Source organism: Micromonospora sp. SL1-18 (assembly GCF_047921505.1).
In the GTDB taxonomy this organism is placed as follows: domain Bacteria; phylum Actinomycetota; class Actinomycetes; order Mycobacteriales; family Micromonosporaceae; genus Micromonospora.
Genome location: NZ_JBLROA010000021.1, coordinates 1 through 91,186 on the forward strand (window position 1 = coordinate 1; position 91,186 = coordinate 91,186).

Genomic DNA, 91,186 nt, shown 5'->3' on the forward strand with positions numbered 1-91,186 from the left:
ATGCGGGCGTTTTCCGCGTGGCACCGTCGGAAGTCGGCGCCCGAAACAGGTCAGCGGCTCTGGATGCCATCGCGGATCTGACGGAAGAGCGCGGCCGAGTCGTCCACCGAGCGGCCGGGGAACATCGCCATCACCACGCTCCCGTGGTCGGCCCAGCCGCAGACCGCGAAGTCGCCGCCGTCGCCGCCGGTCGTACCGCACTTCATGACGCCGCCCAGCCGCCCGGCGTCCACCCCGCGCAGGCCGGTCACCTTCCCGGTCTCGTCGGCCATCAGCCCGAAGAGGCTGTTCAGGTCCCGTTCGGGCTGCCAGAGCAGGGTGGTGCCGCCGAAGATGAGGATCGACCGCTTCGCGTCCGCCGGATCGCTGTAGATGGCGCCGAAGCTCCGGTCCAGGGCGATGTCGGCCGCGAATCCGTCGCGTAGATATTCAGCGGTGCTGCGGGCCCGGTCGCTGCCGTCGCGGGTCAGCCCGGCGACCTTCTCCGGCGTACTCAACCGGGTGTCCTTCTGGTCCAGCACCTGCCAGCCGGCGACGCCGAGCGCCCCCAGACCGGCCAGCCCGACCACCAGCGCGGCGGCCAGCGCGATCCGCCGCCGACGCGAGGCCGGGCGTCGCTCGGGCTCCTGCGCCGGGTCACGGCGGCTCAGCTGGATCGGCTCGTCGGTCAGGTCAACCGGCTCGGGCCCGTCGTCGACGTGACGTTCGGTGAGGTGCGCGTCGGACATGTCCGCCACCGTACGCGAACAGGAGGTGGCGCACGTCAGGTCTCCAGAAGCGCTCCGTAGACTTTCTCAGGTGACCGAGAGACTGGATGCCCGACGCCCCGACGCCCCGACCCTTGCCGGCCAGTACCAGCCCGGCGAGGTAGAGCAGCGACGGTACGAGCAGTGGGTAGCCGCCGGCCACTTCCGGGCGTCGGCGGAGAGCGACAAGCCCCCCTTCACGATCGTCATCCCACCACCGAACGTCACCGGCTCGCTGCACATGGGGCACGCGTTCGAGCACACGCTGATGGACGCGCTGAGCCGGCGTAAGCGGATGCAGGGCTACGAGGCGCTCTGGCTGCCCGGCATGGACCACGCCGGCATCGCCACCCAGAACCTGGTCGAGAGGCAGCTCGCCGGCGAGGGGCTGTCCCGCCACGACCTGGGCCGGGAGAAGTTCGTCGAGCGGGTCTGGCAGTGGAAGGCCGAATCCGGCGGCGCGATCCTGGGCCAGATGCGGCGCCTCGGCGACGCGGTCGACTGGGACCGCGAGCGCTTCACCATGGACGCGGGCCTGTCCCGGGCCGTGCAGACCATGTTCAAGAAGCTGTTCGACGACGGGCTGATCTATCGGGCGAACCGGATCATCAACTGGTGCCCGCGCTGCCTCACCGCCCTGTCCGACATCGAGGTGGAGCACACCGACGACGAGGGTGAGCTGGTCTCGATCCGGTACAGCGACGACGTCGTGGTGGCCACCACCCGCGTCGAGACGATGCTCGGCGACACCGCGGTCGCGGTGCACCCGGACGACGAGCGGTACCGGCACCTGATCGGCACCGAGGTGGCCGTCCCGCTCACCGACCGGCGGATTCCGATCGTCGCCGACGAGCACGTCGACCCGAGCTTCGGCACCGGCATGGTCAAGGTGACCCCGGCGCACGACCCGAACGACTTCGAGATCGGCCAGCGGCACGACCTGCCGTCGATGACGATCATGGACGAGCGGGGCATCATCACCGCGCCGGGACCGTTCGAGGGCCTGGACCGGTACGAGGCCCGGCCGGCCATCGTCGCCGCGCTGCGCGAGCAGGGGCTGATCGTGGCCGAGAAGCGGCCGTACGTGCACGCGGTGGGGCACTGCTCGCGGTGCAAGACCACGGTCGAGCCGCGGCTGTCGTTGCAGTGGTTCGTCAACACCGCCCCGCTGGCCAAGGCCGCCGGCGACGCGGTCCGCGACGGCCGGGTGAAGATCGAGCCGGCCGAGCTGGCCAAGCGCTACTTCGCCTGGGTCGACAACATGCACGACTGGTGCATCTCCCGGCAGCTCTGGTGGGGCCACCGCATCCCGGTCTGGTACGGCCCGGACGGCGAGATCGTCTGTGTCGGCCCCGACGAGGAGCCGCCGACCGGCGAGGGCTGGCGGCAGGACGAGGACGTCCTCGACACCTGGTTCTCCAGCGGCCTGTGGCCGTTCTCCACCCTCGGCTGGCCCGAGCAGACCCCGGACCTGGCGAAGTTCTATCCGACCAGTGTGCTGGTCACCGGGTACGACATCCTTTTCTTCTGGGTCGCCCGGATGATGATGTTCGGCCTGTACGCGATGGACGGCCGGCAGCCGTTCGACGTGGTCGCCCTGCACGGCATGGTCCGCGACGAGCACGGCAAGAAGATGTCGAAGTCGTTCGGGAACGTGGTCGACCCGCTGGACTGGATTGACCGGTTCGGTGCCGACGCCACCCGGTTCACCCTGGCCCGGGGCGCCAACCCCGGTCAGGACGTGCCGGTCAGCGAGGAGTGGTGCCAGGGCTCCCGCAACTTCTGCAACAAGCTCTGGAACGTCACCCGGTTCGCGCTGATGAACGGCGCGCACACCGAGGGCTCGCTGCCCGCCGCCGACCGGCTCTCCACGGTCGACCGGTGGATCCTGTCCCGGCTGGCGCACGTCACCGCCGAGGTGGACGAGCAGTTCGAGGCGTACGAGTTCGCGAAGGTCTGTGACCTGCTCTACCACTTCGCCTGGGACGACGTTTGCGACTGGTACGTGGAGCTGAGCAAGCCGGTGCTCGCCGAGGACGGGCCGGCGGCGGACACCACCCGATGGGTGCTCGGGCACGTGCTGGACCAGCTGCTGCGGCTGCTGCACCCGGTGATCCCGTTCGTCACCGACGAGCTGTGGGTCGCGCTGACCGGCGGGGAGACGGTGATGACCGCCGCCTGGCCGGTGGCTGACCGTACCCTCGTCGACGACGTCGCGGAGGGCGAGGTCGTCACCCTGCAGCGGGTGGTGACCGAGATCCGCCGGTTCCGCTCGGACCAGGGGCTGCGGCCGACTCAGCGGGTGGCGGCCCGGCTCGACGGCCTCGGGCCGGCGGGCATCGGGGCGCACGAGCCACTGATCCGGTCGCTGGCCCGCCTCGACGCGCCCGGCGACGCCTTCCAGGCCAGCGCCACCCTCGCCATGCCCGGCGAGGTCAGCGTCGCGCTGGACACCCGAGGCTCGATCGACGTGGCGGCCGAACGGGCCCGGCTAGCCAAGGACCGGGCGGCCGCCGAGAAGGAGGCCGCGCAGGCGCGGGCGAAGCTGGACAACCCGGCGTTCGTCGGCAAGGCCCCGGAGCACGTGGTCGCCAAGATCCGTGAGCGGCTCGCGGTGGCCGAGGCGGACCTCGTGCGGATCGACGCCGCGCTGGAGGCGCTGCCCTCGTGACCGACCGCACCGAATTCGCCGCGGTGGAAGCCGCGCTCGCCGAGCGCGGTTTCACCCGCGTGCACTTCGAGCTGGAGAAGATCGAGACCCTGCTCGACCTGCTCGGCAGCCCGCAGCGGGCGTACCCGTCGATCCACCTGACCGGTACGAACGGCAAGACCTCGACGGCCCGGATGATCGACTCGCTGCTGCGGGCGTTCGGGCTGCACACCGGCCGCTACACCAGCCCGCACCTGGAGACCGTCCGGGAGCGGATCAGCCTGGACGGGGAGCCGGTCAGCGAGGAGCGCTTCGTCGCCACGTACCGGGAGGTGGCACCGCTGGCGGAGCTGGTCGACCAGCGTGCCGCGGAGCCGCTGACGTACTTCGACATGACCACCGCGCTGGCGTTCGCCACGTTCGCCGACGCGCCGGTCGACGTCGCGGTGGTCGAGGTGGGGCTCGGCGGTGCCGAGGACTCGACCAACGTGATCCAGGCCGGGGTGGCGGTGTTGACCCCGATCGGGGTGGACCACACCGAGTGGCTCGGCGACACCCTCCAGGACATCGCGCTGCACAAGGCGGGCATCATTCACAAAGGTGCCACGGTGATCGCGGCGGCGCAGGAGGAGGAGGCCGTCCGGCCGGTCCTGGAGCGTTGCGCCGAGGTCGGCGCGACCATCGCCCGGGAGGGCTCCGAGTTCGGTGTGCTGCGCCGGGCGGTCGCCGTCGGTGGCCAGGTGCTCACCATCCAGGGCCTCGGCGGCGTGTACGAGGAGATCTTCATCCCGCTGCACGGCGCGCACCAGGCGCAGAACGCGGCCGTCGCGCTCGCCGCGGTCGAGGCGTTCCTCGGGGCGGGGGCGCGGCGGCAGCTCGACGTCGAGGCGGTCCGGGAGGGCTTCGCCTCGGCCAGCTCGCCGGGGCGGCTGGAGAAGGTGCGGACCGCCCCGTCGATCCTGCTCGACGGGGCGCACAACCCGCACGGGATGGCCGCCACGGTGACCGCGCTCCAGGAGGAGTTCGCGTTCAGCAAGCTGGTCGGTGTGCTCGCCGTGCTCGGTGACAAGGACGCGGCCAGCCTGCTGGAGCTGCTGGAACCGGTGCTCGACTCGATCGTGGTCACCCGGAACAGCTCGCCCCGGGCGATGCCCGCCGACGCGCTGGCCGCGCTGGCCCGGGAGGTCTTCGGGCCGGAGCGGGTGCAGGTCGCCGAGGAGATGCCGGACGCCATCGAGGCGGCCGTCGCCGAAGCCGAGTCCGACGTACCCGGCGAGCTGGCCGGCGTCGGCGTGCTGATCACAGGATCGGTGGTGACCGTGGCCGACGCTCGCCGGCTGCTCAAGCGATGACCGGCCCGGTGCGCCCCGACGCCGGGGGCCGACCGGACGAGGCGACCCCGCCGCCGGCGGGTGCTTCGGTGCCTGACGGAACGCCGCCAGCGGCGGGCGGGGCGTCGGAGCAGCGGCGATCCGGGCTGCGCAACCCGGAGAAGGCGGTGCGCGGGCTCGGCGCGGGGGCGCTCGCGCTGGAGGCGCTGGTGCTGCTGCTGGCCATCCAGCCGATCCGGCTGGTCGGCGGGCACCTCAGCGGCGCCGCCATCGCCGCGATCGTCGCGCTGGCGGTGGCCTGCGTGGTGCTGGCCGGGCAGATGGGACGCCGGTGGGCGTGGCACGCCGGGACGGTGGTGCAGGGCCTGCTGCTGCTCTCCGGGCTGCTGCACTGGTCGCTGCTCGTGCTGGGGATCATCTTCGCCCTGGTGTGGGCGTACACGCTGCACGTGCGGCGGGTCATCCTAGGCTGAGCGGCCACCGTTTGCGGCGCACTGGTTGGAAGGGCCTTTTGTTGACGGACAGGCGTCAACAAAAGGCCCTTCCTCGCACATCAGGCGTCGGCGAGGGTACGCCACTGGGTGAGGGCGACGCCGTGGCCGTCCGGGTCCTTGAAGGCCGCCGCCCACACCTCCAGCTTGGTGCCTCGGTTGACCACCCGCGGGGCGTACGTGAAGCGCACGCCCGACCCACGCAGGCGCTCGTAGGCGGCCTGGATGTCGTCGACCTCCAGGTTGACGTGGACCAGCCGGCGGCTCATCGGGGCAGCCCCGGTCACCTGGCGCAGCACCAGCCGGGTCGCCCCGGAGGTGAGGACGGCGTTGCCGGCGCCCCGGTCGAATTCCGCGAAGCCGAGGTCCTGGTAGAAGTCGAGCGACCGGTCCAGGTCGGTGACGAGCAGCGTGATCCCGACCCCGCTGATCGGGCTGATCGACTCGGCCGGCTCGTGGCCGGCCGGCCCGAAGATCGCCTCGTCCAACTCCTCCGGGGTCGGCGGCGCCTCGTCGGCCGGCTCGTCCAGCGGGACGTCGACCGGATCCACCAGGTCGAACCGCTCGCCAACGGGTGGGCGCTGCGCCGGGGTGGTGGCCCGACGCGGCAACGGGCCGCCGGCCGTCGGTTCGGCACCCACCGGGCCGCCGGCCGTCGGCTCGACGAGCTGGCCCTCCAGCACCACCGGTCCGCCGCGGCGCTGGTGCATCACCACCGGCTCGCGGTCGTCGGGCCGCCCGGTGACGTCGTCGAGGAGCGGGTCCGGCCCGGGCGGGAAGTCGTCCTCCGAGGCGCGGTCCGCCCACGGCGGTGCCTCCTGCGCGATCAGCACCTCCTCGGCCGGGTCGGCGTCGGCGTACTCGGGTGGGAGGTCGGCGAGCGCGGCGGCGAGCTCGGCTTGGGTGGGCACCTCGTCCCAGAGGACGCGGACGTGCCGCTGGTCGTCGAGGGCGACCCGGACGGGCAGCGCCTGGCCCAGCGACGGCCACTTGGCGACCGGGACCCGCGGCTCGATGATCTTCTTGGACCGGGGTGGCAGCCCGGGTGCGTCGATCACGAGTTGGAGTTCGCAGCGGCCGAAGGCGTACTGGGTGGGTGGCTCGGAGACAGTGTGCACATGGCCCAGCCCGACGACCCAGGCGCGTCCGCCACCGCGCACGGTGGCCAGGGCGATCGCCAGCACCAGCAGCGCGACGCCGAGGGCCACGATCGCCCAGCTCGTCATGCCCAGCCCGAACAGCACGATGAACGCGGCCACGGTGCCCAGCACCGCGGCGATCAGCTTGCGTACCGGCGCGATGGGTCGGTTCCCGCCGTTCGCCACAGTGGACCTCCCAAGGGTCTAGGGCCAGGCTAGGCCGGACCAGCGACCGGGGGAAGGAACAGCCGCCGCGTCGGCGCCGGGACCGGGTCGCTACGCTGACCGTACCCATCCCGACCCGCTTCCGTGCACAGGAGGAACCCAGCGTGTCCAGCAGCAGCCCGGATGAGCGCACGCTCGTACTGATCAAGCCCGACGCGGTGCGCCGCGGTCTGGTGGGCGAGATCCTCGGCCGGTTCGAGCGCAAGGGCCTGCGGATCGACGCGCTGGTGTCCCGGACCATGGACGGCGACTTCGCCGACCAGCACTACGCCGAGCACGTGGACAAGCCGTTCTACCCGCCGCTGAAGGCGTTCATGATCGGCGGCCCGCTGGTGGCCCTGGTGCTCTCCGGCGACCAGGTGATCGAGGTGGTCCGCGGGATGATCGGCAGCACCGACGGCCGTAAGGCCGCCGCCGGCACCATCCGGGGCGACCTCTCCCTGTCCAACCGGGAGAACCTGGTGCACGCGTCCGACTCGGTCGACAGCGCCAAGCGGGAGATCGCCCTCTGGTTCCCCGAGCTGGGCTGACGTCCTCGCCGACGGCCCCCGTCTTCGCCTTGGGACGGGGGCCGTCGCGCGTGTTCAGCCGGTGACGCGGGCCAGCTTGTCGGGGTTGCCGACCAGGTAGAGGCCGGTGATCCGGCCGTCGGCGGCGGCGACGGACAGCGTGTAGCGGGCCCCGGGCGGCCAGCGCAGCAGCAGCGCGGGCGCGCCGTTCAGCTCCACCGCTGCCGCCTCCACTGTCGGGCGGCGGTGGCCGTAGATGCCGGCGAAGAAGCGGGCGATCCGATCCGCGCCGTGGACCGGGTTGCGCGCCGCCCGCACCCGGCCACCCCCGTCGCTCCAGGCGGTGGCGTCGGCCGCGACCAGGTCGGTCAGCCGGGCCAGGTTGCCGTCGCGGGCCGCGGCCAGGAAGGCGTCGAGCAGTCGCCGCTGCTCTTCCGGCCCAGCGGTGAAGCGCCGCCGGTCGTCGGCGAGCCGGGCCGCGGCCCGGTGGTGCAGCTGCCGGCGGTCCGCCGCCGACCGGTCCAACAGGTCGCCGATCTCGGCGTACGGCAGGGCGAACGCGGTGTGCAGGACGTACACCGCGCGCTCCGGTGGGGTGAGCCGTTCCAGCAGGTGCAGCAGCGCGGTGGAGAGTGTCTCCCGCAGCTCGACGGTGTCCAGCGGGCCGAACGGGGTGGCCGCCCCGGTGGGCACCGGCTCGGGCAGCCACGGCCCGACGTACGTCTCCCGGGCGGCCTGCCGGGCGCGCAGCCGGTCCATCGCCACGTACCGGCCGCCTGCGCCGCCTCGACGGCGGTCACACCTCGTGCGGCGGCTCGTGCCGGGTGCTCACCGCGATCCGGTTCCACACGTTGATTGTGGCAATCGCGACGAGCAGGTTGGCGAGCTCCTTCTCCGGCCAGACTTCGCCGCGGCGTCCCACACCTCGTCCGGCACGCCGTGTTCACCGAGCCGGGTGACCGCGTCGGTCAGCGCCAGCGCGGTTCGCTCCCGCTCGTCGAAGAACGGCGCCTCCCGCCACGCGGCGACGGCGAAGAGCCGCCGGCTGGACTCGCCGGCCGCGAGCGCGTCGCGGCTGTGCATGTCGACGCAGAACGCGCAGCCGTTGAGCATTGATGCCCGCAGCTTCACCAGCTCCAGCACGGTGTGGTCCACGTTCTTCTGGACGTACGTCTCCAGCCCGAGCACCGCCTGGTACGCCTCCGGCGCCACGGCACTGATGTTGATCCGGCTCATCGCCGCCTCCCTCGTGTCGTCGTACGCGGGCACGACGGATCGGCGCGGCCCGGATGTGACAGGTGCGGACTGTGACGGTGGTCATGCCCAGCGCGGCTCCCGCGGCGGTGCCCCCGCACGACGTCGACGAGTGGTCAGCCGGGGTTTCCCCGCTGGCCATCCGCGTGCGCCGGTCCGCCTCACCTGGGATCGGTAGACCACAAGGGACCGATTCCGACGGAGGGGAAAGATGACTTCTCTCGATCGACGTACCGTGTTGCGCGCCGGACTGCTGACCGGCGCCGGACTGGCCGGCGGCGGCCTGCTCGGCGGCGGCTCGGCCGCGGCGGCGCCGGCCTGGCAGCCATCCGGCCGCCCGGTGCTCACCCACGGGGTGCAGAGCGGCGACGTGACCGCCGAATCGGCCCTGGTCTGGACCCGTGCCGACCGGCCCGGCCGGATGTACGTGGAGGTGAGCCGCCGCCCCGACCTGCGCGGCGCCCGGCTGCTGCGCGGCCCGGTGGTGGACCCGTCGACCGACTTCACCGGCCGGGTGCGGTTGCGGGGCCTGCCTTCCGGCGAGCGGCTGTACTACCGGGTGGGCGTGGAGAGCCTGGACCGGCCCGGGCTCAGCAGCGAGCCGCTGGTCGGCTCGTTCGCCACCGCGCCCGGCCGGCACGAGCGGCGGGACGTGCGGTTCGTCTGGACGGGGGACATCGCCGGCCAGGGCTGGGGGATCAACCCGGACTTCGACGGCATGGCGATCTTCCGGTCCATGCGGGCGGTCCGCCCCGACTTCTTCCTGTGCAGCGGGGACACCGTCTACGCCGACGGCCCGCTTGACGAGCGCGTCACGCTGCCGGACGGCCGGGTCTGGCGCAACCTGGTCACCCCGGAGAAGAGCAAGGTGGCCGAGACGCTGGCCGAGTATCGCGGGCAGTTCGCGTACAACCTGCTCGACGATCACCTGCGCGCGTTCGCCGCCGAGGTGCCCCAGATCAACCAGTGGGACGACCACGAGGTACGCAACAACTGGTACCCGGGGCAGATCCTCACCGACGACCGGTACGCCGAGAAGCGGGTGGACGTGCTCGCCGCCCGGGCCCGGCAGGCGTTCCACGAGTGGCTGCCGGTCGCGGCCGACGGCCCCCTCTACCGGCGGCTGTCGTACGGGCCGCTGCTGGACGTCTTCGTGCTCGACATGCGGACCTACAAGGACCCGAACGACGGCAACACGTACGCCGACCCGGGCCGCGGCCTGCTCGGCCGGGAGCAGCGGGAGTGGCTGGTCCGGGAGCTGACCCGGTCCCGGGCGACCTGGAAGGTCATCGCCAACGACCTGCCGCTCGGCCTGGTGGTGCCGGACGGCCCGAGCGCGCAGGAGGGCGTGGCGCAGGGCGACCCGGGCGCGCCGGCCGGCCGTGAGCTGGAGTTCGCCGAGGTGCTGGGCACCGCCCACCGGGCCGGGGTCACCGGCATCGTCTTCCTCACCGCCGACGTGCACTACACCGCGGCCCACCACTACGACCCGGCGCGGGCGGCATTCCGGGACTTCACCCCGTTCTGGGAGTTCGTCTCCGGGCCGGCGCACGCCGGCGCGTTCGGCCCGAACGCCCTGGACGGCACGTTCGGCCCGCAGGCCGTGTTCGTGAACGCGCCGCCGCGCGCGAACACCTCGCCCGCCGAGGGCTTCCAGCACTTCGGCGAGGTCGCCATCGACTGCGAGTCAGGTGCCATGACGGTGCACCTGCGCGACCGCGCCGGCGTCTCCCTCTGGACCACCACCCTCCCCGCCCCCACCCGCTGACCCTCGTCGATCATGAGGTTGGCGGCGATGGCGATCGTCCGATCCGCCGCCAACCTCATGATCATCGGGACGGGGTGATACTCGGAGGCGGAGCAGCCGGCCGGTCGAGTACGCTTATCGGCACACAGGCGACGACCCGGCCATCACCGGCGAGCCTCCGGAAGAACAGCCGGGTGACCGGCCCAGTAGAACCGGACGGGACCGGCCCGTCACAGCCGGCCAACGAGCGGGCGGTCGCACCTTTGACCGCCAAGCGGGGTGGTACCGCGGGCCTGCCCCGGGGCGCCGGTGACGGCGTACCCGGAAACGGTTCGTCCTCGCAGACCCACACTGACAGTGAGCTGCTGAGGAGAGCGACCCCCGATGGCCTATCCGTTGCACGACCCGACCGCCGCCGGCGTCCCGGCGAGCCCGGACCTGCCCGCGGTGGAGCGCCGGGTCCTGGAGCACTGGACGGCCGACAAGACTTTCGAGGCCTCCGTCGAGGCTCGCGAGGCCGGCGGGAACGGGGAGAACGAGTACGTCTTCTACGACGGCCCGCCCTTCGCCAACGGCCTGCCGCACTACGGCCACCTCTTCACCGGGTACGTCAAGGACGTGGTGCCGCGCTACCAGACCATGCGCGGCCGCCGGGTGGAGCGGCGCTTCGGCTGGGACTGCCACGGCCTGCCGGCCGAGGTGGTGGCCGAGAAGCAGCTCGGCATCACCAGCAAGGCGGAGATCCTCGACCTGGGCGTGGCCCGGTTCAACGAGGTCTGCCGCAGCTCGGTGCTGGAGTTCACCCAGGACTGGGAGCGGTACGTCACCCGGCAGGCCCGCTGGGTGGACTTCGCCAACGACTACAAGACGCTCGACCTGGACTACATGGAAAGCGTCATGTGGGCCTTCAAGACCCTGCACGACAAGGGTCTGGTCTATGAGGGCTTCCGGGTGCTGGCGTACTGCTGGCGGTGCGAGACGCCGCTGTCGAACACCGAGACCCGGATGGACGACGTCTACAAGGACCGGCACGACCCGACCCTGACGGTCTGGTTCGAGTTGACTCCGGACGAGTCGGCCCCCGAGTTGGTGCGTGGGCCGGTCAAGCTCGGCGTCTGGACCACCACGCCGTGGACCCTGCCGTCGAACCTGGCGCTCGCCGTCGGCCCGGACATCGAGTACGCGGTGCTGGAGCGCGACGGCTCCCGCCACCTGGTGGGTGCCGCGCGGCTGGCCGCGTACGCCAAGGAGCTGGAGGGGTACGAGCAGGTCGGCACCGTGCGCGGCGCGGACCTGGTCGGTCGCCGCTACACCCCGCTGTACGACTTCCTCGTCGAGCAGGCCGGGGAGAACGCGTACCAGGTGCTCGGCGCGGACTTCGTCACCACCGAGGACGGTACCGGGATCGTCCACCTGGCCCCGGCCTTCGGTGAGGACGACCAGAACGTCTGCAACGCGGCCGGCATCCCGACCATCGTCACCGTGGACGACCACACCCGGTTCACCGCGCTGGTCGCGCCGTACGAGGGCGAGCAGGTCTTCGACGTCAACAAGTCGGTGATCCGGGAGCTGAAGGAGCGGGGGGTGGTGCTCCGGCAGGACACCTACACCCACTCGTACCCGCACTGCTGGCGCTGCGACACCCCGCTGGTCTACAAGGCGGTGTCGTCCTGGTTCGTGGCGGTGAGCCAGTTCAAGGACCGGATGGTCGAGCTGAACCAGCAGATCAACTGGACCCCGGGGCACATCAAGGACGGCTCGTTCGGCAAGTGGCTGGCCAACGCCCGGGACTGGTCGATCAGCCGGAACCGGTTCTGGGGCTCGCCGATCCCGGTGTGGAAGTCCGACGACCCGAACTACCCGCGGGTCGACGTGTACGGCTCGCTGGCCGAGATCGAGCGTGACTTCGGAGTGCGCCTGAGCGACCTGCACCGGCCGGCGGTGGACGAGTTGGTCCGGCCCAACCCGGACGACCCGACGGGGAAGTCGATGATGCGCCGGGTGCCGGAGGTGCTGGACTGCTGGTTCGAGTCCGGCTCGATGCCGTTCGCCCAGGTGCACTACCCGTTCGAGAACCGCGAGTGGTTCGAGCACCACTACCCGGGCGACTTCATCGTCGAGTACATCGGGCAGACCCGCGGCTGGTTCTACACCATGCACGTGCTGGCCACCGCGCTGTTCGACCGGCCGGCGTTCCGCAACTGCCTCAGCCACGGCATCCTGCTCGGCTCGGACGGGCGCAAGATGTCCAAGAGCCTGCGCAACTACCCGGACGTCTACCACGTCTTCGACTCGTACGGGTCGGACGCGATGCGCTGGATGCTGATGTCCTCGCCGGTGCTGCGCGGCGGTGACATGGCGGTCTCCGAGGCGGGCATCCGGGACGCGGTCCGCCAGGTGCTGCTGCCGCTGTGGAACGTCTGGTACTTCTTCTCGCTCTACGCCAACGCCGACGGCTACGTGGCAAAGCGGAAGACGGACGCTGAGCCGACGGGCGGAGCCGTCGCCGGCGACCTGCTCGACCGGTACGTGCTGGCGAAGACGAACGAGCTGGTGTCGACAGTCCAGGCGCAGATGGAGGCGTACGACATCTCCGGCGCCTGCGCCACCGTGCGGTCCTTCCTGGACGCGCTGACCAACTGGTACGTGCGCCGCTCGCGGGATCGGTTCTGGTCCGGCGACGCCGACGCGTTCGACACCCTGTGGACGGTGCTGGAGACGCTCTGCCGGGTGGTGGCGCCGCTGGCGCCGCTGACCGCGGAGGAGATCTGGCGCGGCCTCACCGGTGAACGGTCGGTGCACCTGACCGACTGGCCGTCGGCGGAGGACTTCCCGGCCGACCACGAGCTGGTGACCGCGATGGACGCCACCCGGGCGGTCGCCTCGGCGGCGCTGTCGCTGCGCAAGGCCAAGGGACTGCGGGTGCGCCTGCCGCTGTCGAAGCTGACCGTGGCCTCGCCGCGGGCGGAGCAGCTGCGGCCCTTCGCCGACCTGGTCGCCGACGAGGTCAACGTGAAGGCGGTGGACTACACCGACGAGGTGTCCGCGTACTGCCAGCAGGTGTTGACGGTGGTGCCGCGGGCGCTCGGCCCCCGCGTCGGCAAGGCGGTCCAGCAGGTCATCAAGGCGGTCAAGGCGGGGGAGTGGGAGCTGGTCGACGGCGCCCCGGTCGCCGCCGGCGTCACCCTGGCCGAGGGCGAGTACGAGCTGCGCCTGGTCGCCGCCGACGCCGAGAACTCCGCGCCGCTGCCCGGCAGCGAGGGCGTGGTCGTGCTGGACGCGCGGGTCACCCCGGAGTTGGCCGCCGAGGGGCTGGCCCGGGACGTGGTCCGGGTGGTGCAGCAGGCCCGCCGGGACGCCGACCTGGACGTGTCGGACCGGATCGTGGCGTCGGTCTCGGCCTCTGAGGAGGTGCGTGCGGCGGTGGCCGCGCACCTGGACTTCGTGGCCCGGGAGGTGCTCGCCGAGAGCATCGACTTCGCCGAGGGCGTCGAGGGCTTCCCCGGCGAGGTCGGCGACGGCGAGCGTGTGACGGTCGCCGTCCGCCGGGTATGAGGTGAAAGGAGGGGCCCCTTCTTAACGCGTCAGGCATAGGAGGGGCCCCTCATTAACCCGTTCAGGTTCATCGAGCGGGCGGCGTGACCACCCGCGCGGTTCGACGCGACGGCGTCGGCTAACGTGACACCGCCTGTACCAGCCCGATTTCCGGAGGACCCGTGCCGCTGCTCTACACCATCGGCAAGCTCGCCGTGGCACCCACGATGCGGTTGGCCTTCCGTCCGACCGTGGAGGGGTTGGAGCACATCCCGGCGACCGGCGGGGCGATCTTCGCGGGCAACCACCTCTCGGTTGCCGACGAGCTGCTCCTCGGCACGGTGGTGCCGCGACACCTGGCCTTCTGGGCCAAGTCGGAGTACTTCACGGGCACCGGCGTGAGGGGCGCGTTCTCCAAGTTCGTGCTCACCGGGCTGGGCGCCATCCCGGTGGCGCGGGCCGGCGGTCGGGCGGCGTTGTCGGCGTTCGACGCGGCCATCCCGGTGCTCAAGGCCGGTGATTTGGTCGCCGTCTATCCGGAGGGGACCCGCTCCCCGGACGGGCGGCTCTACCGGGGCCGCACCGGGGCCGCCCGGCTGGCGGTGGCGGCCGGCGTGCCGATCATCCCGGTCGGCGTGACCGGCACGGACAAGGTGCAGCCCATCGGCACGCGGGTGCCCCGGCCCGGCCGGGGCGAGATCGGCATCCGGTTCGGCAAGCCGCTGGACGTCACCGGCCGGTCCGACGACCGGACGTCGCTGCGCGAGATCACCGACGAGCTGATGGCCGAGATCCAGAAGCTCACCGGCCAGGAGTACGTCCCGCGCTACGCCCCCAAGCGCGCCGAGCCCCCCGCCGACCAGGCCGCCTGAGTCGTCCCGGCGGGCCGCCTGCCCCACCGCTCGGGTTGTGGCGGTCAGGGTTACTTCGGGGTCACCACCTGCTGGCGTAGCCGGTCCAGCAGGTGACCGCTGTCGTCCAGGTTGAGCCGGGTGAAGACGCCGGTGGCCAGGCTGCCGTGGTCGACCGAGGTGCACACCACCACCGCGTCGCCGTTCGCCCGGCCGACCGCGCAGCGCTCGTACCGGCCCCGGACGCGGGTCTCCACCGGTTCGGCGGGACCCAGCGCGTAGCTGTCCGTGAGGCGGGTGATCTCGGCGTCGGCGTCCGCTTCGGGGGTCAGGCGTAAGCCGGTGCTGCCGAAGAGGACCACCCGCTTGCCCTCGCTCGTGTTGTAGATCCCGGCGAAGGCGTCGTCGGCGAGCGGGTGCGCCCGGCGTACCTCGGTCTTCAGCTCCTCGGTTTCCTTCTGGCTGCGCTCGTCCTGCCGCAGCCGCAGCCCGGCGATCTGATCGGGCAGGGTCGCGCTGGCCGGGTACTGGGTACGAAGCGGCTGCGCCCACCACAGCGGTACGCCGCAGCAGCAGGCGACGGTGAGCAGCAGCACCCAGGGCCAGCGGCGCCGGCGGCGGACCGGCACGGGCACGTACCCCTTGGGCGGCTGCCATCCGGGTGGCGCGGGAGGCGGCGGCGTGGTCTGGCGGCGCTGCCGCGGTGGCCTGACCGGTACGGGCGGCTGCGACACCGGGCGGGCGGCGACCGGCGGCGCAGGAGCGAACGGCGGGGGAGGGAATGGTGCCGGGGCCGCCGGCGTGCCGGCGCCCGGCGGCGGTGGCGTGGCCTGCAGGGGTGGGTAGGGCGGGGTGTGTGCCGGCGTCGGGTAGGGCGGCGTCGGCGGCAGCGCCGGGAAGTCGGCGGAGTGCAGGTCCCAGCCGCTGGTGTCCACGCCCTCCCACGGGTCGACCGGCACCATGTGCTCCGGCGAGTCCACCGGCGGCACCGGGGTGGGCTCGGCGGACTCACCCCAGGAGCGCTTGCGCGGCGGCGGGGGCGGGACCGGTGCGGATCCGCTCCACCTGGGTGCGGGTGGCTGAGGGCTGGTCTCCACCCGGGTCGGGTCCGGGCCGCCCTGACCTGGGACCGGCGCCGAGCCGGACGGGCGCCCGGGGACGGTGGTGGAGTCGCCTTGCCGGGTCGGTACGGGCGCGGCGATCGTGGCACCGGCCGTCCCGGGCCCCGGCGGGTCGTCCGGTACCGGCTCGTCGGTCGGCTCGCCGGCGTCCGCGACCGGCTCGGCCGGTGCGTCCGGGCTGGTGGTCGACCTGGTGGGTACGTCCGAGTCGCCGGCCGGCAGGGCCGGAGCGTCCGCGACCGGCTCGGCCGGTACGCCCGAGGTCCCGGTTTCCGCCGGTGCCGGTGCGGGGGTCTGGGCCGATCCGTCGATCCCGTCAGTGCCGGGCTCCCGGCCCGTGGCCGGGTTGCTCCCGTCGGTGCCGGGCTCCCGGCCCGTGGCCGGGGTGCTCCCGTCGGTGCCCGGCTCCTGGCCCGTGGCCGAGGTGCTCCCGTCGGCCGGCCGGTCGGTGCCCGGCTGCGGCTCCGGCATCGCGGCATTCTCCTCTCGCGCCGTTGCGAGGTTAGTACCGCCGTGCCACCGCGGACGAATCCGCTCGTCGGGTCGTGACGTACCAGATCTTGGACAGTTGCCGTGCGCTGCGGACGGAAGGTGTCCAAGATCCGGGTGAGCCAGGCGGTGGGCTGTCGCGGTGCGGCGTGGTGGCCGGGGGAGCACCGCGTACCCTTGGGCATCATGAGTGCCCCGTCCACGACGCCGCGTCCCGCCGCGGCCAATTCCGTTTGGCCCCGGCTGGAACCGCTGCTGCCCCAGGTGACCAAGCCCATCCAGTACGTCGGTGGCGAGTTGGGCGCGGTGGTCAAGGACTGGGACGCCGCGACCGTCCGGTGGGCGCTGATGTATCCCGACGCGTACGAGGTGGGCCTGCCCAACCAGGGCGTGCAGATCCTCTACGAGGTGCTCAACGAGCTGCCCGACGTGCTCGCCGAGCGGACGTACGCGGTCTGGCCGGACCTGGAGAGGCTGATGCGCGCCCACGGCGTGCCGCAGTTCACCGTCGACGCGCACCGCTCGGTGCGTGACTTCGACGTGTTCGGCGTCTCCTTCTCCACCGAGCTGGGCTACACCAACCTGCTCACCGCGATCGACCTGGCCGGCATCCCGCTGCTCGCCGCCGACCGCACCGACGCCGACCCGGTGATCGTGGCCGGCGGGCACGCCGCGTTCAACCCGGAGCCGATCGCCGACTTCGTCGATGCCGCCGTGCTCGGCGACGGCGAGGAGGCGGTGCTGGAGATCACCGCGATCGTCCGCGACTGGAAGGCCGAGGGCTGCCCGGGCGGGCGGGACGAGCTGCTGCTGCGGCTGGCCCGCACCGAGAGCGTGTACGTGCCGCGCTTCTACGACGTGGACTACCTGCCCGACGGCCGGATCCAGCGGGTCGTGCCGAACCGCCCCGACGTGCCGTTCCGGGTGCACAAGCGCACGACGATGGACCTGGACGCCTGGCCGTACCCGAAGAAGCCGCTGGTCCCGCTCGCCGAGACGGTCCACGAGCGGTACGCGGTGGAGATCTTCCGCGGCTGCACCCGCGGCTGCCGGTTCTGCCAGGCCGGCATGATCACCCGTCCGGTGCGGGAGCGCTCGATCACCACAGTCGGCCAGATGGTGCAGCAGGGGCTGGAGTTCTCCGGCTTCCACGAGGTGGGCCTGCTGTCGCTGTCGTCGGCCGACCACTCCGAGATCGGCGACATGTGCTCCGGCCTGGCCCAGCAGTACGAGGGCACGAACGTCTCGCTCTCGTTGCCGTCGACCCGGGTGGACGCGTTCAACATCGACCTGGCCCAGGAGCTGTCCCGCAACGGCCGGCGTACCGGCCTGACCTTCGCTCCCGAGGGCGGGTCGGAGCGGATTCGCAAGGTGATCAACAAGATGGTGTCGGAGGAGGACCTCATCCGCACCGTGGTCACCGCGTACACCAACGGCTGGCGGCAGGTGAAGCTCTACTTCATGTGCGGCCTGCCCACCGAGACCGACGAGGACGTGCTGCAGATCGCCCGGATGGCCCACGAGGTCATCAAGGCCGGCCGGGAGGCCACCGGGTCCAAGGACATCCGCTGCACGGTCTCCATCGGCGGCTTCGTGCCGAAGCCGCACACCCCGTTCCAGTGGTCGCCGATCGAGCGCCCGGAGGTCATCGACAACCGGCTCAAGCTGCTCAAGCAGGCGATCAACGCCGACCGGTCGCTGGGCCGGGCGATCGGCTTCCGCTACCACGACGGCGAGCCGTCGCTGATCGAGGGCCTGCTGTCCCGGGGTGACCGCCGGATCGGCGCGGTGATCCGCGAGGTCTGGGAGAACGGCGGCCGGTTCGACGGCTGGAGCGAGCACTTCTCGTACCAGCGCTGGGTGGACGCCGCCGCCGAGGTGCTGCCGGCCTTCGGGGTGGACCTCGACTGGTACACCACCCGGGAGCGCGACGAGTTGGAGGTCCTGCCCTGGGATCACCTCGACTCGGGCCTGGACAAGGACTGGCTCTGGCAGGACTGGCAGGACGCCCTGTCCGAGTACGAGCAGGACGACTGCCGGTGGACCCCGTGCTTCGACTGCGGCGTCTGCCCGGCGATGGACACCGAGATCCAGATCGGCCCCACCGGCAGGAAGCTGCTGCCGCTGACCCCGGTCAACGGCCTGAAGCTGCCCGCCGGCACCCAGCACTAGCACGGTCGACGCGTCCCGGAGCGCGGGAACCCGGTGGGGTCCCGCGCTCCGTCGTGTCCGAGCCCGGGTCGGGTCGGCCTTCCCGTGATCCGGGGTGGGGGTGCCTCGATTGGCCGTCCCTCGATACGCTGCCTCCGACATGGACCGACCGGCGGGTCGGCAACGGGGAGGGGCAGCAACATGGGTGGAGTCAGGCCGCCGGACACCGGTGATCTCACCGTCAGTGTCGAGGACCTGGACGCCGCGGCAACGTACGTCGAGCGTTTGAAGGAGTACGTCGACGACACCATCGGATACGAGATGGAGCGCATCAAGGAGCGGATGAAGGGCGACAGCAACAACGCCCAGACCGTTCCGAACGGCACCCCCTTCGGCGCGTACGAGGACGCCCGCATGCAGTGGCAGGCGTTGACCAAGTCGACGGCCAACATGGAGGCTCACCTGAAGTATCTCTCCCAGAAGCTGGCCAGCCTCAAGAAGGGCACCGAGGACATCGCCCAGACGTACCGCGACGCCGAGGCGCGCAACGCCGCCAACGGCAAGGAGATCGAGCGGTTGCTGGAGTCTGCCACCCCGCCGCCCACCGCCGGCGGCGACCCCACCTACCCGGACAAGGCCTGAGGGGGACGATCATGGCTGAGGGAACCTGGGAGCGGTGCGTCCGCGAGGTGACGCTTTCCGCGGACCCGGAGACGGTCGGCTCGGTGGGCGTGGGATGGAACAACCTCTCCACCGCGCTGGGCTACCTGCGGGACTCGCTGGTCGGGCGGTCGTTCGTCGGCCCGATCGCGCCCGGCACGGAGCGCCCGCACGTCGACGGCCTGCCCGCCCTTCTCTCCGGCTGGAAGGGCAGCGGCGGCGACGCGTACCGGGAGCACCTCGGGGAGATCGGCAAGGACATCGAGGAGCTGATCACCCACGCGAGCGACGTCAGCGGTGCGCTGTCGCGGATCGAGACTGACATCCACAAGTCGGTCGCCAGCATCCCGATCCCGCTGATGGACGACTTCGGCTGGAACGAGTGGAGCCTGCCCAATGGCACCGAGCTCGACGACGCCCGGGACGGCGAGAGCACATCGGGCTTCCTCGCCGCGCTGCGCAAGGACTACCAGAGCAACCCCGCCTCGTACGCCGATGGCGCGTTCCGCGACAAGGCCGACGACCTCGAAGCGACCATGAAGATCGACGGGAAGGCCGAGGACCACAAGCGGGGCGGCTGGTGGGACACCAAGTCCCACCTGGACAACTGGTACCGGGACAACCAGCAGGCGGCCAACAGCGCCATGTCCCCGCTGCCGAAGGCGGTGGAGACCGAAAGGCCCAAGCTGGTCGTACCCGAGCCGGACCGCCAGCGCGGCGGCTACCGGCCGGACGACCGGAAGCCGCCGTCCGGGTACGACCCAGGCGGTGGCGGCGGCTTCGGTGGTGGTGGCGGGGCCCCCAACCTCGGCAGTACCGGCATCGGCGGTGGCGGCGGCGTGCCCGGCGGTGGCCACTCGTCCATCGCGCCGCCGGCCCCCGGCGGCAATTTCGGCGGCGGCAGCCACGGCGGTGGCCCGGGCTCCCACACGCCGTCGTCCATCGGCCCCGGGTACACCGGGACAGACCACGCCTACGGCACCGGCCTGGCCGGCGCCCAGGCCCCGACCACCGTCAGCCCGGGCTACGGCGGGGGAAGCGGCCCCGGCTCGCCCGGCCTCGGCGGAGTCGGTGGCGGTGCCGGTGGAGGCATCGGCTCGGCCGGTGGCATCGGCGGTGGCGGCGTCGGCGCGGCCGGTGGCATCGGCATGGGCGGCGTGCCCGGCATGGTCGGTGGCGGCAACGGCAAGGTGCCGCCGATGACCAGCGCGGCCAGCGCGCTGCGCAACGCGACCGGCGCCGGTGCGGGCGCGAACGGCCTGCGCGGCGGCGGGATGATGGGCGGCGGCATGATGGGTGGCGGGCACGGCGTCGGTGGAAACGGCGCTGGCGGCACGGGCGCCGAGCCCTCGTCATGGTTGACTGAGGACGACGATACGTGGGGCACCGGTGACGCCGCGTCCCCGGGCATCCTGCGATGAGGACGGACGGATGAGCTTGAACGTCGGCGCACTCCGACCAGTCGCGGCCGCATTGCTGGCCGGGCTCCTGGTGGCGGGGGCCGCCCAACCGGCGGCCGCCGCGCCCCGGCGGGCCGAGCAGTGGTACCTGGACGAGCTCCGGATCGACCAGGCGCACAAGCTTTCCACCGGTCAGGGTGTGGTCGTCGCGGTGCTGGACACCGGCGTCGATGCCACCCACCCGGAGCTCGCCGGTCGGGTGCTGCCCGGCGGCCGCAGCTACGGCGGCGCCTCCGGCGACGGACGTGCGGACTCGGACGGCCACGGCACCCACATGGCCGGCATCATCGCGGCCCGCAACGCCGGGCGGGACGGCGTCGTCGGCGTCGCTCCCAACGCGAAGATCCTGCCGATCAAGCTGGTGCCGGTCAATGAAAAGACCGACGAGGGCAGCCTGCCGCTCGGCATCCGGATGGCCGTCGACAGCGGCGCCAAGGTGATCAACATATCGTGGGGTGGGGGCGGCGCCGCCAGCCTCGACAAGGAGAGCGCCATCAAGTACGCCCTTGACCGGGACGTCGTGCTGGTCGCCTCCGCTGGCAACACCGCGCTGGGAGACGACGACGTCATCCAACCCGCCAACGTACCGGGTGTGATCGCGGTCACCGGGACGACCCACGGTGGTGCCTTCTGGTCCGGCTCGGTGCAGGGGCCGAAGGCCGTCGTGGCCGCCCCCGGCGACAGCATCTACAACATCGGCCCGAAGCACGGCTACGGCTGGGGCGACGGCACCTCCGACTCCGCCGCGATCGTCTCGGGTGTCGCGGCGCTGATCCGATCGAAGTACCCGGACCTCGACGCGGCCAACGTGATCAACCGGATCATCAAGACCGCCCGGGACGCCGGCCCGCCCGGCCGTGATCCGCAGTACGGTTTCGGCCGGATCGACCCGGTTGCCGCGCTGACCAAGGACGTGCCGAGGGTCTCCGCGAACCCGCTGCTCGATCCGGCCGCCGCGGCCACCAGCGCCCCTGCTCAGGCGGCCGAGGACGACAACTTCGACGTGACCAAGTACGGCGACCGGGGCGGCCCCACCGACCAGCAGGTCATGGTGATCGGCATCGGCATCGCCGTGGTGCTGGTGATCCTGCTCGCGCTGGCGATCTTCCTGATCTGGAACCGCCGCCGGTACCGCCGCGAGGCGGCCCTCGCGGCCGACGCCCCGGACGAGCTGCTTGACCGGGTCCCGCCCGGCGCGGGCTACGGTCCACCCGGCACCCCGCCGGTTCCCGCCGGCTACGGGCGGCCGCCGGGCGCTCCGCCCGCTCCGGGTGGTTACGCCCAGGGTGTTCCGCCCGCTCCGGGTGGTTACGCCCCGCCCCCCGGCTACGGCCCGCCCCCTGGGGCGCCCCCGGCGTCGCCGGGAACGTACCCGCCACCCGGGGGCGGCAACCCGTCCTGATCGTCGCCGCCGTCGGTAGCCGGTCCTGGTCGATGCCGGCAACCGGTCCTGTTCGTCGTGGCCGGCCGGGTGACCTGCGCCTCACCCGACCGGCCGCCGGCGCCGCCCGAGGCCGGGGGCAAAGGGGCCGGTTGACCGGTTCGGGGCGAATTTCCGGGCTTCTCGACCGCCCCGGCTGCCGGCCGTCGCGGGCGCTGCGCCAGGATGGGACGGACACGCAGGTAAACCCGAGGAGCTCACGATCGCCAGAAAGCCTCAACCCGAGGGCGGCCAGGCGCCGGTCGTCCAGCGGGTTCGGATCCGGTACGCCAAGCGTGGACCGTTGCGGTTCACCTCGCACCGGGACTTCGCCCGGGCCTTCGAGCGCGCGCTGCGCCGGGCCGGCGTACCGATCGCCTTCTCCCAGGGCTTCAACCCGCACCCGAAGATCTCGTACGCCTCCGCCGCACCGACCGGCGTCGCGAGTGAGGCCGAGTACCTGGAGGTCGGCCTGCGCGAGCCGGTCGACCCGGAACAGCTGCGGATGGCCCTGGACACGGCGCTCTCGCCCGGACTCGACGTGCTCGACGCGGTGGAGGCCGCCGGGGGCAGCCTGGCCGATCGGATCGAGGCGTCGCGCTGGCGGATCGAGCTGCCGGAGGTCGACCCGGACGTGCTGCGGCGGGCGGTGGACGCCTTCACCGCCGCCGAGGAGATCCAGGTCGAGCGGATGACCAAGCAGGGCCGGCGTACCTTCGACGCGCGCGCTGCCGTCATCAGCATCGATCTGCTGTCCCCGTCGGAGACGCCTTCCGGGGCGACAGCCGTACCGTGTGCGATACTCGAGGTGGTTGTACGGCAGGTCACCCCGTCCGTACGGCCCGATGACGTCCTTTCCGGCCTCCGCGTGGTGGCCGACCTGGAGCCGCCGGTCGCTCCGAAGGTGATCCGGCTGGAGCAGGGCACGTTGACCGCGCAGGGCGAGATCGTCGATCCGTTGGATGCGGATCGCGACGGGGCAGCCATCGGAGGGCGCTGACCGACGGTCAACGCTCTGGCAGGCAGACTTCGGCGGTCGCGCACCTGCGCGCCCGGCGGAAACACCTTTTGCGGCGACCCTGCGTGGCAGCGCTCACCCGCGCCCGGGGCAGCCAGAACTGGAGAACGTCCATGCTCGAGAACGAGCCCGAGGGCGGCGAACGGACCGGTTCAGAACCGGCCGAGGCATCCGCCAGCAGCACCCAGAGCACTCCCGAGACCAAGCCGCCGGCCCGCAAGCGGACCAGCCGCCGCAAGGCCGCCCCGCTCAACCAGCCGGAGCAGACCGACGCGCCGGTCGCGGCGTCCACCGACGCCGGCACCACCAGTGGCGAGGCGCCGCAGGGCGAGGTTGTCGCGCCGGTCGCCGGTGAGTTGGAAGCCGCGCCGAAGACCACCCGGCGGCGGCGCAAGGCGACCGCCGCGAAGGCGGTCGAGGAGCCGGTGGTCGCCACCGGTGTGGAAGCGGCCTCCGAGGAGGTCGTCCCGCCGGTCAAGGTCACCCGTACCCGCCGCCGGAAGGCCGCCCCGCCGCCGGCCGAGGCGCCCATCGAGGAGTCCGCGACCGAGGCACCGGCCGAGGCCGCCGCCGGAGCGGGGGCCGAGCCGCCGGCGGAGGCGGAGCCGCAGGCGGACACCGGTGGCGAAACCGGTGAGCGTGCCGAGCCGTCGGCCGTCGCCGTGCCGGTCGAGGAGGCCGGCGAGGAGGAGGCCGGGGAGGCCGAGGGCGCCGAAGCCGAGGGTGCGGAGACCGGAGCCGGGCCGACGCCGGCCCGGGAGCTGCCCGGTGGGCCCACGCCGGCCGTCGAGGGCGTGGCGGAGGTGCCGCCGGCCGGCGAGGCCACCCTGGCCCGGGCCGGTGGGCCGGAGGACCGGACCGGCGAGGTCGCGCCGGGTGCCGCCGTCCCCGAGGGCGCCGGGCAGCCGGCCGAGGCGCCGGAGCGGCCCACCCGTCGCCGGCGGGCCGGGCTCACCGCGCCGACCGTCCTGTTCATGGCGCCGCAGCCCGAGGAGATGCCGATCGGCCGGGTCACCGGCCCGGACGTCGAGGAGCCGGCCGAGGAACCGGTGGAGACCGGCCGGCGCCGCCGGCGTGGCCGCCGCGAGGCGGAGCCGGTCGAGCCCGAGGCCGAGCCCGAGGCCGAGCCCGAGGCCGAGGCCGAGGCTGAGGTGGAGCCGACCGTCGAGCTCGAGGAGGCCGCCGAGGCGGAGGAGGAAGAGGAGGAGGTCTCGGGCCGCCGCCGTCGCAGGCGTGGCCGCCGCGGCCGGGGCCGGGGCAAGGGCGGCGTGGAGGACGTCGAGGAGGACGAGGCCGAGGAGGCCATCCAGACCGAGAGCGCCGAGGCCGAGGCCGAAGAGGTCGAGGAGGAGGCCGAGGGAGACGGGATGACCCGCCGCCGGCGTCGCCGGCGCCGTCGGGGCGCGGGTGACGTCGAGGCCCCGGCCGAGGACGGCGTGCCCACGGTCGTCAAGATCCGCGAGCCTCGCCGGCCCGTCGACGAGGTGCAGGGCGTCTCCGGTTCGACCCGGCTGGAGGCCAAGCGGCAACGCCGCCGGGACGGCCGGGAGCAGCGGCGTACCCGGCCGCCGATCCTGAGCGAGTCGGAGTTCCTGGCCCGCCGGGAGGCGGTCGACCGGGTGATGACCGTCCGCCAGCGCGGCGACCGGACCCAGATCGCGGTGCTCGAGGACGGCGTGCTGGTCGAGCACTACGTCACCCGCAACTCGTCCAGCACCATGGCCGGCAACGTCTACCTGGGCAAGGTGCAGAACGTCCTGCCCAGCATGGAGGCGGCCTTCGTCGACATCGGGCGCGGTCGCAACGCCGTGCTGTACGCCGGCGAGGTCAACTGGGACACCACCGGCCTGGAGGGCCGAGCCCGCTCGATCGAGCATGCACTCAAGTCCGGCGACTCGGTGCTCGTACAGGTCACCAAGGACCCGATCGGGCACAAGGGCGCGCGGCTGACCAGCCACATCGCGCTCTCCGGTCGGCACCTGGTCTACGTGCCGAACGGCAACGCCTCCGGCATCAGCCGCAAGCTGCCGGACACCGAGCGCAAGCGGCTGCGGGACATCCTCAAGAAGCTGGTGCCGGACGGTGCCGGGGTGATCGTCCGGACCGCCGCCGAGGGCGCCAGCGAGGACGAACTGGCCCGGGACGTCAAGCGGCTCCAGGCGCAGTGGGAGGACATCCAGGCCAAGGCGGCCGAGGGTGGCGCCCCGGTGCTGCTCTACGAGGAGCCGGACCTGGTCATCCGGGTGGTCCGGGACCTGTTCAACGAGGATTTCCGCGAGCTGGTGATCGAGGGCGAGCAGGCGTACGACGTGGTCGAGTCGTACCTGTCGCACGTCTCGCCGGACCTGGTCGCCCGGCTGCGTCGGCACGTCGGCACCACCGACGTCTTCGCCGAGTACCGGATCGACGAGCAGATCCTCAAGGGGCTGGACCGCAAGGTCTTCCTTCCCTCCGGCGGCTCGCTGGTGATCGACCGGACCGAGGCGATGACCGTCATCGACGTCAACACCGGCAAGTACACCGGCTCCGGGGGCAACCTGGAGGAGACGGTCACCCGCAACAATCTGGAGGCGGCCGAGGAGATCGTGCGCCAGCTCCGGCTGCGCGATCTCGGCGGCATCGTCGTGATCGACTTCATCGACATGGTGCTGGAGTCGAACCGGGAGTTGGTGCTGCGCCGGCTCACCGAGTGCCTGGGCCGGGACCGCACCAAGCACCAGGTCACCGAGATCACCTCGCTGGGTCTGGTGCAGATGACCCGCAAGCGGATCGGCGCGGGCCTGCTGGAGGCGTTCAGCGAGACCTGCGAGTGCTGCAAGGGCCGGGGTGTCATCATCCACACCGAGCCGGTGCCGGAGAAGCCGCGAGGCGGCAACGCGGGGGAGAAGGTCAAGGCGGTCGCCTCGGCCGTCACCACCCCGGCCGCTGAGGAGCGCGGCGGGGCCCGGCGCCGGGGCCGCAAGGCCACGTCGGAGAAGACCGTCGCCGAGGTGACCGACGCCCAGGCGGACGCCGACTACCACGACACGATGGGCTACGACCTGTCCCGGTACGAGACCGAGACGCCGGCCGCCCCGGCGGTCGCCGACAGCCAGGAGGGCGACTCGGCCCGGCTGGCCGCGGCGGACGACCCGGACGCGATCGGCGACGGCGAGGCCGAGGAGGAGGGCGGCTTCGGCCGCCGGCGTTCCCGGCGCGGCGCTCGGCGGCGTACCCGGCCGTGAGCCGTTGACCAGTACGCGTTCGACAGGGCCCCTTCCCCGGCGACAGAGCCGGCGGGAGGGGCCCTGCCGTTCCGCCGGCCCCGACCGCGACCCTCTGCGCGGTGGGCTTCACCGCACCGGCCCACCGCCTCACCCCGGTCCCGGTGGTGCCTCGGCGCACTCTGTCCGGGCCTGACCGGCGGCCCGGTTTGGGGCGCGGGCCTGGTATGGCGTACGCTAACCTGCGGCGCACTTTGGTGTGCCGAGTTCCCGCGTGCCCGCGCCGCCGGTGTCACGGCTACCCGGCGAGTCGACGTGGGAACGACCGCCAGCAGCCTCAACGACAGGGAGTCCGCCTCCGATGTACGCGATCGTCAAGACCGGCGGCAAGCAGTACAAGGTCGCCGAGGGCGACGTGATCGAGGTCGAGAAGCTCGCCGGTGCCCCCGGCGATGCGGTGAAGCTCACCGCGGTGCTCCTCGTCGACGGTGACGACCTGGTGACCGACGTGGCGAAGCTTGCCCAGGTCTCGGTGTCGGGCGAGATCGCCGCGCACACCAAGGGCCCGAAGATCCGGATCCACAAGTTCAAGAACAAGACCGGCTACCACAAGCGCCAGGGTCACCGCCAGCCGCTGACCCAGGTCAAGGTGACCGGCATCTCCAGCGGGAAGTAGGTCGTCCTCCAATGGCTCACAAAAAGGGTGCGTCCAGCTCGCGTAACGGTCGCGACTCCGCGGCCCAGCGGCTCGGCGTGAAGCGCTTCGGTGGTCAGGTCGTCAACGCCGGCGAGATCATCCTCCGCCAGCGTGGCACCAAGTTCCACCCCGGTGACCTGGTTGGCCGCGGCGGTGACGACACGCTCTTCGCGTTGGCCGCCGGTGCGGTCCAGTTCGGCACCAGGCGCGGTCGCAAGACCGTCAGCATCGTGCCGCAGCAGTAGTTCGCAGGCGTTGCGGGCCGTGGACCTCGGGTCCCGGCCCGCTTCGCTTTTTCACGTGCGGGGCGTACCCCGCTGGAAGGATTGTCCGCGTGACGACGTTCGTTGACCGGGTCGTTCTGCACATGCAGGCCGGCGACGGCGGGCACGGCTGTGCCTCGATCCACCGGGAGAAGTTCAAGCCCTTCGGTGGTCCGGACGGCGGCAACGGCGGGCACGGCGGCAGCGTCTCGCTGGTGGTCGACCCGCAGGTGACCACGCTGCTCGACTTCCACTTCCGCCCGCACCTGAAGGCCGAGAACGGCAAGGGCGGCGCGGGCTCGAACCGGGACGGCGCCAACGGCCGGGACCTGGTGATCAAGGTACCGAACGGCACCGTGGTGCAGAGCCTCGATGGCGAGGTGCTGGCGGACCTCATCGGCACGGGCACGACCTTCGAGGCGGCCCGGGGCGGTCGGGGCGGCCGGGGCAACGCCTCGCTGGCCAACGCCCGGCGCAAGGCCCCCGGCTTCGCCGAGCTGGGTGAGCCCGGCGACCGGCTGGACGTGGTGCTGGAACTGAAGAGCGTCGCCGACGTCGGGCTGGTCGGCTTCCCGTCGGCCGGCAAGTCGTCGCTGATCTCGGTCATCTCCGCCGCCAAACCGAAGATCGCCGACTACCCGTTCACCACCCTGGTGCCGAACCTGGGCGTGGTCCGGGTGGACAACCACACCTTCACCGTGGCCGACGTACCGGGGCTGATCCCGGGTGCGGCGACCGGCAGGGGGCTCGGGCTGGAGTTCCTCCGCCACGTCGAGCGCTGCGCCGTGCTGGTGCACGTGATCGACACCGCCACGCTGGAGCCGGGCCGGGACCCGCTGGCCGACATCGACACCATCGAGGCGGAGCTGACCGAGTACGGCGGGCTCGCCGACCGGCCGCGCCTGGTCGCGCTCAACAAGATCGACGTACCGGACGGGCGGGACCTCGCCGAGATCGTCCGGCCCGACCTGGCGGCGCGCGGCCTGCGGGTCTTCGAGGTGTCCACGGCCACCCGTGAGGGGCTCAAGGAGCTGACGTACGCGATGGCGGAGCTGGTCGAGCAGGCCCGCAGCGCGGCGCCGCCGGCCGAACCGACCCGGATCGTGATCCGCCCGAAGGCGGTCGACGACGTCGGCTTCACCATCGAGGCGGAGGAGGACGGCTCGTACACCGTCCGGGGCGCCCGCCCGGAGCGCTGGGTCCGGCAGACCAACTTCGACAACGACGAGGCGGTGGGCTACCTGGCCGACCGGCTGGCCCGGCTGGGCGTCGAGGAGAAGCTGGCCAAGGCCGGTGCCCAGGCCGGCGACCTGGTCCGCATCGCCGACCGCGAGTTCGACTGGCAGCCCACCCTCTACGCCGGTGTCGACTTCATCCCGGGCAGCCGGGGCACCGACGTCCGGTTGGAGGAGAAGCTGACCCGCGCCACGGCCGCCGAGCGGCTGGCCGCCCGCAAGGCCCGCCGGCAGCGCCCCGCAGACGAGATTGAGGCTGCGGCGCAGGCCGCGGACGACGACGAGGACTGGGAATAGTCCCCTTCCGTCCGTGATCGGGATGTTGGCCGGACACCTCCGCGAAACGTCGAAGCCTGACGCCGGGCGCCCCGGCCGCGCGCCGCGGCCGGGTCAGGCGCCGGTCTCGGCGTGCGCGGCGGTGAGCGGCGGTGTGCCGCAAGCGACGCGGATGACGGCGGCAGGTGAGGGTCATTCGAGCGGGCTGTCCAGCCGCCCGCCGGTGCCAACCTTGGGGGACAGCAGCAGCCCCAGGGCGAGCATGCCGAAGCCGAGGAAGAGGTGCAGCCAGTTGTCGGCGTCGTTGAACGGCCAGATGTTCGCCGTGCCCTCCGGCCCGGTGGCGAAGCCCCACAGCCAGATCGCGAGGTAGAAGGCACCGCCGCCGGCCATGAACAGCCGGGCGCCGCCCACCCTGCTGGCCAGCCCCAGCCCGATCAGGCCGAAGACCAGGTGCAGCAGGTTGTGCAGGATCGAAACCTGGAACAGGGTGAACAGCTTCGCCTTGGAGTGGTGGCCGGCGAACGCCAGCTCGCCGGAGTGCGTGGTGGCGCCGGGGAGGAAGCCGAGCACGCCGATCAGCACGAAGACGACCGCCACCGCGAGGGCGACCATCTGGATCGCCGGCCGGGATCGCGCACGTCCGCGCACGTCACGTGCCATCGCTGTCACCTCCGTGGATCAGCCGTCACCCGCGCCAGCAGACCCTCCATTCTGTGATCGGAGCGGGGCGCCCCCGCAGAGAAATGAGGAATCAGGCACGGGGACCGGGCGGCCGGCGCGGCGATTCTCCCGGTCGGGGCGCGACCCGGCGGCCCCGGCTGGCGGCGTCCGATGGGCCGTGGCGTGGAGCTCGCGGCGGAACGCCGGGACGGCTTCCAGAGGTGCCCGTATTCTCACTGAATTAGGCCGGTATGTCGTTTCAGCCGTTCCCTGCCGGGTAGCGCTGCGGATGCGGGGCGGTCCAAGGTCCGGGCGCCCCGGGTGGAGGAGACGTGATGACCAGCAACGGAACGAGGTGGGCGCTGGCCGGCGCCGCGACGGTGACCGCGCTCGGGATCGGCCGGGCGGTGGCCCGGCGCCGGCATCGGCACCAGCCCGAGCGGGAGGGCGGCTGGTACGTGGTCCACCGGGGGATCACGGTGGCCCGACCGATGGACGCGGTGATCGGCTTCTGGACCGACCGGGAACGGCTGGACCGGGCGCTCGCCGAGTGGGCGACCCTGGAGCAGCTCGACGACAACCGGTGGCGCTGCGTGGCCAGCGACCCGGCCGGCGGCGGCACCGAGTGGCGCGCGGAACTCACCGTCGACGGTCCAGGCCGGCTGAGCTGGCGGGTCACCGACGGGCCGGTGGCCCAGCGGGGCCGGATCGAGCTGGTCCCCGCCCCGCAGGACCGGGGCACCGAGATCCGCGCCGAGCTGCGTTGGCGGTCCGGGCTGGTACGCCGGGCGCTCGGGCTGACCGGCGGGCACGACCCGGACCTGGCGCTGCGCGGCACGCTGCGCCGGATCAAGTCGCTGATCGAGACCGGCCAGGTGCTCAACACCCGCCACGACCCCTCGGGGCGCAGCCCGAAGCAGGAACAGGCGATGGACAAGGTGCGCGAGCGGCTGACCGTGGGAGGCCGGCCGTGAGGGCGTTGTGCTGGGAGGGCGTCGGCCAGCTGGCCGTACGCGATGTGCCGGAGCCGACGGTCCGCGCCGCGGGCGACATCATCGTCAAGGTCCGGGCCAGCAGCGTCTGCGGCTCCGACCTGCACCTGATCAACGGGCACCTGCCGGCGATGCGCGAAGGGGACATCCTCGGTCACGAGTTCATGGGCGAGGTGGTGGCGACCGGCCGCGACGTACGCCGGATCAAGGTCGGTGACCGGGTGGTCGTCGGCGCGGTGGTGGCCTGCGGCGCCTGCTGGTACTGCCGCACCGAGCAGTACTCGCTCTGCGACAACTCCAACCCGCAGCCGGTCTTCACCGAGAAGCTGTGGGGGCACTCGCCGGCCGGCATCCTCGGCTACTCGCACGCGGCCGGCGGCTACGCCGGAAGCCACGCCGAGTACATGCGGGTGCCGTTCGGCGACGTCGGGGCGTTCACCGTCCCCGACGGGGTGCCGGACGACTCGGTGGTCTTCGCCTCCGACGCCATGCCCACCGGCTGGATGGCGGCCGACTTCTGCGGGCTCAAGGGCGGCGAGGTGGTCGCCGTCTGGGGCGCCGGCGCGGTGGGACAGATGGCCGCCCGGGCCGCCCAGATCCTCGGTGCAGAACGGGTCATCGTCATCGACCGGCTGCCGGAGCGGCTAGCCGTCGCCGCCGACCGGCTCGGCGTCGAGACGGTCGACTACGCGGAGACCGACGTGCTGGAGGCGCTGCGCGAGCTGACCGCCGGCCGCGGACCGGACGCCTGCATCGAGGCGGTCGGCATGGAGTCGCACGACGTCGGGCCGGCCTACGCGTACGACAAGGCGAAGCAGACGGTCCGGCTCACCACCGACCGGCCGACCTCGGTGCGGCAGGCGATCATGGCGTGCCGCAAGGGCGGCACGGTGAGCATCATCGGGGTGTACGCGGGCCTGGTCGACAAGTTCCCGCTCGGCGCCGCCATGAACAAGGCGCTGGTGCTGCGGATGGGGCAGATGCACGCCCAGCGCTACATCCCGATGCTGCTGGACCGGATCGCCATCGGCGAGATCGACCCGGGTTATCTGGCTACCCACCCGATGCCGCTCACCGACGGCGTCCGCGGCTACGAGATCTTCCAGAAGAAGGAGGACGGCTGCCTGCGTACGATCCTGCACCCGCAGCCGGGATGGTGACCGGCGGGATCAGTCGCTTCGGCGTATCCCGTCGATGACGAGCCCGCTGGCCGGCTGGGCGGGCACCCGGCTCAGGTCGAGCGCCAGATCCTGCGGCGGGACGCGGTAGCTCATCGCGCAGGTGAGGTTGGTGACCGCTCGCTTCATCAGCTCGATGGTGAGCCACTCGCCGGGGCAGCGGTGGCCGGTGAGGTGGTCGCCGCCGCCCTGCGGGATCAGGCTGAACGGGTCGCCCCGCCAGCCGGTGAACCGCTCCGGCCGGAACCGTTCCGGCTCCGGCCACAGCTGCGGGTGGTGGTTGGTGGCGTACAGGCCGAGCAGCACCCGGCGGCCCTGCGGGAAGTGGTGTCCCTGCCACTCGAAGGGGCGGCGTACCCGGGCCGCCGACATCGGGAAGAAGGGGTAGTAGCGGCGTACCTCCTGCACGAAGCTCTCGGTGGCCGCGTCGTCGCCGCGGACCCGGTCGCGCCACCGCGGATGGTCGTGCAGGGCCAGCGCCGCGAACATCACGAAGCGATCGACCGCCACCGTCGGGCGGATGACGTTCAGCAGCTCCACCGCCGCGATCCGGCGGGGTAGCAGCCGCCCCTGCTCGTCCCGGTGGTCGGCGACCACCCGCAGGGCGCTGCCCTCCGGCGCGGGCAGGCGGCCCGTCCGGGCCCGTTCGATCAGGTCGCCGATCCAGTGTTCGGCCCGGCGGCGGCCGAGCAGCCCTCGCCAGTGCCGGGGACCGACCGCAGCCGGGGCCTCGATCGTCGCGTGCAGGTCGGCGGTGCGGCGGGCCACGTCGCCGTCGGCCAGCGGCACCCCCGCCCAGGCACAGACCGCGCGGGTCAGCATCCGGCCGGCCTCCTCGCAGAGCGCCACCGGGCCGGCCTCCGTCCAGGCCGGGATCCGGGCCCGCCACTCGTCCTCGAAGAGCTGCCCGAGGTGGCGGACCGCGGTGGCCGTCATGATCGACATGAACATCGCCTTGCGGGCCCGGTGCGCCGCGCCGTCGAGCCCCTGCACCCCGCCGACCCCGGTGAGGGTGCGCTGCCCGCGCGTCGGCAAGGCGCCGTGCCGGACGAACCGGTCGGTGTCGTAGAACAGCTTCGCGGCCGGGCGACCGCGCAGGAAGATGGTCGGCTCCAGCATCAGCCGGGTCTGGAAGATGTCGCTGCCGTACCGGTCGCAGCGGTCGCCGACGAACCGGTACCCCTCCCTGAGCAAGGCCAGCGTGCTGTCCGGGCTGCGGTCGGTGGGGATGCTGGTCATCTGCTGCTCCTGGCGCGGTTCGGCGACAGGTGCCGTCTACCCGAGTCGGGGGTGGTGAATCCCGCCCGTTCGGGTTGGCGTAGCACCTGCGGCAAGGCCGGCGGAGGGGCCAGCGGAGAGCACCCGAGCTGGCCCCTCCCAGGGCGCGGAAAAGTTGGTTCGCTGAGTCCGGGACCGGCGGTGGACCGGGTCGAGGATCCGCCGGCGCGGCGCCGGCGGCGTCACGGGCTGACGGGGAGGAATGGATGCGCGACAACAGGGCGACGCACTGGCTGGCAGCGGCGGGCGGCGACCGGGCCGAACGTGCGCCCCGGCGACCGCGAGGATCGGCTGATCGCACCGCCCCGGCGGTCCGCGCCCCGGCCGCTCCGGTTCTTCACCGTGCACCTCGGCTTCGAGGCGGCTGACGTGTCCGCCGCCCGGGAGCTGGCCGTCGCGTACGCCGAGGCGCTGAGCCTGCTCCGTCCGGAGCTGGCGCTCGGCGCGGCGGCCCTCTCCCCGGCCGACGCCTGGCACCGGGCCGAGCGGCTTTTCTGCGGGGCGGTCGGGCCCGACGGCGAACGCTGCGCCGACGTGGCCGGCCACCCCGGCTTCCACTACGCGCCCGGCCCGGGCGGTCTCGGCTGGGGCGACGGTGACTGAGCGCCGCGGCTCAGTCCAGGTCGAACTCGCCGTCCTGGGCGCCCGCGACGAACGCGTCCCACTCGGCCTGGGTGAAGACCAGCACCGGCCCGTCCGGCTCGGCCGAGTTGCGCATCCCGATCAGGTCGCCGACGAAGGCCACCTCGACCGCGCTCTCGGAGGTGTCACCCTCGGCCCGCTGCCAGACCGCCCGAGAGAGGTCGAAGTCGCCCTTGGGGTGCTGACCCATCGTTGTTCCTCCATCGCACGTGTCACCGGGGCATCCGTCCGGATCCCCATCGGGCAGGATAAGCGGATGCCGAGCCTGACCCGTGTAGAGGCGACCGCGCGTGGCGCGTTGATTGTCGTCGAGTCCTATCAGGTGGACCTCGACCTGACCGGCGACGGCGAGCGGTTCCGCTCCACCGTCACCATCCGGTTCCGGGCGGCCCCCGGCGCCGAGACCTTCGCCGAGGTCAAACCCGTGCGGCTGGTCGAGGTACGCCTCAACGACCGGGACCTCGACCCCGCCGTCCTCGACGACAACCGGCTGCCGCTGACCGGCCTGGCCGAGGCGAACACGTTGACCGTCAGTGCCGAGATGGCCTATTCCAACACCGGCGAGGGCCTGCACCGCTTCGTCGACCCGGCCGACGGTGCGACATACCTCTACGCCATGTCCTTCCTCGACGAGGTGCAGCGCATCTTCGCCGCGTTCGACCAGCCCGACCTCAAGGCCCCGGTGACCCTCTCGGTCACCGCGCCGCCACAGTGGACGGTCGCGGCCAACGGGCAGCTCGCCGACAGGCCGGCGCCCGGGCGCTGGGAGTTCGCCCCCACCGCGCCCCTGGCCACCTATTTCTTCACGTTGATCGCCGGCCCCTGGCACGTCCGGCACGACGAGCACGACGGCATCCCGCTCGGCGTCTACTGCCGGCGCTCGCTGGCCGAGCACCTGGACGCGGACGCCGAGGAGATCTTTGCCGTCACCCGGCAGTGCCTCGACCGGTTCCACCAGCTCTTCGCCGAGCGCTACCCGTTCGGCAAGTACGACCAGGCGTTCGTGCCCGAGTTCAACGCCGGCGCGATGGAGAACCCGGGCCTGGTCACCCTGCGCGACGACTACGTCTTCCGCTCCGCCGTCACCGACACCCAGCGGGAGCTGCGGGCCACCACCATCGCCCACGAGATGGCGCATATGTGGTTCGGCGACCTGGTGACCATGCGCTGGTGGGACGACCTGTGGCTCAACGAGTCCTTCGCCGAGTACCTGGGCACCCGGGTCACCGCCGAGGCCACCCGCTTCGACCAGGCGTGGACCACGTTCGCGATGCGCCGCAAGGCCTGGGGTTACGCGGCCGACCAGCGCCCCTCCACCCACCCGGTGGCCCCCGAGGTTGTGGCCGACGCGGCACAGGCGCTGCTCAACTTCGACGGCATCTCGTACGCCAAGGGCGCCAGCGTGCTGCGCCAGCTCGTCGCCTGGGCCGGCGACGACGCCTTCCTCGCCGGCCTGAACGCGCACTTCGCCAAGCACCGGTTCGGCAACGCCACCCTCGCCGACCTCCTCGACAGCCTGAGCACCGCGAGCGGGCGGGACCTGGCCGACTGGGCCGAGCGCTGGCTGCGCCGCAGCCAGGTCAACACGCTGCGGATGGAGACCGCGGTGGACTCCGACGGCCGGTGGACCGAGGTGGCGGTGGTGCAGACCGCGCCGGCGGCGTACCCGGTGCTGCGCCCGCACCGCATCGGCGTGGCCCGGTACGCCGCCGACGCCCCGGTGCAGCGTTTCGAGGTCGACCTCGACCCGGACGCCGACCAGGGCCGCACCGAGTTGACCGAGCTGATCGGGCAGCCCGCCACCGGCCTGCTGCTGCCCAACGCCGGTGACCTCACCTTCGCCAAGACCCGGCTCGACCCGGCCTCCGCGGACGCGGTGCCGATGCTGCTTCCCGGGCTGGACGATCCGCTGGCCCGGGCGCTGCTCTGGGGCGAGGCCCTGGACGCCGCCACCGACGGCGAGCGTCCGGTGGCCGCGCTGGTCGGGCTCGTCGCGGCGGCCCTGCCGGCGGAGACCGAGGTGATCATCGCCGAGAACGTGCTCACCCTCAGCCGCGACCTGGTCGACCGCTACCTGGACCCGCTGGCGCGGGACGCGGCCCTGCTCCGGATCGCCGGGGCCTGCGCCGCGCTGCTGGCCGACGCGCCGGCCGGCGGCTCGCTGCAACTCGCCGCGGCCCGGGGCCTGATCGGCGCCACCACCGACACCGGGCTGCTCGCCGGTTGGCTGGCCGGCAAGGACGTCCCGGCGGGGCTCGCGGTCGACGCCGAGCTGCGGTGGGCGCTGCTGCACCGGCTGGTGGTGCTCGGCGCGGCCGGCGAGCCGGAGATCGCCGCCGAGGCGGCCGCCGACCGCAGCGCCACCGGCGCCGAGCGGGCCGCGCGCTGCCGGGCCGCGCTGCCCGACGCCGACGCCAAGCGGGCCGCGTGGGAGATCGTCATCCACAACACCGCGCTCTCCAACCGTCTGGTGGAGGCGACCGCGGAGGGCTTCTGGCAACCGGAGCAGGCCGAGCTGACCGCCGGCTACGTCGAGCGGTACTTCGCCGACATGCCGGCGGCGGCGCGACTGCGTACCCCCTGGACGGCCAACCGCGTCGCCTGGTTGGCGTTCCCTCGATACGCCGTGACGCAACGCACCCGGGAGCTGGCCGCGGCGCTGCTGGCGCGCGACGACCTCGCGCCCGGCCTCAGGCGAGAGGTGACCGACCGCGACGACGACCTGCGTCGCGCCCTCGTCGGCCGGGCGGCGGTGGCCGTCGCCGGCGCCTGACCTGCCGTCTCGTGATCGGCCGTGGGTGGCGCACCCGGCGCCACCCACGGTGCGGGTTCAACGTGCGGCCGGGGCCGCCGTCACGGGGGCGTCCCAATCGATGATGTACCGCTGCTCGGGGCCGAGCGTCTTCTCCGGGTTCATCGCGATCCGGATCAGCAGCGGCATCAGCACCGGCATCAGCGCCCGGGCCACCGGGCCCGGGGCCTTCGTGCGATTGACCTTCGCCGCCCGGGCGGCGATCCCTTCCACCCGATCGCGCCGCAGGTGCTCGTAGGTGGCGAACGCGGACGGGGCGCCGGGCAGGTCGCGCAGGCAGCGAGCGAGTTGCACGGCGCTCTCGATGGCCAGCGAGGCGCCCTGGCCGGAGCTGTTCGACGGCGCGTGTGCCGCGTCGCCGACCAGCACCATCCGCCGGCGGTGCCAGTGCCGGACCGGCGGCATGATGTGCAGTGAGCCGACCATCTGCAGTTCGTCCTCGCGGCTGGTGCGCAGCAGGGCGGCACCCGGGTCGTCGTCGGCGTACGCGGCCCGCAGCGTCCGCAGCCAGTCGGCCGCCGGCACCGCCTGCGCCTCGGTGAGGCTCATCGGCCGCTCATGCGGCAGGTTGACGCCCCACCGGGTGCCGCCGCCCGGCTCCGGCCAGTAGAGGTAGTAGCCACCCCGGCCGAAGGCGAAGGTCATGGTGCCCGGTTCCGCCTCGACCTCGTGCCGGGCCACCGCCTCGAAGCCGAGCAGCCCGGTGAACTTCGGTCCGGCGGCGTCCGGGTCGATCAGGGTGCGCACCGTCGACCGGATGCCGTCGGCGCCGATCAGGACGTCGGCCGTGGCGGTGCTGCCGTCGGCGAACCGGGCGGTGACCCCGTCGCCCGTCTCCCGTACGTCGACCAGGCGCTTGCCGTACTCGACCACCACCCCCGCCGCGCGGGCGCGGTCGTGCAGCACGCGGTGCAGCTCGTTGCGGTGCACCACCTGCAACGGCGGCACGCCAGCCAGGCCGGGCAGGTCGATGCGCCGGCGGCCCACCGCCATCACCGTCCGGGCGATCGGGGTGGCGATCGCGGTGACCGCCTGGTCCGCGTCGACGGTGCGCAGCGCCGCGACGCCGTTGGGCGCGAGCGCGAGCGTGCCGCCGATGCCGTCGGTGTTGCTCGGGTACGCCTCGTACACGGTGGCGGTGATGCCCGCCCGGTGCAGTGCCAACGCGGTCACCGGGCCGGCGACCCCGCCGCCGATCACGATCGCTGTCTTCACTCTGCTCACGGTTCCCTCCCAGGGATCGTCGGTTGTCGTGCGGACGAACCGACCTGGAGGGAGCCCGGCTATCCTCGTGGTTGCCGCTTCGGGCCGGGCGCCTCCGGGTGTCGGTTCGAGGTTGGGCCTGCGTCATGAGGCTCGGGTAAGGCCTCATGACGTCCGGCCCTTAAGGGCCCCGGCCTGGTGTTGGCGCACCGTGCCGGGGCCGCTCATCAGGGTGCGGCGTCGCTCCTCTCCCCGGGCCCGCCCGGCTCCGCCGGAAGCGCGCCGGTTTCGTGGAAGGCCCGCCACTGGTCCATGCCCGGGTAGCTGCCCGAGGTGAGTTCGGCCAGCAGGGCGCGGATCCAGGCCACCTCCGCCTCGCGGATGGCCAGGTCGTACTCCGACTCGACCAGGAACAGCCGCGGCAGGGTGCGCAGGTGCTCCGCGAGCGTGGCGCGTTCGGCCCGGAGCTCCTCCTCCAGCAGCTCCAGCCGCCGGCGCAGGAGGGCCGTCGCCTCGTCGGGGTGCAGCGCGGCGAGCACCGACAGGCCGGCCCGGAAGCGGGACTGTTCGGCGACCGGGGTCGAGACCAGCTCGCGGGTCCAGTCGACCAGCTCGGCGCGACCGGAGTCGGTGATGCGGTAGACGGTGCGCTCGGGGCGTCGGCCCTCGCGGACGCTCTCCACGGCCGCGATCAGTCCGTGCCGTTCCATGTTGCGGACGACCGTGTAGAAGGACCCCCACTTGATGCCCATGTCCTGGTCCTTGCCCCAACCCCGGAGCGTGGTGGCGATCTCGTACGGGTGCATCGGCCGCTGGACGAGGACGGACAGCACGGCCAGGGCCAGCAGGTTGTCGATCTTCCGCCGCTTCGCCATGTTGCCGCCATCCTTACTCGCTTCCGAGTACTCGTCTACGAGTATATGCGCGCTCGGCCGATCGAGGAAGCCCGTACCGGAACCCGTCTCGCGGCGCGGACGCCGATCAGGGTCGAAGCCGCCGGTACGCGAGGCGGGCCTACGATCGCTGGGTGGAGGAAGACATCCGGCGGGTCGGGATCATGGGCGGCACCTTCGACCCGATCCACCACGGGCACCTGGTGGCGGCCAGCGAGGTGGCGGACCGGTTCGGCCTGGACGAGGTCGTCTTCGTCCCCACCGGCCAGCCCTGGCAGAAGGCGGACGAGCCGGTCAGCTCGGCCGAGGACCGCTACCTCATGACGGTGATCGCCACCGCCTCCAACCCGCGTTTCCAGGTGAGCCGGGTCGACATCGACCGCGGCGGCCCCACCTACACCGTCGACACCCTGCGCGACCTGCACGCCGAGTACGGCCCGAAGGTGCAGCTCTTCTTCATCACCGGCGCGGACGCCCTGGAACGCATCCTGTCCTGGAGGGAAGTGGACCGGATGTTCGAGCTGGCCCACTTCATCGGGGTGACCCGCCCCGGCTTCGAGCTGTCCGACAAGCACCTTCCCGCGGACACGGTCAGCCTGGTGCAGGTCCCGGCGATGGCGATCTCCTCGACCGACTGCCGGGCACGGGTCTCGCGGGGCGAGCCGATCTGGTACCTGGTACCGGACGGTGTGGTGCAGTACATCGCCAAGCGGCGTCTGTACCAGCAGTGAGTACGCCGGAAGTGTGAGCGTTTGCCCGCATAATCGACCAGAACTGACAGGTCGTCGCACCGCCGGGTGTGAGAGGCTTGGAGGGTCGCACGGTTGATCGAAGGAGAATGGTGACAGTTTCCGAACGCGCACACGAGCTGGCGATGGCCGCCGCCCAGGCCGCGGCCGACAAGAAGGCGCAGGACATCGTCATCATCGACGTGGGCGACCAGCTCGCCATCACCGACGCGTTCCTGCTGGCCGCCGCTCCGAACGAGCGCCAGGTGCTCGCCATCGTCGACGCCATCGAGGAGCGCCTGCTGGAGCTGCCGGAGAAGGCCAAGCCCGTCCGGCGCGAAGGCGAGCGGGGCGGCCGGTGGGTGCTGCTCGACTACGTCGACATCGTGGTGCACGTGCAGCACACCGAGGAGCGCGAGTTCTACGCCCTGGACCGGCTCTGGAAGGACTGCCCGCAGATCCCGTTCGAGAACCGCGACCTGGCCGACTCCACCGCCGGCACCGCCAGCGCGGAATGACCCGCCTGATCATCTGGCGGCACGGCAACACCGACTGGAACGCCGCCAACCGGGTCCAGGGGCAGAGCGACGTACCGCTGAACGACCTCGGTCGCGAGCAGGCCCACGCCGCCGCGCCCGTGCTGGCCGCGCTGCGACCGGACGCCATCGTCGCCAGCGACCTGCGCCGGGCCGCCGACACCGCCGCCGCCCTCGCCGCGCTGACCGGGCTGCCGGTACGCACCGACGCCCGGTTGCGGGAACGCCACTTCGGCCAGTGGCAGGGCCTAGCCCTCACCGAGGTCGCCGAGCGCTTCCCGGACGAGTACGCCCGCTGGCGCGCCGGCGACCCCGACCCAGGCGCCGGCATCGAGACCCTCGACGACCTGGGCAAGCGGCTGGGCGCCGCGTTCCAGGACGCGGCCGACCTGGCCGTCGGCGGCACCGTCGTGGTGACCACGCACGGCGCCGGCGCCCGGCAGGGCGTCGGCCACCTGCTCGGCTGGGACCACGCCGTGATGCGCAGCGTCGGTTCGCTGGCCAACTGCCACTGGAGCGAGCTGCGCAACAACGACGTCCGGGGCTGGCACCTGCGCGCGCACAACGTCGGGCTCATCACCCAGCCGGCGCTGACCGACGCGGTCTGAGTCCGCCGGCCCGGGCACGCCGGGCCGACATCGGCTAGCGTGCCGGGCATGCCCGTCGCGGTTGTCACCGACTCCACCGCCTATCTCCCGCCTGAGCTGGTGCGCGCGCACCAGCTCACCGTCGTCCCGCTCACCGTGGTGCTCGACGGCGTGGAGGGGCTGGAAGGGGTCGAGGTCTTCCCCGAGGACGCCACCCGGGCACTGCGCGGCCGGCGGGTCGCGGCGAGCACCTCCCGGCCCGCCCCGGAACAGTTCGCGCAGGTCTACCGCGAGCTGCTCGCCGGCGGCGCCGACGGGGTGGTCTCGGTGCACCTGTCGGCCAAACTCTCCGGCACGGTGGAGGCGGCCCGGCTGGCCGCCGCCGAGGTCGGCGACCCGGTCACCGTGGTCGACAGCCGCTCCACCGGGATGGGCCTGGGCTTCCCGGTGCTCGCCGCCGCCGCGGCCGCCGCCGGGGGCACGGACCTTTCCGGGGTACGCCAGGCGGCGGTCGACGCGATCGCCCGGACCACCATCTTCTTCTACGTGGACACCCTGGAGTTCCTCCGCCGGGGTGGCCGGATCAACGCGGCCGAGGCGCTGCTCGGCACCGCCCTGTCGGTGAAGCCGATCCTGCACATGCCCGACGGCGCCATCGTGGTGCGGGACAAGGTGCGTACCGCCGGTCGGGGGCTGGCGCGCCTGGTCGACCTGGCCGTCGAGGCGGCCGGCGACGCCGAGGTGGACCTGGCCGTGCATCACCTCGCCGCACCGGAGCGCGCCGAGCAGCTGGTGACGGCGCTGGCCGAGCGGCTCGGCGACCGCCTGCACGACACGTACGTCACCGAAGCCGGGGCGGTGGTGGCGGCGCACGCCGGGCCGGGGCTCGCCTGCGTGGTGATCCACCGCCGAGCGGGATGACGGCTGTGTCGTACCTGGTGACCGGGAGGGGGCCGGGGGCGTTGACCGGTTCCATCGCCGCCCTCGCCTGATAGCACACCACTGCATGATCAGGCGCTCGTCCACAGGGAGGCTCTCCATCCACAGGACGACCATCCGGACCTGAGCGCCATCCCTGGTCGGGCCTAGCCTCGCGCCGTGTCAGACGACGAGGAGAGCGTGGTGCGACGGCGGCTGTTCCGGCTGTTCGACCGGGACGCCCGCCGAGAGCCGGACTGGCCGACCTTCGATCTGGTCCCGGCAACGCGGCGGCGCGAGGCGGGACCGCCTTCCGCGCCGGTGGAATCGGACGCGCCGACGCCGCCTGCGGCCGGGCTCGCCGGTGCCGCCCTCGCACAGGAGCCCGAGCAGGAGTCGCCGCGCACTGGCCGGCTCTCCCGGCTGCCCGGGCCGGGCGCCTTCGATCCCGGCCGACGAGGGGTTCGGGCGCTGGTCGTCGTCGCCGTCGTCGTGGTGCTGGTCGCCGGGATCTGGGCCTGGCGGTCCCGGCCGCGGGCCGAGCCGGTCCGGCCGGTCGCGACGGTCGCCGCACCCGACGAGACGCAGCGGTCCCCGGTCGCACCGTCCGGAGCGAGCGGCGAGGTGGTGGTCGCCGTCGCCGGCAAGGTACGCCGTCCCGGGCTGGTCCGGCTGTCGGCCGGTGCCCGGGTTGGCGACGCCCTCGAGGCGGCCGGCGGCGCGCTGCCCGGGGTGGACGTGGCCCTGCTCAACCCGGCCCGAAAGGTCACCGACGGTGAGCTGATCCTGGTCGGCGTGGCCGCCCCGGCCGGCCAACCGGGCCAGCCCGGTCAGCCGGCGGGGAACCCGGCGGCCGGCGGCGGAGCGCCGGGCGGCCCGGTCAACCTGAACACGGCCACCCTGGCCGAGCTCGACGCGCTGCCCGGCGTCGGCCCGGTGCTCGCCCAGCGGATCCTCGAGCACCGCGAGCGCCACGGGGGGTTCCGGTCGGTTTCCGACCTACGCAAGGTCGACGGCATCGGCAACGCCCGGTACGAGGAGCTCAAGGACCTGGTGACCGTGTGAACGCCGCGACGGAGACCCACCCCCGCGAGGCACCCGATCTGCGGCTGGCCGGGTTGGCCGTGGCGGCCTGGCTCGCCGCCTTGGCCGGCCTGCACCAGAGCGCGGCGGCGATGGCCACGCTCGCCGCCGTCGCCGCCGGCCTGGCCACTGCGCTCGGCCTCCACCTGTGCGGTCTGTTGGGCCGGCCGGCCGCTCCCGTCCGCCGGTACGGCTGGATCGCCGTCGCCGTGCTGCTCGGGGTGGTCTGCGGGGCGGCCGCCACCGCCGCCCGGGTCGCCGTGCGCGACGCGGCGCCGGTGCGGGCGCTCGTCGACGAGCGGGCCCTGGTCACCGCCGAGCTGGTGGTCCGGGACGACCCGCGCCCGATCCGGGGTGCCGCCGGCCGGCCGAGCACCGTGCTCCTGCGCGCCGACCTGGTACGCCTCACCGACTCCGCCGGTCAGCGGGTGAACGGGACCGTGCGCGGCCTGGTGCTGGCGACCGATCCGGACTGGCGGGCGCTGCTGCCGGGGCAGCGGGCGACCGCCCGGGGACGGTTGTCGGCCCCGCGTGGCGGGGACCTGACCGCGGCGGTGCTCTCGGCGGACGGGCCGCCCACCCGGCACGGCGCACCCCCGTGGCCGCAGCGGGCCGCCGGCGTCCTACGCGCCGGGCTGCAACGCGCCTGCGAGCCGCTCCCCGACGAGCAGGGCGGCCTGCTGCCCGGCCTGGTGGTGGGGGACACCAGCCGACTGCCGCCGGCGGTGGAGGAGGATTTCCGGACCACCGGCATGACCCATCTGAACGCGGTGTCCGGCTCGAACGTAGCCATTGTGGTCGGCGCGGTGCTGCTGCTCGCCCGCTGGGCCCGGGCCGGTCCGTGGGCGCCGCCGTCCTCTGCGTAGTCGCCCTGGTCGGGTTCGTCATCCTGGTCCGGCCGTCCCCGAGCGTGGTCCGTGCCGCGGCGATGGGCGCGATCGGGCTGGCCGCGCTCGCCGCGGGGCGACCCCGGGCCGCGCTGCCCGCGCTCGCCGCCGCGGTGACCGTGCTGGTGCTGGTCGACCCGGACCTGGCCGGGGATCCCGGGTTCACGCTTTCCGTCTGCGCCACGGCCGGGCTGCTGCTGCTCGCCCCCGGGTGGCGTGACGCGCTGCGGCGCTGGGGCGTACCGGCGGGGTTGGCCGAGGCGCTGGCGGTGCCGGCCGCCGCCCAGCTCGCCTGCGGTCCGGTGATCGCCGGTCTCTCGGCGACGGTGAGCCTGGTGGCGGTGCCGGCGAACCTGCTGGTGGCGCCGGCGGTCGCGCCCGCCACCGTGCTGGGCGTCATCGCCGCCGTCGCTTCGCCGCTCTGGCCGGCGGGCGCGGAGTTCGCCGCCTGGCTGGCGAGCTGGCCGGCCTGGTGGCTGGTGGTCGTCGCCCGGCACGGGGCGCGGCTGCCCGCCGGGACGCTGCCCTGGCCGGGCGGGGTGACCGGCGCGTTGCTGCTGGCCGCCGTCAGCGTGGCGCTGCTGTTCGCCACCCGGCGTCGACTGCTCCGGCGGCTCGTCGCGGTCTGCGCGGTGGCGGTGGTGCTCGGTACGCTCCCCGTCCGGCTGCTGGCTCCTGGCTGGCCGCCACCCGGCTGGGTGATCGTGGCCTGCGCGGTGGGCCAGGGCGACGCGATCGTGCTGCCGGTCGCCGTCGGGCGGGCGGTGGTGGTGGACGCCGGCCCGGAGCCGGCTGGGGTCGACACCTGCCTGCGCCGGCTCGGCATACGCGAGGTGCCGCTGTTGGTGGTCAGCCACTTCCATGCCGACCACGTGGGCGGGATCGCCGGGGTGTTCCGTGGGCGGCGGGTGGCGGACGTGGTGATCCCGGAGTTGACCGAGCCGCCCTTCGGCGTGTCCCAGGTACGCGCCACCGCGCAGGCCGGTGCCGCCAGGTTGCGTGTCGTGCCGGTGGGCTGGGGCTGGCGGGCCGGGGGAGTGGAGTTGACCGTGCTCGGGCCGCCGTACGCGTTGCGGGGCAGCCGGTCGGATCCGAACAACAACTCGCTGGTGCTGGCGGCCACGGTGGCCGGAGTGCGGATCCTGCTGCCCGGCGACGCCGAGACGGAGGAGCAGCGGGCAGTGCTGGAGAGCCTGTCGCCCGGCGCGGTCCGGGCCGACGTGCTGAAGGTCGCCCACCACGGGTCCGCGTACCAGGATCCGGAGTTCCTGGCGGCGGTCCGGCCGGCCGTCGCCCTGGTGTCGGTGGGTGCCGGCAACGACTACGGGCACCCCAATCCTGGCCTGCTCGACCGACTGACCGTGGCCGGCGCGCGGGTGCTGCGGACCGACACGGACGGCGACATCGCGGCGGTACGCGACGGCCACGGCCTGGCGGTGGTGACCGGTGGCCTCCCCCTGGGGCGGCAACGGTGAGCGCGAGCGGAGCGGTGGGCCGGGAGCGATCGAGGCGGCTTGTTGGGATAGCGGGTGGATCGACTCAAATGTCTGGATTGGCGCGGAGTGCGGGCTGTGCCGTCACAGTCACCGATGAGCAGGCACGATCCGGCCTAAGGCCGTGCGAGTATGGGCGACGTGACCCCGGCCAGCCTGCCCCCTATTGTGCTTGTACTCGGCGACGAGGACCTGCTCGCCACGCGCGCGGTCAGCGAAGCCGTCGCCAGGGTCCGCAGCGTCGACCCGGACGTGGACGTCCGCGACTACCAGGCGGGTTCACTGATGGTGGGCGAGATCGCCGAGATGCTCAGCCCGTCACTGTTCGGTGGGCGTCGGCTGCTCGTGCTCCGATCCGGCCAGGACGCCCGCAAGGACCTGGTCACCGCGCTGCTGGCGTACGCAAGGAATCCGGACCCCGACGTGCAGCTGGTGGTGCTGCACCTCGGCGGCGCGAAGGGAAAGGCATTCGCGGACGGGCTGCGCGCGGCGGGCGCGACAGTGGTGCCGGCAGCGAAGCTCAAGGGGCACCGGGAGCGGGTCGCCTTCGTGCGGGACGAGATCCGCCGCAGCGGGGGGAAGTGCACCGAGGACGCGGCCGAGGCGCTGATCGCCGCGGTCGGCACCGACCTGCGGGAGCTGGCTGCCGCCTGCTCGCAGCTCGTCGCCGACACCGACGGGCGGATCGGGGCGGACACGGTGGCCCGCTACTACCGGGGCCGGGTGGAGGTGAGCGGCTTCACCGTCGCCGACGCGACCATGGTCGGCGACGTCCCCGCCGCCCTGGAGGCGCTGCGTTGGGCGCTGCACGTCGGCGTCGATCCGGTGCCGATCGCCGACGCGCTCGCCGACGGCGTGCGTACGGTGGCCCGGGTCGCGTCCGCCGGGCGGGGCAGCCCGTATCAGCTGGCCAGCAGTCTGGGCATGCCGGCGTGGAAGATCGAGCGGGCCCAGCGGCAGAGCCGGGGCTGGACCCCGGAGGGCCTGGTCGAGGCGATGCGGGCGGCCGCCGAGTGCAACGCGGCCGTCAAGGGCGGCTCCGACGACCGGGCGTACGCGCTGGAACGGGCGGTGTTCTCCGTCGCAGCGGCCCGGCAGGGCGGGGCCCGGTGACCCGACCAGCCCGGTCCTGGGCGACCGTGCCGACCGACGAGGAGCGGTATCGCCCGCTCTACGCCCGGGTGCTCGGGCTACGGTTCGTCAACCCGGGCGGGGTGCTCTGCTTCCTCTTCTTCGAGGGGGCGGTGGCGCTCGCCGCGCTGCTCGCCCTCGCCGAGCTGGTCAGCTGGTGGGCGGTGCTGGTCCTGCCAGCCGTGGTGTCGGCGATGGTGAAGCTCAACGACCTGGTCGCCGAGGCGGTGATCCGCACCGCGGCCCAGGTGCCGGAGCAGGAGCGGGACCGCTTCCGCCGGCAGATCGAGCCGGTGGTCGGCCGGGCTCGGGTGCCCGGTACCGCGCGCGCCCTGCCCGGCGCGGCCCCCACCGGCGGCCCGGCGTTGCGGGCGGCCCGCCCCGGCGATCCGGTCGTGGTGCCGGAGGCCGAGCGCGGGCCGGACCGGCGGGAGGGCCGGTTTCGCTGACGAACCCGCTGGTCGCGCCCATCGCCGCCCGGCCGGCGTACGCCTTGGTGGTCTGCCGCGCGCCCGGCGCCGGCTTGAAGTGTGTCGCCTGGCGGGAGACCTGAGTGTCAGATACCGCTGAGGCATCTTGATGCCTCAGCGGTACACCGCTCGCGGAGGTTGCCGTCCCAGGAGCCGGGCCGGAAAAGGGGCCGGCGCAGGCAGCGGCCCCGAACGCCGAACAGCGACCCCGGAACGCCGACAGCCGGAAGCCCCGGGGTTGTCCCCCGGGGCTTCCGGTCGGGTCTGAGCGCTCTCGTCAGGCCGAGAACGAGGCGACGCGCTGGGCGATCGCCGACTTCCGGTTGGCCGCCTGGTTGGCGTGGATGACGCCCTTGCTGGCAGCCTTGTCCAGCTTGCGGGTGGCGTCCCGCATCAGGGTGGTGGCCAGCTCGGTGTCGCCAGCCTCGGCAGCCTCGTTGAACTTCCGGATGGCGGTCTTCAGCGACGACTTGACCGACTTGTTACGCAGCCGGCGCTTCTCGTTCTGCCGGTTGCGCTTGATCTGGGACTTGATGTTCGCCACGCGACAGCCTCGTCTTGATAGCTCGGGTTGGTCTGCTTTCGCGCACGACGAGCATGCGTCACCGTCGCGCGAAGAGTCAGGCTACCAGGTCGGCCGGGACGAGCCAAAACGACTCAGGCCGGGACGGGCCACGACGGCTGAATCTGGGGCGAAGCCAAACGGCTCACGCCTGGCCCCGCCGGGCGGCCGGCCAAACGGCTCATGCCCGCCAAACGGCTCACGTCCAGCCCCGCCGGGCGGCCAGCCAGCCGAGCGCCTGCTCGCCGCTCCACCGCTGGTGCGCCCGGATGTGCGGGGAGGCGGTCGACGGCCCGGTGGCGGCGCTGGTCAGGAGGTACCCGGACAGCGCCGCGAGGGTGACGTCCAGCGCGTCGGCCGGGGCGCCGGCCGACGCCGGGTGGGTGGCGAAGGCCACATCCGCGTCCAGGCCGCTGGCGTATCCGGTGATCAGCAGGCCGGCCAGGTCGAACCAGGCCGGCCCGTGGCAGAGCCAGTTCCAGTCGCAGATGAATGCCTGGCCAGTCGGGCCGATCAGCAGGTTGTCCAGCCGCAGGTCGCAGTGGGCCAGCCCGCCGTGCTCGGCGTACCCGGGCAGCCGGGACTCCAGCGCGACCAGCTCGACCAGCGGGACCCACGGCGGCACGTCGGGCGCCGGCTCGCGGCCGGCGGCCACCTCGCCCCACCAGAGAATGTCGTCGCGGGCCAGGTCGGCGAGGCGGGGCAGCCCGAGCGCCACCAGGTCCGCCGGCGGGTCGGCGAGCGCGGCGGCCACCTCGGCGTACGCGGCGAGGGCGGCGTCCAGCTCGGCCGCGTCCCACGGCAGCCGGGGCGTCCGCCCGTCGATCGCATCCAGGGCGAGCGCGTACCAGCCGGCCTCGGTCAGCGCCCAGCGCGGCCGGGGGACCGGCAGGCCGGCGGGGAGCCGGGCCAGGATCGCCGCTTCCCGAAAGTACCAGTCGACCAGGTGCCGCTGCGTGTCCAGCGCCGCCGCCTTCACGAAGACCCGGTGGCCGTCGGGGCCGGTCAACACCGCGGCGAAGCCCCGGGTGAAGCCGGCACCGGCCGACCGGACCGCCACCGGCGGCCCGCCGAGCCGGGCCGCGAGCGCCTCCCGCAGCCCGTCCGGCAGCTCCGCCCAGGCGGGGCGGACCGCCGTCGCGTCGTACGGCACCGGGGGCAGGGAGATCGGGCGCACCGACCCATGCTCCCGCACCGGCGCCACGCCCGGCGCGCGGTCGGGTGCCGGCCCGCTCTGCCAGACTGGCCAGCCATGAGGACCGACGACTTCTGGCAGCTGATCGACCGGGCCCGCGCCGGCGCCGGGGGCGAGCCCGAAGCGGTCGCCGCCGGCGCGGTCGCCCTGCTCGCCGAGCGGGACCCGGCGGAGATCGTCGGGTACGCCCACCACCAGCAGCGGGTGCTCGCCGCTTCCTACCAGGTCGACCTCTGGGGTGCGGCGTACCTGATCAACGGGGGCGCTTCCGACGACGGCTTCGAGTACTTCCGGGGCTGGCTGATGACCCAGGGCCGGGCGGTCTTCGCTCGGGCCGTCGCCGACCCGGACTCGCTCGCCGAACTGCCGCAGGTCCGGGCCGCCGCGCTCAGCGGCGAGGAGTTCGAGTGCGAGGACATGCTGGCGGTGCCGTGGGAGGCGTACCGGAAGGCGACCGCGGCCGACCTGCCGGCGGAGCGCGACCCGGTGCCGGTGCCCGACCTGAACGAGTTCTGGGACTTCGACGACGAGGAGGAGGCCACCCGCCGCCTGCCCCGGCTCGCCGCCCTCTTCGCCGAGCCACCGGAGGAGTGACGGGGGAGGATCGGCCTCCCGGGCGACGTGGGAGCATAGAGGGGGCCGGCGTCGCGCCGGCCCGCTCACGTCAGCCGACCAGAACGGACCGCTGTGCCACCGACGCTCGATCCCGGCGCGAACGCTCCTGGTGCCACCGACCCGGCGCGCATCAGGAACTTCTGCATCATCGCCCACATCGACCACGGGAAATCGACCCTGGCCGACCGGATGTTGCAGCTCACCGGCGTGGTCGACCCCCGGCAGATGCGCGCCCAGTACCTCGACCGGATGGACATCGAGCGCGAGCGCGGCATCACCATCAAGAGCCAGGCCGTCCGTATGCCGTGGACCATCCGGGAGGGTGACCGGGCCGGCGAGACCGCCGTGCTCAACATGATCGACACCCCGGGCCACGTGGACTTCACGTACGAGGTGTCCCGGTCCCTCGCGGCCTGCGAGGGCGCGATCCTGCTGGTCGACGCCGCCCAGGGCATTGAGGCGCAGACCCTGGCCAACCTCTACCTGGCCCTCGAGAACGACCTGCACATCATCCCGGTGCTCAACAAGATCGACCTGCCGGCCGCCCAGCCCGAGAAGTACGCCGAGGAACTCGCCCACCTGATCGGTGGCGACCCGGCCGACTGCATCAGGGTCTCCGGCAAGACCGGTGAGGGCGTGCCGTACCTGCTGGACGAGATCGTCCGGCAGTTCGTGCCGCCGGTCGGCGAGGCCGACGCCCCGGCCCGCGCGATGATCTTCGACTCGGTGTACGACGTCTACCGGGGCGTGGTCACCTACGTCCGGGTGATCGACGGCCGGATCGAGGCCCGCGACCGGATCAAGATGATGTCCACCGGCGCCGTGCACGAGCTGCTGGAGATCGGCGTCATCTCGCCGGAGATGGTGAAGGCCGGCGCGCTCGGCGTCGGCGAGGTGGGCTACCTGATCACCGGTGTGAAGGACGTGCGCCAGTCCCGGGTGGGTGACACGGTCACCATCAACACCCGGCCGGCGACCGAGGCGCTGGGTGGCTACAAGGACCCGAAGCCGATGGTCTACTCGGGCCTCTACCCGATCGACGGGTCCGACTACCCCAACCTCCGTGAGGCGCTGGACAAGCTCAAGCTCAACGACGCGGCGCTGACGTACGAGCCGGAGACCTCGGGCGCGCTCGGCTTCGGCTTCCGCTGCGGCTTCCTCGGCCTGCTGCACCTGGAGATCATCCGGGAGCGGCTGGAGCGGGAGTTCAACCTCGACCTCATCTCCACCGCGCCGAACGTGGTCTACCGGGCCATCCAGGAGGACGGCGAGGAGATCGTGGTCACCAACCCGAGCGAGTACCCGACCGGCAAGATCGCCGAGGTGTACGAGCCGACGGTCCGGGCCACCGTGCTCACCCCGAACGACTACGTCGGCGCGGTGATGGAGCTGTGCCAGGGCCGCCGGGGCAGCCTGCTCGGCATGGACTACCTGTCCGCGGACCGGGTGGAGCTGCGCTACACCCTTCCGCTGGCCGAGATCATCTTCGACTTCTTCGACCAGCTGAAGAGCCGCACCAAGGGGTACGCCTCGCTGGACTACGAGCCCTCCGGCGAGCAGGCGTCCGAGCTGGTCAAGGTGGACATCCTGCTGCACGGTGAGCCGGTGGACGCGTTCAGCGCCATCGTGCACAAGGATAAGGCGTACAACTACGGCACGACGATCGCCGCGAAGCTGCGCAGCCTGATCCCGCGCCAGCAGTTCGAGGTGCCCATCCAGGCCGCCATCGGCAGCCGGGTGATCGCCCGGGAGACGATCCGCGCCATCCGCAAGGACGTGCTCGCCAAGTGCTACGGCGGTGACATCAGCCGTAAGCGCAAGCTGCTGGAGAAGCAGAAGGAAGGCAAGAAGCGGATGAAGATGGTCGGCCGGGTGGAGGTTCCCCAGGAGGCCTTCATCGCCGCGCTCTCCTCCGACTCGGGGGACGGCAAGCCCGCCGGCAAGAAGTAGACCCCTCGCCCGTACGCCGACGCGCGGCCGGCGTCCCGCCACGGTGATCCGTACCCCGGGTCCCCGGCGGGGCACCGGCCGTTCCGCGTACCCGGCGCCGGGTCCGCGCATCGACGGTCGGCATCGGCCCCGCAGACGAATCGGTTTGGGTCTTCGGCGGTTCGGGAACGTACCGATCACGACAGGAACCACACGGAACGTGTGAAAATTCTTGGGAGGAGACGACCATGACCGTCACGGGCATCATCAGCGCGCTGATCGTTGGTCTGATCGTCGGCGCTCTGGGCCGCCTGGTCGTTCCGGGCCGCCAGAGCATGCCCATCTGGCTGCACATGCTGATCGGCGTGGGCGCCGCGTTGCTCGGCACCGTGCTTGCCCGGGCCCTCGGCATCGCGACCGAGACCGCCGGTGTCAGCTGGATGGAGTTGCTGGTCCAGGTGCTGCTGGCCGCCGTCGCCGTCGCCCTGGTGGCCGGTGTGGGTGGTCGGCGCAGCGTCTCGCGCTACTGAGGCGCACCCCCGAAGCGCCGTCAGCGGGGCACCCGACCGCCAGGTCGGGTGCCCCGGCCGTCGGCGTCCCTTCTCAAAGGGCGCGAGGTCGGCGCGCGGTGGACCGGGTCGAGGTGGTGCCGGGCCAGGTCAGGTCGCGGCGAAGACCTCCGCCAGCACCTGCGTCGGGGCGGCCCGGCCGCCCTTCACCTTGGCCCAGGTACCGTGCTCTGCGGTCCACTCCAGATCACCGAAGCGGACCAGCTTCACGCCGCGGTCGTCGGCGTGCGAGACCAACCAGTGCGCGTACCGCCAGCCGTTGCGGCTGTCCGTCGCCGGGACGGTGAAGCCGGTGAGGTCGGTTGGCGCGGCCAGGTCGGGCAGGCCCCAGTCCAGGGCCAGGCTCTCCACCAGGGCCGCCGCCGCGGCCGGGCCACGTGCGGCGGGCGTCGGCCCGACCGTGCAGGCCACCGCGCCGGTGGCGTCGCCAAGCAGCGCACGGGTGAGCACCTCGGAGTCGGCCGCCCACTTCTCGTACGCCTCGGGGTAGGCCGACCGCTGCACCCGCTGGGCCGCGTCGGTGACCCGCATCTTCTCCCAGCCGTTGACCTTCGTCAGCGTGGCATAGAACTTGTTCGCCGCGTAGCGCGGGTCCTGGACCTGCTCGGGGGTGCCCCAGCCCTGGCTCGGGCGCTGCTGGAACAGGCCCAGCGAGTCCCGGTCGCCGTGCGCGATGTTGCGCAGGTGCGACTCCTGGTACGCGGTCGCCAGCGCCACCACCACGGCCCGATCGGGCATCTGCCGCTGCGCGCCGATCGCCGCGATGGTGGCCGCGTTGGCCATCTGTTCGGCGCTGAGCACGACCCGCCCGTCGGCCTGAACGGTGCAGGTGCGGCTGGCCATCGGCAGCCTGAGGTGCTGCCCGAACTGCTTGGTGACGAACCAGATGCCGAGCAGGGCCAGCACGGCCACCACCACACCTGCTGCCACGATCGCAACCCGAGTTCGCACCCGCACCTCCTGTCCCAGCAGTCCGACCAGCGTACGTCTCCCGACGCGCGGTCCGGGTCGGCCGACCGGTCGCCTCCCGTGCGTCACCAGTCGGCCACCCACCGTGCCCGACCGTCCTGGCTCGCGGCCTCTCGTCTCCGGTCGTCCGGTCCTAGCTCGCGCCCTCTGCCGGACCGCCGTCCAGAGCGGCCACCCATCGTGCAGGTCGCTTCTCCCGGAACGCGGCCACGCCCTCCCGGCCCTCGTCGGAGAGGAAGTACCCGGTGGAGAGGACGGCCAAATCGTCGACCTCCGCCCGTAGTTCGGTGGCGGCCGGCCGGCGCAGCAGCTCCTTGGCGCCGGCGAGGGCCCTCGGCGCGCCCTTCACCAGCGAGGCGCAGTAGCGTGCCACCGCCTCGTCCAGGGCGTCCGCCGGCACGGCGGCCGTGACCAGGCCGATCTCGGCGGCCCGCCGGCCGTCGAAGGTGTCGCCGGTCAGGTACAGCTCGGCGGCGGCCCGGGGGTGCAGCCGGGGCAGCACGGTCGCCGAGATCACCGCCGGGATCACCCCGATCCGGACCTCGGTGAAGGCGAACGTCGCCTCCTCGGCGCAGACCGCCAGGTCGGCCGCGGCGATCAGCCCCAGCCCGCCGGCCCGGGCCGGCCCGGCCACCTTCGCCAGCACCGGCTTCGGGCACTCCCGGACCGCCACCAGCACGTCGCCGAGCATCCCGGCCGGCACCGTCCCGCTGGCGTACGTGGCGGCGGTCTCCTTCAGGTCCGCCCCGGAGCAGAAGACCGGCCCGGTGTGGTCCAGCACGACCGCCCGGACGGCGTCGTCGGCGACCGCGGCGGCCAGCCCGGCCAGCAGTTCGGTCATCAGCGGCGTGGAGAGCGCGTTGCGGTTGTGCGGGCTGTCGAGGGTGAGGGTGGTCACCCCACGGGCCGTGGCGACCCGCACGAGTGCGTCCGGAGAGGTCATGCCGGGCACACTAGTGGCCATGCCCGGCGTCCTTCCAGAAGGCGAACCCGTCCCGGTCGACGGGTCGCTGCCCGCTGCCGCCCTGCGTGCCGTCGGCGCGCGCGGCTTCGGGGTGTACGTGCACGTCCCGTTCTGCGCCAGCCGCTGCGGCTACTGCGACTTCAACACCTACACGGCCGCCGAGCTGGGCGGCGGGGCCAGCCGCGAGGCGTACGCGGAGACGGTGCTGGCCGAGCTGGCGCTCGCCGCCCGGGCGCTGGGCGACACCCCGCCGCCCCGGGTGGGCACCGTCTTCGTGGGCGGCGGCACGCCCACCCTGCTCCCGGCCGACGACCTGGCCCGGATCCTCGACGGGATCGACCGTACGTGGGGGTTGGCCGCCGATGCCGAGGTGACCACCGAGGCCAACCCCGAGTCGGTCACCCCCGAGTCGCTCAAGACGCTGCGGGCGGCCGGCTACACCCGGATCTCGCTGGGCATGCAGTCGGCCGCGCCCGGTGTGCTGGCGATCCTCGACCGGCAGCACAGCGCCGGGCGGGCCACCACAGCCGCACTGGAGGCGCGGGACGCTGGGTTCGACCACGTGAACCTGGACCTGATCTACGGCACGCCGGGGGAACGCGCCGAGGACTTCGCCGCCTCGCTGGAGCAGGTGGTGGCTGCGGGGGTGGACCATGTCAGCGCGTACGCCCTGATCGTGGAGGAGGGCACCCGGCTGGCCGCGCGGATGCGTCGCGGCGAGCTGGCGTACCCCTCCGACGACGTGGCGGCGGACCGCTACCTGGCCGCGGAGGCCGCCCTCGATGCGGCCGGTTTCTCCTGGTACGAGGTGTCCAACTGGGCCCGGACCGAGGCGGCCCGGTGCCGGCACAACCTGCTCTACTGGTGCGGCGGCGACTGGTGGGGCCTCGGCCCGGGGGCGCACAGCCACGTCGGTGGGGTGCGCTGGTGGAACGTCAAGCACCCCACCGCGTACGCCCAGCGCCTCGCCGCGGGGGAGTCGCCCGGCCTGGCCCGGGAGGTGCTCAGCCCCGACGAGGCGCACATGGAGGACGTGATGCTGCGGCTGCGGCTCGCCTCCGGCCTACCGCTGGACGTGCTGGACGACGCGGGCCGGGCCGGCGCGCAGCGGGCACTGGCCGACGGCCTGCTGACCGCCGACGGGTACGCGGCCGGCCGAGCTGTGCTCACCCTGCGCGGCCGGTTGCTGGCCGACGCGGTGGTCCGCGACCTGCTGCACTGAGCGATGCCGGACCCGGCCGACCCGGAGGCCGGCCGGGCGGGCGTCACTTGATCAGGCTCATGCTCGCCGGATAGCGGTAGAGCTGGCCCTCGTTGGCCTTGACCCCGGCGAGGACGCCGAACACCACCCCGAGGATGACGGCCGCGCCGACTCCGAGGAACCCGATCAGGATGCAGCTCAGGATCCAGCCGACCAGGCCCACGATCGACCACAGCAGCTGGAAGTTGAGCGCCGCGACCGCGTGCTGACGCACGGTCGGCGACTGGTTGCCCCGGGCCAGCATCGACACCAGGGGCGGGAGCCAACCCAGCACCCCGGCGCTGACGAACATCGCCGCCGCGCCGCCGAAGTGCGCGATCAGGGCCCAGGTCTTGTCCTCGTTGTTGGCGTAGCCTGCGGGCGGCCCGTAGCCGCCGGGCGGCGGGTACCCGCCCGGAGGCGGATAGCCGCCGGGCGGGGGATAGCCGCCCTCGCCGGGCGTACCGGACAGTGGTGGGGTGGGGTCCCCCGGTTCGGGAGGGCGAGGTGGTTCAGTCATGGAGGTCACGGTAGGTCCAGGTCGCAACAACGCGCCAGAGCGACACCGTCCCGGATGTCCGACTGTTCGGCCATGACGAAGTCTGCGGTGGGCCGCACCGGAGGTCTGTTGCTGATCATCGCGTCGGTGGGTACGCCGACGTAGACTGGCACTCGCTACAGTCGAGTGCCAGATGCTCGGTCAGGAGGTGGGGACGTGGGTCTCGACGACCGCAAGCTCGCCGTGCTCCGTGCGATCGTCGAAGACTACGTCGCCACCCAGGAGCCGGTCGGCAGCAAGGCCCTGGTCGAGCGCCACCAGCTGGGCGTCTCCCCGGCCACGGTACGCAACGACATGGCCGTCCTGGAGGACGAGGGCTACATCCGGCAGCCGCACACCAGCGCCGGCCGGGTGCCCACCGACCGCGGCTACCGACTCTTCGTCGACCGGCTCTCCCGGGTCAAGCCGCTCAGCCCGGCCGAGCGCCGGGCTATCGAGCGCTTCCTGGTCGGCGCGGTCGACCTGGACGACGTGGTGCACCGTACGGTCCGGTTGCTGGCCCAGCTCACCCGGCAGGTCGCTGTGGTGCAGTACCCCAGCCTGGCCCGGTCCAGGGTGCGCCACCTGGAGCTGGTGCCGATCTCCACCACCCGGCTGATGGTGGTCATGATCGCCGACACCGGCCGGGTCGAGCAGCGGCTGGTCGAAATGCCCGCCCCGATCCCGGCCGACGACGTCATCGACCTGCGCCGGCTGGTCAACGAGAAGCTGGTCGGCACTCGACTGTCGGAGACCCCGCCCCTGGTCCAGGCGCTGGTGGACGAGTCCTCGACGCGGCTGCGCCCGGCCATGGCCACGCTCTCCAGTGTGCTGTTGGAGACGCTGGTCGAGCGGCACGAGGAGCGCCTCGCACTGGCTGGCACGGCCAACCTCACCCGCGGTGGCCTGCTGGATTTTCAGGGCTCGCTGCGGCCCATCCTCGAGGCGCTCGAGGAGGAGGTCGTGCTGCTCAAGCTCATCGGTGAGGCCGAGCCGAGCACCACCCGGGTGCTGATCGGCGACGAGAACGAGGTCGACAACCTGCGCGCCGCCTCGGTGGTCAGCACCGGGTACGGCCCCGGGAGCACAATCGTCGGCGGTCTGGGTGTGCTCGGGCCGACCCGGATGGACTACCCCGGCACCATCGCCACAGTGAGGGCCGTGGCACGCTACGTGGGCGAGCTGCTGGCCCAGAATTGACCAGTCAGGTCCGACGGCGGCCCCCGGCCGACGACCGGCGCAACGCGAGACGAACATGAGGACACCTAACGCAGTGGCCAGGGACTACTACGGCATTCTCGGCGTGGGCCGGGACGCCTCCGACGACGAGATCAAGCGCGCCTACCGCAAGCTGGCGCGGCAGTACCACCCGGATGTCAATCCGGACCCGGAGGCACAGGAGAAGTTCAAGGAGATCAACGCCGCGTACGAGGTCCTCTCGGACGACCGGAAACGGCAGATCGTCGACCTGGGCGGCGACCCGCTGGCCCCGGGCGGCGGGGGCGCCGGGCCGGGTGGCCCGGGCGGCGGCCCGTTCGTCGGGTTCCAGGACATCATGGACGCGTTCTTCGGCGGTGCCGCCGGCGCTGCGCGCGGGCCGCGTCCGCGTACCCGGCCGGGTGCCGACGCGATCCTGCGGCTGGAGCTGGACCTCAACGAGACCGCGTTCGGCGTCGAGGCCCCGATCACGGTCGACACCGCCATGCCCTGCACCACCTGTTCCGGTGCGGGGACCGCGGCCGGCACCCACCTCGCGACCTGCGAGGCGTGCGGTGGGCGGGGCGAGGTGCAGTCGGTGCAGCGGACCTTCCTCGGCCAGGTGGTCTCGGCCCGGCCGTGCACGGTCTGCCAGGGCTACGGCACCACCATCCCGCACCCCTGCCCGACCTGTGCCGGTGACGGCCGGGTGCGGACCCGTCGCTCGCTCACCGTCAAGATCCCCGCTGGCGTCGAGGACGGCATGCGGATCCGGCTGGCCCAGCAGGGCGAGGTCGGTCCGGGCGGCGGCACGGCCGGCGACCTCTACGTGGAGATCCACGAGCGGCCGCACGACGTCTACTCGCGCAAGGGCGACGACCTGCACTGCCGGGTCACCGTGCCGATGACCGCCGCCGCGCTCGGCACCCGGCTGACCATCAAGACGCTGGACAGCGAGGAGACGGTCGACGTCAAGCCGGGCACCCAGCCGGGCAGCACGCTGCGGTTGCGCGCCCGGGGCGTACCGCACCTGCGCGGCACCGGCCGGGGCGACCTCTACGTCCACCTGGACGTCCGTACCCCGACGAAGCTCGACGTCGACCAGGAGCGGATGCTGCGCGACTTCGCCAAGACCCGGGGCGAGGAGGTCGCCGAGCTGACCAAGCAGGGCGGCTTCTTCTCCCGGATGCGCGACGCCTTCAACGGGCACGCCTAGCGTGTCGGCGCCGCTGTTCCTGGTCGAGGCGCTGCCCACTGGCGACACCCTGACCCTCGACGGTCCGGAGGGGCACCACGCCGCCACCGTGCAGCGGCTGCGCGTCGGCGAGGAGATGCTGCTCGCCGACGGTCGGGGCGGCACGGCCGGCGCGGTGGTCACCGCCGTCGGCCGGGGCACCCTCGACCTGGCGGTCACCTCCCGGGGGTACGTCGACGCGTCCGTCCCCCGGCTCGTCGTGGTGCAGGGCATCGCCAAGGGCGATCGGGGCGAGCTGGCCGTGCAGGCGATGACCGAGGTCGGGGTGGACGAGATCGTCCCGTGGGCGGCGTCCCGCTCGGTGGTGCAGTGGCGCGGCGACCGGGGCGTACGGGCCCGGGAGAAGTGGGCGGCCACCGCCCGCGAGGCGGCCAAACAGGCCCGCCGGGCCTGGCTGCCGGTGGTGGCCGGCACGCCCGACGAGTCCACCTCGACGGTGGCCCGGCGGACCGCCGGGGCGGCTGCGGCGTTCGTATTGCACGAGGAGGCCGAGGAGCGGCTGACCACCGCCGAGCTGCCGGAGACCGGCGAGCTCGTGCTGGTGGTCGGCCCGGAGGGCGGCATCGCCCCGCCGGAGCTGTCCGCCTTCCGCGAGGCCGGTGCGCGTACCGTCCGGCTCGGTCCTTCGGTGCTGCGCACCTCCACCGCCGGCGTCGCTGCCCTCAGCGTCCTCGCCGCCCGCCTCGGCCGCTGGTAACCCCGCGGCTCCGGGCCCGCCACCTGCCTGGCCTGCTGCGGCTCTGCCCGGTCGTGGGCCGGCCCGGTCGCGACCCGGCCGTGGCGGCCGGCAGGAGCGCGGCGCGGGCGTGGCTGCGGCCGTCGAGCGCCGGCCTACGGGGTCAGCTACGCAGGTAGGAGGCGCCGTTGAGGTCGACGATGGTGCCGGAGGCCCATTCGGCCTCGGGGCTGGCCAGCCAGTGCGCCGCGGCGGCGATCTCCTCGGGCCGCGCCACCCGGTTGAACGGGGACTGGGCGCGGATCGCGTCGCCACGCGTCGCCTTGAGGTGCTCGTTGGTCATGTCGGTCTCGACGAAGCCGGGGGCGACGCTCGCCACCGCGATGCCGTAGGGGGCGAGGGCCACCGCGAGGGACTGCGCCATCGCGTTGAGTCCCGCCTTGCTTGCCCCGTACGCCGGGTTGGCCGGCTCACCCCGGAACGCGCCCCGGGAGGAGACGTTGATGATCCGCCCGCCCCGCTCGCGCATGTGTTGCGCCGCGCACCAGGCGGCGTTCGCGGCGCCGAACAGGTTCGTGTCCAGCACCTCCCGCCACCGCTGCCGCCACTGCTCGTAGGAGCTCTCGAAGACCGGGTGCGGCGGGTCGGCCGGCCCGAAGACGCCGGCGTTGTTGACCAGGACGTCGAGACCCCCGAGCCGTTCCGCCGCCGCGTCGACCATCTCGCGTACCGCGTCCGGGTCGGCCAGGTCGGCGCGCACCACCACGTGCCCGTCGCCGGGCAGCTCCTCGCGCAGCCGTTCGGCCAGCTCAGCCGAGTCCCGGTGGTGGATCGCCACCCGGTCCCCACCCGCCGCGAACGCCTGGGCCACCGCGCGGCCGATGCCGCGTGAGGCCCCCGTCACCAGTACCGCCCGTCCCGTCATGGCGGCCATCCTGCCCCAGCCGACCGAGCTGTTAACAACGGGCCCTTCCTTGCGGAAGCGTTAACAGGGGGCACTTCCTTACACTGCCCGAATGGGAACCGACTGCCTGTTCTGCCGGATCGTCGCCGGGGAGATCCCGGCCACCATCGTGCGGGAGACCGCCACCACCCTCGCCTTCCGGGACATCGACCCCAAGGCACCCACCCACGTGCTGGTGATCCCCAAGGAGCACTACGCGGACGTGGCCACCCTCGCCCAGGGTGACCCGGGGCTGGCCGGTGAGGTGCTCGCCACGGCCACCACGGTGGCCGAGGAGGAGGGGCTGCTCGCCGACGGCTTCCGGCTGATGTTCAACACCGGGGCGTACGCCGGCCAGGAGGTCTTCCACGTGCACGCGCACGTGTTCGGCGGCGCGCCGCTCGGCCCGATGCTCTGCCGCTGACGCCGTTCTTAGACTGCACGCATGATCACGGTGCATGACCGGCTCGGCCGGATGGTACGGCAGGCGCAGGCCCAGGGCCGGATTCCGGCGGTCTCGGTCGCCATGCACCGGGCCGATCGGCCGCTCTGGACCTGCGCGGTCGGCGGGACCGGCAACGACAACCCGCTCGGCCCGGACACGGTGTTCCGGATCGGCTCGGTCACCAAGACCTTCACCTCGGTGCTGGTGATGCAGTGCCGGGACGACGGGCTGCTCGACCTGGACGACCCGATCGGACGGCACCTCGACCTGCCGGCGCACGGCGAGCTGACCGTACGCCGGCTGCTGTCGCACACCGCAGGACTGCAGCGCGAGCCGCACGGCGACGTCTGGGACACGCTGCGGGCGCCCGGCGTGGCCGAGTTGATCGCCGACCTCGCCCGGGTGGAGCGGGTGCTGCCGACCGGCCGGCGCTTCCACTACTCCAACCTCGGCATGGCGCTGCTCGGCGAGCTGGTCGCCCGGCTGCGCGGCGGCACCTGGGCGGAGGTGCTGGCCGACCGGGTGCTCGCCCCGCTCGGGCTGACCGCCACCGGCCTCAGCGCCGGTGAGCGGGCGGCGACCGGGTTCCTGGTCGACGCGTACTCCGACGAGGCGCGGCCGGAACCGCCGACCGACTTCGGTGCGGTGGCCCCGGCCGCGCAGCTGTGGAGCACCGCGCCGGACATGGCCCGCTGGGCGGCCTTCCTGGCCGACCCGGCCGCGCTGGACCCGGCCGGCGCGGTGCTCGCCGCGGCCACCCTCGACGAGATGCGCTGGCCGCTCACCACCACCGACGAGATGTTGTGGGCGGCGGGATTCGGGTTGGGCCTGATCCTGGTGCCACAGCCGGGACGGGTGATGCACGTGGGGCACGACGGGGCCATGCCCGGTTTTTTGGCCGCCGTCTACGGCCGGCGGGGCGGGGACGGCACGGCCGGCGCGATGGGCTGCGCGGTGCTCGGCTCCTCCGGCACCGGCGTGGCGGTGTTCGACCTGCCCCACCGGTTGCTGGCCGCCGCCGCCGAGCACGACCCGGCGGACATCGAGCCCTGGCGTCCCGGCCCGCCCGCCCCGGAGCACCTGCGCGGGATGCTGGGCCGCTGGTGGGGCGAGGGCTTCGAGTACGTCTTCTCCTGGCACGACGGGACGCTGCGGGCCCGCGGCGCCGATGACCCGGCCAGCAAGCCGCCCGCGGTGTTCGCGCCGCTGCCGGACCGGCCGGACGTGTTCCGTACCGTCGCCGGCCGCGAGGTGGGTGAGCTGCTCCGGCTGACCCGCGACGAGCGCGGCGCGGTGGTCCGGATGCACTGGGCCACCTACCGCTTCACCCGGCACCAGGAGAGCTTCGAGGGGTACGACTTCCGCACCGGGAGCTGACCTCGGACCGGCGGCTGAGCGGCTGGTCCGCCGGGGCTGCGCCCGGCGGAAATGGGCGGGGTGCGCCCGGTGTTGACCCGATACGATGGGTGGAACCGCACGCCGCGCCAGCAGGGCCCGGCACCGAGATCGGAAGCAGGTGGCGCAGGGCCCGACGGCCCGACCTATGACCGGCACCCCACCTCCCGGCCCGCCCCGGGTGCAGACCAGGATCACGGTCCCCGACCAGAAGATCATGGTGAACCTGCTCGGCGCGGGCGACGAGATCCTGCGACTCGTCGAACGCTCGGTCAACAGTGACATCCACGTGCGTGGCAACGAGATCACCATCACGGGCGCGCCCGCGGACAACGCCCTCGCCGAGCGCCTCTTCAGCGAGCTGCTCGAACTCATCGAGAAAGGCGAGACCCTGACCACTGACGCCGTCCGGCGTACCGTCGGCATGCTCGAGCAGGGCAGCACCGAGCGGCCCGCTGAGGTCCTGACGCTCAACATCCTCTCCCGGCGCGGCCGCACCATCCGTCCCAAGACGCTCGGGCAGAAGCGCTACGTCGACGCGATCGACGCGCACACCATCGTCTTCGGCATCGGCCCCGCCGGCACCGGCAAGACCTACCTGGCCATGGCGAAGGCCGTCCAGGCGCTCCAGGCCAAGCAGGTCAACCGGATCATCCTGACCCGGCCGGCGGTCGAGGCGGGGGAGCGGCTGGGCTTCCTGCCCGGCACCCTGAACGAGAAGATCGACCCGTACCTGCGCCCGCTGTACGACGCGCTGCACGACATGCTCGACCCGGAGTCCATCCCGAAGCTGATGGCGGCCGGCACGATCGAGGTGGCGCCGCTGGCGTACATGAGGGGCCGTACGTTAAATGACGCGTTCATCATTCTGGACGAGGCGCAGAACACCACGCCCGAGCAGATGAAGATGTTCCTCACCCGGCTCGGCTTCGGTTCCAAGATCGTGGTCACCGGTGACGTCACTCAGGTGGATCTGCCCGGCGGGACGACCAGCGGCCTGCGGGTGGTCCGGGAGATCCTGAGCAACGTCGAGGACGTGCACTTCGCCCAGCTCTCCAGCTCCGACGTGGTCCGCCACAAGCTGGTGGGCGAGATCGTCGACGCGTATGCCCGCTGGGACGCCGAGCGGGAGAACCAGCAGGCGCAGAGCGTGCACGCCGTGCCCGGGCGGACCGCCCAGGGCGGCCGGGCCGGCCGGCGTCGCTAATTCATCAGAGGAAGACAGTTGTCCATCGAGATCGCCAACGAGTCCGGTGCCGAGGTCGACACCGACGCCGTGCTCGCCGTCGCCCGCTACGCCCTCGACGAGATGGGGGTCAACCCGCTCGCCGAGCTTTCCGTCCTGCTGGTCGACATCGACTACATGTCCGAGCTGAACCACCGCTGGATGGGCGGCGACGGCCCGACCGACGTGCTCGCCTTCCCCATGGACGAGGGCAGCGTCGACCACGGTCCGGGGGAGAGCGCCCCGGCCGGCGGCGAGCCGGCGCTGCTCGGCGACATCGTGCTCTGCCCCGAGGTGGCGGCCAAGCAGGCGGCCACCTCGGGGCACTCGGCCGCCGACGAGCTGCACCTGCTCACCGTGCACGGGGTGCTGCACCTGCTCGGCTACGACCACGCCGAGCCGGAGGAGGAGCGGGAGATGTTCGGTCTCCAGGCCCGACTGCTGGCCAGCTGGCGGTCGACCCGGTCGAGATGATGACCACCCTGGCGGCCGGCAGCGACCCTGCCAATCTGCCCGACCTCCAGCTCATCGCCCTCGCGGCGGGGCTGGTGGTGCTCGCCGGCCTGATCGCGATGACCGAGGCGGCGCTGGCCGCCGTCTCCCCGGCCCGGGCCGCCGAGCTGGCCCGGGACGGGGCGCGCGGCGCGCGTACCCTCCAGGCGGTCGCCGGTGACGTGGTCCGTCACCTCAACCTGCTGCTCCTGCTCCGGCTGCTGGCCGAGCTGACCGCCACCACGCTGGTCGCGCTGGTGGCGGTGGACACCTTCGGAGCCGGCTGGCGGGCCGCCCTGGTCACCGCCGGGGCGATGACCGTGGTCAGCTTCGTCGTGGTCGGTGTCGCGCCGCGTACCCTCGGCCGGCAGCACGCGTACGCGGTGGGCCGCGCGGTGGCCCCGCTGGTGCGCTGGCTGGGCCGGGCGCTCAACCCGCTCGCCTCGCTGCTGATCCTGATCGGCAACGCGGTCACCCCGGGGCGCGGCTTCCGGGAGGGGCCGTTCGCCAGCCAGGTGGAGCTGCGCGAGCTGGTCGACCTGGCCGAGCAGCGCGGCGTCGTCGAGCACGGCGAACGCCAGATGATCCACTCGGTTTTCGCCCTCGGCGACACCATCGCCCGCGAGGTCATGGTGCCGCGTACCGAGATGGTGTGGATCGAGGAGCGCAAGACGCTCGCCCAGGCGCTGGCGCTCTTCCTGCGCTCCGGCTTCTCCCGGATCCCGGTGATCGGCGAGAGCGTGGACGACGTGCTCGGCGTGCTCTACCTCAAGGATCTGATCAGGCGCACCCAGGGCGGGGACCCGAGTACATCCCAGGTCCCGGTTTCGGAGCTGATGCGCCCGGCGACCTTCGTGCCCGAGTCCAAGCCGGTCGACGACCTGCTGTCCGAGATGCAGGCGGCCCGCAACCACCTCGTCATCGTCGTGGACGAGTACGGCGGCACCGGTGGCCTGGTCACCATCGAGGACATTCTGGAGGAGATCGTCGGTGAGATCACCGACGAGTACGATGTCGAACGCCCGCCGGTCGAGCACCTGGCGGACGGGGCCGTGCGGGTGACCGCCCGGCTGCCGGTGGAGGACCTGGGCGAGTTGTTCGACACCGAGCTGCCCACCGACGAGGTGGAGACCGTCGGTGGCCTGCTCGCGCAGGCGCTCGGCCGGGTGCCGATCCCGGGTGCCGAGGCCGAGGTGGCCGGGCTCCGGCTGATCGCCGAGGGCACCACCGGCCGGCGCAACCGGATCGACGCCCTGCTGGTGAGCCGGGCCGCGCCGAGCGACGCATCCGACAGCGCGGGGCGCGGCGAGCACGCCGAGTCGCGCGGCAACCAGAACCGTTCCGAGGAGAGGCAGCCAGCCGATGCCTGAGTCACCCGCCGTGCCGGCAGCCCGGCCCACCCCGTCCGACCCCGCCGCGCTGAGCGCCGAGGACGGCAAGCTGGTCGTCCTGGCCCGGAGCGCGCGCGGCCGGATCGGCGCCGTGGAGGGCGCGGCGGTCCGCGACCAGGACGGTCGGACGTACGCGGCGGCCAGCGTCGCGCTGCCGTCGCTGACGCTGACCGCGCTCCAGCTCGCGGTCGCCTCGGCGGTCGCCGCCGGGGCCAGCCGGCTGGAGGCCGCCGTGGTGGTGACCGAGGCCTCGACGCTGGACGGCGCCGGGCACGCCGCGGTCCGGGACCTCTCCGCCGACGCGCCGATCCACGTGGCCGCGCCGGACGGCACCGTCCTCGGCACGGTGGTCGAGTGAACGAGCGCAGCGAGCGAACCATCAGGCTCAGCAGCGTGGCGCCTCGCGCCGCTGCCGAGCGGAGCGAGGCGGCGGCGTGAGTGATCTCGAAGCGCCTCCGTATCGGGCCGGTTTCGCCTGCTTCGTCGGGCGGCCCAACGCCGGCAAGTCGACGCTGACCAACGCGATCATCGGCACCAAGATCGCGATCACCTCGAACAAGCCGCAGACCACGCGGCACGTCATCCGGGCCGTGCTGCACCGGCCGGACTCGCAGCTCGTCCTGGTCGACACCCCGGGCCTGCACCGCCCCCGTACGCTGCTCGGCGAGCGGCTGAACGACCTGGTCCGGGAGACCTGGAGCGAGGTCGACGTGATCGGCCTCTGCATCCCGGCGAACGAGCCGATCGGCCGGGGTGACCGGTTCATCACCGGCGAGCTCGCCAGCCTGAAGGCGACCGTGCTGGCGGTGGTCACCAAGACCGACCTGGTGGACAAGAAGCGGCTGGCCGAGCAACTGCTCGCGGTGAGCGAGCTGGCCGACTTCGCCGACGTGGTGCCGGTGAGCGCGGTCTCCGGGCACCAGGTGGACACCCTGGTCGACGTGATGACCGGCTACCTGCCGGAGTCGCCGCAGCTCTACCCGGACGACATGCTCACCGACGACCCGGAGCAGGTGCTGGTCGCCGAGCTGATCCGTGAGGCGGCGCTCGAAGGCGTCCGGGACGAGCTGCCTCATTCCATCGCCGTGGTGGTGGAGGAGATGATCCCGGAGGGCCAGCTCACCAGGGTCTACGCCGACGTGTACGTGGAGCGACCGAGCCAGAAGGGGATCATGATCGGTCACCGGGGCAGCCGGCTCAAGGAGGTCGGCACCACCGCGCGCCGGCAGATTGAGGAGCTGCTCGGCACCCGGATCTATCTCGACCTGCACGTTCGGGTCGCCAAGGATTGGCAGCGCGACCCGAAGCAGCTGCGCAAACTGGGCTTCTGACCAGGCACCGCCGGCCGCCGGTCCCGCATATCGGGACCGGCGGCCGCGTTTCGGACTGATCCGGAACGGTCGGCATTATGGGATCTTTCACTTCTGACCCGGTCTGCTCGCCGTTTCACCCGGTGGGGTCGGAGGGTAGAGAAAGCATGTGATCCCTTGCCCCCGGACATAGCTGCAGGCTGATGCGAAACCGATACCTGGACCTGCTCCGTTTTCTGGCCATCGTGCGAGTCGTCGTCTACCACGTCGTCGGATCGGCGGCCCTGACGCTGATCTTCCCGGCGATGTCGGTGATGTTCGCGCTCGCCGGCTCGCTGATGGCCGCCTCGCTCGACCGGACTGGCGCGCCGGCCGTGCTGCGCCGGCTGCGTCGCCTGCTGCCGTCGGTGTGGGTGCTCGCCGCGATCTTCGTGCCGGCCATGCTGCTCACCGGGCTGCCGCTCACCCCGAAGGTGCTGCTGTGGCTCTTCCCGGTCAGCGACCCACCGGCCAACCACTGGGGTGCGCTGGCCCTGAGCCCCATCTGGTACCTCCGGGACTACCTGTGGTTCGTGCTGGCCTCGCCGCTCGTGCTGTGGCTGTTCCGCCGGGCGCCGCTGCCCACCCTCCTCGCCCCGTACGCGCTGCTCCTGCTGATCGAGGTGGGCGTCTACCCGGACGCGCCGACCGTGCTGCGCGAGTTCGGTCTCTACTTCGGCGCCTGGCTGCTCGGGTTCGCCCACCACGACGGCATGCTCCGCCGGCTCCGCAACCGGGTGCTGGTGCCCACCGCGCTCGCCCTCGGCGCCGCCGGTCTGGGCTGGATCTTCACCCACGCCGGCACGCGCGGCTACGACCTGAACGACATCCACGTGGGCAACGCCCTCTGGTCGGCCGCGTTCATCCTGGTGGCGATCGGCCGGGCCCCGGCCGAGGCGGCCTGGGTCGACCGCATCCCGGTGCTGAGCCGGGCGGTCACCGTGCTCAACCGGCGCGCGCTGACCGTCTACCTGTGGCACATGTCGTTCGTGGTGGTGCTCACCCCGCTGGTCGGTCTGGTCGGCTGGGCCCCGCGCGACCCGATCGGCCTGGCGATCCGGGTGGTGCTGGTGTTCGCGCTGGTCGGCGTGGTCACCCTGCTGGTCGGCTGGGTCGAGGACGTGGCGGCCCGGCGTACGCCGGAGCTGCTCCCCGGCCGGACCCGGCGGGTCCTGGCCGAGCGGGCGGCGGCCGCCCCGGCCAGCCCCGCGCCCGCCGGCGCGGAGACCGAGCTGGTCGGCGCGCGGGCGGATCGCCCCGCCGGATCCGGCAAGGTGCCGGCTCCGCGCGGCGCGGCCGAGCGGGCGGACACCGAGGCCACTGCCGGCTGATCCGTCGGCGCCGGCGTCCCCTCGCCGGAAGATCCGGCCTCGGCCCCGGCTGCTCCGGGCGGTCCAAGGGGGCGGCGACCACCCACAACCCTGCGGGACGTCGCCGGCGTGCCCCGGACATCAGCGTTGGCTGATCTCGACGTCGCCGCTGCCGGTGCTGACGTCCAGCAGCAGGGTGGCGCTCGGGTCGTTGGCCACCCCCACGGTGGCCTCGCCCGAGCCGGTGTTGGTCCGCACCCGGTACCGGCCGTCCGGCACGGCCAGCCGCACGTTGCCGCTGCCGGCGCGCACCCGGGCCGAGGCCGGCTGGTCCAGCTCGACGGTCACGTCTCCCGAGGAGGTTTTCGCGTCCACCCCGGCGGCCAGCCGCCGCGCCTCGACCCGGCCGGAGGAAGCGCGCAGCCGGACCGCGCCGGTCGCGTCGACCACCGCGATGTTCCCGGAGCTGGTCTCGGCGCGGACGTCGCCGCGCGCTCCGGTCACGCTGACGTCGCCCGAGCTCAGCTTGACGTCCACCGCGCCGACCTGGCTCAGCACGATGTCCCCGGAGCCGGTCTCGCCGCGTACCGTCACGCCCTCGGGGACGGTAACCTCCCAGGAGATGCCGCAGCGGTTGCCGCAGCCGGTGTCCAGCACCAGCTCGTCGCCGTTGATCCGGTACCGGGTGTCGGGTTGCCCGCCCTGGTAGCGGACCACCCGCTTGATCCGTACGTCGGCGGATCCGGATCCGCGCACCGTCACGTCGCCCGAGCCGGGCCGTACGGTGATCCGGGTGATCCGCACCGCCTCGGTGTTGTCATAGTCCAGCTCGCGGAACGACAGGGTGTCACACCCGGACAGCAGGATCAGGGTGGCCGCGGCCGCGGCGGCGGTTCGGTGCTGAGCCATGGCCAGCACGGTACGGCCGGCCTTCGGGCCGCACATCCGGGTTCGACCGCCGATCGACCCCGAACCGACCCTGAGATCGCACCCCGAGGGAGAATGACCGGGTGGCCGGGTACCGCCGACAGCTCTACCGCGACGACGCGGTGGTGCTGCGCGTGCAGAAGCTGGGCGAGTCCGACCGGATCATCACCCTGCTCACCCGCCGGCACGGCCGGCTGCGCGCGGTGGCCCGGGGCGTCCGGCGCACCACCAGCCGGTTCGGCGCCCGGCTGGAGCCGTTCGGGCACGTCGACCTCCAACTCGCCGGCGACCCCAAGGGCAACCTGGGCAGCTCGCTGCACACCGTCAGCCAGGTCGAGGGGATCGACCTCTACGGCAAGCGGTTCCTCGGCGACTACCCCCGCTACACGGCGGCCAGCGCGATCGCCGAGACCGCCGAGCGGCTCACCCCGGTCGAGCGGGAGCCGTCGCTGCGGTTGTTCCAGCTCACCCTCGGGGCGCTGAAGTCCCTGGCCCGGGGCGAGCACGCCACCACCCTGGTGCTCGACGCCTACCTGCTGCGCGGGATGGCGCTGGCCGGCTGGGCGCCCGCGCTCACCGCCTGCGCGGTCTGCGGCACACCCGGGAAGCACCGGGCGTTCTCCGTACCGGCGGGGGGCACGGTCTGCCCGGACTGTCGGCCGCCCGGCGCCGCCCACCCCGCCCCGGCCTCCGTCGACCTGATGTCCGCGCTGACCACCGGCGACTGGGCGTACGCGGACGCCACCGAGACCGGCGTACGCCGGGAGTGCAGCGGCCTGGTCGCGGCGCACCTCCAGTGGCACCTGGAGCGCGCGCTACGCTCGCTGCCGCTGGTCGACCGGGGTGCCTCGGCGTCCGGCACGGTCCCGCCGCCTGGCGGCGCGGGGCCGGGTGTGGTCCCGCCGCGCGCCGGCGCCGGGCCCGCCGCCGCTGGCGTGAACAGGGAGAATGCGTAAGTGATCCGATCGACGAGGGCCGCCCGGCGGGAGCCGGTGCCACCGACTCCGCACCCGTCCGGCGCCCGTCCGCCGCTCCTGCCGGCCGAGGTGCTGCCGAAGCACATCGCCGTGGTGATGGACGGCAACGGCCGCTGGGCCAAGGAGCGCGGGCTGCCCCGGACCAAGGGCCACGAGCAGGGCGAGTACAGCCTCTTCGACACCATCGAGGGCGCGATCGAGCTCGGCATCCCCTACCTGTCGGCGTACGCCTTCTCCACCGAGAACTGGCGGCGCTCGCCGGAGGAGGTCCGCTTCCTGATGGGCTTCAACCGGGACGTCATCCGCCGACGCCGGGACCAGCTCGTCGACCTGGGCGTCCGGGTGGTCTGGTCCGGCCGGGTCGGGCGACTCTGGAAGAGCGTGATCTCCGAGCTGCAGACCGCCGAGGAGATGTCCCGGGGCAACTCGACGCTGACGCTGCAGTTCTGCGTCAACTACGGCGGCCAGGCGGAGATCGCCGACGCCGCCGCCGCGATCGCCCGCGACGTGGCCGCCGGCCGGCTCGATCCGGGCAGGGTCAACGAGAAGACCATCGGGAAGTACCTCTACCACCCGGAGGTCCCCGAGGTGGACCTCTTCCTGCGCCCCTCCGGCGAGCAGCGCACCTCCAACTTCCTGCTCTGGCAGAGCGCGTACGCCGAGCTGGTCTTCCTCGACACGCTCTGGCCGGACTTCGACCGCCGCCACCTCTGGTACGCCTGCGAGCTCTACGCCCAGCGGGACCGTCGCTTCGGCGGCGCGCTGCCCAACCCGGTGGCCCCGACGACGTAGCGGTCACGCGTTTCCGGCGGGCGGCGCGGCCGCAGCGCATACCATCGGCGCGAGGGCGCGCCGCCCGGGTCGCGCCCGGCCACGGGGGTGGGCATGCGGGATCTCCGGTACGAGATGACGGCCGCGCTGGCCGGCGCGGACCTGGTCGACGCCGCGCAACGCGAACGGGTGGCGGACGTCTGCGCCGGCGTCGCCGAGCGGTTCTGCGCCGAGCTCGGGCACACACCCGCCGTCCGCTCCGGTGAGATCGCCGAGCTGGCCCAGGGTGAACCGGCCACCGGCTGGGCGCCCACGCCACCGGACGCCACCGAACGGGCCTGGTGAGCGTCAGGCCACCACTTCGGTGCGGTCTGCCGCCCAGCGGGTGTGGAACGAACCCTCCCGGTCGACCCGCCGGTAGGTGTGCGCCCCGAAGTCGTCCCGCAGGCCCTGGATCAGCGCGGCCGGCAGCCGCTCCGCGCGCAGCCCGTCGAAGTAGGCCAGCGACGAGGCGAAGGCCGGCGCCGGCACGCCCGCCCGGGCCGCGTCGGCCACCACCCGCCGCCAGGAGGGGACCCCGGCACCAACCCGGTCGGCGAACCACGGGGCCATCAGCAGCGTCGGCAGGTCCGGCTCGGTGTCGTACGCCTGGCGGATCCGGTCCAGGAACCGGGCCCGGATGATGCAGCCACCCCGCCAGATGGTGGCCGTGCCGCCCAGGTCGATGCCCCAGTCATACGCCCGGCTGCCGGCCCGGATGTGGTCGAAGCCCTGCGCGTACGCGACAATCTTGCTGGCCAGCAAGGCGCGCCGGACGTCCTCGACGAAGGTCTCCCGGTCGTCCACCTGCCACTTCTCGCCCGCGTCGGCGAAGGCGCGGCGGGCGGCGGCGCGCTGGTCGGCGTGGCCGGACAGCGACCGGGCGAAGGTGGCCTCGGCGATACCGGTGATCGGGATGCCCAGGTCCAGCGCGCTCTGCACGGTCCACCGGCCGGTGCCCTTCTGCTCGGCCTGGTCGAGCACCACGTCGACGAAGGGCCGGCCGGTGGCCGCGTCGGTGTGTGCCAGCACGTCAGCGGTGATCTCGATGAGGAACGACTCCAACTCCCCGCCGTTCCACTCCCGGAAGATCTCCGCGACCTCCGCCGGGCTCGCCGACAGGCCCGCCCGCAGCAGGTCGTACGCCTCCGCGATGAGCTGCATGTCGGCGTACTCGATGCCGTTGTGGACCATCTTGACGAAGTGGCCGGCGCCGTCCGGTCCGATGTGCCGGCAGCACGGGACGCCCTCCACCTGCGCGGCGATCTTCTCGAAGATCGGGCCGAGCTTGCGGTAGGACTCGTCCGAGCCGCCGGGCATGATGCTCGGGCCGTGCAGCGCGCCCTCCTCGCCGCCGGAGACGCCGGTGCCGACGAAGTGCAGCCCGTGCCCGCGCAGCGCCTCCTCCCGCCGGCGGGTGTCGGTGAAGTGGGCGTTGCCGCAGTCGACGACGATGTCTCCCGCCTCCAGCAGCGGCACCAGCTCGTCGATCACCGCGTCGGTGGGGCCGCCCGCCTTCACCATCACGATCACCGCGCGGGGGCGCTCCAGCGTGGCGACGAAGTCGGCCATGGACTCCGACGGCGCGAAGGTGCCCTCGCCGCCGTGCTCGGCGATCAGACTGCGGGTGCGTTCGGGCGAGCGGTTGTGCACCGCCACGGTGAAGCCGTTGCGGGCCAGGTTCCGGGCCAGGTTGCGGCCCATCACCCCCAGGCCGGTCACGCCGATCTGTGCCGTCGCCCGCGCTGCTGCCATGCGTACCGCCACCTTCCGTCGGCTGCCCGTGCTGCGACCGTATCGCGGCCGGTCGGGGCGCGGGCGGGGACGCCGACGCCCGGTCGCGGAGGGGTCACTCCTGGTTGGGTGGCATCGTGGCGGTCGGTCCCGCGCCCTCGGCCAGTCGGGCCTCGACGCGGGCGACCTTCCCGGTCATCGCGTCGGTGACCCCGGGACGCACGTCGGCCTTGAGTACCAGGCTGACCCGGGGTGCCTGGGCGGCGACGGTGTCGACGGCCCGCTTCACCACCGCCATCACCTCGTCCCACTCGCCCTCGACGGTGGTGAACATGGCGTCGGTCCGGTTGGGCAGGCCGGACTCGCGGACCACCCGGACGGCGTCGGCGACCGGGTCGCCCACGGACTCACCCACGCCGAGCGGGGTGATCGAGAATGCGATGAGCATGCCGCCGATCGTGCCAGCAATTCGGGTGCGCCGGCGCGGCTCGCCGGTTAGCCTGCTGGCATGCGTAACTGACGCCCTTCCACCGAGCCCGGTCCGCCGCTGTGTGCGGCGCGACCCGTCCCGCTCCGGGCGTCCGCATACCTCCTCGCCGCCATCGCTCGCGGTGTCTGTCGTGGTCGGACCCGCCGGAGCCCGCCCGCTTGCCGCGCCGTGCCCGGCGCGCTCGACAGTCAGGAGGCCCGCGTATGCCCGCCAAGCGCAGTCCGAAGAAGTCCCGTAAGCCGTCGCCGTCACTGGTGGACGTGACCCCGACGGATCTCGACACGCTCGCCGTGGCGCCGGTCGTCAAGCCGGTGGCCGTACCGGTGGCGTCCGGGGCGACACCGCCGAAGGCCGGTCCGCCGTCGACCGGTCGCGATGCCCGCCTCGCCGGGCGCGGCCAGCGCGCCGGCCAGACCCGGTTCTACGCCTTCCGGCGCAGCTGACCGGCGGTTGATCGACTCGGGTTGCGGCGATCCGGGGGATCCCACCGCGAGGATGCCCCAACCTGCCGCAACCCGAGTCGCGGCTGGCAGCGCGGGTCAGCCGATCAGGGGGCGGAAGGTGCCGAGCACGATGCTGACCGCCAGCGCCGCGCCGGCCAGGACCGCCGCACCGGCCACCAGCAGGCCGTCCGCCCTGGTGAAATGCTGCCGGCGGGCGAGCGTACGCGGCGTGCCGGCGTCGAAGCCGCGGGCGTCCATGGCGACCGCCAGCCGGGTACCCCGCCGGATCGCCCCGACCAGCAGGGCGAACGCCGTCGACACGAAGAGCCGTAGCTTGCGAACCGGGTTCCGGCCGGCGTCCACGCCCCGGGCCCGTCGAGCCATGCTGATCATCCGCCACTCCTGCTCGAGCAACGGCACCAGCCGGAACGCGGCCAGCGCGCCGATGGCGAACCGAGCCGGTGCCTTGGCGTTCTGGATCAGCGCGTCGGCCAGGTCGGTGGCGTCGGTGGTGGCGAAGACGACGATCCCGGGCAGCGCCACCGCGAGCATGCGCAGCACCAGCCCCAGCGCGGTGACCAGCACCCCCTCGGTGACCAGGACCGGGCCGGCCTCGACCAGCACCCGCCCGGAGCGGTCGGCGGCGAACAGCACCAGGGTGACCAGGATGCCGCCGGCGCTGGCCAGCAACGGCCAGGCCCGCCGGGACAGCACCCGGTAGCGGACGCCGAACAGCGGCAGCACCGCCAGTTCGATCGCGATGGCGATCGCCGGGGCCACCGGATCCAGGGTGGCGATCAGCATGAACGAGAAGACCAGCGCGGCGGCCAGCTTCGCCACGGGATTGCGCCGGGCCAGCGGCGCCCCGGGCACGGCCACCGGTTCCACCCCGATCACGGCCGCTCCCCGGTGACGGGCCGCGCCAGGGTCACCGTGCGGTCGGCCAGCGCGGCGACGAAGTCCGGGTCGTGGGTGACTGCCACCACTCCATGCCCGGCATCGCGCAGGTCGGCGAGGAGGTCGACCAGCTCCAGCCAGGTCCGCCGGTCCTGGCCGAAGGTGGGTTCGTCGCAGATCAGCAGGCGCGGCGCGGTGGCCAGGGCGGTCGCCACGCTCAGCCGCCGTGCCTCCCCGCCCGAGAGGGTGTACGGGTTGGCGCCGGCCAGCCGGGCCAGCCGGAGCCGCTCCAGCAGCGCGTCCACGGTGGGCCGTACCGCCGCCTCGGGCTGGCCGGTCCGGCGTGGACCGAGCGCCAACTCGTCGAAGACGGTGCTGGTGACGAACTGGTGCTCCGGGTCCTGGAAGACCGAGCCGATCCGCCGGGCCAGGGCCGGGGCCCGCCAGCGGTGCGGGGGAGTGCCGGTGTCCCGCCCGGCCAGCTCGGCGGTGGCGGTGACCGTACCGGTGCCGGGGCGGAGCAGGCCGCCGAGGAGCAGGGCCAGGGTGGACTTGCCGGCCCCGTTCGGGCCGAGGACGGCGAGCGCCTCGCCGGCGCGTACCCGAAGGTCGGTGGGGGCCAGCCGGGGCGGCAGGCCGAGCCGGTCGGCGGTGATCAGCGGCGCCCCGGCCGGGCCGGCCGCGGGCCGGCGCGACATCGGATGACCCGGCACCCACACCCCCTCGGCGGCGAGCGCGTCGCCGTGCGCGGCGAAGACCGCCTCGGGTGGCCCGTCGGCTCGCACCCCGCCACCGGCCTCCACTACGACCACCCGGTCGACCAGTGGCAACGCCTCGGCGATCCGATGCTCGACCAGGATCAGCGTGGTGTCGGCGTCGAGGGCGTCCCGGACGGCCTGCCGGATCAGCGCGGCGCCGACCGGGTCGAGATTGGCGGTCGGCTCGTCGAGCAGCAGCAGCCCGGGCCGCAGGGCGAGCGCCCCGGCCAGGGCGAGTCGCTGCTGCTCGCCGCCGGAGAGCGCCGCGGTGGCCCGGTCCCGGTGGTACGGGAAGCCGACTCGGCGCAGCGCCTCGTCCACCCGGGGCCAGATCTCCTCGGCGGGTACGCCCCGGTTCTCCAGCCCGAACGCGACGTCGTCGCCGCAGCGGGCCATCACCAACTGGGTCTCCGGGTCCTGGAAGACGACGCCGACCCGTTCCCGGGCCTTGCGCGGGTCGAGCCCGTCGACCTCGATGGTGCCTTCCTGCTCACCGGAGTCCTCGGGCAGCAGCCCGGCGAGCGCCGCGAGCAGGGTGCTCTTCCCCGCTCCGGACGCCCCCAGCAGCAGCACCCGCTCCCCGGCCTCGACGCGCAGGTCCACCCCGCGCACCGCCCACCGCTTCCGCCCCGCATGCCGCCACCCAAACCCCCGCAACACCACCGCACTCACCGCTCCACCCCCTCTCGTCCGGCGATCATGAAGTTGTTGTCGCGACACTCCGCGCCGGGTGACAACAACTTCATGATCAACGCGGCTGGCGGTGGGTGGTCAGACAGCGGCGCGTTCGCGGCCGGCGGGGAAGCGGTCGAGGACCCCGCTGCCGGCGAGCGCGCGAGTCAGGAAGAACGCGCCCACGCCGGCAACGACTGCGGAACTGACGACCGTGAGGACCGCGTAGGGAATGCGGTAGGTGGTCAGGTCGTACGTCGCGTTCCAGACGAAGAAGTCGAACAGGGCGGCGCTGAGGCCGGTCAGCGCCCCGGCGAGCACGGAGGTCGGCAGCCGGAACGAGCGGTAACGGAAGGCGGCGAACGCCAGCTCGGCGCCGAGCCCCTGGATCAGCCCCTGGACGACGGTGATCCCACCCCACTCGGAGCCGAGCAGCGCGGAGATCGTCGCGGCGACGGCCTCGCAGAACAGGGCCGCACCCGGCTTACGGATGACCAGACCCCCGAGCACGGCCGGGACCAGCCATACGCCGTACATGATCGCCTGCGCCGCGGGCGTGGCGGCGAAGAGCGGGTCGGCGGCGCGCCAGACCAGCCCCCAGGCCCAGAAGATGACCCCGAAGGCCACGGCGATCACGGCCGCGACGACGATGTCGATGGTGCGCCAGCGATTGCTGTCGGTTTGAGTCATGAGTTGCTCCCAGTTCAGCGGAACGAACCAGGAGAAGACGCACGCCGCGCCCGGATGCCCCGGACGGCGGCGCGGCTGGAGATCGACCGAACTCCCTGCGCTGGCATTACCCAGATCAGGTTCGAGGGTCTGCGGGCACCGGCCCGCACTCTCAGCGCTGTGCGCTCCCCTGTCGGATGTGAAGTTGTTTCCCGGCAGACGCTAGCATCGCCGTCCGCCGCCAGGCCAGCAGGGCGATCGACGCCCGCCCGGCTCGGTAGGCTGTCGATCATGCGGGTCGACGCGCGAGGCTTGACATTCGAGGTACGCCCCGGCGGCCCGGCGGACGGCATCCCGGTCCTGCTGCTGCACGGCTTCCCGCAGCACGGCGGCGAGTGGGACGAGGTGGTGCCGGCGCTGCACGCCGCCGGTCTGCGCACCTACGCACTCGATCAGCGCGGCTACTCGCCGGGCGCGCGGCCGGCGACCGTCGAGGCGTACCGGATTCCGGAGCTGGTGGCGGACGCGGCCGGCGTGCTCGACGCGCTCGGCGTGAAGGACGCGCACGTGGTCGGCCACGACTGGGGCGCGATCGTGGCGTGGGGGCTGGCGGCGGTGCACCCGGAGCGGCTCCGCACCCTGACCGCGGTGTCGGTGCCGCACCCGGCGGCGATGGCGCACGCGCTCGCCACCGACCTGCGGCAGAAGGCCCGTTCCGCCTACATCTCGCTGTTCCGCAAGCCCGGTAAGGCGGAGAAGGTGCTGCTCTCGCTGCGCGCGGCGGCGTTGCGAAGGATGCTCGGTGGGGTGGGCGACCCCGCGCGGGTGGCCCGGTACGCCGACCCGATGCGCGAGCCGGGCGCGCTGACCGCCGCGCTGAACTGGTACCGGGCCATGTCGGGTGCCGACCTGAAGGCCGTCGGGCCGGTCGACGTGCCGACCACGTTCATCTGGAGCGACCGGGACATCGCGATTGGCCGGACCGCCGCCGAGGCGTGCGCGGCCCACGTCACGGGCGACTACCGTTTCGTCGAGCTGTGCGGCGTCACCCACTGGATCCCGGACGAGGCGCCCGCCGCGCTGGCCGAGGCGATCCTTGCCCGGGTCACCCGATGACCGCGACAAGTAGGAAGCAGGAAATATGACGGTGAGCGCCGAGGCGTACCTGGCGGTGGTGACCGAGACGATCGGCCGGGTGGCCGCCGGCCAGCGGGAGGGGGTGGGCCGGGCGGCCGACCTGATCGCCGAGTCGCTGCGCGCCGACGGGGTGGTCCACGCCTTCGGCACGGGCCACTCGGAGGCCCTGGCGATGGAGATCGCCGGCCGGGCCGGTGGGTTGGTGCCCACCAACCGGATCGCGCTGCGCGACCTGGTGCTTTACGGCGGCGAGCCGGCCGACGTGCTCGGCCCGAAGCTGGAACGCGAGCCCGCCGTGGCGCACCGCCTCTACGAGCTGGCCCCGGTGCGCCCGCAGGATGTCTTCGTGCTCGCCTCCAACTCCGGCGTGAACGGGGCGATGGTGGAGTTCGCGTCGATCGTCAAGGAGCGTGGGCACGCCCTGATCGCGATCACGTCGGCCGCGCACTCGGCCCGGATGACCTCGCGCCACCCGTCGGGTCGCAAGCTGGCCGACTTCGCCGACGTGGCGCTCGACAACGGCGCCCCGTACGGCGACGCCACCCTGCCGCTGCCCGATGGCGGCGCGGTCGGTGCGGTCTCCTCGATCACCGCGGCGCTGCTGGCGCAGCAGATTGTGGCGGAGGTGGTGGTTCGGCTGCTGGCGGCGGGGGAGCGGCCCCCGGTCTACCTGTCGGCGAACATCACCGGCGGCGACGAGCACAACGCCGAGCTGGAGGCCCGCTACGCCGGCCGGATCCGCCGGGGGGCCTGAGCGCGAGGAGTGAGCCGGGGTTGCGGGCCCCGCAGTCGCGAACGAGGGGCGGCATGCCGAACCGGTTTCGCACCGGTCCGAACGGGCACAGCCGGTGTGGCCGGTGGGCGGGGCCTGCCGTCCGTCACGGAGGTGGCGCGTGCCCAAGGAGACCGAGAAGCAGCGCTGGCAGCGCAACTTCGCCGACCTGCTGCAGGAACTGCGGGTGGCGCAGACCGGCGTGCAGATCCTCTTCGCCTTCCTGCTCACCCTGCCGTTCAGCAGCGGTTTCACCCGGACCACCAACTTCCAGAAGGACACCTACATCGTCGCGCTGCTGGCCGCCGCCGCAGCCACCGCGATGATCATCTCGCCGGTCGCCTTCCACCGGGCGCTGTTCCGCCGGGGTCGTAAGCCCGAGCTGGTCTGGTTCGCGCACCGGGTGGCCATCGGCGGCCTGGCCTTCATGCTGATCGCGATGGTCAGCGCGGTCCTGCTGATCACCGACTTCGTGCTGGGCCGGCCGATGGCCCTGGTGCTGTCCGCGATAGCCGGGGCGTGGTTCCTGGCCTTCTGGTTGATCCTGCCGCTCGCCGCCAGACGCAACTGGGGCGACGGCGACATCGACGACGAGGACGACGGATCGCAGGTGCTGCCGGGCGACTGACCGCGCCAAATCGGACGCGCGGCGGAGGCTACCCCTGGGTAACACCCGCGGGTAACGTCGTTTTTGTCGAGCACGTCGACGCAGCCGGACCGAGGTCTCCAGGAGGCAGCCGTGACCACGACACAGAACAGCCGGCCCGACCCCGCGGGCGCATCCGGTCCCACCGGGCAGGTAGCCCCGATCGACGGCACGGAGCAGTCGGCCGGCGTTGCCGCGATTGGCGATGCCGAGCAGCCGGCCGGTGCTGCCGCGATCGGCGCGGCGGGCGGGGCGGGGCCGCTGCCCACCGAGGCCGGCCAGGTCTCCGAGAAGGAGGCCCGCCAGGTCGCCGAGGCGGCCCGCGAGACGGCCTGGGATCGGCCCAGCTTCGGCAAGGAGCTCTTCCTCGGCCGGTTCCGGCTCGACCTGATCAACCCGTGGCCGAGCGCCGACCCCGACGACGTCGCCCGGGCCGAGGAGTTCCTCGGCGCGTTCGGGGCGTACCTGGACTCCGAGGTGGACGGCGCCGCCATCGAGCGCGACGCGCACATCCCGGACGAGGTGTTCCACGGGCTGGCCCGGCTGGGCGCCTTCGGCATGAAGATCGACCGGAGGTACGGCGGCCTCGGGCTGAGCAACCTGCACTACTGCCGGGCGCTGATGCGGGCCGGCTCGGTCAACCCGGCCATCAGCGCGTTGCTCTCCGCGCACCAGTCGATCGGCGTGCCGCAGCCGCTGAAGATGTTCGGCACGCCCGAGCAGAAGCAGCATTTCCTGCCCCGGCTGGCCGCCGGTGTGGTGTCCGCGTTCCTGCTCACCGAGCCGGACGTCGGCTCCGACCCGGCCCGGTTGGCCACCACCGCCGAGCCCACCGACGACGGCACGGGCTACCGGCTCAACGGGGTGAAGCTGTGGGCCACCAACGGCACGGTCGCCACCCTGCTGGTGGTGATGGCCCGGGTGCCGGCCGCCGAGGGGCGGCGCGGCGGCATCACCGCCTTCGTGGTGGAGGGCGACAGCGAGGGCATCACCGTCGAGCGGCGCAACGCCTTCGTCGGCCTGCGCGGCCTGGAGAACAGCCTCACCCGGTTCCATGACGTCTTCGTGCCGAAGGAGAACGTGATCGGCGGCGAGGGCAAGGGGCTCAAGATCGCCTTGACCACGCTGAACACCGGCCGGCTCTCGCTGCCGGCCATGTGCGTCGGCGCCGGCAAGTGGTCGCTGAACGTGGCCCGGGAGTGGGCCGCCGACCGGGTCCAGTGGGGCCGGCCGGTCGGCGAGCACGAGGCGGTCGCCAAGAAGCTGGCGTTCATCGCCGCCACCACGTACGGCATGGAGAGCATGCTCGACCTGTCCTGCCTGCTCGCCGACGACGATCGCAACGACATCCGGATCGAGGCGGCGCTGGTGAAGCTCTACGCCAGCGAGATGGCCTGGAAGATCGCCGACGAGCTGATCCAGATCCGGGGCGGACGCGGCTACGAGACGGCCGAGTCCCTCGCGGCCCGGGGTGAGCGGCCGGCCGCGGTCGAGCAGATCCTGCGCGACCTGCGGATCAACCGGATCTTCGAGGGCTCCACCGAGATCATGCACCTGCTGATCGCCAGGGAGGCGGTCGACGCGCACCTGTCGGTGGCCGGCGACATCATCGACCCCGACGCCGGGCTGGGCCGCAAGGCGAAGGCGGGTGCCCGGGCCGGGGTCTTCTACGCGAAGTGGCTGCCCACCCTCGCCGTGGGCAAGGGGCAGGCTCCCGGGGCGTACGCGGAGTTCGGTCCGCTCGCCGGTCACCTGCGGCACGTCGAAAGGGCGTCCCGCAAGCTGGCCCGGTCCACCTTCTACGCGATGTCCCGCTGGCAGGGGAAGATGGAGCGCAAGCAGGCGTTCCTCGGCCGGGTGGTGGACATCGGCGCGGAGCTGTTCGCGATGTCCGCGGTCTGCGTACGGGCCGTCGCCGAGCGGGCGGAGCACCCGGAGAACGTCGAGCTGGCCGACCTGTTCTGCCGGCAGGCCCGGCTGCGAGTCGACGAGCTCTTCACCGCGCTCTGGTCCAACACCGATTCGCTGGACGTGGCGGCCGCGAAGCGGATCCTCGCCGGCCGGTACGCCGCGCTGGAGGAGGGCGTGGTGACCCCGCCGGCCGACCGTCCCTGGGTGGCCCGCTGGCAGCCCGGCCCGTCCACCGCCCAGGACGTCCGCCGCCGCATCCCGCCGCGGTGAGAGGAGGGCCCCCTGTTAGCGCCTGCGCTGGAGCAGGGGGCCCCGGTCAACACTCAGTGGGCGGCGACCGCCCAGGCCAGTACCGCGGCCAGGATGATGCCGTTCAGCGCGGCCAACACCAGGTACGCGGCCGGCGGGATCTTGCGCCCCTTGCGCACGTAGCTCACCAGGACGCCCGCGTACACCAGCAGCAGCACGGCGACGACGATCAGGAAGTACAGCACCGGCCCACCCTACCGGCCGGCCTTCAGGCCGAGTCTGCGCAGCTCCAGTGCGGCGAGCGCGTCGACGGTCGTGTCGTCGCCGCGGCGCCACGCCTCGGCCACGTCGGGCGCGATCCGGGCCAGCCGCCCGAGCGGTTGCCCGGCGAGCGCGCGCAGGGCCAGCAGGTCGCGCCCGGCCGGGGCGTTGGCCAGGGCCTGCGCCGCGCCGGCCCGGCGCATCCAGCGCAGCCGCAGCGGAAGCCAGCCGAAGAGCACGAGCCCGAGCGGGAGGACCAGCACCGCGATGCCCAGCCCGAGGGCCAGTTGGCCGACGAGTTCCTGCTGGTCGTGGCCGGCCTGGGCGACCGTGCGGGCGGCCTCCGCGGCCCGGGCGAAGGGGGCGGTCAGCTCGTCGCCCACCAGCGGCACCCGGCCGACCTTGCCGCCGGCATCGGCCAGGTTGTCGGCGAGGCCGCCGCCGGCCCCCTCCAGCTTCTGTCCGGGTACGGCGAGTTTCTCGATCATGTCGTGCAACCAGAGCGCGAAGCGGATCGCCACGTACACCCAGACGACCACGAGCAGATCGGTGAGGAGCTGACGGAGGGCGGTCGGAAAACGATCAGCGTAGATCTTCACGTCGCACAGCGTCCCATGGCCCGGCCACGTCGGCACCGACGGCTCCAGGTCGCGGCGCGGCGACAGACCGGCCTTCATTCGGTCCGGAGTGCCGCCTGGCGGCGCGGAGGCCGAATTACGGCCGCTAGCCGAGCTGGAGTTGTCGCAGGGGCGGAAATCTCAGCCGGCGCAGGTCGGGCAGGTGCCGAAGATCTCCAGGGTGTGGCTGACCTCGGCGTACCCGTGTTCGGCGGCGACCCGCTCCGCCCATTTCTCCACCGCCGGCCCGGCCACCTCCACCGTGCGGCCGCAGCGCCGGCAGACCACGTGGTGGTGGTGTCCCTCGCTGCACCGCCGGTAGAGGTGCTCGCCGCCGGGCGGGCGCATCACGTCGACCTCGCCGGCGTCGGCGAGCCCCTGCAACGTCCGGTAGACGGTGGTCAGCCCGACCCGCTCGCCCCGCTGGCGCAGCATCGCGTGCAGTTCCTGCGCGCTGTGGAAGCCCTCCGCCTCGGCCAGCAGTGCGCTCACCGCCGTCCGCTGCCGCGTGTTGCGCAACGTTCCCTCGCTCATGCCGATACCTCCCTGCGGTCGGCGTCGGCAGGAGCTGGGACTGGGTTGACGATTCGCTCGTTGCGCTCGCTCATGCCGACCCCTCCCTGGCGTGGCTGACGGCGTCCGCCACGATGTGCGCGACGTGCTCGTCCACCAGCGCGTACGCGATCTCCCGGCCGCGCCGGGAGCCGCGGACCACGCCCGCGCCGCGCAGCACCCGCAGGTGCTGGGAGACCAGCGGCTGCGGGGCGCCGAGCTTCTCCACCAGCTCGTGCACGCAGCGCTCGCCCTGGGCCAGCTCGCTCACGATCGCCAGCCGGATGGGCGCCGACAGCGCACGCAGCAGATCCCCCGCGCCCTCGAAGGCGTCGTACCCGTGTGCGGCGGTCACCCCGTAACGGTAACCAATGCCAGCAGTGCCGGCAGGTACGGGCTCACCGCAGCACCACCTCGGGCTCGCGCGGCTCGGCGACCGGCGCGGCGACCGGGCGGAACCGGCGGCGCAGCGCCCGCCAGCCCGCCGCGCCGAGCGCGACCACCAGGAACGAGCCGATGGCCACCAGCACCACCGACGCGCCCGGCGCGGTGTCGGCGGTGGCGGCCACCCAGATTCCCGCCCCGGCCGCGAAGAGCCCCAGCGCCATCGCCGCCGTCACGGTGCTGCGGAAGCCTCGGGTCACCTGCTGAGCGGTGGCCACCGGTACGACCATCAGGGCGCTGATCAGCAGCACCCCGACCGCCCGCATGGCGATGGTCACCGTCCACGCGGTGCCCACCGCGATGAGCAGGTTGAGCGCCCGGACCGGCAGCCCGGAGACTCTGGCGTACTCCTCGTCGTGGCAGACCGCGAAGAGCGCCGGGCGCAGCGCCAGCATGGCCACCAGGACCACCACGCCGAGCACCAGGATGGTGACCAGGTCCGCCGGGGAGGTGGTGATCAGCGAACCGAACAGGTACGAGTTGAGCTTCGCGCTGCCGGCGCCGGAGAGCCCGACCAGCAGGACGCCGCCGGCGATGCCGCCGTAGAAGAGCAGCGCCAGGGCCAGATCCCCGGAGGTACGCCCGCGCGAGCGGACGAGTTCGATGGCGATCGCGCCCAGCGTCGCCGCGATCACCGCCACCAGCACCGGGGAGCGGTTGAGCAGCAGCCCGGCGCCGACGCCGGTGAGCGCCACGTGGCCGATACCGTCGCCGATCAGCGCCAGCCGGCGCTGTACCAGGTAGATGCCGAGCGCCGGGGCGGCCAGCCCGATGACCAGCGCGCCGACCAGGGCGCGCAGCATGAAGTCGTACTGGAAGAGGTCCATGTCACATGCTCCACAGCCCGGCGGGCTCCTCGTCGCAGTGCGGGTGCACGTGCTCGTGGTCGGGGTCCGCGTGGTGGCCGGCCGGTTCCGGCACCGCGCCGTCGTGGGCGATCCCGCCCTCATGGACCACGACCGCCCGGCTGATCAGCGGGCGCAGCGGCCCCAGCTCGTGCGCGACCAGCAGCACCGTCCCGCCGCCGTCGACGAAGCCGCGCAGCGCCGCCGCGAATGCCTCCTGGCTGGCCGCGTCCACCCCGGCGGTCGGCTCGTCGAGCACCAGCAGTTCCGGCTGGCCGGCCAGGGCCCGGGCGATCAGGGTGCGCTGCTGCTGGCCGCCGGAGAGGGTGGCGACCGGATCATCGGCCCGGTCGGCGAGCCCGACCGCCCGCAGCGCGGCGGCGACCGCCTCCCGGTCGGCCCGTCCCGCCGGTCGCAGCACCCCCCGGCGGGCCAGCCGCCCGGATGCCACCACCTCCCGCACGGTGGCCGGTACGCCGCCGCCGGCGCCCAGCCGCTGCGGGACGTACCCGATGCGGTGCCACTGCCGGAAGCGGCGCTGGGTGGTGCCGAAGAGGGCGACCGACCCGGCGCCGAGCGGCACCAGGCCGAGCACGGCGCGGATCAGGGTCGACTTGCCGGAGCCGTTGGCACCGAGCACGGCGACCACCTCGCCGGCGGTGACGGTCAGCGAGACGTCCCGCAGCACCGGCCGGCCGTCGTAGCCGACGGCCGCGTGCACGACCTGGATCGCGGGTGCGGTCATGTCGTCGCCATGAGGCTTACCGGCACTGTGCTGATGATTCGTTCGCTGATGCTCGCTCATGAGCAGTCCAAGGCGGTACGTAGGGTTTGGAGGTTGGTACGCATCGCCGACAGGTAGTCGCCGTCGGCCGGCGCGCCCTCGATCGGGTCGAGTACGGCTGTCTTCGCGCCGACCGCACGGGCCACCGTCTCGGCGACCTTCGGGCTGACCAGTGTCTCGAAGAAGATGGTGGTGGCCTGATGGCTGCGGGCCTCCTGTGCCACCTCGGTGAGGCGCTGCGGGGAGGGTTCCCCGTCGGGGCTGAGGCCGGTGATGCCGACCTGTTCGAGCTGGTAGCGGGCGGTCAGGTAGCCGAACGCGGTGTGGCTGGTCACGATCTCCCGGCGCTGGCAGGTCCGCAGGCCCTGCGCGTAGTCGGCGTCCAGCTTCGTCAGCTCGGCGCGCAGTGCCGCCGCCCGGTCGGTGAACTCGGCGGCCCGGTCCGGGTCGATCTTGCCGAGCCGCTCGGCGAGCCGGTCGCCGATGGTGGCCAGCCGGATCGGGTCGAGCCAGACGTGCGGATCCTTGCCGCCGCTCTCGCCCTCGCTGTCGTGCCCGGCCTCGCCTCCGTGTTCGTGCTGGTGCCCGCCGGCTGCGGCATCCAGCAGCGGCTGCACGGCGGCGACATCGAACGCCCGGTCGCCACCGTTCTGCGTCACCGCCTCGTCCACGGCCGGCTGGAAGCCGGCGAGGTAGACGATCAGTTTGGCGTCGACGATCTGGCCGACCTGGCGCGGTTGCAGCTCCAGGTCGTGCGGCTCGGCGCCCGGCCGGGCCAGGTTGGTGGTCCGGATCGCGTCCCCGCCGACCCGCTCGGCGAGGAACTGGAGCGGGTAGAAGGCGACCACCACGTCGGCCCGGTCCGGGTCGCTTCCGCTGCCGCCCCCGTCGGAGCACGCGGCGACGCCGCCGACGGTGAGCAGAGCCGCGGTGGTCGCGGCCAGGATTCGTGAGGTGGAGCGGACGTTCATGTGACCAACTGTCCGCGATAACGAAATTGATTGTCAAAAACGCATGATTGCATGTCAGCGCGGCGCGCCGGATCAGAGCAGCTTGGCCAGCGCCACCGCGATCAACAGTGTCAGCATGAGCAGCCGCAGCACCCGGGTCGACGGCCGCTGCACCGGCCAGGTGACGGACATCAGCCACACCAGCAACACGGCCAGCGCCAGCAGCAGCACGCCGCCCGGCGGACCCGGTACGAACAGGCCCACCAGGACCAGGGCCAGCGTGGCCAGGAACACCGTCATCGGATTGAGCCGGGCCAGCCGGGCCAGCACGGGACTCTGCGTACGCTGCATTTCACAAACTTTACGAGGAGGAACCCCGTGCTGGTCACCAACCGGTTCTTGGTGAACCCCGACGGCGCGTCGGATTTCACCGAACGGGCGCACGCCGCCCTCGCCGCCCTCGCGGCCCGCCCCGGCTACCTGCGCGGGGAGTTGCTGCGGGCGTTGGACGACCCGTCGCACTGGTGCCTGGTCACCGAGTGGGAGTCGGTCGGGGCGTACCGGCGGGCGCTGGGCGGCTTCGACGTCAAGGTCACCGCGGTGCCGCTGCTGGCCCGGTCGGTCGACGAGCCGTCGGCGTACGAGACATTGGCCAGCGCCGCGCCGCAGGGCGAGGTGGTGGTCGCGGCCAGCGATCGGGCCGCAGGTCCTTACCGCTGATGCCCGGGGCACTACCCTGGCGCGTATGACCGCTCCCGGACCGGCCGCCCCGCCCCCGCCTCCCGTGCCGCCCGGCGTGCCGCCGGTACCGGGACCGCCGGCCGGACCCGGCTTTCCCGAGCCCCCGCCCGGCCCCGGGGTCGCCCCGCCGTTCGCGGCGCCGCCCACCGAGGGCGGCCGGACCCGGCTCTGGCTCGGTCTCGGCGTAGGCGCGCTCGCCGTGCTGCTCTGCTGCGGTGGGGGTGGCGCGGCCATCATCGGGCTGGCGGTGAGCAACGCCCAGGCCATCAAGGAGCAGGGCCGCACGGTCACCAACAACTACTACCGGGCGCTGGTCGACAAGGACTGGTCCAAGGCGTACGACCAGCTCTGCACCGACGCCCGCCGGCGCGAGTCCCGGCCCGAGTTCGAGCAGCGGGTGGCCACCGAGCCGCAGATCGCCGCCTACCGGGTGGGCGAGGTCGACGACCAGACGCTGACCGTGCCGGTGGACGTCACCCTCGCTGGCGGCAAACGGGAGGGGCAGACGGTGACCCTGACGCCCGACCAGCAGACGGGCGCCGTGAGGGTCTGCGGGGTGAGCTGACCGCGCCCCGGTATTGTGCTGGGCTTGGGACCACGCTGGTCGTACCGTTGTCCCGAACCGTCCGGTTCCACTCACATCGCCCCCGCCGACCGCCAGCCGGCGTAGGAGGAAACATGCCAGCCGACCGTATCGACGCCGTCGTCAGCCTCGCCAAGCGCCGGGGCTTCGTCTTCCCCTCCAGCGAGATCTACGGAGGCACCCGGTCGGCGTGGGACTACGGTCCGCTCGGCGTGGAGTTGAAGGAGAACGTCCGCCGGCAGTGGTGGAAGACCATGGTCCAGCAGCGCGACGACGTCGTCGGCCTGGACTCGGCGGTCATCCTGGCCCGCCAGGTCTGGGAGGCCAGCGGCCACATCGCCGAGTTCGTCGACCCGCTGACCGAGTGCCAGTCCTGCCACAAGCGGTTCCGCTCCGACCATCTGGAGGAGGCGTTCGAGGCCAAGCACGGCCGCCCGCCGACCTCGCTGGCCGAGATCAACTGCCCGAACTGCGGCAACAAGGGCACCTTCACCGAGCCGAAGATGTTCAACGGCCTGATGAAGACCTTCCTGGGCCCGGTGGAGAGCGACGAGGGCCTGCACTACCTGCGGCCGGAGACCGCCCAGGGCATCTTCGTCAACTACAAGAACGTGGAGACGGTCGCCCGCAAGAAGCCGCCGTTCGGCATCGCGCAGACCGGCAAGTCGTTCCGCAACGAGATCACCCCGGGCAACTTCATCTTCCGTACGCGTGAGTTCGAGCAGATGGAGATGGAGTTCTTCGTCGAGCCGGGCACCGACGAGGAGTGGCACGAGTACTGGCTGCGGGAGCGCTGGAACTGGTACCTCGACCTGGGCCTGTCCGAGGAGAACCTGCGCTTCTACGAGCACCCCAAGGAGAAGCTCTCCCACTACTCGAAGCGCACCGTCGACATCGAGTACCGGTTCCAGTTCGGCGGCAGCGAGTTCGCCGAACTGGAGGGCATCGCCAACCGCACCGACTTCGACCTGTCCACGCACGGCAAGCACTCCGGCGTCGACCTGTCGTACTTCGACCAGAGCAAGGGCGAGCGCTGGATCCCGTACGTCATCGAGCCGGCCGCCGGCCTGACCCGCGCGGTGCTCGCCTTCCTGCTCGAGGCGTACGACGAGGACGAGGCGCCGAACACCAAGGGCGGCGTGGACAAGCGCACGGTCATGCGCTTCGACCCGCGGCTGGCCCCGGTCAAGGTGGCGGTGCTGCCGCTGTCCCGCAACGAGGCGCTCTCGCCGAAAGCCCGGCAACTCGCCGCCGACCTGCGTAAGCGCTGGGTGGTCGAGTTCGACGACTCGCAGGCGATCGGCCGCCGCTACCGCCGGCAGGACGAGATCGGCACGCCGTTCTGCGTGACCGTCGACTTCGACACCCTCGACGACAACGCGGTGACCGTGCGGAACCGCGACACCATGGCCCAGGAGCGCATCTCCCTGGACCAGGTCGAGCGCTACCTGATCGAGCGCCTCCCCGGCTGCTGAGGTGTAAGGAGGGGCCCCTTATTAACGCCTCCGGTAGAGAAGGGGCCCCCTATTAACACTCCGATCCGTGCTGAGAGCGGGGCTGGGCGTGCACCCCGACAACCGCGCCGAGCCCCCGCCGCGCCGCGTACGCGTCCTCCACCGTCCGTCGTGCGCGGGCCGGCTCGCGGCGGATCTGGGCCGGGGTGAAATGCAGGATCAGCACGCCGAGTCGACTCAGCTCGTTGTGCCGGTCCAGCGTGCGCGCCCAGTCGCCCGGGCTGAAGTGGTACTCCTGCGAGTCCACCTCCAGGGCCACCGCCGCGTCTGCCAGGTAGCCGTCGGGCGTGGGTAGCGTGCGACCGTCTGCGGTCAGCAGGCGGGGATTCCAGAGCACCTCCGGCAGCACGGGACTGCCGGTCAGGCAGTCCCGCAGCTCCGCCTCGGGCGCGGAGCGGGTGCCCGCGACGACCTCGGAGAAAGCCTTCCGGATCAGCGCCGTTCGGCTTCGCCTGGCCCGGTGGATCTCCTCATCGAGCAGGCTGAGGTCGGTGAAGCCGCGCTGCACGGCCTCGGCGAGGATGGCACGTACCGGACGCAGGTGGCGCAGGCCCCGGGCGGCATCAACCACGGCCCGGGCGGGTGAGCAGACGGGGTAGACGGCCGTCGGCCGGGCCTTCGCGTCCAGCGCCAGCGCCCGTGCGATCACCGCGTGGCCGGCTGACTTCCGGCGCGCATGATGCGGCACGATCAGGTGTACGTCATCAGTGCGGGGGTTGGCAACAGATCCGGGTTTTATGGGCAGTCATAGTCGGACATTTGCATGTACTGTGGGGGTGTGAAGCTGTCAGACTGGGCACGCGAGCAGGGCGTGACTTATCAGACCGCTTGGCGGTGGGTGAAGGACGGCAAGATGCCGGTGCCTGTCCGTCAGGTGCCGTCTGGTACGTGGATCGTGCAAGAGGCCCCGGCTGCGGCCGGTCGCGTGGTCGGCTACTGCGGCGTGTCCTGCAGCGAGCAGAAGGGTGACCTGGACCGGCAGACCGTGCGGGTGGTGGCGGGGGCGAACGCCCAGGGCCTGGCCGTGGCGGAGATTGTGACTGGGGTCGGCTCGGGCCTGAACGGTAAGCGCCGCAAGCTGCATCGTCTCCTCGCCGACCCGACTGTGGCGGTGATCGTGGTCGAGCACGGGGACCGGCTGGCCCGGTTCGGTGTGGAGCACCTGCAAGCCGCGCTTTCTGCGACCGGGCGTCGTCTGGTGGTTCTGGACCTGGAGGAATCCACGGACGACCTGGTCAAGGACATGGCCGACGTGTTGACGTCGATGTGTGCCCGGCTGTACGGGCAGCGGGCGGGCAAGTACCGTGCCGCCCGTGCTCTGGCTGCCGCTACCGGCGGGGAGCCGTTGGTGTGAGGAAGTTCGAGCCGCGTCCTGGTTTCGTGGTCCAGGCGTTCCGTTTCGCGTTGGATCCGAACGTCACGCAGGAGCAGCGGCTGCGGTCGCACTGTGGTGCGGCTCGCGCCGCCTTCAACTGGGCCGTTTCCTGGGTGATGGCGTCGTGGTGGCAGCGCAAGGCGGAGGCCTCGTACGGCATCGGCGAGGAGGAGCAGACGCCGTGGCGGCCGTGGTCGCTGCTGGTGTTGCGGAAGGTGTTCAACGAGGTCAAGAAGACCGACCCGCGTTTCGCCGGCTGGTGGGAGGAGAACTCGAAGGAGGCGTACAGCACAGGTTTGGCGAACGCGGCGGCGGCGTTCGACAACTACGCCACGTCCAAGCGCGGCCAGCGTGAGGGCAAGCGTGTGGGTATGCCCCGACTCAAGTCGAAGCACAATGCGCGGCTGGCTTGCCGGTTCACTACCGGCGCCATCCGGCTGGAGCCGGACCGGCGGCACGTGACGCTGCCGCGGCTCGGGATGATCCGTACCCACGAGTCCACCCGCAAGCTGGAACGCCGTATCGGCAACGGCACCGCCCGTATCTTGTCGGCCACGGTCAGGTTTGAGCGGGGCCGGTGGTTCGTGGCCTTCCAGGTCGAGATCCAGCGTGCCACCGACCGCACCCCGACCCGCTCGGATGTGGTGGCGGGTGTGGACCTGGGTGTGAAATGCCTCGCGGTGATCGCCGACAACCGCGGGGAGGTGCGGTTTGTGCCGAACCCGGCGCACTACGACGGCGCGCTCAAGCACCTCAAACGGCTGTCCCGGCGGGTGGTCCGCCGTCAGGGGCCGGACCGGCGCACCGGGCAGCGGCCGTCCAGACGATGGGCGGTCGCGAACGCCGAACGCAACCGCGTGCACCATCGGGTGGCGAATCTCCGCGCTGACGGGCTGCACAAGCTCACCACCGGCATCACCGGCGAGTACGGCACCGTGGTGGTCGAAGACCTCAACGTGGCCGGCATGCTCCGCAACCGACGCCTCGCCCGCAAGATCGCCGACGCCGGGTTCGGGGAGATCCGCCGGCAGGTGGGGTACAAAACCGCGTGGAACGGTGGTCGGCGGATAGTAGCCGACCGCTGGTATCCCTCCAGCAAGACCTGCTCGCACTGCCGCGTAGTGAAAGCCAAGCTGCCGCTGCAAGTGCGAGTGTTCCGCTGCGACGCCTGCGACCTGGTTATCGACCGGGACGAGAACGCAGCCCGCAACCTCGCCGCCCTCGCTGCGGCAGAAACAACGGGTACCGGAGTGGCCGGAGACCCGGGCGTGCAAGCGCCGAAACCGCGTGGAGCCGACCGTAAGACCCGCACCACCACCACCCGCAGCCGCAAGGCCACGGGTGGGCGGGCAGGTGGCGCAACCCTGCCGCATCGACGGCAGGAGGAAACGCGAGACCGTCATCAGGACACCGAAACGCACCCCGCGCTCCGGTGACACCGTTACGGACCTTTCCAGCCGAAAGGCTGGGATTGCTGACATCCGACTACGGAGTCAGCAACGGCTGTACCGGAAGCCGTACCAGGACAGTGCGGCCAGGCCGGTCAACTGGGCGTCGGTGCCGGCGTAGAGCGCCGCCGAGATCCGTCGTTGTTCGTCGGTCAGCGTGCCGGTGAACAGGGCGTACGTCGCCGGCAGCACGCGTTGCCAAAGCCCTCGGCGGGTTTGCCGGTAGAGGAACATGTCATCGAAGCCGGCGGCGAGCAGCTGCGCCCGGGTGACGATCTGCTGCTGGCGATCCGCTGCCTCCGCCAACTGCGGGGAATGGTCGATCATGGTCGCAGACTGGCTCCGCCGATCCGGGCTTGTCCTGCCCCAGGCCCCCGGCTGTGGACCGCCCGCCGCCTTGTGGAGGAGCCCTGTGGTTCGGCCAGTTGTGATATGCGCCCTGTTAACAGGGGGCCCCTGCTATGCAGGAGGCGTTAATAAGGGGCCCCTCCTTACACTTATCCGGTGACCGTGCCCGCGCTGCGTTCGTTGACCCTCGGGCGGCATCAGGTGTGGCCGCCGGTGGTGCTCGCGCCGATGGCGGGGATCACCAACGTCGGCTTCCGCCGGCTCTGCCGTGAGCAGGGCGGCGGCATCTACGTCTGCGAGATGATCACCACCAGGGCGCTGGTCGAGCGGAACCCGAAGACGCTGCGCATGATCGCCTTCGGCCCGGAGGAGCAGCCCCGCAGCCTCCAGCTCTACGGCACCGATCCGGAGATCACCGCCGCCGCGGTGCGGATCGTGGTGGAGCGGGATCTCGCCGACCACATCGACCTGAACTTCGGCTGCCCGGTTCCCAAGGTCACCCGGCGCGGCGGCGGGTCGGCCCTGCCGTGGCGGCGCCGGCTCTTCGCGCGGCTGGTCAAGGCCGCGGTGGACGTCGCGTCGCCCGCCGGGGTGCCGGTCACCGTCAAGATGCGCAAGGGCATCGACGACGACCACCTGACGTACGTCGAGGCCGGGCTCGCTGCCCAGGACGCGGGCGTCGCGGCGGTCGCCCTGCACGGGCGTACGGCCGCGCAGCGCTACTCGGGCACGGCCGACTGGGACGCCATAGCCACTCTGAAGCAGGCGCTGGACGTGCCGGTGCTCGGCAACGGCGACATCTGGGAGGCCGACGACGCGCTGCGGATGGTCGCCCACACCGGGGTGGACGGCGTGGTGATCGGGCGTGGCTGCCTGGGCAGGCCCTGGCTCTTCGCCGACCTGGAGGCCGCCTTCGACGGCCGCTCGGAACGGCGGCTGCCGACCCTGGGCGAGGTGGCGGTGACCATGCGGCGCCACGCCGAGCTGCTGGTCGACCAGTTCGTGGCCGGCGCTCGCAACCCGGCCCGGGGCGAGCGGGACGGCTGCACCGACTTCCGCAAGCACGTCGCCTGGTACCTCAAGGGCTTTCCGATCGGCAGCGAGCTGCGCCGCTCCCTGGCGATGATCGACGGCTTGGCCCAGCTCGACGATCTGCTCGGCAAGCTCGACCCGGCCGTGCCGTTCCCGGTGGAGACCCTCGGCCAGCCGCGCGGCCGGACCAACTCCGCGGGCAAGGTGTTCCTGCCTGACGGCTGGCTGGCCAGCCGGGACGACGACACCCCGCCGGATGGCGCCGAGCTGGACGACTCCGGCGGCTGACCGCCGGCCTCGATCCGCACACTTTCTCGGGGAAGTTGCTGTCTCCCCGCGCCGGGAGGCAGCAACTTCCCCGAAAGTGTCGGTGCCGG

The 91,186-nt window shown here is 72.8% G+C and carries 87 protein-coding genes, 2 pseudogenes and 1 riboswitch; of the genes and pseudogenes, 57 read left to right on the forward strand and 32 right to left on the reverse strand.

Going from position 1 to position 91,186, the window contains the following annotated elements:
- Window positions 1–50 precede the first annotated feature (50 nt).
- Window positions 51–728: a hypothetical protein gene (locus ACNAW0_RS12790; RefSeq protein ID WP_416288033.1), complete on the reverse strand. Its 678-nt coding sequence runs from the start codon at window positions 726–728 to the stop codon at window positions 51–53.
- A gap of 70 nt (window positions 729–798) precedes the next feature.
- Here ACNAW0_RS12790 and ACNAW0_RS12795 point away from each other — a divergent pair, with 70 nt between their 5' ends.
- Genes ACNAW0_RS12795 through ACNAW0_RS12805 form a run of 3 tightly spaced genes read left to right on the forward strand, consistent with a single transcriptional unit; the run spans window position 799 to window position 5,200 of the window.
- On the forward strand, window positions 799–3,417 hold the full coding sequence (locus tag ACNAW0_RS12795) for a valine--tRNA ligase (protein WP_416288034.1): 2,619 nt from the start codon (window positions 799–801) through the stop codon (window positions 3,415–3,417).
- Window positions 3,414–4,748, forward strand: a complete 1,335-nt coding sequence (locus ACNAW0_RS12800; protein WP_416288035.1) for a bifunctional folylpolyglutamate synthase/dihydrofolate synthase — start codon at window positions 3,414–3,416, stop codon at window positions 4,746–4,748. Before ACNAW0_RS12795 ends, ACNAW0_RS12800 begins: the two co-directional genes overlap by 4 nt.
- The gene (locus ACNAW0_RS12805; RefSeq protein ID WP_416288036.1) at window positions 4,745–5,200 is read left to right on the forward strand and encodes a DUF4233 domain-containing protein; all 456 of its coding nucleotides are present in this window, start codon (window positions 4,745–4,747) and stop codon (window positions 5,198–5,200) included. Before ACNAW0_RS12800 ends, ACNAW0_RS12805 begins: the two co-directional genes overlap by 4 nt.
- 80 nt (window positions 5,201–5,280) lie before the next feature.
- Here ACNAW0_RS12805 and ACNAW0_RS12810 read toward each other — a convergent pair whose 3' ends face one another.
- A complete protein-coding gene (locus tag ACNAW0_RS12810) occupies window positions 5,281–6,543 on the reverse strand; it encodes a VOC family protein (RefSeq protein WP_416288037.1) in 1,263 nt (420 codons plus the stop codon).
- Window positions 6,544–6,686: 143 nt separating this feature from the next.
- Between ACNAW0_RS12810 and ndk the strand changes: the two genes are divergently transcribed.
- Complete coding sequence (gene ndk / locus ACNAW0_RS12815) at window positions 6,687–7,112, forward strand: nucleoside-diphosphate kinase (RefSeq protein ID WP_416288038.1); 426 nt, start codon at window positions 6,687–6,689, stop codon at window positions 7,110–7,112.
- Between the two features lie 54 nt (window positions 7,113–7,166).
- Here ndk and ACNAW0_RS12820 read toward each other — a convergent pair whose 3' ends face one another.
- The gene (locus ACNAW0_RS12820) at window positions 7,167–7,850 is read right to left on the reverse strand and encodes a sigma factor-like helix-turn-helix DNA-binding protein (RefSeq protein WP_416288114.1); all 684 of its coding nucleotides are present in this window, start codon (window positions 7,848–7,850) and stop codon (window positions 7,167–7,169) included.
- A 37-nt stretch (window positions 7,851–7,887) separates the two neighbouring features.
- A pseudogene (locus ACNAW0_RS12825) lies at window positions 7,888–8,327 on the reverse strand (carboxymuconolactone decarboxylase family protein).
- A gap of 229 nt (window positions 8,328–8,556) precedes the next feature.
- On the opposite strand from ACNAW0_RS12825, the gene ACNAW0_RS12830 reads away from it, so the two are divergent.
- The 3 genes from ACNAW0_RS12830 (at window position 8,557) to ACNAW0_RS12840 (ending at window position 14,498) form a co-directional block, all read left to right on the forward strand.
- Window positions 8,557–10,113, forward strand: coding sequence for an alkaline phosphatase D family protein (locus tag ACNAW0_RS12830; RefSeq protein ID WP_416288039.1), 1,557 nt, complete (start codon window positions 8,557–8,559; stop codon window positions 10,111–10,113).
- A 363-nt stretch (window positions 10,114–10,476) separates the two neighbouring features.
- Window positions 10,477–13,647: an isoleucine--tRNA ligase gene (gene ileS, locus ACNAW0_RS12835; RefSeq protein WP_416288040.1), complete on the forward strand. Its 3,171-nt coding sequence runs from the start codon at window positions 10,477–10,479 to the stop codon at window positions 13,645–13,647.
- Between the two features lie 161 nt (window positions 13,648–13,808).
- Window positions 13,809–14,498, forward strand: a complete 690-nt coding sequence (locus tag ACNAW0_RS12840) for a lysophospholipid acyltransferase family protein (RefSeq protein ID WP_416288041.1) — start codon at window positions 13,809–13,811, stop codon at window positions 14,496–14,498.
- Window positions 14,499–14,548: 50 nt separating this feature from the next.
- Here ACNAW0_RS12840 and ACNAW0_RS12845 read toward each other — a convergent pair whose 3' ends face one another.
- On the reverse strand, window positions 14,549–16,069 hold the full coding sequence (locus ACNAW0_RS12845) for a hypothetical protein (protein ID WP_416288042.1): 1,521 nt from the start codon (window positions 16,067–16,069) through the stop codon (window positions 14,549–14,551).
- Window positions 16,070–16,273: 204 nt separating this feature from the next.
- Between ACNAW0_RS12845 and ACNAW0_RS12850 the strand changes: the two genes are divergently transcribed.
- From ACNAW0_RS12850 to obgE, 9 genes are all read left to right on the forward strand, one after another.
- Window positions 16,274–18,259 (forward strand): TIGR03960 family B12-binding radical SAM protein, encoded by a 1,986-nt coding sequence (locus ACNAW0_RS12850; RefSeq protein ID WP_416288043.1) that lies wholly within the window; start codon window positions 16,274–16,276, stop codon window positions 18,257–18,259.
- Window positions 18,260–18,439: 180 nt separating this feature from the next.
- Window positions 18,440–18,880: a hypothetical protein gene (locus tag ACNAW0_RS12855; RefSeq protein ID WP_416288044.1), complete on the forward strand. Its 441-nt coding sequence runs from the start codon at window positions 18,440–18,442 to the stop codon at window positions 18,878–18,880.
- An 11-nt stretch (window positions 18,881–18,891) separates the two neighbouring features.
- Window positions 18,892–20,319 (forward strand): hypothetical protein, encoded by a 1,428-nt coding sequence (locus tag ACNAW0_RS12860; RefSeq protein WP_416288045.1) that lies wholly within the window; start codon window positions 18,892–18,894, stop codon window positions 20,317–20,319.
- Window positions 20,320–20,329: 10 nt separating this feature from the next.
- Complete coding sequence (mycP, locus tag ACNAW0_RS12865; RefSeq protein WP_416288046.1) at window positions 20,330–21,760, forward strand: type VII secretion-associated serine protease mycosin; 1,431 nt, start codon at window positions 20,330–20,332, stop codon at window positions 21,758–21,760.
- Between the two features lie 298 nt (window positions 21,761–22,058).
- Window positions 22,059–22,778: a TIGR03936 family radical SAM-associated protein gene (locus ACNAW0_RS12870; protein WP_416288115.1), complete on the forward strand. Its 720-nt coding sequence runs from the start codon at window positions 22,059–22,061 to the stop codon at window positions 22,776–22,778.
- Between the two features lie 131 nt (window positions 22,779–22,909).
- The gene (locus tag ACNAW0_RS12875) at window positions 22,910–26,020 is read left to right on the forward strand and encodes an Rne/Rng family ribonuclease (RefSeq protein WP_416288047.1); all 3,111 of its coding nucleotides are present in this window, start codon (window positions 22,910–22,912) and stop codon (window positions 26,018–26,020) included.
- 340 nt (window positions 26,021–26,360) lie between these two features.
- Window positions 26,361–26,675: a 50S ribosomal protein L21 gene (gene rplU, locus ACNAW0_RS12880; RefSeq protein WP_357860241.1), complete on the forward strand. Its 315-nt coding sequence runs from the start codon at window positions 26,361–26,363 to the stop codon at window positions 26,673–26,675.
- 11 nt (window positions 26,676–26,686) lie between these two features.
- On the forward strand, window positions 26,687–26,941 hold the full coding sequence (gene rpmA / locus ACNAW0_RS12885) for a 50S ribosomal protein L27 (RefSeq protein WP_416288048.1): 255 nt from the start codon (window positions 26,687–26,689) through the stop codon (window positions 26,939–26,941).
- Window positions 26,942–27,030: 89 nt separating this feature from the next.
- Window positions 27,031–28,491: a GTPase ObgE gene (obgE, locus tag ACNAW0_RS12890; protein ID WP_416288049.1), complete on the forward strand. Its 1,461-nt coding sequence runs from the start codon at window positions 27,031–27,033 to the stop codon at window positions 28,489–28,491.
- Between the two features lie 171 nt (window positions 28,492–28,662).
- Here obgE and ACNAW0_RS12895 read toward each other — a convergent pair whose 3' ends face one another.
- Window positions 28,663–29,133: a DUF4383 domain-containing protein gene (locus ACNAW0_RS12895; protein ID WP_416288050.1), complete on the reverse strand. Its 471-nt coding sequence runs from the start codon at window positions 29,131–29,133 to the stop codon at window positions 28,663–28,665.
- A gap of 335 nt (window positions 29,134–29,468) precedes the next feature.
- Here ACNAW0_RS12895 and ACNAW0_RS12900 point away from each other — a divergent pair, with 335 nt between their 5' ends.
- On the forward strand, window positions 29,469–30,107 hold the full coding sequence (locus tag ACNAW0_RS12900) for a cyclase (protein ID WP_416288051.1): 639 nt from the start codon (window positions 29,469–29,471) through the stop codon (window positions 30,105–30,107).
- Window positions 30,104–31,285, forward strand: coding sequence for a zinc-dependent alcohol dehydrogenase (locus tag ACNAW0_RS12905; RefSeq protein ID WP_416288052.1), 1,182 nt, complete (start codon window positions 30,104–30,106; stop codon window positions 31,283–31,285). The genes ACNAW0_RS12900 and ACNAW0_RS12905 overlap by 4 nt, the downstream gene beginning before the upstream one ends.
- A 9-nt stretch (window positions 31,286–31,294) precedes the next feature.
- Here the strand turns inward: ACNAW0_RS12905 and ACNAW0_RS12910 are convergent, their stop codons facing one another.
- Window positions 31,295–32,542 carry a cytochrome P450 gene (locus tag ACNAW0_RS12910; protein ID WP_416288053.1) on the reverse strand — a complete coding sequence of 416 codons (1,248 nt, stop codon included), beginning with the start codon at window positions 32,540–32,542 and terminating at the stop codon, window positions 31,295–31,297.
- A gap of 303 nt (window positions 32,543–32,845) precedes the next feature.
- On the opposite strand from ACNAW0_RS12910, the gene ACNAW0_RS12915 reads away from it, so the two are divergent.
- Window positions 32,846–33,184, forward strand: coding sequence for a hypothetical protein (locus ACNAW0_RS12915; protein ID WP_416288054.1), 339 nt, complete (start codon window positions 32,846–32,848; stop codon window positions 33,182–33,184).
- Window positions 33,185–33,194: 10 nt separating this feature from the next.
- Here the strand turns inward: ACNAW0_RS12915 and ACNAW0_RS12920 are convergent, their stop codons facing one another.
- Window positions 33,195–33,413, reverse strand: coding sequence for a DUF397 domain-containing protein (locus ACNAW0_RS12920; protein ID WP_416288055.1), 219 nt, complete (start codon window positions 33,411–33,413; stop codon window positions 33,195–33,197).
- Between the two features lie 66 nt (window positions 33,414–33,479).
- Here ACNAW0_RS12920 and pepN point away from each other — a divergent pair, with 66 nt between their 5' ends.
- Window positions 33,480–35,996 carry an aminopeptidase N gene (pepN, locus tag ACNAW0_RS12925; protein WP_416288056.1) on the forward strand — a complete coding sequence of 839 codons (2,517 nt, stop codon included), beginning with the start codon at window positions 33,480–33,482 and terminating at the stop codon, window positions 35,994–35,996.
- A gap of 57 nt (window positions 35,997–36,053) precedes the next feature.
- Here the strand turns inward: pepN and ACNAW0_RS12930 are convergent, their stop codons facing one another.
- The gene (locus tag ACNAW0_RS12930; RefSeq protein WP_416288057.1) at window positions 36,054–37,250 is read right to left on the reverse strand and encodes an FAD-dependent oxidoreductase; all 1,197 of its coding nucleotides are present in this window, start codon (window positions 37,248–37,250) and stop codon (window positions 36,054–36,056) included.
- Window positions 37,251–37,465: 215 nt separating this feature from the next.
- Window positions 37,466–38,113, reverse strand: coding sequence for a PadR family transcriptional regulator (locus tag ACNAW0_RS12935; protein WP_416288058.1), 648 nt, complete (start codon window positions 38,111–38,113; stop codon window positions 37,466–37,468).
- 152 nt (window positions 38,114–38,265) lie between these two features.
- Between ACNAW0_RS12935 and nadD the strand changes: the two genes are divergently transcribed.
- The 8 genes and pseudogenes from nadD (at window position 38,266) to ACNAW0_RS12975 (ending at window position 45,943) form a co-directional block, all read left to right on the forward strand.
- Window positions 38,266–38,862, forward strand: a complete 597-nt coding sequence (gene nadD / locus ACNAW0_RS12940) for a nicotinate-nucleotide adenylyltransferase (RefSeq protein ID WP_416288059.1) — start codon at window positions 38,266–38,268, stop codon at window positions 38,860–38,862.
- Window positions 38,863–38,972: 110 nt separating this feature from the next.
- Complete coding sequence (gene rsfS, locus ACNAW0_RS12945; protein WP_416288060.1) at window positions 38,973–39,377, forward strand: ribosome silencing factor; 405 nt, start codon at window positions 38,973–38,975, stop codon at window positions 39,375–39,377.
- Window positions 39,374–40,003 carry a histidine phosphatase family protein gene (locus ACNAW0_RS12950; RefSeq protein WP_416288061.1) on the forward strand — a complete coding sequence of 210 codons (630 nt, stop codon included), beginning with the start codon at window positions 39,374–39,376 and terminating at the stop codon, window positions 40,001–40,003. The genes rsfS and ACNAW0_RS12950 overlap by 4 nt, the downstream gene beginning before the upstream one ends.
- A gap of 48 nt (window positions 40,004–40,051) precedes the next feature.
- Window positions 40,052–40,903, forward strand: coding sequence for a DegV family protein (locus tag ACNAW0_RS12955; protein ID WP_416288062.1), 852 nt, complete (start codon window positions 40,052–40,054; stop codon window positions 40,901–40,903).
- Window positions 40,904–41,080: 177 nt separating this feature from the next.
- Window positions 41,081–41,965 carry a helix-hairpin-helix domain-containing protein gene (locus ACNAW0_RS12960; RefSeq protein WP_416288063.1) on the forward strand — a complete coding sequence of 295 codons (885 nt, stop codon included), beginning with the start codon at window positions 41,081–41,083 and terminating at the stop codon, window positions 41,963–41,965.
- Window positions 41,962–44,345: pseudogene (locus tag ACNAW0_RS12965) on the forward strand (ComEC/Rec2 family competence protein). The gene ACNAW0_RS12960 and the pseudogene ACNAW0_RS12965 overlap by 4 nt, the downstream one beginning before the upstream one ends.
- Before the next feature lie 150 nt (window positions 44,346–44,495).
- A complete protein-coding gene (holA, locus tag ACNAW0_RS12970; protein ID WP_416288064.1) occupies window positions 44,496–45,476 on the forward strand; it encodes a DNA polymerase III subunit delta in 981 nt (326 codons plus the stop codon).
- Window positions 45,473–45,943, forward strand: a complete 471-nt coding sequence (locus ACNAW0_RS12975) for a hypothetical protein (protein WP_416288065.1) — start codon at window positions 45,473–45,475, stop codon at window positions 45,941–45,943. The genes holA and ACNAW0_RS12975 overlap by 4 nt, the downstream gene beginning before the upstream one ends.
- A 298-nt stretch (window positions 45,944–46,241) precedes the next feature.
- On the opposite strand, the gene rpsT is transcribed toward ACNAW0_RS12975, so the two are convergent.
- Together rpsT and ACNAW0_RS12985 are read right to left on the reverse strand one after the other, a co-directional pair.
- A complete protein-coding gene (rpsT, locus tag ACNAW0_RS12980) occupies window positions 46,242–46,508 on the reverse strand; it encodes a 30S ribosomal protein S20 (protein ID WP_416288066.1) in 267 nt (88 codons plus the stop codon).
- Between the two features lie 217 nt (window positions 46,509–46,725).
- Entirely contained in the window at window positions 46,726–47,703 is a 978-nt protein-coding gene (locus ACNAW0_RS12985) for an aminoglycoside phosphotransferase family protein (protein WP_416288067.1), read from the reverse strand.
- 75 nt (window positions 47,704–47,778) lie between these two features.
- Between ACNAW0_RS12985 and ACNAW0_RS12990 the strand changes: the two genes are divergently transcribed.
- The 3 genes from ACNAW0_RS12990 (at window position 47,779) to ACNAW0_RS13000 (ending at window position 50,795) form a co-directional block, all read left to right on the forward strand.
- The gene (locus tag ACNAW0_RS12990; RefSeq protein WP_416288068.1) at window positions 47,779–48,315 is read left to right on the forward strand and encodes a DUF4240 domain-containing protein; all 537 of its coding nucleotides are present in this window, start codon (window positions 47,779–47,781) and stop codon (window positions 48,313–48,315) included.
- A gap of 93 nt (window positions 48,316–48,408) precedes the next feature.
- Window positions 48,409–50,286, forward strand: a complete 1,878-nt coding sequence (lepA, locus tag ACNAW0_RS12995) for a translation elongation factor 4 (RefSeq protein WP_416288069.1) — start codon at window positions 48,409–48,411, stop codon at window positions 50,284–50,286.
- 227 nt (window positions 50,287–50,513) lie between these two features.
- Complete coding sequence (locus ACNAW0_RS13000) at window positions 50,514–50,795, forward strand: GlsB/YeaQ/YmgE family stress response membrane protein (RefSeq protein ID WP_416288070.1); 282 nt, start codon at window positions 50,514–50,516, stop codon at window positions 50,793–50,795.
- Window positions 50,796–50,924: 129 nt separating this feature from the next.
- Here ACNAW0_RS13000 and ACNAW0_RS13005 read toward each other — a convergent pair whose 3' ends face one another.
- Together ACNAW0_RS13005 and ACNAW0_RS13010 are read right to left on the reverse strand one after the other, a co-directional pair.
- Entirely contained in the window at window positions 50,925–51,791 is an 867-nt protein-coding gene (locus ACNAW0_RS13005; protein WP_416288071.1) for a hypothetical protein, read from the reverse strand.
- Window positions 51,792–51,936: 145 nt separating this feature from the next.
- A complete protein-coding gene (locus ACNAW0_RS13010; protein ID WP_416288072.1) occupies window positions 51,937–52,746 on the reverse strand; it encodes an enoyl-CoA hydratase-related protein in 810 nt (269 codons plus the stop codon).
- 19 nt (window positions 52,747–52,765) lie between these two features.
- Here ACNAW0_RS13010 and hemW point away from each other — a divergent pair, with 19 nt between their 5' ends.
- A complete protein-coding gene (gene hemW, locus ACNAW0_RS13015; RefSeq protein ID WP_416288073.1) occupies window positions 52,766–53,989 on the forward strand; it encodes a radical SAM family heme chaperone HemW in 1,224 nt (407 codons plus the stop codon).
- 43 nt (window positions 53,990–54,032) lie between these two features.
- On the opposite strand, the gene ACNAW0_RS13020 is transcribed toward hemW, so the two are convergent.
- Complete coding sequence (locus ACNAW0_RS13020) at window positions 54,033–54,527, reverse strand: DUF4870 domain-containing protein (RefSeq protein ID WP_416288074.1); 495 nt, start codon at window positions 54,525–54,527, stop codon at window positions 54,033–54,035.
- Window positions 54,528–54,722: 195 nt separating this feature from the next.
- Between ACNAW0_RS13020 and hrcA the strand changes: the two genes are divergently transcribed.
- The 3 genes from hrcA to ACNAW0_RS13035 all read left to right on the forward strand — a co-directional run bounded on the left by hrcA (window position 54,723) and on the right by ACNAW0_RS13035 (window position 57,694).
- Entirely contained in the window at window positions 54,723–55,745 is a 1,023-nt protein-coding gene (gene hrcA / locus ACNAW0_RS13025) for a heat-inducible transcriptional repressor HrcA (protein ID WP_416288075.1), read from the forward strand.
- Between the two features lie 73 nt (window positions 55,746–55,818).
- Window positions 55,819–56,958, forward strand: coding sequence for a molecular chaperone DnaJ (dnaJ, locus tag ACNAW0_RS13030; protein ID WP_416288116.1), 1,140 nt, complete (start codon window positions 55,819–55,821; stop codon window positions 56,956–56,958).
- A gap of 1 nt (window position 56,959) precedes the next feature.
- Entirely contained in the window at window positions 56,960–57,694 is a 735-nt protein-coding gene (locus ACNAW0_RS13035; RefSeq protein WP_416288076.1) for a 16S rRNA (uracil(1498)-N(3))-methyltransferase, read from the forward strand.
- Between the two features lie 142 nt (window positions 57,695–57,836).
- On the opposite strand, the gene ACNAW0_RS13040 is transcribed toward ACNAW0_RS13035, so the two are convergent.
- A complete protein-coding gene (locus ACNAW0_RS13040) occupies window positions 57,837–58,598 on the reverse strand; it encodes an SDR family NAD(P)-dependent oxidoreductase (protein ID WP_416288077.1) in 762 nt (253 codons plus the stop codon).
- Between the two features lie 91 nt (window positions 58,599–58,689).
- On the opposite strand from ACNAW0_RS13040, the gene ACNAW0_RS13045 reads away from it, so the two are divergent.
- The 8 genes from ACNAW0_RS13045 to ACNAW0_RS13080 all read left to right on the forward strand — a co-directional run bounded on the left by ACNAW0_RS13045 (window position 58,690) and on the right by ACNAW0_RS13080 (window position 66,244).
- Entirely contained in the window at window positions 58,690–59,040 is a 351-nt protein-coding gene (locus ACNAW0_RS13045; protein ID WP_416288078.1) for a histidine triad nucleotide-binding protein, read from the forward strand.
- 21 nt (window positions 59,041–59,061) lie between these two features.
- Entirely contained in the window at window positions 59,062–60,438 is a 1,377-nt protein-coding gene (locus tag ACNAW0_RS13050) for a serine hydrolase domain-containing protein (RefSeq protein WP_416288079.1), read from the forward strand.
- Window positions 60,439–60,604: 166 nt separating this feature from the next.
- A complete protein-coding gene (locus tag ACNAW0_RS13055; RefSeq protein ID WP_416288080.1) occupies window positions 60,605–61,663 on the forward strand; it encodes a PhoH family protein in 1,059 nt (352 codons plus the stop codon).
- A gap of 18 nt (window positions 61,664–61,681) precedes the next feature.
- Window positions 61,682–62,155, forward strand: coding sequence for an rRNA maturation RNase YbeY (gene ybeY, locus ACNAW0_RS13060; protein ID WP_416288081.1), 474 nt, complete (start codon window positions 61,682–61,684; stop codon window positions 62,153–62,155).
- On the forward strand, window positions 62,131–63,543 hold the full coding sequence (locus ACNAW0_RS13065; RefSeq protein WP_416288117.1) for a hemolysin family protein: 1,413 nt from the start codon (window positions 62,131–62,133) through the stop codon (window positions 63,541–63,543). Before ybeY ends, ACNAW0_RS13065 begins: the two co-directional genes overlap by 25 nt.
- Window positions 63,536–63,922 carry a cytidine deaminase gene (locus tag ACNAW0_RS13070; protein WP_416288082.1) on the forward strand — a complete coding sequence of 129 codons (387 nt, stop codon included), beginning with the start codon at window positions 63,536–63,538 and terminating at the stop codon, window positions 63,920–63,922. Before ACNAW0_RS13065 ends, ACNAW0_RS13070 begins: the two co-directional genes overlap by 8 nt.
- Before the next feature lie 76 nt (window positions 63,923–63,998).
- On the forward strand, window positions 63,999–64,895 hold the full coding sequence (era, locus tag ACNAW0_RS13075; protein WP_416288083.1) for a GTPase Era: 897 nt from the start codon (window positions 63,999–64,001) through the stop codon (window positions 64,893–64,895).
- 182 nt (window positions 64,896–65,077) lie between these two features.
- Window positions 65,078–66,244 carry an acyltransferase family protein gene (locus ACNAW0_RS13080; RefSeq protein WP_416288084.1) on the forward strand — a complete coding sequence of 389 codons (1,167 nt, stop codon included), beginning with the start codon at window positions 65,078–65,080 and terminating at the stop codon, window positions 66,242–66,244.
- 120 nt (window positions 66,245–66,364) lie between these two features.
- Here the strand turns inward: ACNAW0_RS13080 and ACNAW0_RS13085 are convergent, their stop codons facing one another.
- Window positions 66,365–67,132 (reverse strand): DUF4097 family beta strand repeat-containing protein, encoded by a 768-nt coding sequence (locus tag ACNAW0_RS13085; protein ID WP_416288085.1) that lies wholly within the window; start codon window positions 67,130–67,132, stop codon window positions 66,365–66,367.
- 101 nt (window positions 67,133–67,233) lie between these two features.
- Here ACNAW0_RS13085 and recO point away from each other — a divergent pair, with 101 nt between their 5' ends.
- From recO to ACNAW0_RS13100, 3 genes are all read left to right on the forward strand, one after another.
- Window positions 67,234–68,106, forward strand: a complete 873-nt coding sequence (gene recO / locus ACNAW0_RS13090) for a DNA repair protein RecO (RefSeq protein WP_416288086.1) — start codon at window positions 67,234–67,236, stop codon at window positions 68,104–68,106.
- A gap of 36 nt (window positions 68,107–68,142) precedes the next feature.
- The gene (locus tag ACNAW0_RS13095) at window positions 68,143–68,919 is read left to right on the forward strand and encodes an isoprenyl transferase (protein WP_416288118.1); all 777 of its coding nucleotides are present in this window, start codon (window positions 68,143–68,145) and stop codon (window positions 68,917–68,919) included.
- Window positions 68,920–69,012: 93 nt separating this feature from the next.
- A complete protein-coding gene (locus ACNAW0_RS13100) occupies window positions 69,013–69,243 on the forward strand; it encodes a thioredoxin reductase (protein WP_416288087.1) in 231 nt (76 codons plus the stop codon).
- Between the two features lie 3 nt (window positions 69,244–69,246).
- Here the strand turns inward: ACNAW0_RS13100 and gndA are convergent, their stop codons facing one another.
- Both gndA and ACNAW0_RS13110 read right to left on the reverse strand, forming a co-directional pair.
- Window positions 69,247–70,692 carry an NADP-dependent phosphogluconate dehydrogenase gene (gene gndA, locus ACNAW0_RS13105; RefSeq protein WP_416288088.1) on the reverse strand — a complete coding sequence of 482 codons (1,446 nt, stop codon included), beginning with the start codon at window positions 70,690–70,692 and terminating at the stop codon, window positions 69,247–69,249.
- 94 nt (window positions 70,693–70,786) lie between these two features.
- Window positions 70,787–71,119, reverse strand: coding sequence for an MTH1187 family thiamine-binding protein (locus ACNAW0_RS13110; RefSeq protein WP_416288089.1), 333 nt, complete (start codon window positions 71,117–71,119; stop codon window positions 70,787–70,789).
- Between the two features lie 245 nt (window positions 71,120–71,364).
- Between ACNAW0_RS13110 and ACNAW0_RS13115 the strand changes: the two genes are divergently transcribed.
- Complete coding sequence (locus ACNAW0_RS13115) at window positions 71,365–71,604, forward strand: hypothetical protein (protein WP_416288090.1); 240 nt, start codon at window positions 71,365–71,367, stop codon at window positions 71,602–71,604.
- A 96-nt stretch (window positions 71,605–71,700) separates the two neighbouring features.
- Here the strand turns inward: ACNAW0_RS13115 and ACNAW0_RS13120 are convergent, their stop codons facing one another.
- The 3 genes from ACNAW0_RS13120 to ACNAW0_RS13130 form a co-directional block, all read right to left on the reverse strand.
- Window positions 71,701–72,501, reverse strand: coding sequence for an energy-coupling factor transporter transmembrane component T family protein (locus tag ACNAW0_RS13120; protein ID WP_416288091.1), 801 nt, complete (start codon window positions 72,499–72,501; stop codon window positions 71,701–71,703).
- Window positions 72,498–73,931, reverse strand: a complete 1,434-nt coding sequence (locus tag ACNAW0_RS13125; RefSeq protein WP_416288092.1) for an ABC transporter ATP-binding protein — start codon at window positions 73,929–73,931, stop codon at window positions 72,498–72,500. Before ACNAW0_RS13125 ends, ACNAW0_RS13120 begins: the two co-directional genes overlap by 4 nt.
- 99 nt (window positions 73,932–74,030) lie before the next feature.
- A complete protein-coding gene (locus tag ACNAW0_RS13130; RefSeq protein ID WP_416288093.1) occupies window positions 74,031–74,621 on the reverse strand; it encodes an ECF transporter S component in 591 nt (196 codons plus the stop codon).
- A 74-nt stretch (window positions 74,622–74,695) separates the two neighbouring features.
- Window positions 74,696–74,802: riboswitch (TPP riboswitch) on the reverse strand.
- 89 nt (window positions 74,803–74,891) lie between these two features.
- Here ACNAW0_RS13130 and ACNAW0_RS13135 point away from each other — a divergent pair.
- From ACNAW0_RS13135 to ACNAW0_RS13150, 4 genes are all read left to right on the forward strand, one after another.
- The gene (locus ACNAW0_RS13135) at window positions 74,892–75,716 is read left to right on the forward strand and encodes an alpha/beta fold hydrolase (RefSeq protein ID WP_416288094.1); all 825 of its coding nucleotides are present in this window, start codon (window positions 74,892–74,894) and stop codon (window positions 75,714–75,716) included.
- A 25-nt stretch (window positions 75,717–75,741) separates the two neighbouring features.
- Window positions 75,742–76,491, forward strand: a complete 750-nt coding sequence (locus ACNAW0_RS13140) for a sugar isomerase domain-containing protein (protein WP_416288095.1) — start codon at window positions 75,742–75,744, stop codon at window positions 76,489–76,491.
- Window positions 76,492–76,630: 139 nt separating this feature from the next.
- Window positions 76,631–77,137, forward strand: coding sequence for a DUF6328 family protein (locus tag ACNAW0_RS13145; RefSeq protein ID WP_416288096.1), 507 nt, complete (start codon window positions 76,631–76,633; stop codon window positions 77,135–77,137).
- A 111-nt stretch (window positions 77,138–77,248) separates the two neighbouring features.
- Window positions 77,249–79,336, forward strand: a complete 2,088-nt coding sequence (locus tag ACNAW0_RS13150; RefSeq protein WP_416288097.1) for an acyl-CoA dehydrogenase family protein — start codon at window positions 77,249–77,251, stop codon at window positions 79,334–79,336.
- A 53-nt stretch (window positions 79,337–79,389) separates the two neighbouring features.
- On the opposite strand, the gene ACNAW0_RS13155 is transcribed toward ACNAW0_RS13150, so the two are convergent.
- From ACNAW0_RS13155 to ACNAW0_RS13190, 8 genes are all read right to left on the reverse strand, one after another.
- Complete coding sequence (locus ACNAW0_RS13155) at window positions 79,390–79,560, reverse strand: hypothetical protein (protein ID WP_416288098.1); 171 nt, start codon at window positions 79,558–79,560, stop codon at window positions 79,390–79,392.
- A 9-nt stretch (window positions 79,561–79,569) separates the two neighbouring features.
- Window positions 79,570–80,175 carry a hypothetical protein gene (locus ACNAW0_RS13160; RefSeq protein WP_416288099.1) on the reverse strand — a complete coding sequence of 202 codons (606 nt, stop codon included), beginning with the start codon at window positions 80,173–80,175 and terminating at the stop codon, window positions 79,570–79,572.
- A 159-nt stretch (window positions 80,176–80,334) separates the two neighbouring features.
- The gene (locus ACNAW0_RS13165; RefSeq protein ID WP_416288100.1) at window positions 80,335–80,727 is read right to left on the reverse strand and encodes a Fur family transcriptional regulator; all 393 of its coding nucleotides are present in this window, start codon (window positions 80,725–80,727) and stop codon (window positions 80,335–80,337) included.
- Between the two features lie 70 nt (window positions 80,728–80,797).
- Window positions 80,798–81,100: an ArsR/SmtB family transcription factor gene (locus ACNAW0_RS13170; RefSeq protein ID WP_416288101.1), complete on the reverse strand. Its 303-nt coding sequence runs from the start codon at window positions 81,098–81,100 to the stop codon at window positions 80,798–80,800.
- 43 nt (window positions 81,101–81,143) lie between these two features.
- The gene (locus ACNAW0_RS13175) at window positions 81,144–82,016 is read right to left on the reverse strand and encodes a metal ABC transporter permease (protein ID WP_416288102.1); all 873 of its coding nucleotides are present in this window, start codon (window positions 82,014–82,016) and stop codon (window positions 81,144–81,146) included.
- Window position 82,017: 1 nt separating this feature from the next.
- Window positions 82,018–82,779, reverse strand: coding sequence for a metal ABC transporter ATP-binding protein (locus ACNAW0_RS13180; protein WP_416288103.1), 762 nt, complete (start codon window positions 82,777–82,779; stop codon window positions 82,018–82,020).
- 56 nt (window positions 82,780–82,835) lie between these two features.
- Window positions 82,836–83,789: a metal ABC transporter substrate-binding protein gene (locus ACNAW0_RS13185; protein ID WP_416288104.1), complete on the reverse strand. Its 954-nt coding sequence runs from the start codon at window positions 83,787–83,789 to the stop codon at window positions 82,836–82,838.
- A 72-nt stretch (window positions 83,790–83,861) separates the two neighbouring features.
- Window positions 83,862–84,119, reverse strand: a complete 258-nt coding sequence (locus tag ACNAW0_RS13190) for a DUF6703 family protein (protein WP_416288105.1) — start codon at window positions 84,117–84,119, stop codon at window positions 83,862–83,864.
- A gap of 27 nt (window positions 84,120–84,146) precedes the next feature.
- Between ACNAW0_RS13190 and ACNAW0_RS13195 the strand changes: the two genes are divergently transcribed.
- The 3 genes from ACNAW0_RS13195 (at window position 84,147) to ACNAW0_RS13205 (ending at window position 86,567) form a co-directional block, all read left to right on the forward strand.
- Window positions 84,147–84,488 carry an antibiotic biosynthesis monooxygenase family protein gene (locus tag ACNAW0_RS13195; RefSeq protein ID WP_416288106.1) on the forward strand — a complete coding sequence of 114 codons (342 nt, stop codon included), beginning with the start codon at window positions 84,147–84,149 and terminating at the stop codon, window positions 84,486–84,488.
- 25 nt (window positions 84,489–84,513) lie between these two features.
- On the forward strand, window positions 84,514–85,074 hold the full coding sequence (locus tag ACNAW0_RS13200) for a hypothetical protein (protein WP_416288107.1): 561 nt from the start codon (window positions 84,514–84,516) through the stop codon (window positions 85,072–85,074).
- Window positions 85,075–85,187: 113 nt separating this feature from the next.
- Window positions 85,188–86,567: a glycine--tRNA ligase gene (locus ACNAW0_RS13205; protein WP_416288108.1), complete on the forward strand. Its 1,380-nt coding sequence runs from the start codon at window positions 85,188–85,190 to the stop codon at window positions 86,565–86,567.
- A gap of 52 nt (window positions 86,568–86,619) precedes the next feature.
- Here the strand turns inward: ACNAW0_RS13205 and ACNAW0_RS13210 are convergent, their stop codons facing one another.
- Window positions 86,620–87,255: a hypothetical protein gene (locus tag ACNAW0_RS13210; protein WP_416288109.1), complete on the reverse strand. Its 636-nt coding sequence runs from the start codon at window positions 87,253–87,255 to the stop codon at window positions 86,620–86,622.
- Between the two features lie 129 nt (window positions 87,256–87,384).
- Between ACNAW0_RS13210 and ACNAW0_RS13215 the strand changes: the two genes are divergently transcribed.
- Window positions 87,385–87,960 (forward strand): IS607 family transposase, encoded by a 576-nt coding sequence (locus ACNAW0_RS13215; protein ID WP_416288110.1) that lies wholly within the window; start codon window positions 87,385–87,387, stop codon window positions 87,958–87,960.
- A complete protein-coding gene (gene tnpB / locus ACNAW0_RS13220) occupies window positions 87,957–89,417 on the forward strand; it encodes an IS607 family element RNA-guided endonuclease TnpB (RefSeq protein WP_416288111.1) in 1,461 nt (486 codons plus the stop codon). Before ACNAW0_RS13215 ends, tnpB begins: the two co-directional genes overlap by 4 nt.
- A 57-nt stretch (window positions 89,418–89,474) precedes the next feature.
- Here tnpB and ACNAW0_RS13225 read toward each other — a convergent pair whose 3' ends face one another.
- Window positions 89,475–89,756, reverse strand: coding sequence for a type IV toxin-antitoxin system AbiEi family antitoxin domain-containing protein (locus ACNAW0_RS13225; protein WP_416288112.1), 282 nt, complete (start codon window positions 89,754–89,756; stop codon window positions 89,475–89,477).
- 177 nt (window positions 89,757–89,933) lie between these two features.
- Between ACNAW0_RS13225 and dusB the strand changes: the two genes are divergently transcribed.
- Window positions 89,934–91,097: a tRNA dihydrouridine synthase DusB gene (dusB, locus tag ACNAW0_RS13230; RefSeq protein WP_416288113.1), complete on the forward strand. Its 1,164-nt coding sequence runs from the start codon at window positions 89,934–89,936 to the stop codon at window positions 91,095–91,097.
- The last annotated feature ends 89 nt before the right edge of the window (window positions 91,098–91,186 follow it).

Bases quoted from the DNA above. Each gene is read 5' to 3' on its own strand.
- ACNAW0_RS12790 (WP_416288033.1), bottom strand. From the start codon at position 728: ATGTCCGACGCGCACCTCACCGAACGTCACGTCGACGACGGGCCCGAG.
- ACNAW0_RS12805 (WP_416288036.1), top strand. From the start codon at position 4,745: ATGACCGGCCCGGTGCGCCCCGACGCCGGGGGCCGACCGGACGAGGCG.
- ACNAW0_RS12820 (WP_416288114.1), bottom strand. From the start codon at position 7,850: ATGGACCGGCTGCGCGCCCGGCAGGCCGCCCGGGAGACGTACGTCGGG.
- ACNAW0_RS12830 (WP_416288039.1), top strand. From the start codon at position 8,557: ATGACTTCTCTCGATCGACGTACCGTGTTGCGCGCCGGACTGCTGACC.
- ileS (WP_416288040.1), top strand. From the start codon at position 10,477: ATGGCCTATCCGTTGCACGACCCGACCGCCGCCGGCGTCCCGGCGAGC.
- ACNAW0_RS12845 (WP_416288042.1), bottom strand. From the start codon at position 16,069: ATGCCGGAGCCGCAGCCGGGCACCGACCGGCCGGCCGACGGGAGCACC.
- ACNAW0_RS12850 (WP_416288043.1), top strand. From the start codon at position 16,274: ATGAGTGCCCCGTCCACGACGCCGCGTCCCGCCGCGGCCAATTCCGTT.
- ACNAW0_RS12855 (WP_416288044.1), top strand. From the start codon at position 18,440: ATGGGTGGAGTCAGGCCGCCGGACACCGGTGATCTCACCGTCAGTGTC.
- ACNAW0_RS12860 (WP_416288045.1), top strand. From the start codon at position 18,892: ATGGCTGAGGGAACCTGGGAGCGGTGCGTCCGCGAGGTGACGCTTTCC.
- mycP (WP_416288046.1), top strand. From the start codon at position 20,330: ATGAGCTTGAACGTCGGCGCACTCCGACCAGTCGCGGCCGCATTGCTG.
- ACNAW0_RS12875 (WP_416288047.1), top strand. From the start codon at position 22,910: ATGCTCGAGAACGAGCCCGAGGGCGGCGAACGGACCGGTTCAGAACCG.
- rplU (WP_357860241.1), top strand. From the start codon at position 26,361: ATGTACGCGATCGTCAAGACCGGCGGCAAGCAGTACAAGGTCGCCGAG.
- rpmA (WP_416288048.1), top strand. From the start codon at position 26,687: ATGGCTCACAAAAAGGGTGCGTCCAGCTCGCGTAACGGTCGCGACTCC.
- ACNAW0_RS12895 (WP_416288050.1), bottom strand. From the start codon at position 29,133: ATGGCACGTGACGTGCGCGGACGTGCGCGATCCCGGCCGGCGATCCAG.
- ACNAW0_RS12900 (WP_416288051.1), top strand. From the start codon at position 29,469: ATGACCAGCAACGGAACGAGGTGGGCGCTGGCCGGCGCCGCGACGGTG.
- ACNAW0_RS12910 (WP_416288053.1), bottom strand. From the start codon at position 32,542: ATGACCAGCATCCCCACCGACCGCAGCCCGGACAGCACGCTGGCCTTG.
- ACNAW0_RS12920 (WP_416288055.1), bottom strand. From the start codon at position 33,413: ATGGGTCAGCACCCCAAGGGCGACTTCGACCTCTCTCGGGCGGTCTGG.
- pepN (WP_416288056.1), top strand. From the start codon at position 33,480: ATGCCGAGCCTGACCCGTGTAGAGGCGACCGCGCGTGGCGCGTTGATT.
- ACNAW0_RS12935 (WP_416288058.1), bottom strand. From the start codon at position 38,113: ATGGCGAAGCGGCGGAAGATCGACAACCTGCTGGCCCTGGCCGTGCTG.
- ACNAW0_RS12950 (WP_416288061.1), top strand. From the start codon at position 39,374: ATGACCCGCCTGATCATCTGGCGGCACGGCAACACCGACTGGAACGCC.
- ACNAW0_RS12955 (WP_416288062.1), top strand. From the start codon at position 40,052: ATGCCCGTCGCGGTTGTCACCGACTCCACCGCCTATCTCCCGCCTGAG.
- holA (WP_416288064.1), top strand. From the start codon at position 44,496: ATGGGCGACGTGACCCCGGCCAGCCTGCCCCCTATTGTGCTTGTACTC.
- ACNAW0_RS12990 (WP_416288068.1), top strand. From the start codon at position 47,779: ATGAGGACCGACGACTTCTGGCAGCTGATCGACCGGGCCCGCGCCGGC.
- ACNAW0_RS13000 (WP_416288070.1), top strand. From the start codon at position 50,514: ATGACCGTCACGGGCATCATCAGCGCGCTGATCGTTGGTCTGATCGTC.
- ACNAW0_RS13010 (WP_416288072.1), bottom strand. From the start codon at position 52,746: ATGACCTCTCCGGACGCACTCGTGCGGGTCGCCACGGCCCGTGGGGTG.
- hemW (WP_416288073.1), top strand. From the start codon at position 52,766: ATGCCCGGCGTCCTTCCAGAAGGCGAACCCGTCCCGGTCGACGGGTCG.
- ACNAW0_RS13020 (WP_416288074.1), bottom strand. From the start codon at position 54,527: ATGACTGAACCACCTCGCCCTCCCGAACCGGGGGACCCCACCCCACCA.
- ACNAW0_RS13040 (WP_416288077.1), bottom strand. From the start codon at position 58,598: ATGACGGGACGGGCGGTACTGGTGACGGGGGCCTCACGCGGCATCGGC.
- ACNAW0_RS13045 (WP_416288078.1), top strand. From the start codon at position 58,690: ATGGGAACCGACTGCCTGTTCTGCCGGATCGTCGCCGGGGAGATCCCG.
- ACNAW0_RS13050 (WP_416288079.1), top strand. From the start codon at position 59,062: ATGATCACGGTGCATGACCGGCTCGGCCGGATGGTACGGCAGGCGCAG.
- ACNAW0_RS13055 (WP_416288080.1), top strand. From the start codon at position 60,605: ATGACCGGCACCCCACCTCCCGGCCCGCCCCGGGTGCAGACCAGGATC.
- ACNAW0_RS13070 (WP_416288082.1), top strand. From the start codon at position 63,536: ATGCCTGAGTCACCCGCCGTGCCGGCAGCCCGGCCCACCCCGTCCGAC.
- ACNAW0_RS13080 (WP_416288084.1), top strand. From the start codon at position 65,078: ATGCGAAACCGATACCTGGACCTGCTCCGTTTTCTGGCCATCGTGCGA.
- ACNAW0_RS13085 (WP_416288085.1), bottom strand. From the start codon at position 67,132: ATGGCTCAGCACCGAACCGCCGCCGCGGCCGCGGCCACCCTGATCCTG.
- ACNAW0_RS13100 (WP_416288087.1), top strand. From the start codon at position 69,013: ATGCGGGATCTCCGGTACGAGATGACGGCCGCGCTGGCCGGCGCGGAC.
- gndA (WP_416288088.1), bottom strand. From the start codon at position 70,692: ATGGCAGCAGCGCGGGCGACGGCACAGATCGGCGTGACCGGCCTGGGG.
- ACNAW0_RS13110 (WP_416288089.1), bottom strand. From the start codon at position 71,119: ATGCTCATCGCATTCTCGATCACCCCGCTCGGCGTGGGTGAGTCCGTG.
- ACNAW0_RS13115 (WP_416288090.1), top strand. From the start codon at position 71,365: ATGCCCGCCAAGCGCAGTCCGAAGAAGTCCCGTAAGCCGTCGCCGTCA.
- ACNAW0_RS13130 (WP_416288093.1), bottom strand. From the start codon at position 74,621: ATGACTCAAACCGACAGCAATCGCTGGCGCACCATCGACATCGTCGTC.
- ACNAW0_RS13135 (WP_416288094.1), top strand. From the start codon at position 74,892: ATGCGGGTCGACGCGCGAGGCTTGACATTCGAGGTACGCCCCGGCGGC.
- ACNAW0_RS13140 (WP_416288095.1), top strand. From the start codon at position 75,742: ATGACGGTGAGCGCCGAGGCGTACCTGGCGGTGGTGACCGAGACGATC.
- ACNAW0_RS13165 (WP_416288100.1), bottom strand. From the start codon at position 80,727: ATGAGCGAGGGAACGTTGCGCAACACGCGGCAGCGGACGGCGGTGAGC.
- ACNAW0_RS13175 (WP_416288102.1), bottom strand. From the start codon at position 82,016: ATGGACCTCTTCCAGTACGACTTCATGCTGCGCGCCCTGGTCGGCGCG.
- ACNAW0_RS13180 (WP_416288103.1), bottom strand. From the start codon at position 82,779: ATGACCGCACCCGCGATCCAGGTCGTGCACGCGGCCGTCGGCTACGAC.
- ACNAW0_RS13185 (WP_416288104.1), bottom strand. From the start codon at position 83,789: ATGAACGTCCGCTCCACCTCACGAATCCTGGCCGCGACCACCGCGGCT.
- ACNAW0_RS13190 (WP_416288105.1), bottom strand. From the start codon at position 84,119: ATGCAGCGTACGCAGAGTCCCGTGCTGGCCCGGCTGGCCCGGCTCAAT.
- ACNAW0_RS13200 (WP_416288107.1), top strand. From the start codon at position 84,514: ATGACCGCTCCCGGACCGGCCGCCCCGCCCCCGCCTCCCGTGCCGCCC.
- ACNAW0_RS13205 (WP_416288108.1), top strand. From the start codon at position 85,188: ATGCCAGCCGACCGTATCGACGCCGTCGTCAGCCTCGCCAAGCGCCGG.
- ACNAW0_RS13225 (WP_416288112.1), bottom strand. From the start codon at position 89,756: ATGATCGACCATTCCCCGCAGTTGGCGGAGGCAGCGGATCGCCAGCAG.